Below are 115,343 nucleotides of genomic sequence, written 5' to 3'. Positions count from 1 at the left end.
AAGTAAGGTAAGGATTAAACCCTTCATTAAAAGGAACTTGAACAACTTGAGGCACCTCGTAGTTATGATTGGAAACGATCACTTGTTCAAGTTCCGCGTAGCAGGCTTTTTTGGTTTTGATGATCAACAGACTTTCGTTGTCACAGCACACTTCACCCTCCCAAATATAATGGCTATTGACTGGCATGGTCTGAATGCAGGCCGCCAGTCCTTTTTTCAATATTAAGTCGATGATTTTCTGTTTGATTTCATCATTATTTGTGGTCGTTAGCGTAATGCAGAACTGTTCACTCATACTTAATTCACCGCTTTATTTCTTAACTATTACCGGATAATCTTGTTCAATCAGCTCTTTGACGAAGCTAGAGCCTAGTCCCGTGTATGTTACCCATACCTTTTTCTTTGCTCGAGTTAACGCGACGTAAAACAATCGTCTCTCTTCAGCATAAGGGAAAGTATCACCCGACTGCGTTAGCGCGCCATCAATGTGGAGAGCTTTAACGCGAGCAGGAAACTGACCTTCATCAACAGAAAGTACAATGACAAAATCGGCTTCCTTACCTTTACTTGCATGGCAGGTCATAAATTCAATCGACAGCAAAGCGAACTGTTTCTGCCATTCAGAAAGAAGCTCTGGCTTGTGATAATGATTTCTGCCGAGGAGTAATACTGTCTGAGTACCTTTGGCTTTGTGATTGAGTTCATCTAAGATTTTCTCAACGGAACTACTCGGCGCTAAAGTAACGGCTTTTGATTTTTGCTCTTTATGACTTTGCAGCACTTTAACCAATTGAGAAGGGTTTTGTTGTACAAATTGGTTCGCTACTTCGCCTATCTGATTGTTAAAGCGATAAGTTGTATCTAGGTGATGTATCGTTGAGTGCGGGAACCGCTCTGCAAATCCTGTCGTCAGATCAACATCTGCACCCGCGAATTCGTAAATGGACTGCCAGTCATCCCCTACAGCAAACAACACACAATTGCGCTCATCCTTCTGGTTACATAATGCTTCAACTAAGGCCAAGCGTTGAGGTGAAATATCCTGATATTCATCAATCATAATGTACTTCCAAGGCGAATGAAACTTACCTTTGTTCACATGCTTTGTCGCTTGAGTGATCATAATATTGAAATCAATGTGGCCTTCTGATTTAAGCATCTCAAGCCATGCCTGATAACAGGGCCATACAAGAGCGAGTTCACTGTTTAATCGCGTATAATCACTATGTTCCACTAGCTTTTGCTGGATCTCTTTCTTTGAACAACCCATGGCTGAAAGTTGCGTGAGTTGTTTGTTTAGCCAAGCGATCAATTTGGGGTTTTCTACATGACTGCCGAGCTCATCATCCCCAGCTAAATAGGCTATTGGCCATTTTTGAAGGTGTTTTTGCCAACGTTTAAAAGCCGTAGGCGTCATCCAGTGCTTTTTAAGCCAATCAACACACCACGCACTTTTGAGCTTGTCATCTAACGCAATGGGAGAAATAGTGACAGGCTGTTTTTCAACGTGATTGAGGACTTTTAAGCCTAACTGATGAAATGTGTTTACTGTAACACTCTCTGCACTCAAACCTATTTTGTTCTCAAGACGCTGCTTCATTTCCTCAGCTGCATCTCGCCCAAAAGCAAGCATGAGTATATCTTCAGCCTGTGCAAGATGGCTCTGTAATAGATAAGCAACCCTTGTCGTTAAAACACTGGTTTTACCTGATCCTGCTCCAGCTAAAACGAGGTTATTATCATCATTAAGCAAAACCGCTTGTTGTTGGGACAAATTAAGTGGCGAAGATTCTATTTGCGAAAAAAGTACTTTCCAATTATCAAGTTCCGTCACCATCCAATCCCGATTACGCGAGGCGATAACTTTATCGGTTTGCGCGATCCACGGTAACACAGTGGCCATTCTTTCTGGCATTCTCAACATGGCATCTTCAAGTGCCATATCCATGCTAAAGAAATCACGATTCAGCTTATCAAGCCAAGTATTTACGGTCGAATGCGTCAAAAAAGAAGGTTGACGTTCAAACCCTCGAATTTCCATTTCCCACTCAGGTAGGAATTTATTAAGCTGTGTACATTGGTGATGGTGCCATTTCTGATAAGAGGCGACAGCCAGTCTGGCAAACTCTCTGCACGATTCCCAAGGTAATCCCTGAATCAACCAAGAATGCTGTCGGCCATCTTCTGGGTGTGCAAAGAACTGCAAGCCTCCCCAACACAACCCTCGCTTGAGCTTCACTTTGCCATTCCAAACGTTAAATGGAATTCGCTCTTCACAAGTTGCGGAACATAATACGAGAAAGTCAGGCTCTATAGAAACCTGATGGTACTCATTTTGGATGAGATATTGCGCAGTCTTGTTGGCGATTAGCTGCATTCTTGTTTTGCCCTTGAATTCAATTGCTGCCATGATAACTCAACCGGATTGAAGAATGAAAAGATACTGTCAATATCTCCTGCTAAGCTCACTGTGTAGAAAAGTTAATCAAACATACTTGTTTCTTTATCTGTATCAGAAGTTTACCATTGACTATTAGATACAATAGTTAATCTGCAGCAACTCTAAGAATCGATAACGTGCAATTTTTTAGCCAGCTCCGCCTTTATTGGGTAAACAAAACCATTAACTACAGCCTGCTTATTATGGTAACTCTGCTGGGAGTGGTCATTCCCAGTTGGTATTACCCCATTGACGCTTACATCATTCCTCTCATTCTCGGCGTTATTGCGGCAGCATTGGCCGAAAATGATGATAAATTCAGCGGCCGGCTCAAATCGATCACTTTAACATTGGCGTGTTTTGCCATCGCGTCATTATCGATTGAGCTGTTATTTGATACCCCTATACTCTTTGCCTTAGGGCTATTTGTATCCACATTTGGCTTTATCATGCTAGGCGCGATTGGCCCTAGATACGCCAGTATAGCGTTTGGATCATTGCTTATCGCCATATATACAATGCTAGGCGCCCATGAGAGCACCAACATATGGCTACAACCCATAATGTTACTTTCGGGCGCAGCATGGTATTTTTTTATGTCGATTGTTTGGTCAGCATTGTGGCCAATGCAACCTGTTCAACAAAGCTTAGCGACCGTTTTTCTTCAGTTGGCCAACTACCTTGAGTCAAGAAGTCAGTTATTCCACCCTGTAACTAATCTAGAGCCGCAACCATTCCGGATTAAGGAAGCGACGCTAAACGCAGCCACTGTCACAGCATTAAACCTGTGTAAAGCTACATTGCTAAGCCGTTCAAAACGGGGGCATGTTGATGTTGCAAGCGACCGATTTCTCAATATTTACTTTCTTGCACAGGATATTCATGAACGGGTCAGCTCAAGTCATTACCGTTATCAGGAGTTGGCTGAACACTTTGGACGCTCAGATGTCTTGTTCAGATTTAAACATTTACTGGAAACCCAAGCCAAAGCATGTCGAAACGTCGCTCAAGCCATCCGATTAGGCAAAGAGTATCAACACAACGAGGACTCCGTCGCTGCCTTGGATGAGTTAATGAGCTCTCTTACGCATCTACAGGAACAAAATAATCCCCAGTGGAAATCCCTTATTCATCAACTCAGCTACCTTTTCAAAAACCTCGCGACAGTAGAAAAGCAACTTAGCAACATCACTAACCCCGATGCTAGTGCACTAGAGGAAGATGTACTTGATGATACAGAGGTTCACACACTTAAGGCGATGTGGCTACGTATCACATCCAATCTAAATCAAGACTCGATGTTGTTTCGTCATGCAATTCGGATGTCTATCGCTCTCACTGCTGGTTATGGCATCATCCAAGCTTTCGGTATCGAAAGAGGTTACTGGATCCTGCTGACAACCTTGTTCGTATGTCAGCCTAACTACAGTGCTACGCGACAGAAACTCGTTGCTCGGGTGTTAGGCACCATTGTGGGCTTACTGATTGGTGTACCCTTGTTAACTTTTTTTCCTTCTCAGGAAAGCCAATTTGTCTTTATTGTCGTCTCCGGTGTTGCGTTCTTTGCTTTCCGACTAGCAAATTATGGTTACGCAACGGGCTTCATCACTGTGTTGGTTTTATTCTGCTTCCACCAACTTGGAGACGGCTATGCTGTTGTCTTACCACGTTTGGCCGATACGATTATTGGCTGCGCTTTGGCAGTAGTCGCCGTCGCTCTTATTCTGCCTGATTGGCAATCAAAACGGCTCCACATTGCCATGGCAGATTCAATTCAAGCAAATCGCAGCTACCTCGCACAGATCATCGGCCAATATCGGATTGGTAAAAAAGATAGTTTAACCTATCGAATAGCAAGAAGAAGTGCTCACAACCACGACGCAAACCTGACCAATGCCATCAGTTCCATGTTGGCAGAACCAGGGCGTTATCGATCCGCTGTCGACGAGAGTTTTCGCTTTCTGACACTCAGTCATGCCTTGCTAAGCTATATTTCAGCATTAGGTGCGCACAGGACAAGAATCAATGATGAGGATACGCATAGACTTGTGCTCGACGCACACCGAGTGATTCATCAGCACCTAGATGTCTTGTTCAATCAGTTGAACGATCATTGTGATAGTTGTGATACCACCACAATTGACGATCCCGCGCTAGAGGCTAGATTGGCTGAATGGCGTGAAGAAGATGACAATTCGGCAAAAATGGTTTTGCAGCAATTGTATCTAATATACCGAATGCTTCCAGAATTACATTCATTGGCAAGCAAGTTCGCAGTGCGCGTGACTCATTCAGACACTACCAACAATGAACACTAATTAAAGTGGGCAGCAATGCTGCCCACCTCACCTTTTCTTTACACTCCCTGACATTACCCGGACATAATTTAACCACTTTTCCATAAACTAGAGTGACATGATTCTTACGGGAGTAAGAAGATGAAAGGAAGCATCTCTTGCTTTTCGAGCCAAAAGTCTAGATTGATTCGGAGGCAGCAGACTATGAACTCTAAACAGTTTGAACTGTTCAAACAGCAAATAAAAACTTTGAGTCCGCAACAGTTACATAAACTCAGAGGCGAAATTACAGAAACACTGGAAGGTTCGAACCGTGTTCTGATTACAGATGAAGAGCAAAAGCTCATCGCTAGTCTGTTTTCTTAGCACAACTTGCCAAAAACGCAAATACACCTTAAGCTTACATTATACAGGGGGTGTCTATGTCAGTTTCCTCAGTACAGGCCGGCTATCAGCTGATTACGCAGTCATCGAACATGGCAGATGAAGCTGCACGCGAAATCAATCAGGCCCAGCATACTCCTCCTGTTCAAAAAGACGACTCCTATGAGTTCAACAAGGTTGAATTTAAACAACCAGAGCCCTCAGAGATAGAGCCTTTAATCAAACTAACTCAAGCTGAACAATACAGCCATATAGGCACTAATGTTCTGCAACGAGATCAGGACATGATAGGAACACTGCTAGATATACACGTATAGCGTTAAATTTGAATCGATAGTAAAACAGCAGTTGTCTTCCCGCCCAGAGACGCTAGAATCCACTGATAATTTTCATTTTGTTTTCACCATGCCTAAACTCAATTTGTCTCACCGTGACAACGATACTGTTTTCAACCAAGGGCCACAATCCGATCACCTTGAACAACAACTCAAACCCCACTTCGAGCGCACTGCAATACGTTTAACTCCCAGCCCTTATATTTCTGAAAAGAACATAGTCAAGCGGTGGGATAAACTAGGCGCATTTACATCCAAGGAAGCATTGCTCGATCCGGTCACAGCCCAACAATCAGATGTGTACAACAAGAACATCGAGCACTTTATAGGTACAGTAAAACTACCTGTAGGTGTTGCGGGCCCATTGCGTGTCAATGGCCTCCACGCCAAACGCGATTATCATGTACCTCTAGCCACGACCGAGGCCGCCTTGGTTGCTTCATACAACCGTGGTGCTCAATTGATTACAGCCGCTGGCGGTGCAAGTGCCATGTTATTGAATGAAGGTGTGACTAGAACACCAGTGTTCGAGTTTCAACAACTCGTCGATGCTGGTCGGTTTGTCGCTTGGGTGGTTACACAATACGACCATTTTAAGCAAGTCGCAGAGTCTACGACATCGCATGGACAACTTCACGATATAAACGTCAACATAGAAGGCAATCACGTTTACCTTGTATTCGAGTTCTATACTGGCGACGCCTCTGGGCAGAATATGGTCACAATCGCGACCAACGAAGTTTTCAATTACATACTTGAGCATTCACCTATTGAACCTGAGTATGCGTTCCTTGATGGCAACCTCTCAGGAGACAAAAAGCCTAATACCCATACTTTGCGTCATGTTCGTGGCAAAAAGGTCACAGCCGAAGTCAACCTTTCAAAAGAGTTGGTTGAAAAATTTCTCCACACTACACCAGAAAAAATGGTCAAGTTTGGCCAGATGACGACCACAGGAGCCGCATTAAGTGGATCTATTGGGGTTAACGCACATTACGCCAATGCACTAGCAGCTTTGTATATTGCTTGTGGTCAAGATGCTGCCTGTGTTGCGGAGTCCGCAATAGGAATCACACGCATGGAGATGAATAAGCAAGGTGGCCTTTATGCATGCGTTACACTGCCAAATCTCATGGTGGGTACTGTGGGTGGAGGAACTCACCTACCTAGCCAAAAAGCCTGTTTAGAGCTCATGGGGTTATATGGCTCAGGTAATGCTAAAGCTCTAGCAGAAGTATCGGCAGTGCTTTGTCTCGCTGGTGAACTTTCCATCGTAGGTGCGTTTTGCGCTGGACATTTCTCTAAAGCTCACCAAAAGCTCGCCAGATAACAATCGAACTTTCTTATCGTTAGCCCTCGCCTAGTCGAGGGCTTTTTTTATTCTTTAAACTTTCATTTTTCATAAAAAATTTCGTTTTGCTTTCGTAATCCTTTCTCATGAATGATCTAGATCATATTTCTTTAGGTTAAACCTAACATTACCGACTACAATATGATTATATTCCGAAAAACAAATGCTCGTACGAACATTAGGAAGCGAAAAGATGACCATTAGTTACTTAAAAGAACAGAAAGAACAAGAATTACTAGACTTGATCGTCGTCGGTGGTGGTATCAATGGTGCTGGTATCGCTGTAGACGCCGCTGGTCGTGGCCTAAAAGTTGGCCTTTATGAAACTAAGGACTTCGCCGGTGCGACATCTTCAGCCAGTTCAAAATTGATTCATGGTGGACTTAGGTATCTAGAACATTATGAATTCCGCTTGGTGGGTGAAGCTTTAGCAGAACGTGAAGTCTTACTTGCTAAAGCACCACACATTGCTTTTCCCATGCGTTTTAGGTTGCCCCACCGACCATTTCTTCGTCCTGCATGGATGATCAGAGCGGGTTTATTCCTATATGACCATCTGGGAAAGCGCACTTCTTTACCGAGTAGTAAGAAAATCCAATTAGATAACCAGAATGTTACCTTACCTGAACTCAAAGTGGGCTTTGAATACTCTGATTGCTGGGTTGACGATGCGCGACTAGTAATACTTAACGTCATCCAAGCTCAAGAGCTGGGTGCAGAAGTGAGCAACTATTGTCAGGTAACGAAGGCGCAGCGTATCGAGGGCATCTGGCACGTTGAACTGTATGACCAACGTACCTGCAAGACCTTCTTCAGAAAAGCTAAAGCTTTGGTTAATGCCACTGGCCCTTGGGTTAAAGAGTTTCTAACAGAAAACACAAAACTACCCTCTCCTTACGGTATTCGCTTGATTAAGGGCTCTCACATCATCGTTCCAAAAATTCATGATGAAGAACAAGCTTATATCATGCAAAATGAAGATAACCGCATTGTGTTTGTGATTCCTTATCTCGGCAAGTTCTCAATGATCGGTACCACCGATGTTGAATACAAAGGCGATCCTCGTAAAGTCGCGATTAGCGATGAAGAAAAACAATACCTGATCGATGTTACTAACCAGCATTTTCGTAAACAAATTACTATTGACGATATCATTAGTGACTTTAGCGGCGTCCGACCACTTTGTGATGATGAATCTGATTCACCGCAAGCCATCACCCGAGATTACACCTTAGCGTTGGATCATAAAGAAGGCGAAGCCCCTTTACTGTCTATTTTTGGCGGCAAATTAACCACATACAGAAAGCTCTCTGAGTCCGCGATGCAGCACCTTTCTCCTTACTTTAATCTGAAAGAATCGTGGACGAAAGAGGCACCACTTCCAGGCGGAGAAAACTTCAACTGGGACGAGATGGACACTCGATTATCTCAGCAAGTTCCATTTGTCGATAATGACACACGCCAGCGCTGGCTTCACGCATATGGGAGTCGAGTCCAACAACTGCTTGCCAGTGTGTCAACTGAACAAGATCTAGGTATTAAGTTCGCTGAGGGTATTTACCAGATAGAGATCGATTACCTGGTAAAGCATGAATTGGGCACCAATGCGGAAGATGTTTTAAAACGCCGAAGTAAGCTTCATCTATTGTGCGACCAAGAATGTTATCAAGCTATTGAAAGCTATCTCGATAGAACAGATTACAGCATCCACGAACAATGTGCATAACAAATTGGGGGCTAAGCCCCCTGTTTTTAGCTTCAGAAGTTACACTTATTCACAGAGGGAGTATATTTAAACAGATGTCGTTAAAATAATACTTAAGATATTTCTACCATGCCCTCTGTAAAAGACACCGCAACTGAACTTGTTAAATTACTTATCCCTGGAATGCGACTCTCTGCAACCATTGAGTTTGGCCCTGCCGATCAGTACCCATTTAACACTCACTACATCGGCTGCAAAACCAATCAATTTCTCATCATTGATTTACCTCAGAAAGTGATTGAATCACTTGTCATGAGAAAAATAAACAATGCATCAATCGTGATAAGGGGAATAACGAACACCAAACTTGGCCATGTCGTTGCATTTAAAACCTCTGTTATTTCTCAAATCAGCTCACCCGTGCCTCTGATTTTCCTCCGTTTGCCTCAGCACTTTGCTTCCAAACCTATACGCGAGCACGAGCGATACGCTATGGATTTTCCTATTGAAATCAAATCCAATACCGTCAGCTACAAAGCAACGATGGTTGATTTTTCAGTGTCTGGGTGCGCATTTTTCATTTCAGGTGAAAGTGAATTAAGCAAAAGCAGTACGATAGAGTTGTACACTCCACTGGATGAGCTACTCCCAGAAGACCTGAAATATACGATTGTCGGTATTCAGAAAGAAAAGAAAGGCCATCGATTCGGTGTCAAATTCAATAAAAACATTCAACTCTCGGACCAACTAAAGCAAGAACTACTTGAGCAATCTGCGTTGTCAACACTCTTCTAGTTTGGTAAGGAATTCGTCTTTGAAATGAATGAACGCCTGATTCAACGCGAGCTCTTTGATCGGCTTGACGATCACATAGTCGGCACCAACACTTAAAAACGCACGTTTAGTATCTTGCATTCCATCCGCCGTACAGGCGAATATTGGGATGTCTAACTGCAAGTCCTCACGGATAATTTTGGTCGTTTCAATCCCACCGAGGTTTGGCAGTTGGTTATCCATCAAGATTAAATCTATGTTTTCTGACTTCTTCAGATGGCTAATCGCATTGTGCCCATCCTGAACCCAAATCACCTCCATACCATATTTCTCACAGAACGCTTTAGCGATAAACGCATTGGTATGGTTATCTTCAACAAGTAACACCTTTAGGGTTCTATCAAACAGCGTCTCAGGATCTGCCAACAACGTATTTGCTTCGATCTGTTCAACTGACTCGGTCAATTCTATTGGTACGACCAAGCTAAACTTAGTGCCCTGTCCAATGGAGCTTTCAATATCAATATGGCCATTCAACATTTCAACTAAGCTATGAACAATAGCTAAACCTAGGCCACTCCCACCGTATTCTCTAGTGGTGGTGGTTTCGGCTTGAACAAACGGTTCAAAAATATGCGAAATTCGCTCACGCTCAATACCGATACCAGTATCCGAGACACTGATATTGAGATGAGGGTTGTGATTATCTTCATTGCAATACAGTGATACGGTAACATGCCCCTCATGAGTAAATTTAATCGCATTACTAACTAGATTGAATAGAATCTGGTTAAGTCGTACCTGATCACTGTGCGCAAATGTTGCATTACTCACATTGGTGTCGACTTCGAAGCCAATACCTTTTTCATCGCAAAGAGGCGTATAAATTTTCTTAACCGCGCTAATTAACTCAATAAGCCTAAAATCCGCTGATTGGATATGGAATTTGCCCTGCTCAATTTTGGAAAAATCCAAAATATCATTCAGTACAGCAAGAAGGTGTTCGCCGCTATTACACAGCACATCAAGATGCTCAATATCTTCGGTATTAGACAGCTTCCCTTTCAACAACTGAGACACGCCTAAAATACCGTTGAGTGGCGTTCTAAGTTCATGACTCATCTTAGCTAAGAAGTCGGCCCTAACCCGAGCCGACTCCTCGGCCTCTTTTCTAGCGGTTTGGCTTTGAATCTCTGCTTCTACAAAGCTAGTGACGTCCTGACCTTGCGCCATGATATTTCCGATTCCTTTATCAATAAATATCGGAGATAGATTCCAGCGGTAGGTCTTGTCTCGAATCGCAATGTTAATACCAGTTAACGTCGCGCCCTTGGCACACATTCGAATATGCGGCCCAAGCTTTTCTACTAACAGATGGTAATCATCCTGTTCTGAACCTGTGTCTCTTCTAAAACTACGCTCAGCAGATGGATTGATTCTCAGGAGTTTACCATCAACATTCCACAGAGTAATCGGAGAAAGGGAGAAGTTGAACAAATCAGCAAATTGCTTCTCTTGCTCGCTTAACCTGTGAAAAGAGCGTTCAAATGAATGCCCTATCTGGTCAAACTCTTCGATCGACGATCCAGGAAATGTATATGTATCTTTTGCTTCAACGGTGTTTTCGGTATAGCTCATCAGCTTAAACAGTTCTTTGGATACCCGCTTACCTAACCAGACCCGGCTATATATCGCAATAAAGATTAATAGTAATCCTGCAAGCGCCACCCACATATAATGGCTGTGCACTAAAGTAACAATTGGCTTGTTATCTTGAATGGTATAGACAGATAGAAAAGTCGCAACGTTACTGATCGTTAGATCTGTTTTAGACACCATGTATTGGCCAGCAGTCAAGTCAGAAGCCGATTGCTCTAAAAAGTCAATATGACGAAAGTCCTTGTCTTTAGTGCTCGAGGCGATGACTTCTGATCCAACAGACATTAGGACTTGGTCGGCATTACCTCCTTTCAATAACGCGTTAATTAGAGCGAAGTTGTTGTTAAGCACTACACCAATGTGTAGATAGCCCAGTACTTCACCAGAAATCATATTGATGATTGGTACTCGACGTATCATCAGGTAACGAGTACCCAACAATGATGGAGTCTGTGACAAATGCCAGCTCCCTCCTGTGGTCATTTCATTACTTAGATGTGATAACTGCTCTGGCGAAATACCGTAAAACTGATAATTGGAGTCGTCCCAGACCATCTCTTTTTCAGAGGTAATAAAACGAAAATCTGGGGCGAGTTCTGGTTTAGCTTGATCAATACCATTAAAAAATCGGTCCAACCCAGTCACATTTGACCTGACAAAGGCGTCGACTAATGATTCATTTCGGCTATAGCTGTCTTGCTGAATCTCCAGAGCTTTAAGTCTAAAGTTGAAGATTTGTTGCACAAGGCTTTGCGTCTGCAATTTTGAACGCGCAACCTCTTGGGAAACGACTTGGCGATTTACCTGATAGTTCTGAAATACCATCACCAAAGAGAGAACCCCTATGGTGAGGAATATCGAACGGGTAAGTAATGTGGCGAGGCGGCTTTTGCTGCCTCGCTGTGATAATAATGCCATTATTGATCCGAGTACCTAAATGCTCTCTGTTTTAACTTATTCACTTTTTCCGAGCTGTCAGCGTTAGTGACGACTTCAAAGTCACCAGAATAAACATGAGGCACGTCTTTGCCTTCTAGATCCCATTTGATGGCTTCAGCCATTGCAATACCAGTATCATCGTTCATTCTCATCACAGTGACATCCAAATCACCCTTCTCAATCGCTTCAAGTTCAGCACTTCCTCCGCCCCAGCCGTTTATGAGGATATCTCTCCTTTTCATAGATTTAAGAGCTTCAGAGGCACCGAGTGCAACGTCAGTTGAGCATGCATAGATAAAAGAAATACTCGGGTCCTTCTCAATAGCTTTCACGGCAGCATTGAAACCTGATTCACGAGTAGCACTTGTGTAATAAGAAGAAGATAACTGATAAGAATCATGATGGCTCATCTCTTCAATAAAAGTATCACCTCGAGCATCGCTAACGTAACCTTCAGAGAAATAAAGTACGGAATAGCGGCTCTCCTTCGGAATGGTATCTTTATAATATTGCTCCAAAAGACGAGCTCCCTTGATATGATCAAACCCCACATACATGAAAGGCTGTTGATCATCCCAAGCACGTACAGGCGTTGTGATGTTTTGTAAAATGAGTTTGGTGTTTGTCGAACTGATTACATGCTCAATAAATTTTCGGTGCCGAGTCGTATCTAACGTAAAAATGAGATAGTCCGTTTTGTTTTGTACGGCCTCTAACAACGATAAGCTTTGCTGCCTTACATCAAGATTAGGGCGAGTGAACACCTGATTGATATTGTACTTAATGCCTAATTTTTCGAGGCGAGTTTCAAACGCTTGAATGTTTCTCACCCAGTAATCAGAAATTTGTTGCCCTGGATAAACCACAGCGATCGAAACCGGTTTATCTTGTTTCAATATGATCGGTGCAGGGTCATTTCGCACTATCTCTGAAAGCACATCCGTTAGCTGTTTCTGCGCGGGGTTAGATTTTAGGTACTCATCATATTGCCAGTAACCATTAAGAACTTGCGTGGTGTGTGCATAACTGGTCGCTGATGTAACGACCACTATTGATGAGAGCATTATTTTAAACATTGTTTGTCCTCTTACGGGATACCTAGCTAACTTTAGTTTTTAATTTATTAGAGAATACTCTTTTATCTCCACTAGGTCGACTGTACGGCAATAAATTAACTTATTAAAAACATTAACTTACAAAAAAGCAATGTGGAATAATTGTCATTAAAAGGTAAAAGACAGATTACCCGACACGCCATATTGGTTATCACCTGCATAGCTTCCAGCTAAATCCAAACTCACTAAATCACCGGGGCTAACGCCCACACCAGCGGTAATGGAATTGTCCAATGTGTCCTCGAGATCAATCTCATAGCCCAACCGAAGTTGCGCCCAGCCCATCGCATTCCCTTCAATCCCAAAGCGTAAAAATTGAGTGTCATCATTCTGGTCAGTAAAGCGTTCTTGCTTAGTGAGATCCCAGTCAACCGTTGCGACGAAGTAATCCAAGGCATAGGCACCTGAAACGGTGGCCTGTGTATCCAACTTATAAGTACTCACACCACTGATATCAAGAGTCTGTAATTCCTGTGAAAACAAGTCTTTTATGGCAATTCCTGCGCGAAACTGGTGATAAAACCATACAGCACCAAGATCCAAATTAAACGCGTTTTCCTTGGTTTCGCTTTGATCATAATCACTCAAATCAAAGTTTTCGACGGTTAGTGCTTGCTTGTAGGTACGCAAGGTTTGAAATTTTGGTGAGATGCCAAGCGATACATCCTGTCCTGAAATAGACACGCGCTTAGCAATGGCCACTCCAAACTCACTGTAGCCGAAAGCAATCATGTCTACGCGGGAGTTTTCATAGCGAGTTTGAGTATTCCCGTCGCTAGATATATCTGTTTTTGCGATGACATCAGCGTAGCCACGCAAAAACAAATTTGTGGAAAAAGCATCCAGAGGCAACGCAACAGACGCTATAACACCGCCGTTCACGCCCAGAGGTTTATCATCTGAGAGCTGATCCAAATAACTGTTAATTTGCGCTTCGAGGCCAGACGTTGAAGAGTTGGCTTCATATTGTTTGATTACATCTTGAAGATCATCAACGGTTTCAAGGGTTTTATCTGTATCTCGAATTCTAGCTCCAATACCGGGAAAGAGGATACCGAAACTATCAGAATCTCTGTATACCGCTACCAAAGCTGGGTTGTAGAAAGGCGCTAACACGTAATCGGCAGTCGTGACTCCCGCGTTCCCCATGCCATTTCCACGAGCGTCGGGAACCACCGTTGCTGCTTGCGCAGTTAAGACAGCTAACCCAGATACAATTAATAATGATGTTTTTATCAATAATTTCATATCCATATCAACCTTTTTGACATCTCATAATCAAGGTTAATACAAATTTCAGAAAAAGATGGGAATTTAATTGAGCAGATCAATATCAAAAAAGTCAGTTAAATTTGAGCTGCCTGAAATCAACTGCTCCTTTTGCGATTTCGTGAGTTTCTTGACGCGACACTCTATTTTTGAGGCAAATGAACGACTTTGACCGACTTTGGCTGACCATTCCAGTGTTAATGGCCCCTTTCCCTTTAACGCTTTAGCCCCAGTGCCTAATTGATGTTGAGAGTAGCGTCGCTCAACATCCGTAGTGATACCACAATACAGAGCATTCAAGCGTGTTCGAATAAGATACACGTACCAATCCGAACACGTTACAGGTTGTTTTGACTGACACATTAAGCAGTGAGTTGCTCGACAAGTTGACGAAGTTGTGCCATTTCCGATTTTAGCATCGCCACTTCTTGTTCAAGGACCTCGACACGATCATCGTTCACAGTTGCTTGAACAGAAGAAGAACTTATCGCTGTAATCGCTTCTAGATCCACGTCACCACTGAACAAATGCATGTAACGTGATTCTCGCTTACCTGCTTCACGTGGCAATTTTACCACCAAAGCCCCTTCCTCTCGATCCGCCATTCGTTCCAGTACAGCTTCGACTTCTTTCACGTCCGTAAATTCTGCTAAGCGGTTAGTACGGGTACGCAACTCACCTGGAGTTTGAGCACCCCGAAGCAGCATACAGCAAACAATCCCTTTCTCTTGCTTAGTCAGTTTTAGATCACCAAATTCAGTGTTACAAAAACGATGTTGAAACTTACTAGCGCGACTATTAAACCCACTCTCATCACTGACTAGACGACGTGAGATAAGTCCATCAATGGCTTGTTGAACGTCAATATCACTCAGTGCCATGACTGGTTCACGATTGCTCTTCTGATTGCACGCGCTGGTAAGGCTATTTAGGGTCAACGGATAGTAATCTGGCGTGGTGACTTCTTTTTCAATCAAACAACCAATTACACGGGCTTCAATAGGATTTAGTTCTATACTCATTGTTATTTCCTTATTTGAATCTTCCCAAATCAATGTTCAGAAAGGATGGGAACTTTTTTCATGATTCCGTTTTCATCGATCATCACGATTTTACTACGATTCAATTCAACGTCGGAGATCTCCTGACAAGTGCGTTCTTTGCGGTAAGCTTCAACGAGTTTACTGGAACGTTGGGGTGCTTCAGTGAGTGTAGGTTTGGGAATGATAATGTCAGAAGTTCGCATAGTATTGCGGCAGCAGTTGATATTGATAGTCAAATCATATCCTGAACTATAGCTGCTACTCAATGATCTATTAATTGGATCGGCGATAAATCCACCAACGCTTTGTAATGATTGATCTTAAGACTGTTATCGGCAGGAATGTTGTGTTTTAATCATTGACAGTTAAAGGTAAGTAAAGATAGGAAAGGAACCTATGAGTGGTGTATTTGAAATTGTAGCTCAGGCCCGCCGTAAAAATAAGCTAAAGCGCGAGTTGCTTGATAATGAAAAAAAGGTTCGCGATAACCGAAAGCGTGTAGACCTGTTAGACAACCTGATGGACTACATCAAACCAGATATGACGCCAGAAGAAATTGTCGCCATTATCAAGAACATGAAAGCCGATTATGAAGACCGCGTTGATGATCACATCATCAAAAGCGCCGAAATTTCCAAAGAGCGTCGTGACATCAGTCGCCGTATACGAGAACTGACAGAAGAAGATAAGCAAGTACTGCAAGGTAAAAAGAAGTAGTTTTTTGCATCATTAACACGTTAAGCCCGCATGAAACAATGCGGGCTTTTTTAATCAAAGTCGAGATATAACCAACATTTTTGGTTATTAAAATTGACTAACCCACGTAAAACGTTTGCGTAATCGCTAACCTTCTACAAACACAAAACTGGGGCTTTCATCACACATTTAGCCCTGCTATATTTCATTTAGATAATCATTCAGACCATTCGAGGCATGGAGCTTCCTCATATATCTCACGATGAGAAGAATTGGTACCGACACGGTTCGGCAAACTTTAGAGGGTCAAATTATGGATATGAATATGGTTGAAATTTTAGGCTACGCTGCATCTATCATGGTAGCTATCTCTTTAACCATGAAAGACATCGTTAAGCTACGTGTACTCAACTTTATTGGTTGTGCACTTTTTACTGCTTACGGTCTTATGATTGACGCATGGCCAGTCGTTGTGACTAACGGCTTCATCGCTTGTGTTAACATTTACTTCCTTGCAAAGATGCAAAGCGAAAAAAAGAGCGCTGAAGCGGAAAGCGCCGCTTAACGAATGAATATCAGCAGATATAAAAAGGCCCCGGATTCATCCGGGGCCTTTTGTTTTAGTCTTCGTCGTGCATCTCTGCCCAAGCTTGTGCGCATTTCACCGCACGCTTCCAGCCTTTGTAGCGACGATTGCGTTTTTCTTCATCGTGGTGAGGGGCAAAGGTCTTGTCCACTTCTGCTTTGTCTGCCACTTCATCCAAGCTATTCCAGAAACCCACTGCCAAACCTGCAAGATAAGCCGCACCTAATGCAGTAACTTCAGTGACCTTAGGGCGCAGTACCTGTGTATCAAGTACATCCGACTGGAACTGCATCAAGAAATTATTAGCAACCGCACCACCATCGACACGAAGTGCTTCAAGCTTAATTCCAGAGTCCGCTTGCATGGCATCGAGTACATCACGTGTTTGGTAAGCAATACCTTCTAACGTGGCACGGATAATGTGGTTGGAATTGACACCACGAGTCAGTCCAACAATGGTACCGCGTGCGTATGCATCCCAGTATGGAGCACCAAGACCAGTAAAGGCCGGGACGACATAAACGCCATTCGATGTGTCAACTTTAGTCGCAAAGTACTCTGAATCTTTTGCGTCTGCTAATAACTTCATTTCATCGCGTAGCCATTGGATCGATGCGCCGCCCATAAAGACTGCACCTTCTAATGCATAGGCTGGTTCGCCCTCTGGCCCACAAGCGAGAGTGGTTAGCAAACCATTCTTAGACGTCACTTTTTCCTGACCAGTATTCATTAGAAGGAAACAACCCGTACCATAGGTATTTTTTGCCTGACCTGCGTTAACGCACATCTGACCGTACAGTGCGGCTTGTTGGTCTCCTGCAATACCAGCGATTGGGATACGCGTACCCCCTTTACCACCAATGTTCGTTTGACCATACACTTCTGATGATTTCTTCACCTCAGGCATCATAGACAATGGAATATCCATTTCCTTAAGCAGTTTCTCATCCCATTGAAGTGTATTGATATTAAACAGCATCGTACGTGACGCATTAGTGTAGTCTGTGACGTGAACACGGCCTTGAGTCATCTTCCAAACCAACCAGGTATCAACCGTACCGAACAGAAGCTTACCAGCAGCGGCATCTTCACGCGCCCCTTCAACGTTTTCCAAGATCCATTTGATTTTGGTACCAGAGAAGTAAGGATCTAAAACTAAGCCTGTATTTTCTTGAATGTATTCTTCTAAATTGCGCTGTTTGAGATCCTCACAGATTGCGGCAGTACGACGACATTGCCAAACAATCGCGTTATAAATCGGTTTGCCTGTCTCTTTGTTCCAAACAATGGTTGTTTCACGTTGGTTTGTAATACCAATACCAGCTACTTCGTCGCTACGAATACCCGATTTGCCCAGAGCTTCGACCAACACCGAGCTTTGTGTCGCATAGATTTCCATTGGATCATGTTCTACCCAGCCCGCTTGTGGGTAAATTTGAGTAAACTCACGCTGAGAAACGCTGACAATATTGGCGTCGTGGTCTAGTACAACCGCACGTGAACTTGTGGTGCCCTGATCTAGCGCAACTATGTATTTTTGCTCAGTCATGATCATTTCCTTTTAGTTTCGAGATTTCTATTTGTAATTTTAGTATTAAACGTGCGCTTCTTGATTCTCTTCAGTGTCTTCACACTGGTTTGGAATCGTGCAACCTGTCCCTGTATTTGGCAGGTATTGAGCGATAAATTTCGGGTAAGCCCAAGCGCCAAAACATGCGCCAGCAATCGGACCTAAAATAGGGACGATAAAGTATGGGATCTCTTTAGCACCGGAGAGCGCATAATCCCAACCTGCAAGGTATGCAAACAACTTAGGGCCAAAGTCACGTGCAGGGTTCATTGCAAAACCCGTTAGTGGGCCAAGAGAGCCACCTATGACAGCAATCAAAACACCAATCAGTAGCGGGTTCATTGCGCCACGAGCCGCGCCGTTGTTTTCATCACCTAGTGCTAAAATGGCAAACATTAGAACCGCTGTGATAACAAACTCAACCGCTAGCGCTCCGGCAAACGACAACGACGCATGAGGGTATGTAGAAAAGATTCCTGCCGTTGCCAATGCATCTTGGCTGCTGCGCGCAAAACCCTGTGCTATCTCATAATCGACGAACAAGTTGCTGTACAAACTGTATACCAACGCAGCTGAGCAAAAAGCGCCCAACATTTGAGCGATGATGTAAGGCACAACCTTGGCTTTATCAAATCCATGAAAAGCCGCCAATGCAATCGTGACAGCGGGGTTGATGTGCGCTCCTGACACACCTGCTGTACAGTAGATAGCAATAGCTACCCCAAAGCCCCAGACAATACTGATTTCCCATTGCCCAAACTGAGCACCCGCAAGTACTAAAGCGGCTACACAGCCAACGCCAAAGAATATCAATAGTCCGGTACCTATAAACTCAGCGATACATTCACCAAGTAAGGTGGGTTTTCTATTCGTCATAGTAAGAGTCCTTGTTTACATTAAATATGTGCAATTTAGTTTTTGTATTGATTGCGCATCGTATTTTGCATACATAGGTATGAGATTAAACGTTCACAACTGATTAATGAGCGTTCGAGCACATTTTGTTATTTTTATGTTCTCTATTTTGTTAATTAAATCAATTTTTTGATCTTCACTTTAAAAACCACTATTAACAATATTCTCACATTGCTCTAATGCACCCCCACTAACGCTTGCACTCAAAAAGCATTGACACAAAACAGGTGTATTTACTCTAATCAATCACTCGTCATATGTTGAACTATTGTTACGTATACTTTTAAACCGTCTTAACCGTGTATATCTGCCCGTATTTTAACTGATTGCAAAAATAAACGGTTAATGATGAGCAACACAACAACCACAAAATACTCGTTCGCTCATATGTGAACAAGTTAACGAAAATAAAATGAAAGTAATGGCACATTATAATTATGGACATTTCACCAAGGCCCAAATTTACTATGGTTAAACGGTTCGAAACTGATGTGGTCATCATCGGCGGGGGCGCAACAGGTACAGGAATCATGCGCGATTGCTCACTGCGTGGTATCCGTTGCATTTTATTAGAACAAGACGATATTGCGTCGGGAACTACTGGACGCAATCATGGATTACTTCATTCTGGAGCTCGTTACGCCGTCACAGATGGTGAATCAGCAAAAGAGTGTATTCAAGAAAACCGCATACTTAAAAACATTGCTCGTCATTGTGTTGAGGATACAAGTGGTCTCTTTATTACCTTACCTGAAGACGACCTTAGCTTTCAGGACACATTTGTTGACGCTTGCAGCAAAGCGGATATCCCCACCAAGCGATTGTCGGCTAAACAAGCCCTTAAGCTGGAACCTAATGTTAACCCCAAAATAAAAGCGGCGGTCCAAGTACCAGATGGCACATTGGATCCATTTCGTTTATGCGCGTCTAATGTTTTAGATGCCAACGAGCACGGAGCGCTTCTATTCAACAAAACCAAAGTTACTTCCTTAATACGTCATGAAGATACAGTCCTTGGCGTGAACGGCTACAACACTGAGAAGAACGAATCCTTTCAAATATTTTCAAAGCAAGTCATCAACGCTGCTGGTATATGGGGACAAAACATTTGCGAGTATGCCGATCTCAGCATCAGAATGTTCCCAGCAAAAGGATCGTTACTCATACTCGATTATCGAATCAACAACCTCGTCATCAATCGCTGCCGAAAACCTTCAGACGCCGATATATTAGTGCCCGGAGATACCATTTCTCTCATCGGAACGACATCAGAACATATCGATTACGATCAAATTAATGATCTCCATGTTACCGAACGAGATGTCGACGTGTTGCTGAAAGAAGGAGCGAAGCTTGCTCCTATCATGGCTAATACTCGTGTACTTCGTGCCTATGCTGGCGTACGACCACTGGTTTCCGTCGATGATGATGGAAGCGGCCGCAATATCAGCCGAGGTATCGTATTACTTGATCATGAAAAACGGGATGGTCTGAAAGGCTTCACTACTGTAACTGGCGGTAAACTCATGACCTACCGACTAATGGCAGAATGGGCGACAGACTTGCTGGCCGAGAAGCTATCTGTAAGTGAGCCATGCACCACACATATCACACCCCTTCCCGGCTCAAACAAACCAGTTAGCAAGCCAAAGAAAACAGCCAGTATCGTAAAGCCTGTCTACGAATCAGCATATTACCGTCATGGTGAGCGTGCTTCTGATTTTCTGAATGAAAGTGTCGACAAACAAGCAGTGATTTGCGAGTGTGAAATGGTTACCGCAGGCGAAATCGAATACGCGATTAAACAACTCAATGTACATACTCTGGTCGACTTACGTCGCCGTACACGTCTTGGAATGGGGCCTTGTCAGGGTGAGCTTTGCAGTTATCGCGCAGCAAGCTTGTTTAACCAGTACGCCAACCACGACGGTAATCAGTGTAGTCAGCTCCTCAATGAATTCCTAGAAGAGAGATGGAAAGGTACTAAGCCCATCTTCTGGGGCGATGCGCTTAGAGAGGCTGAGTTTAGCCATTGGATTTACCAAGGTTTATTTGGTGCTGGTCAATGCATCCCTCGTAAAGACGAGAAGGAGGAGACCAGATGAAGTATGATGTCGTTGTGATAGGAGGCGGAATAGCGGGTTACTGCTCAGCTTTGAAGTGTTTGGAATCGGGATTAAAAACCGTCTTGATTAATCAAGGCCACAGCTCCCTGCACTTCTCCTCGGGTTCAATTGATGTACTCGGCAATCTACCAAATGGCTTAGAAGTGACAGACCCTTTTGAAAGCATTCCTGTACTCAAAGCGCTTTCATCTGACCACCCTTATAGCAAGCTATCTGTTTCTGAGATAAAAAAAGCGCTGCTGTGGTTTCAAGCCATGCTGAGTGAGGCTGGCGTCTCACTCTCGTCAAACCAAAATGGCCATAATCATTACCGGATCACTCCCTTGGGTACAATCAAACCAACTTGGTTGTCACAGCCGTACGTCCATCAATGGCTGCCTAATTCCTCACTAAAGAGGCTCGTTTTAATCTCCATTGATGGGTTTCGAGATTTTCAACCTCAACTTGCCCTCGATAATCTAAACCAGATCGAAGAGTTTCGCCAAGTCGAAAAGAAAATACTTTCGGTCCGTATTCCTGGCTTTGACTCTTTACGACAAAACCCGAATGAGCTACGTTCTATCGATATCGCCCGAACACTAAAACAACCCAAAGCATTTTCGAGTTTTGTACACCAATTAAGCGCAGGAGCCACTGCGGATGACCTAGTCATTCTTCCAGCCATCATGGGTAATGGCGACGGCCTTGCATTGATGGAACGATTACAAAGCGAGACTCAACTTTGTTTTCATGAAGTGCCCACAATGCCACCTTCCCTATTGGGAATTAGGCTCGAAGAGGCATTGCAAGGTATGTTTACCAAAATGGGGGGTATACAGCTCAAGGGCGACAAGGTTGTTTCCGCACATTGGCATCAAGACAAAAAGGCTATTCGCTCTATACAGACGGCCAACTTAGAAGACTTTCCGCTCATCGCCAAACATTATGTACTTGCTTCAGGTAGCTACTTTAGTCATGGACTCATTGCTGAATCGAACCAGATTATCGAACCAATATTTAACTTAGATGTTCATTATCATCAAGACAGACGCCAGTGGCGAGATAAAGACTTTTTCAGCCAATCTTCACACCCATTCATGCAGTATGGCGTGATTACTGACCGCGACTTTAATCCAACTCTGAATAGTCAAACGGTTCGCAACTTGCACTGCTGTGGTTCAGTGTTGGCTCACTATGACCCGATACAACAAGGCTGTGGAGGGGGTGTTGCTATCGCAAGCGCTTTCCATGTCGCGAATAATATTATTCACGCCATAGCGTTAGAGGAGGCCCTAGTATGACGATCTATTTTGCTGATCATGCTCCCCGGGTTACCAGTTTTGATCATTGTATTAAGTGCACCGTATGTACGATTTACTGCCCAGTAGCAAAAACAAATCCGCTCTACCCTGGTCCTAAACAATCTGGGCCAGATGGAGAGCGACTACGGATAAAAAACGCCGGCTATTATGATGAAGCATTAAAGCTGTGTACCAACTGCAAACGTTGTGAAACAGCTTGTCCTTCTGGTGTCAAGATTGGTGACATTATTGCTGTGGCAAGAGGGAAATACGGAAAAAAAACTTATAGCCCTAAACTCATTAGAGATTTTGTACTCAGCCATACCGACCTTTTCGGGCAATTAGCGACGCCTGTCGCTCCATTAATCAACAAAGTAACGGATAACAAGCCCGTCAAAAAAATCCTGCATAAGACTGTCGGGATCGACGAGCACAAATCGTTACCCAAATACTCCCACGGAACGTTTCGTCACTGGTACAAAAAACACGTGTCCAAGCAAGATATCTATCCCCGTCAAATCAGCTACTTTCACGGATGCTTTGTCAATTACAACCACCCTCAGCTCGGGAAAGATCTGGTCAAGGTTCTCAATGCACTAGGCATCGGCGTCCAACTTTTGGAGAAGGAAAAGTGTTGTGGTGTCCCACTGATAGCGAATGGCTTTCATAGTAAGGCTCGTCGCAACGCAGAACTTAACATCAAACACATAGAAGATGCTGTTTCTAACCATGGTCATACCGTCCTTTCAACGTCTTCAACTTGCTCATTTACACTCAAACAGGAATACCCGCATGTTTTAGGCGTCAAAAATTCTCACGTTAGCGATCGTATTGAATACATCACTAAGTTTCTATTAAAAGAATTTATGAATGGCAATACGTTGAATATGAAACCGCTCAACAAACGGGTGGTTTACCACACACCTTGTCATCTCGAACGAAGTGGCAATGTCATCTTCACTTTGGAAGTGCTAAAACAAATACCTGGATTGGAATTGATCATTCTTGATAGCGAATGCTGTGGTCTTGCAGGAACCTATGGTTTTAAAGAAGAAAACTATGATGTTTCAATGAAAATTGGTCATCATCTCTTTGAATCGATCAAGTCAGCCAAGGCAGACTTCGCTATTACGGATTGCGAAACCTGCAAATGGCAAATTGAAGAAAACACACAACTAGAAACTATTCACCCAGTCACGTTACTGGCAATGGCGATAACCACTTAGAACGCATATCAATAGCTAAGATGCGTGTTGAGAATAGATTGCAGACTTCCACTCCTTTTGATGGCTTTTAGACCTTGATTAAAAGTCATCAAATGCTGTTGACTATCAGGCTTCTTGTTGGGTAGCAGTACATGCAGAGTATTCACAAACAGAGGTGTGGGGTGATAAGTCAAACGATTTCTCTCGGATTCTAAACCTTCACTATTAAGCACATAGTTGACGTGCAAAATATATAGTGGCGATACGTCAATAGTCCCAGCAAGCAGTTTTTTGATGTTTTCAGCTTCATCATGCACTCGCTCAACAGTGAGATTGCCATTTTTCTCCGCCTTTTCAAACGCTTCGCCGTAATAGCCACCAACTACTGCACTGACTTTCAGACCTTCTAAATCTTCCACTCGCTTCCAGTCGAACACTTGTTGTTTTTGGTAGAACAAATGCGCATTTATCTTATAAACAACATCACTGATAAGGAAAGATTCTTTGTACGCTTCGTTGAGCTCCCACAGCGCCGTCGCATCGGCTTTGCCTTGTGCTGCAAAGTCAAATGCCTCTTTCCAAGTTGGTAAGTGAACATACTTTACCTCTACATTTTGCGTTTCAAATGCAGCCGTGACGATTTGAGCGTTGATACCATAACCCGGTAGTGTTTTGGAATGATATGGAGGGTACTCACCACCAACAGCAATAGTGAGCGTCTGCGTATACGCTGAGGTTGGAGTAGCGAAAAACAGTAAGTAGGCCAAAAATACGACAAGGCAATTTGAGAAAAGTTGAAACTTAATGAGCATAATCTCTCCACGACGTAAAAAGGCGACGTGCCACCCAACTACAGACATCAGATCGTATTTGAAGAGTTTAGCTTTGGCTTTTGAGTTACGCTAATTATTGGTCAGTTATTCGAAACGATAAACAGAACTTCTACGCGTCTGTTACAGGCTTTTCCGGCACTTGTCGTGTTTGAACATGCTGGTACATATTCACCATAGCCGCGTGTGTAGATAGAATTCATCGCCACATTGTTGCTAACCAATTGCTTTTTCACCGCTTTAGCGCGTTTCATGGAAAGAGAATCGTTAAAAGTCGGCGCTCCAGTACTGTCAGCATGGCCATCAATCACAATATCAATGCCCGGCTGTGTTGCTAAATATCGGCCCATCATGTCCAACCAATACATCGAATCAGGTTTAACCATGGACGAGCCAGTATTAAATTTGACCGTATCAGTTAACTTGACCATGATGTGGTTACCCGGCAGTACCTCGTAGTCGACACCGTTTTTTAGTAGGAAACTTTGCAGATCACTATAGTTGGTGGTGCGCATCTGCCCCATGGGTCCTTTCACACCAGACGACGCCAGTTGAGGTGCGTCTCCCCAATTAGGGTATCGTACTTCGAAGTCTGTTTTTGGGGCGGTCTCTAGCATGTCATCCGTGAGATAACGCATTTCTTTAGCCAGATTGCCACAACCAGTGAGAAGCAAGAGCAAAGGTAAGGCAAGATATTTCATTGATCCACCATTCGTTTCCGTTTCGATACATCATTTATATCGGCAACTCTGGAAATACTTTAATTATAATTTAACCCTTTTCTTATCGCATGTTGACGACTTAACGTTCTGAAATGATTTAATAAGCATTTCACGCTGTTTGCTATTTAGTTACTCGCCGCGAAAGAGTAAAATCCGCCTACTGTTATCTCGCTGAAAACAGAGTGTCAACAGCGACTACAAAGAGAACATACTATGAAAAAGATACTGGCGTTAATGACCATCGCATTTGCTACTCTCTTGGCGGGATGTGCGGAAAGCGATGTCCCACAGGAGGGTAAACAGTTCAAAACACTTCCTGTCAACTTATCGACCTTTCGCTTGCCTCAGGTGGCTGAAGTTTTTTCACTCAATTGTGGCCACTGTAAAAAAATGGAACTGGTTTTGCCTCAATTGGAACAACTCACCAAGCAAAACATTGGTAAGATCCACGTGACGTTTAACGAGAGTGCGCAAGTTGGTGCCATGATCTATTACAGCGCTGAAATGCAACTGGGTAAAAAGCCTGAAACATCGATGATGAATGAATTGTTTACCGCGGCTCAAATGGGCGACGACGCAACAATGGCAACGAGAAAGCAAGCCATCGATGATGCTTTCCACTCTCGCGGACTAACCAGTCCTTACGAGCTCAAACAAGACCAGCAAAAACAGTTATTCAGAGCAATGCAAGTCGCTGAAGATATCACTGAAAAAGGTCAAATTAATTCAGTTCCGACCTTTATCGTAAACGGTAAGTATATGGTGCTGACATCCGGTCATAAAGATGTTGAAGACATTGCCAAGACAATCAACTATTTAATTCAAAACAACCTTAAGTAAAAACGGAAAGGACTCATGTCTAAAATAATCATCCCAATCGTCGTTTTAGTGCTAGCTGGCTTCATGATTTATCGCACTATGGTGACCAGCAAAGCTGGCGAACAAAACTTTGCAGCAGGACAAGCATTTCTTCTTGAAAATGGGGAAAAACAAGGTGTGGTAACAACGGAAACCGGACTGCAGTACCTTGTGCTTAACAAAGGAACTGGTACGGTCAATCCAACCGCTAAGAGCAAAGTGAAGGTGCATTATCACGGTACGCTAATCGATGGCACTGTGTTCGACAGCTCAGTTGAACGTGGTGAGCCAATTTCATTCGCTCTTAACCAAGTAATCAAAGGTTGGCAAGAAGGCCTGACATACATGGTAGAAGGTGACAAGTTCCGCCTGTTCATTCCTAGCCCTCTGGCCTACGGCAAAGGTGGAAGTGGTCCAATTCCACCAGCGTCAACGCTAATATTTGATGTCGAGTTGTTGGAAATCCAATAATCAACAAGGCCAATCATTCGTGATTGGCCTTTTTTCTATACGAGCTCTTTTAACTCTCTGCAAAGATGCTTATTCAAATGTTGTTGAATAAAGTTAACATCAGCTTTATAGAAATCGGTCGTCGGAATTTCCTCCGCTGTCATCCAATGAAAAGTTTGCTGCCTATGTTCTGAATGGGCAACAGCTAGCGTCGATTTATCTGCATGAAGAACAACATAGTATATTCTTCCACCATATTCATTAATATCGCTGTAAGTCGCAACGTGAGACAATCCACTCAAATGAGTCTCTTCATACAGTTCTCTGATCGCGGCATTGGTACCAGACTCATTGCTGTCCACTTCACCGCCGGGAAATTCCATAATCATACCTTGAGCAGGTCGGTAGCGCTCCTGAATCAGAACTTTTCCATCTCTGATGACGACGGCCATCGCTAAATGCTTCATTGGGGGCTCCTTGGATTAAGCTGACTATATCGGCGCTTCAGGCTCAGACGAGTTGTGTTTTTTAGATTAGAAATGTCTGACACCGATACTGAATGTTAAAAACCAGCGTAGAGTAACCGAATATGCAATTCAGTTCTTTCACTACGTTCAAAAAACGCAATGTAAAATAATAAAAACGGCACCTTATGGGTGCCGTTTAAACTGAGCGATATTTTTTATTTGTGCTTTTTCTGTACAAACCTCTTGCTTACATCGACAATGGCGACATCTTTGAAGAAGCTACGACCGAGTAACAACGGAAACGTGAGATGTGTTCTATCTGCAAGCGTGAATTCTGTTTTTTCTTTCAAATCTCCAATCTGGATCCAAGATTCAACAACAGGGCGACGCTCAGCTTCATCTGCACTCGACTGACGAATTTTCACCCAGCGCTGCACTGGAAGAGCAATCTCTTTACTCTTGGTACCGTCGTGTTCGATCTTGAACTTCACCCAGTCTTTACCATCACGTTCAAACTCAACGATATCGGTAGCACTGATTGATGACGTTGTCGCACCGGTATCGATACGCGCTTTAAAGTTCTCTTCAAGCCCAGGAATATACACCCATTCCTGTTCACCGAGGATCAGTTTTCCATCCGATGTTTTCTTCGGTTGTGGTTTTGGCGGTGGTTTTTTCTCTGGTTTCACCTCCGGTTTGGGTTCCGGCTTACGCGGTTTCTCGGCTTCTTTATCTGACTGCTCTACTTTAGGCTTTTCAATTTGCGGTTTTTTGTCTGGTTCTGCTGGCTGCGGACCTGGCGTTGAACACGCCATTAAACCGCCACTCAGCATAACTGGAATCAGGAATTTCCATGTTTTGTTCATTCGATCACCTAATTCAATAACAAGATAGGACCACTTTAAAAAAGGCCCACATCAGTGTGAGCCTTAAAGCGACACTTAAGACACTTTAACTATCGCATCGGCTACGTAAGGAATGTCTTTTTCAGTCAAACCTGCGATGTTAATTCGACCATCTCCAACACCATAAATACCATATTCTTCACGGAGTTGCGTCATTTGGTCTTGAGTAAAGCCTAGCACAGTAAACATGCCTTTGTGGCCTTCAATGAAATCGAAATGTGACGTGTTATGGGTATTTCTCAATTCATTACATAAGGTTTGACGAAGGTTCAGCAGGCGCTGCTGCATTTCGCTCAATTCCTGTTTCCAAACACCGGTCAGCACTTCACTTTGTAGGATGGTTTTTACCAGCGCAGCTCCATGGTCTGGCGGCATTGTATACGTTGCACGTGCGAGCGTTAGCAACTTGCCTTTTGCATTGCCAACATCTTGCAATGACTTGCCAACCACTATGGCGGCACCCGTACGTTCACGGTAAAGGCCAAAGTTCTTTGAACAAGATGTGGTAATCAGCATCTCTTCCACATTGTCCGCCATAAAGCGTAAACCTTTGGCATCTTCCTCTAAACCGTCACCAAAGCCTTGGTATGCAATATCAACAAACGGAATAAAACCGTTTTTCTGTGATAACTCCGTCACCGCCTGCCACGCAGAAAAATCAATGTCAGCCCCGGTCGGGTTGTGACAACACCCATGTAGAAGGACCACATCTTTTGGCCCCGCCTGAGACAACTCTTCTAACATTCGTGCCGTATCAACCTGTTTGGTTTCAGGGCTAAAGTAACTGTACAGCTTCACTTTAAGGCCTGCGGCTTCCATTACTGGACGATGATTAACGTAACTTGGGTTTGAAATCCAAACCGTCGTTTCAGGCTGAGCGACTTTCATCAGGTCGCCTAACATACGCAGTGCGCCACTGGCGCCCGGCGTTTGGATAGCGGCGACGCGATCCATGGCTGAAGTACCCGACAGCAGTAAATCAACCATACTCTGGTTAAACTCTTCACAGCCAGCCAAGCCGACGTAAGATTTCGTTTTTTGCGTTTCGACCACAATATCCTGCGCTTGAGATATTGCTTTCATGACTGGCGTTTGACCAGTACTGTTTTTGTAGACGCCAATACCCAAGTCCACTTTGTCAGGACGAGGATCATTGCGGTAAGCGACTGATAATGAAAGGATAGGATCCAGTGTAGGTGTTGGTAAATGAGAGAACATGAAAGTCATAACCCTTTGAAATTCAAGTAACGGTATCCAACTTATCATTTAATCCCCTAATTCAGAAATAAAATTTTAGTGCCTAAGAGCAAAACAGGATAAAAACCTTTTACCATTAACATATTTGCAACATCAAGAGACCTGTCAGAATAAAAACCTACTAGGTGGATCTAAATCTTGAATCGGTGAATAATCTGATTGGAGCTACCACGCCACTCTAGGTTGAGATCTTTGCTCTCCTGCTCAAACTTACCGTCAACTAAGACATCAAGTAGTGCGACCACTTCTTGTTGCGACACCGTCAATTCGGCTAGCCTATAGCCTGTCCACATCCAGATATCCTTATCCGGGCACTCTTTACGTACCCGCTTAACCAACCGAAGAACATCAGCTACATTGGCTGGATGGAGTGGATCACCACCGGACAACGAAAGCCCCCGTCTTTTAATACGAGTATCTTTCAAATCCTGCAGAATTTGGTCTTCCACTTGTTGAGTAAACAATACTCCTGAGTCGATTCGCTGTGTCGATTGGTTATAACACCCGCGGCACTGATGTATGCAGCCAGAGACAAATAAAGTACAACGTGTGCCTGGCCCGTTAACTACATCCACAGGATAGTATTGGTGGTAGTTCATGACGTTTTCCGATGTTAGATACTTGAGAAAATGCTTTCGTGCTGATGATAAAGGGCGAGTCACTCCCGCCCTGTTTTCGTCACTGAATCCATTCATCTATGGATTCTATAGATGCTTAACCCGACGCTTAACTTCTTCTTGCTTACCAAAATTAAACGGCCGCGCATCAGGACTGCCCAAGTAGCCACACACTCTACGGGTTACAGAGACTTTAGTGGAATCGTGATTACCACAGTTAGGACACGTAAATCCTTTACTCGTACAATCAAATTCACCGTTGTACCCACATTCATAACATTCATCGATAGGTGTGTTGGTACCATAGTAAGGAACGCGGTTGTAGCTGTAGTCCCACACGTTTTCCAATGCTTCAACATTACGCTGCATATTTGGAAACTCGCCGTAGCAAATAAAACCACCGCTCGAAATCTGCGGATAAGGCATTTCAAAATCGATTTTGTCGTATGGGTTGACCTTCTTCTCTACATCGAGGTGGAAACTGTTGGTGTAGTAACCTTTCTCTGTGACCCCTTCCAGTACACCGAACTCTTTTGTATCTATGCGACAGAATCGGCTACATAAATTTTCGCTAGGCGTACCATACAAGCTGTAACCATAACCCGACTCTGCAGCCCATTGGTTTACCGTATCTTTAAGATGCTTGATGATATCGAGCGCTTTCTGTCGAAGTTCTGAGTTGTCATAAACATGTGTCTGCTTGCCATACAAAGCATTAATCGTTTCATGAACACCTATGTAACCCAAAGAAATAGACGCGCGGCCATGTTTAAAAATGTTAGCAATAGGTTCATCAGCCTTTAAGCGAACGCCGCAAGCGCCTTCCATATAAAGAATTGGAGCCACTCGTGCTTTGACGTTCTCTAACCTAGCAATGCGTGTTTCTAAAGCGCGACGAGCCAGTGTTAGCTTCGTATTCAAAATCTGATAAAACTTGCCCTCGTCACCTTTTGCTTCAATTGCAATTCGAGGGAGGTTGAGACTAACAACACCTAAGTTATTGCGCCCTTCATGGATCAACTCACCATTTTCCTCATAGGTTCCTAGGAAACTACGACATCCCATTGGCGTTTTAAATGAACCCGTCACCTCAACCACTTTGTCGTAATTGAGAATGTCTGGGTACATACGTTTTGATGCACACTCTAGTGCAAGCTTCTTAATGTCATAGTTAGGATCGTCGGCTTTATGATTCAATCCATCTTTTATTCCGAAGACGAGCTTAGGGAATACGGCCGTTTTACGGTTTTTGCCTAAACCAGCAATGCGATTTTTAAGAATCGACTGTTGGATCAATCGAGAAGCCCAACTGGTCCCTAGGCCAAACCCGAAGGTAACAAAAGGTGTCTGGCCATTATGTATTATAGCAATCAACTCTCACGAATTTAATAAGAAAATCATTTAGTTGATCTTTAAATTACAGTGAGTTAACGTTATATAAATACAAGTTTAAGTGTTATATATACTCTCATGAAATTAAAGAATCTTACATACGAAACTAAACATCAAAAGTCTTTTGTAGACTCTTGTTTAATCGAGACCACCACTCATCACCTATATAGGGTTAGTGACGGTTCCGAGGTCGATGAGTTTCGTGCATATGAGGAGGAAATGGCTCGCCTAGCAGAGACCACCACTAAAAAGCAAAACCTGAGTGCAAACACACTAGCTACTTATCGAAATCCTGTGATTAAATTTATCGACTATTTACATGAAGCAGGAGTGGTGGGAACAGACACTCCCTTGAATCTGCATCATGCATATAGAATGGTCACGAACTATCCCGCATACATTCAAAAAACAGTTCCAATTAACGCCTCTCATGAGCTTCAGACGATAAGAGCACTGATGGACGGATATCGCCCCAAGCTTGGGAATAATTCAGTTAATGTGCATTTAAATGCGATCGAGCACTATATCAATATCTCTGAGCGGTATGGCAGAGCGGTACATGACAGACTCATTCGATCCATGGGAATCTCACCATCAGAGTCTGAGTACCAACCAATATTCAAACAGGTTTGGAACTCTACCGAGATATCACAGGCACAAAAACTATTTTGGCAGAAATACACAGCACTGGGAGGAATTCTAGGTTTACAAAATATGCATGGTGAAACAAGTCAGGTATTTTCACGCCTGCCCTCTGAAGACTCCCCTGTCAGAGATAAGATCGCAATCACACAGGAGCAAATAGAGTCATTTCTCAATCAGGAGTCGCTTTCAGATCGTGATCGCACCCTATTCGCATTAGCTTTCGCAGGGGGCTTGCGTATCAGTGAGGCATTGATGCTACAGCTCAAACACATCGACTTCACGCAACGAAGAATATTCTTGACCAAAAATATTTCTAAGCGAGGTCTAACCACTGAGGAACAAATGCTATGTTCAGCATGGAAAGGCCGTAATACTTTGAACAATGAGGTACACCTGTTTGGTGTAGCTGAAGAGATATTTTGGAAATCACTAGATAAGCTGCTAGTGAATATGGTCACTGATTATAGTCACGACTTTTTGTTCACCTATGAAAAAGATATCAACAGGGGACGACCGTATCTTCTGACTCAACGTGCCGACAAAAAACGTAGCCACTCCAATATTGTCAAGCGTTTTAAAAAAGGCTTAATGGCAATTGGAATTTCAAAGAACTCGCTTCACGGGCCGCATTTCGCTCGTCACGCTCTGGTCTTCTACCTACATAAAGAGTGCCCACGTCTAACCGAGGATGGAGAGTTAGAATTTGGTTATGAGATGCCAGATGTCAGTAACCTGATAGGTCATGTCAACTACACCAGCACCGTAAAATACAAACGTGATGACTCTGAGAAACTGAGTAGCCAACACAAATTATCTCGTGATATCACACGCCTTAACCTCGACGATCAAAAGGCTAAGTTGTTAACGGAACATCATGCATTGCTCGAAAAAGCAAAAAAAGTCAATGAGATGCTAATGAAACTGGAGGCACACCAATAATGATATTCAACACTACTAGTTCCGCCAACTACCCGTCAGGTAAAGAAAAGGCAGATAGACGCTGTACTGAAATAGCCCTTCAGCTAGGGGGACAGGTCTCTACGTTTTTTTCCAATGTAGGTGTTGAAAAAAATTTTTGTGTTCCAGAGATGGATATCCTGAATCGCAGCTCCAATCTCAGCATAGGTAAGGCTGATGTACGTTGTGTGATATGTGAGATAGCAGCAAACATCTCTGATACAGAAACACTACTGAATATTGCATCTCATAAAGCCAGCGCTGCCAATTTCACTACCAGGAAGGCCCATGCACGAAAACCTGACTATAAGGGTTATCACGGAGCAGTAGAGTTCGTTAATCAAATAGAAAAATTATTCCTATCAATAGGAATTGAGTCGGTACAAATCAGTAAAGGTGTCTACCAAACCGTCATCCTATATTCCAGATTGATTCTTATTAAGCTTTGGAGAGAGGGCTTGGTAGTCCTTCCGATTACTGTCAACTTGGAATTAAGTTCCGAAAAGTTTGGCGAGTTTAGTAAGTTCAAATCTTTTAACCATCTTTCTCGCCCCCCTATGTTTGGCGCGTCTGACGAATACTGTGAAAATCTGCAACTTGAGTTTACGGAACTGATTAATGACATAGGTAATGCTCCTTCGTTGGAAGTAACATTGTTGGAACGAGAGGATGGAAAGTGCTATGACAAATTAGCAAGTATCCTCTACTGTAGCACACTACACACACAAGAAGACGTAACTGTAAGTTCCTACGACGACCTAACACGTCTATTCTGTCTGTACGATACGTATGATTCCCAAAAGCCGTGTGACGCACACACACTAAAGGAATTGTCGAACAACACAATGCCATTCAAAGGTGCAAAATCTGCGTTTAATGAGTTCAGAACAGCCGCCTCAAGATTGGGCTGTCATAAACGGGAGAGTCTATCTGGTCATACTCACGCCATTACTAATGCCTATAGATCTGAACTGCTCCAACTCAACACCGCTACACAATTCAACCTTGAAGAGGTTATGTACGAACAGGATGAAGAAGCACTTTTTGAGTTCTTCGCTGACAATGACTACCAATCAACTCAGGAGTTTTATAATCGTGGTTTGATTGATGAGCCTGACCACACTAATTGGGATGTGTACAAGGACAAGCACCTCAGCTCAATGACTGCAAGCTCTTCTAGTAACCCTAAGTGGGGTTGGAATGTAATCTACCAGTACCTTGGGTACATATCCTGCTGGTGCGCGATGTTTCCAGAACAGGCTAAAAACGAAGCTATATCCACACCTACGACACTAAGAGAATTAGATAGGGAGACGTTCGTAGTTCGCTCGTTTTCCAATCAGGACATCGACACAGACCAATGGCCTCGCACATTAGGGGAGTTTTTACTGCGCAAGTCGGTTTCAGTTGCTACATGGGTTAAAGCAGCCATAAACTCTGTTGAAACCAATTTTCGTTTTGACAACGAACACGTAAGCTCCATTGGTAAGCTCTTACAACCTAAGGAGTTCACTAATGCATGGCATAAGTCGCAACGTGGTATCAAACTCGGTTCTCTGAGCGAGTCAGTGAAGAATGTATTTACACGGGATGAATACGCAGTATCTCTGCAAGTAGGCTACGCCCTAGAAAAATTTGGCTCATACCTGCAAGAGCGAATTCTCGAAGGTTATACCCCTGAACTGCTAGGTTTCAGATCCGTAAATTCCTACCATACTGACAACCCATTTAGGCTGATTGAAATTGGGGCTAAAATTACTGCGCCTGTTGGAATATTGAGATATCAATTACACAACTCCCCTTTAAGCGGTGATATTGCTAAGAGTAAGCCTTTAGCCAATGTTTTCCACTGGGCAGTACCATTGGAGCACTATCATAACTCTCTTCGTGTTGGAGAGAACAATAATAAAGCGCTAAGAAGAGCTGTTTACTCTCATGATTGTGCAGGATTTTCCCCAATCGTTTGGTACGTCGATGATCAACTGAAATACTCCTACAAGCGGCTGGACGCAACCTCGAAAATAATTGAGAACCCATTTTCGATGACTAAGTATGGAACCATAGATATGGATAAGGCGCAGTTAGTCACTCCTTTACTTGGGCCAATCAGGGGCATTATTGTAGCTCTTGAACAAGGAATACGACACAAACATATCCGCTACCTAGACAAACGTCATTTCGACAAATATGTAGATGATGCAAATGAGGACGGTATTGTTCAGCTATTGGTAAGCACTGATAAAAGTCGTCGCAAACCATGGAAAGCCAGTTCTCATATTGATGTTATAGCAATGCTAAGAGCAGAAAGAGAATTTCAAAATTTGAGAACAGATGTTGACCACCTAGTACCTTATGATGACGAGAAAGAGATAGACGTCCTTTTTCGCAACGCACCAGGAGAGGCATTTTCAGAACTGGTATGGAGCGACATTTGGAAAATATTCCTTACGATTTCTCAAGGTATTATCAATAGCTCCTTCACTGATATGATGGAAAGTTGTGAGTTTGTTAAAATGGTGCCTCTATCCGCTAAAGACTCTATGACAGCACAAACTGTAGAGAGAACCATCACTGCTGATAGTGAATTCGTCACGCGAGCTAAGGTTTCAGGTAAAAATCGAACTCTTGGATTTGATGCTGATGGGCATCGTGTGAAATTGTTGGCGATACTAACTCCTCACTCATCTCGAACGACCTACGTTAGCCACAGGGTTGGTTATATACCTATAGAGACTGTCAGTAAAAACATCGGTCACATGCAAATCAGTACAACCGCCTATTACAACAGGGAGACTGAAGAGGATCGAGCACGTAAGGTCGGGGAGTATCGTAGAGCCAACCTAATGGTAGTGCGCGGTAACAAAAACAAGGATGAGATAATGCCTATGTGCACTAGTGATGTTTCACAGGAGCAGGTTCGGGAATCGTTCAAGCAGAACCCCAGAGAGACGATGAGCCTGTACGGTTTCACATCGATTCCAATTGTTACTGTTGACGATGATGGTGATGAAATCATTAAAGATACTGGTATGGATCTGGTTGCCTCCACTCCTTTATCCATGATCGCATTTTCATCAACCCATATCTGTGTTCACAATATGGAATGCCCCTCAGAAATCATAGCTGAAAATGGTGGTTATCAACGATGCGGCGTTTGTCGAATAAAGATCTGCCATGTAGATAACCTGATTTCTATTTCAAGGATGGTGCAACGACTTGAGTTAGATTTGAAGACTAATGTGACATCACTGATTAACTTAAACCGAAACAAAGTTGCTGACGAAACTGTACATAAAATCGAAGTGGCTCAGCTAAAACGCAACGAATCTGTTTTAAAGTCAGAGCTACTCGGTTGGCAGGCAGCTCTGAGGATTGTTGAACAAACACGGATCAGTCTGCTAGGCAAAAAGAATACTAATAAGTTTGTTGTACCTGCCCCTCGCCTGCTCAAAGAATCAATATCATGCGAAACATTGAAAATGTCTTTAGCTGAGTTGTTACTCAACCATATGACCAGTATGAGTGACGTGCCTTCACTGAATAGCCCTGAAATCCAAAAAACTGTAGCCAGGATTGAGAAGAAAATCCTAAACGATTCTAAGAACGCTAATGATGAGATCATGAAAAAGGTTGAAGCCTGTTTCGTAAATGATTCCTTAGACCCTCGACATATTATGTCCCCAATCATGAGTATGCTAGACGCGAATATTATTACCAAATCTCAGATTCTGGATGTTATCGAGAGTGATTTATCAAACACTCAACCTCTAATGAGAAGTCCCCTACAAAACAATGTAACAAAGGCGTTATCTAATGGTTAACAAAAGGGCACAATCCCTGAAAGGGCGAATCGAGTTGGTTACTAAAACTCTAGATACATACATCGCAACGCCTGGTCTCAAGGCTGGTATTTCTAATATGGATCAGCTTGCAAAAAAATTAGAGCGGGATACAGGGATTGGTTATTCCACTCTTCTAAAAAGTGAGGAGAAGGGTGGATACTACCGAGGATACCTTGAGACCGCCTTGATAAAAGTCGCGCCTAGCACGAATAACCTTGGCTCCCTAGCAGAACCTCAGCCTAAAAACTGGGTACATCAAGAGGCTATCTATAGGTCAAAGATTGGGCTTCTAAATAACGAGATAAAAAAGCTGAAAATTGAACTAAGGCAGGCAGAACTTGCTATTTCTGATGCATCGAACTCACAACTGACGCTACAAGATGCAACTGAGATCAGACAAGCTGACATTAATGTCGAGAAACTATGCAGAGCGTTAGCTCGAATTCTTGATCACGAGGATGTAGGGCTAGACCTGATGCCAGATGGGCGAATTGAATATTTTGGTGAAACCCTAGTCAATTCAGAGCAGACACAGCCATATCTAGCATGGCAGGCACGAACCACACCCACCTCAAACAGGGGTTAAATTGTTATGGAGATAGAACCTATTAAATTAACCCCAGAACAAGAACAACTGAAAGGTACTGCTAAATCTGCTCTATACGTCGAATGCTATAAACTAGTTATTAGCCAGATGCAGGAGAAGGGAATCAGATTTCCACGAGACGAGCGTGGCACGAACGAGCTAGGAATCAATGCCAGTAAATTAGCTAGATGGTGCGCGTTCAAGGATCGTGCAACTCTGTACAAAAACTCTGTAATTAGGAATGCGCTTCCCAGAGATGTGAAAAATATCGGTATTGAGGACTCTCAGCCAAGATCCATAACTGAGAAAAAACGAGATGACCTAGTTACCAGTCAGCAGTGCGATATTAACGAACAAGGTCAATTAATCGTAACGCTTAACGCTCAAATTCAAACACTGGAACAGAAGCTGAAAATAGAAGTTGATGAACGGGATGCACGGATACATGAGTTGGAACTGAAGTTGGCTGCCTCAAAACAATCTGTTGATGACCATATTAGGTGTCATGCGGAGCAGGTTAGAAATTCTATCCTCAGTGGGGGGCGAACATTTGACCGAACTTAGATTATTAGTTACCAGTGTACATCCTCTGCTAAACGCATACATTGTTTATGGTAACTGTATCAATACTAGCAAGCGATTGTCAGTTCATATCAAAAAGGCTTTCGCGTATAAGGCTCCGAGCGAAGCGGAAGTGTGGCTATTTTCATGTACCAATCAAAAGGAATTGATTAATTATCGCCCACAACATCACGCAACCTCAGGTAAATTATTACTTGTCTCATTCGATGTAGAGGGGGAGCTTGCGCTCTTCGAGCGAGCATTAAAACAATATGAACTGCCAACTCTAACTAAAAAGCTATTCCTCGGACATCCAGAGTTCCGAGGTATCGGATGTGGCAAGTCTCGCATTATGAAGGCGATCAAAAGAGTAGGCTCTGCAAGGCAATTTCTGAATGAGTTAAAAAATGGAAATCTCGCTGCTCTCGTTGATGCATTCAACAGCATTGAACGTGGCATGGCGTTTTTAACAGCATACCAAAATGTACATGCTGAGTTTGAGTCTATTGAATTCATCGACCAGGCTGGTTATGACAAACGAACAGCACATCGGCTATTCAGGCTGTTAGGTCGCTCAACAAAGAGCTTGTTAACAAGTAACCCTTATGCTCCTATACGCATGGGAACCCGCTTTAATAATGCATGGGGCGTTGCTGAACGACTAAGAAAGACGAGCAAAATTAATATTCCTGACGACTCCCCTGTTCGGTTGATTGGTGCTATTGACTGCGTGGTGTATCGCGCACTGAAGCAAAACCATACAGCTATCACTAAGGAGAAGTTTAGGGTGGCCCTTTCATCGTTGATTGGTGAGAGCTTGATTGATATTGCGATTGATACGGGTCTTTCACTAACAGCCATATGCAGAACGAATAGAGGCGACTATCAGGGCGTTGGGCTAGCAAATCTGGAGAGTATAGTCGAAAGATCAATGGCATCAAAAATCGCCACCTCTAGGGAAGGTAAATTCCCTAGTGGACGCATATTTTCTCTCATTAATGAATTTGACGAATACTCATCAAGGGTGAATGGGTTTTACCTCACCGAAGAGCAAAAAAAACTCGCTTTCAATACCCTGACCAATGACCTGTCAATCGCGCAGGGTGAAGGCGGTACAGGTAAAAGCACAGCTATGGCATGTGTTAAGTACACATGTAACCGTTTAGACCGACCTGCATATTTTGTGGCAGTAGCAGGCATAGCTAAGAAAAGAGTTAATGATGAATTAGAACGAATGTGCGTTATCCGAAAACAAAACACAAACCTTTTCGGCGAGAGCGAATATGAGGTCTGTAGCTATACGGTTAGAGGGTTAATTCGACAGATCGAACTAACCTTAAATAGCCCTGACATCAAAGGGGCAATACAGCTTAACGATAATCCACTAATTGTTTTTGATGAGTCGTCAATGCTTGATTTATCCCTTGTGGTAGAGTTTTTGTCACTTCTCGATAAGCACGCTTCTAGATATAGCATTTCAATGGTTGGCGACATTGCTCAAATAGCCCCTGTCGGGTTTGGAGTAGTTTGGCAGCATGTTGTCAGTCTTGGTGCATTAAATGCCGATACAGTGCCTTACTGCGAGCTTAAACGAGTTCACAGGCAAGGAGCTGGCAACCCAATCAAAGAAGTTGCAACATTGGTGCGAACTGTGGGTCACTCAATGAAATCAGAGTGGAGCAACAGAACACATGAGTTTTCAAACAATCCTTTATCCGAGCTAACAGACCTGAGTTCTTTTTCTGGTCAGGCTGGCGTGTACTATTCGCAAATTAGTGACTCACAAATTATCCAAAATGCTTATTCATTATCTAAGCAACTAGGCTTAGATAAATCGCAAGTTATCACGCCTTACTCTAATGCTGATAACCCATTATCGACAGTGTCCATCAACAGCCATTTTATAGCAAACGAGCGATACAGTAGTAGTTCTGATACCCTGTGGGGGTTTGCCAAGGGTGATCGCGTTATTGTCACTCAGAACTTCGCATCTCTTGACCTATACAACGGTGATATGGCAACTGTCGCTGATATTGTCTACTTACAAGAAGATGCAGGTGAAAACATACAAAAGAAGTTAGTCTGCCAGTTTGCTGAAAAGACAGTCTATATCGATGAAGGTGCATGTTTTGATACTGGGTTAGTACATTGTTACGGTATCACAATTCATAAAGCCCAAGGCTCTGAGTTTGCATATACTATCGTTCTACTACCTAGTTCTACCTCCACATCATTTGTGGAGAACAGCATGATTTATACGGCATTAACACGTTCAAAAACGGCTACTATTTTTATCGGAGATACGGATACCCTTAAAAGAGCCATTAACGATAAGCCAGCCTATAAAAAAATTTGCACTGGGTTTGACCTTGAGCCAGAGTGCCATTTTCTAGATGCTTGATGAATAAGTACCCATTACTCCTGCGCTTTTAAGCTAACGGCGCTTTTCAAGGTAGTTGTCATTATTTGCTTGCTTATTAAGCAGGTTTTCTTTTTGGGTTTTAGTGAACCTCACCAACAGCTTCATAGTTTCTTAGAGCACTTGCCTATCGTTCAGGATTTCGCTGTTTTGCAGCGAGCCATGCCTCCGCACGTTGACTCTGTGAAGACGTGACATAATTTATGTTTACTGTACTAGCGAAGGAGGCTTCAACCCATTTTCGGCCCGCACGCAATGTACTTTGCGTGCGGGACAACGACTCGACATACGAGTTATCATCACCGACCTGGGGGCTGCTATACTATGAGATAATGCCTAGCTCATCCATCTTCTCTTTGAACCTGAGCGACTTCAAAGGCGCACCGTTACGGCGTTTTTATATTTAGACTGCAATATCCGCTATTTTTGCAATCTCGACCGCAACTTTGCCCAAAGCATGTATACGTGCTTTCAATTCAGCCTGACTAAGGTTTTGTTGGGATGCCCTGAGCACGACAGCTTTTAATTTTTCGTACTCCACAATATTGACTGCTGTATGTATATTTTTAAGTTCTGTGATTGACAATCCAGATAGCTTAGTTAACTCCGCCCCATACCTACCATTGAAGGTAGCTTCTATAGTTTCAAAATCGTCGCTGAGTAATTTATCTAGATCTTCTAGGCTGCTCATACTTAATCCTTTATTGTTTGAAGTTCAGTTTATCGATTGAGTCTTGAAGCTTTGCTCGTGCACCTTCAACACCACCTATTCCATTCAATTCTGTCTCACTTTTTTTCGAAAGTTCAGCTATCTCATTAGAGGCTTTAGATAACTTTGTCGCAATATACCCACCAACATCAGATTCAATACCAATCTCACTCAACAACTCATTTTGAGCGTCATGGACTTGAGCTATTGAAGCCAAATGCCCCGTAACAATTGAGTTAGCTTGATGAATAGCTAAGTAAGAGCGATTAGTAGAAGCCAAGAGTTCTCTCTCTTGTGCATTTAAATTATCGAGCAATTGCTTGCGCTGCCTATCTACTGACTTAGTCACATTTATTACAAGAATTTCCATAGCATCTATAGCCTGTTCTTGTTGTTCTGAACTTGCATCAGTGGATAGCCCATTAGAGATCATCCGTATAAACGAGGTATGGCCATTTTGTAGCCTAGCACGATCTTTTTTTATCGATTCTCGGATGGCATAAGGTGTATAGACATTATCTATAAACTCATTCACATCATATCTCATTCGTGAGTACAAAATACTAATGGTTTGAACGTGAGATTTATGCATTTTTTCTATGTCACGCCCAACTGTCGCAGAAAGCTCGACAGACTGAGTTGGAACTTGGGAACATCCACCAAGTACTCCGAGCAGAACTAATAAAAGTGTGCGCATCTAATCATTTCCATATATTGAGTGATTAATTCAATTGATTAATTGAAAGTCTCTTTAATGACTGATTAAATGTTACCCACATAGGAACTTGATTGCAAAAGAGATTGTTGAATATGTCTATATTAGAGAGTGTTAATGTTGAACCAGATCGAAAATCCACGTTATTAGGCTTAACACAACCAAGTTATCGCCAAGCATACAGCGATAGAACAGCTTGGTTAATGGCTACTTTTTCAGAGCTAGCGTATTTACGTTTTAATCCAGCACTACCAAGCAGGTTGCAGAAGATAGGATTAAGTGAAGCATTGAAACGGCTCGCAGATGGATCTACTAGCATAAATGTGTCTAAAGCATTATCTACTATAGAAGGTTTACTCTGGGATCATGACGAAGAAAAGAATAAACTAGTCAATGAGTTAAATACTCTTAATGAGACTCAGCTAATAAAAACCTTCAGTACTGAACTAGGAACCCAAGCAATATTGGTAGAAACCCCTACCTTCTATGTTTTGGCTTTTAGAGGAACTGAAGCTACGAGCCTTAACGATATAAAATCAGACGCCAAAGCTACAATAACCAAATGTAAAAGCCCAGGAAAAGTACATGAAGGCTTTCATGAAGCTTTTGAATCGGTTGAGGAAGAACTTAGTGTTGCTCTGAGTAAACTGACAGAGGCTAAACCATTGTTCATTACAGGTCATAGTTTAGGTGGTGCATTAGCAACAATTGCCGCGAAACGGTTAAAATTCGATTTTGGCATAGCAGCCTGCTATACATTCGGTTCACCAAGAGTTGGGGACAAAGAGTGGATTTCTACAATAAAGACACCGATTTACCGAGTTGTCAACGCTGCGGATTCTGTGACGATGCTACCACCCAATGGCCTAGCAATTGGTGCTATTAGTACGGGGGTTAGTTTCATACCTTGGGTTGGAGTCAAGGCAAAGGAGTTCTTATTAGAAAAGTTCTGTGGATATATGCACGGCGGTAATATGCGTTACTTGACAAACTGTAAGAAGGGTGAATATGAAGATGTTCAGCTACTTTACTCAGTCTCTTTGTTGTTCAGGCTAAAAGCCCTTTTAATAGGAAAACTTCCATACAAGAAGTTTCTCTCTGACCATTCAATCAGTATTTACCGCAAAAAACTAGAGATCGTTGCCATAAAGCGTAATTAAGCTTTTAAAGTATAATGTGGGCCTTGATTCCATCAAACTAATCTATGTTCCCTTTACATAGATTAGTTTGAATTAGGTGTTCAGCCAAAGTTAGACTCAACTAACTAGAATCCCCATCAAAGGCTAGATTCATATGATCTAAACTAAACATAAAAGAGCTAGTTTGCCTATGTTGCTATACAAAGCTAACTATCAACATCCTTTATTAGTATGACGGGAAATTCTAGCACGAATATAAGCAGTCTGTTTTCTATAGGCCAATACCATCAAAATCCCTAACCCAGAAATAACAATAACTTCCATATTGTCATTGAGCCACGAGACGTTTAACGAGTATAACTCCCATACCTTGGCACAACTAAGGCAAAACATCACAGAGCACAAAGTTCGAAACATATTGTTTTGCTCTGAAAGAGTAACAATAAGCCCGTCCTCTTTTGAAGCGGTTACATAGTCTGTGTAGTCTGCAAACTTAACAATTCGTAGCTTCTTGAGTATTGGTTCCACCAATACTGAGCCAATACGGCTTATGACCAAACCTATGAAATAGTAAAAGAATACACCTAAAACTAGATCCTCCTGCCTTAACGAAAACTGTGTAAGTTCCTCCAACAATACAATAAATAATGCCCCTGGAAACAAGTAATTAAACAAGTTATAAGATGATATCTTAGCGAGTAATTCATTCATTTTAAGTCAAAATTCCTGTTGTACCCTACTTTCAAGTTGATACCATCAGCTCCTTTGATAAGCATCACAAATGGCAAAGGTTGTTTTTGTTTCGTAACACCTCTCAATGTACGCAAATCCGTGCCCGACTCTTTAGATGTTGAACAAGGATGTGAGTGCCATGTGCCTAGTGGCAACAACATCTCATTGCAATTGTCCATTAAATCGTTACATTCCCTATCTTTATCAATAGGTTCCAAAGTCAGACCTATTGGAGTTGACGTAAATGTGCCTTTCGATGCAAATACTATTGAGATACGGTTTAACTCCATGCTCACAAGTCCACATAGGTAGCCGCCTGCTTCATTTGGTGAATACTCATGTGTCACTAAATCGCATTTTTCAATAACAGAAGAGTGAATGGTAATATACCACTCTATTCCATTAGCATCAGTAACCTTTTTCTCCTCAAAACACAATTCGCCTTGAAGTGCTACAGGGACATATCCGCGAGGTAGACCATCATCATCTAAAACATTGACTCCCAGCATTGCTGTAGACTGAGACATTTGCTTTCTAATTAAAGGGACGAAGGTTGAAGCATGATTAAGTACCGAAGACCACGGTAAGGCCAAAGTTTCGCTACTACAACTCAAGCCTACTAATTTAGATTCTAGGGCGGCATCTCGAACTAACCATTGACGCAATGCTTCTACCCGACACGAAGACAAGAGCATATATGCATCAAGGTCTAGGATATCTGCACCTTCACCATTACTTTGCAGACATTGGATTACACCAATACGACCACTATCGGAAACATAAACTCGCGTTACTGCACATGAAGGACGTTCTTGCCATGAGCCGATGAGGTCAGTGCCCGTCGTATCTACAAGTAAATCTAGCTTAGAGCAAATGAGTTTTTCACTTTGAAGTTCAAAATGCTTATCGAACCCTTCAACCCCCTTTCGATGTTCTTCACTCAACTGTTTTAACCGATCAGCAACCATTCTTGCTTTAGTGGATAGCACGGGTGTTTCAAAAGTAGGATCGATACAAACATGACGAGCAGAGTTGTGTAATTCTATACTATCCCTATCCCATTGCTTAATTTTGAAAACACCAGATCTAGCCAACTGATCTGAGATAGCAGACCCTAAAGCTCCTGCGCCAATAAAACCAACTGAACTTTCGTTAGATTCAACCCCTGAAATTTGAGCTAACTCTCTTGGTCTCATTCGAGAACGTAACGACAGAAAATCTACCTGAATTTTTCGTTTACGATAGTGGATTAGAAATGGAAGTAACTCAATTTTTCTATGATCTTCATTTTGAGAAAGTCCCATAATTTCGGAGATCAACGCCTTAGGTCTACGTTTAGCAATAACAATAATAACTGCTCGCTCTTCATTGAAGCGAGAGAACTCAGACTCTACAATATCAGCAAAACTGTTAAACCTATCATCACAAGTAAACGCTTTAAGATCAGCTAAAGATTCTATTTCTCGACAGTCGTTAACATCATCTACACGATCATGATTGGGTACAATAACAAACGTACTTAGAGCTTCCAGCTTTTTGCCATCTATACTTGCCTGTTGCGTAGCACATTGACCACTTTTTCTTGCATTTACATAACTGCTAATGTTTTTGAGGTTAATATCTGAATTGCTGGCAGAAACACCAAATAGCGTCCCCTTAAACCAACTAAAAAAGACCTTTGTACTGAGTTTAAGTAACATCCCTTCATTCTTATGATTACACACCATCTCTTGCAACTTAGGTGCATTCACAACTAGGCTTGCACAGCTCGTTCGAGGGGATGGCTCCCATCCGTCAGTATTTAGATCCCCCAAAGATGCATCAACTAACCATTCTCGAAGTACATCAATAAGACTTTCGATACCTTTTTGCATGTATAAAGCATCAGTTCCACCTTTTCGCCATAGGCAAATTGAAGCTGGAGAAGTCACCTTAGTTGGATTTAAGTGAGGTAGATCTCTAGGGAAGTCGTTCCGTATCGCTAGAATATCAGGCGCATTTCTCACGTCAGTTTTTGAGTAACTTAATTTTATTTTTTCTGGATTATGAATACGCTTGTCGCAAGCTTGAGGATAATGCGGGAATTTGATATCAAAACAAACCTCAATCGTATGCTCCAATACCTTAACAGAAGAAAGCAGCACTTCTTCATGCTGCTCTAATACCCTCACATCGTAACCAATCCAATCAGGTAGAGTTGGCATTTCAATTATCCGTATGTTGTAGGCTTGTTGACTGCGGACGCTTTAGTCGCATTACTGCTCTTTGTCTTCTTCTCTAGGGTTATACCTTTATCACTTAATGTAAAAACTATCGGTGCTGTTTCTCCTTCGTGGTCTGCTGTACAAAAGAAACGTTCTTTAGATTCATCGCTCTCAGAAGTCTTCAATATTGAGATCCACTTATTTTTAGCTTTGTAATGAGGTGGATTATCATCATCACGCTTAATTTTCTTGGAAGAAGAAACAACAAATGCTTTGCCTAATGGATGACTAAGGGCGCTAATCGCCTTGTCATTATCTACGTAGTCACTGTTTTTATCTGTTTTGTCATCTTTCTTTGCAAAAGGAGTCAAACTACAGTGATGTGGTGCCGAGCACAAATGCCAATCAAGATCTTCTTTTTCATAGTCAGTATCAAGGCGCTCCCATACCTCACATTCAGCGTCGCCGCCTAAAAGTATCTTTGTATTGTTCTTTTCGCCACTATAGATCCAACGCACCACAACACTGCTATTATTTCTGCTTTCGCCTTCAACCTCTTCGCTATTTGGCGCTAAAACCTTACCTTTAAGTTTAGTGCCTACCGAAAGGCTGTCACCTTCTTTGACGATATTTAAACGATTCCCGTCCTTATCAGCATCCTTAGTGCCTTTAAGTCGATTGCGACGGCGAATTTCATTTAATATAGCTCTTGATTGATCTGTTTTCTCTTCTGTCAAAGCTCTCTCGGAACATACAATTTCACAGACTAACAGGGATTTCCCATCGTTTTTCCAATTGTCAGGAGTACCGCAATGAAATACATCGGAAAAACCCAAAACATGATCTTGATCTTGGTGAGTAGACACAAACAGGCTTAATTTGTTATCTGAACATGAACCTTTAATGTCATTATAAATATCATATACATCATCATCCGAAGTACGGTATTTAATATCGGTGAGTACTGCTTTGTAACCCGACTTAATTAAAATGCTATCACCATTGTCAACTGGTAAGTACTTAATATAATCTGCCATGGCAGCTCCTTGTCTATCAGTGGTTAAATGTCTTTAAAGCGATGAATCACCTGGTTGCTAGAGCCACGCCACAGCAACTCAGGATCATAATTATCTTGTTCAAATTTCCCGTCTATTAGCACATCGATATTGTCCACGATTGCCTGCTGCGTTAGATTCAATTCAGTCAAAATGTAACCAGTCCACATCCAGATATCTTTGTCTGGGCATTCTTGTTTTACTCTTAAAACCAATTGATAAATTTGCTCTAAATTAGCAGGATGAAGAGGATCACCGCCAGACAAAGATAAACCGCGCCTTTTAATACGTTTGTCTTTAAGATCTGCGATTATCTGATCTTCCATCTCTTGAGTAAATGGATGACCAGAATTTGGATTCAATGTCGATTTGTTGTAGCAGCCACGACAGTTATGCTCGCAACCTGCAACAAACAAAGTGCAACGTGTACCCTCACCATTTACAACGTCAACTTGCTGATATTTATGGTAATTCATAATATACTACATGTGCTTAACACGTCTAATAACTTCTTCTTGCTTACCTGAATTAAACGGGCGAGCGTCAGGAGAACCTAAGTAACCACAAACACGGCGTGTAACTGATACTTTTTTAGGATCGTGGTTGCCACACTTCGGACACGTAAAGCCTTTACTTGTACACTCGAACTCACCTGTAAAACCACACTCATAACACTCATCAATTGGCGTGTTAGTGCCGTAATATGGCACTCGGTCGTAGCTGTAGTCCCACACATTCTCTAGCGCTTCGATATTACGCTGCATGTTAGGGAACTCGCCGTAACAGATAAAGCCACCACTCGCTAGTTCAGGGTATGGCATCTCGAAGTCTATCTTGTCGTATGGATTAACTTTCTTCTGCACATCAAGATGGAAGCTATTCGTGTAGTAACCTTTGTCAGTCACGCTATCTAGTACGCCGAACTCTTTAGTATCTAGTGCGCAGAATCGAGTACACAAATTTTCAGAAGGCGTGCTGTATAAGCTGTAGCCCCAGCCACTTTGCTCTTTCCAATCATCGACTTTGTTCTTGAGGAACTTAACGATCTGGATACCTTTCTGACGAAGAGTTTCATCATCAAAAATATGCTCACCATCTTTAGCGTAAAGAGCGTTGATGGTCTCATGAATACCAATGTATCCCATCGAGATTGAAGCACGACCATTCTTGAATATGTCCAACACTTCGTCATCTGGGTTCAGTCGAACACCCAGAGCGCCTTCTGTATATAGGATTGGTGCGACTCGTGCCTTTACGCCACGGAGTCTGTCAATGCGTGTTTCGAGAGCACGACGAACAAGCTCAGTGCGCTCTTCCATGATTTCATAGAACTTCGCTTCATCGCCATTAGCCTCAATAGCCATCCGAGGTAGATTAAGGCTCACTACGCCGAGGTTATTACGTCCTTCGTGAACTTCATTGCCATTCTCATCTACATAACGACCTAGGAAGCTACGGCAACCCATTGGTGCTTTGAATGAACCAGTAACTTCCACTACTTTGTCGTAGTTCAGAATGTCTGGATACATACGTTTTGAGGCACACTCTAGAGCAAGCTCCTTAATATCGTAGTTTGGATCTTCTTTTTTAAGGTTGATGCCATCTTTGATTGTAAATAGCAATTTAGGGAAAACCGCAGTCTTCTTGTTTTTACCTAATCCTTTGATTCTATTCTGGAAAATTGACTTTTGAATGAGCTTAGATTCCCAACTTGTCCCTAGACCGAGGTTCACACTCAAGAACGGAGTCTGCCCATTACTTGAGAAAAGCGTATTGATCTCGTACTCAAGAGATTGGAATGCGTCGTAAACTTCCTTTTCTGTAAGTTTACGTGCATAAGCCTCAGGATTTGGTACATCCCACTCTTTTGCCGTAGCGAGATGCTTCTCATGACTGACTGTAACGTAAGGTGCTAGTACCTCATCTAGACGGTTCAATGTAGTACCACCATAAGTATGGCTAGCTACTTGCGCTACGATTTGGGCAGTAACGGCTGTTGCTGTTTGGATTGACTTAGGTGTGTCGATTTCTGCATTACCCATTCTGAAACCGTTCTTCAGCATGTTCTCTAGATCTACAATCATGCAGTTGAACATCGGGAAGAATGGAGAGTAATCCAGATCATGGTAATGGATCTCACCAATCTCATGTGCTTGAACAATATCACGCGGTAGCATGTGGTGTTTTGCATAGTGCTTAGAGATAATACCTGCAAGAAGATCGCGCTGTGTGGGAATAACTTTGCCATCCTTATTTGCATTTTCATTCAGTAGGTCAGCGTTGCTTTGATCTACCAAACCAGAAATTTCAGCACTTAATGCACTTGCTTTTTCACGTTGTATATCACGGTCATGACGATACTCAATGTAAGCACGAGCTACATCTTCATCTACATGCATTAATTCTTTTTCGACTAGAGACTGGATCTTGGAAATCTCTATTTCGACTTTACCATTCATCTTCTCGCATACGTTAGCGGCTACAATATCGCCAAGTTCGCGCTTAGGGCTGTTGATGCTTTCCGCTGCTGCTTGAACAGCATTCTTAATGAGTTGTGCGTTAAAGGTTGCTTTTGCACCGTCACGTTTAACCACAACTGCTAATTCGTGTTGCTTCATAATCATATTCATTTCTCCTTATAGTTTTATTTTCTGAGCTGCAATTTGAAAGGCTTGTTTTTGTGAGTTTTGTTTCTTTTGAAGATTACGAGAGTACTCTCTCGAAAAAACAGCCAACTCAGTCAGGTGAAATGAATTTTCTATTATAGAAAAATCCAACATTTTAGAGGCTTGAAGGGCTAAAGTGAAATCTCCTTGCTCTAGATAGTACGCACACACACATATAATTTTCATAAAGTGCTTTACTACATAATGCCCATTGGCGGTATGCAGCGTATTCACTTCGTATTCCAGAGACTGAAAAGCGTCATAACACTCTTTTTCGGTGCGCGCGCGTGCAAACGCTTCCGGTTCATGAATGTCCCATTCCTGAGCAATGTTAAGGTGCTTCGCGTAACTGGCCATAACATAAGGCTCCAGCACTTCATCAATACAGTTAATCGTCGTGCCGCCGTATATATGGCTGGCGACTTGGGCGATGATTTGCGCGGTCACTGCGGTCGCTGTAGAAATTGATTTTGGCGTATCTATCTCAGCATTTCCCATTTTGAAACCATGGGTCAGCATACCTTTTAAATCTATTAACATGCAGTTAAACATCGGAAAGAACGGCGCATAGTCCAAATCGTGATAGTGAATATCGCCTTGCTCATGAGCCTGAACAATATCGCGAGGCAAGATGTGTGTTTTCGCGTAATGCTTAGCGACTATCCCCGCTAGTAAATCACGCTGAGTCGGAATAACCTTGCCATCTTTATTGGCGTTTTCGTTAATCAGGTCGACATTGCTTTCTTCGATTAATCCTTCGATCTCACGAGTCAAAACGCTTTGCTTCTCTCGTGCAATATCGCGATCATGCCGATACTCTATGTACGAGCGGGCGAGTGACTTATAAGGCCCCTGCATTAATTCATTTTCCACCAACGTCTGAACGTCCGTTATATGAACTTCATCGTGATCTTTAAGCTGCAGCTCCACTGCTAATGCGACATTCAACGCGTATATAGCGATTTCTTTATCTACATGCTCTGCCGCTGCTTCAACAGCAGCCTGAATGCGATCCCTGCTAAACGGAGCTCTAGAGCCATCACGCTTGATTACGACTGGTTTCACCTTCTCTCCTTACCCTTTACATACTCACAGACTTATCCACAAATACACTATATAGGGTTAATTTTTGTTATTCCGACACAATATGTTGTGGCGTATTTAACGAAACGAATCAAACTGATGTATTGATTTCGATCAATAAAATTAGGCCCTAGATTAAGAACAAATCGATCTTAGTGGCAGTGATCTCAGCTTGAAAGAAATGTATGAAAAAAGTGATTTTTATTCGATTTTAACTTGATTTTTGTTGAGTACTTATAGAATAAAGGCTGTACCAGAGAACAGAGTTTATAGCGTATGACCAACACTAAATTCAAAGCGATTTTGGCTGTCCTGTGGATAACGATCTCAGCCACTTCTTTTGCCGCTTCTGCTCTAACAGTCACAGCATGGAATTTAGAGTGGCTGACATCTCACCCTTCAGACAAGTTTTCAGAATCACAGCGAAGCAAACATGATTTTCAAGCACTTGCTGAACATTTTTCGACAATCAATAGTGATGTACTCGCTTTTCAAGAAGTGAACGACCAACAGGCTCTGCGTAAAGTGATTGGAGATGGTTATCGCGTTTATTTCTCTGACCGCGCATCAAGCACGTATGTGAAGCGACAGTTTGACGAGATCAACCAATATACGGGGTTTGCAGTCAAACAAGATATTGAGGTGGCGGACAAGCCAGACATTCAACTCGATGAAAAACAAAATAGTAAACTTAGATTTGGCACTTACATTGTACTCAACCCAAATGGCTCACAACCCATACATGCCCTATCCGTCCATCTAAAAGCGCGCTGCAGCGGCGCCTACAAAAACAGCCGGGACTGTAAAATACTCCAATCACAAGGTAAAGCATTAAACCAATGGATTACTGAGCGAGAGCGACAAGGAGAAAACTACGCCATACTGGGCGATTTCAATCACCACCTCAGTTACAACCAAGATTGGTTATGGAAAGTCATTTCTCTCTCTTCAAAAGCCATATTAGCGACAAAAGGCACACCGGCAAGATGTAAGGTACGTTCACGCAAGAACCCGAATAAAACACACCAGTTTCGTTCGCTTATCGACCACATTATTGTCAGCCCCGAGTTGACCACCACTCAAACCAATCAAGATGTGTTTCCCACTTCATTGGTTCTCCAACAACGTTTAAGTGACCACTGTCCCATCAGTACCCAACTGCACTAAAAGACGTTCCTATGAGTGCCTTGTGATCAGTTATTAGTTTTGCGAAGCCATTTGGCTGCTCGGCGCGGTCACATGCCTAGCGAGCAATGACCCCGATACCATAGATACTAGGAAGATAACGATATCAACATTGCCGAAAGCTAGGCTCGTAATAGCGGGGCCTGGACATATCCCCGCGAGTCCCCAGCCGACGCCAAACAATGCTGCACCATAGATGAGCTGACTGTCCAAGTGCGCTTTCGTAGACAGGGAAAATACGTCTCCGGACAGTGCTCTGGCTTGAGGTTTTATCAAGAAATGATAGGCCGGTGTAAATACAAATAATGCTCCCCCCATTACAAATGCTAGGCTCGGATTCCATGCACCAGTGACATCTAGAAAACCAATTACATTCTCTGGATTTGTCATACCTGACAACGCCATACCAATACCAAAAAGCAGACCACTTACTAATGCAGAGATTCGAAGAGTAGCGTTACCCATAGCGTTTACCTTAGCGAATATAGACAGTCATAGCCGCAACCACCATAAAAATGGCTGTCGCGACAAGTGAACGAAAGGAGAATCGACCGACACCACAGACGCCGTGCCCGCTGGTGCAACCGTTGCCTAGTCGAGTCCCGAACCCAACCAGCAAGCCTGCAATTATCAGAATATAGGTGGGAATAGATTCGGTGCTTGGTATTTCTACGCCAATCACTATGACGCTAAGAGCCCCACCAGCAACCATGCCAATAACAAACAGCAAACGCCACAAAAGATCATTGTATTTTGGTGATAGCAAACCGTTGACGATGCCACTAATTCCCGCCACTTTACCATTAATCATCAACAGCATAGTTGCAGATAAACCCAACAACGCGCCCCCGATCAGTGATAACCAAGGAAAAGATTCGAATGTCATGATTCCCTCCGACAAAAAACCGCATGGAAACACTCAATCAAAGTTTCGATTCGAGCGTCAGCTAGAGAGTAAAATACTTGTTGAGACACCTTACGGGCCTTAATCAAATGGTTTTTGCGTAATACCGTCAGATGTTGGGAAAATGCAGATTGGCTGAGGAGAGAACGGTTTTGCAGCTCACCAACGCCAATTTCACCTTGTGTCAGTTGGCAAAGGATCATTAATCGAACCGGATGAGCCATTATCTTCAGGATACCCGAAGCTTCCTCTGCACTGTCTCTCATCTGAATGATATCAAGAGTATTTGAATTCATATCGATCTTACATTAGACATTACTTAACTAAAATTGTGTTCCAATCAAACAAATTAGTCAACACTAAATTAGTATTTTTTAATTTAGATTTATTTATTTTAGGTTTTACTGATTATTATGACATCAAGAGCGATTATGGGTAGGTATAACTATGAATTGAGTTGTTATCGTGCGTAGAGTGCGGGGAAAGAGCGTTCCATTAAGCGAGCAAAATTTATAACATGAAGCGTTGCCGAATTGATATCACAGTCTGAACTACACTTACTTACTACAGTGACTAATGTTTTTAGGTGCGGCTATGTATTTTGACGCTATGTCTGTTATCCAGTCTTTTCTTGAGCATAGAGAAGCGTATCGTGTCGCTTTCGACACGGAGGAGTTTGTTAGTTGGGTCCAGCAACTTGAAGGCGCCAATCAGAGAATCACATTGTTAGAAGCGAACGAAATACTCAAAAAGTTAAGCGATACTAACGACCAAATTGAACTCGCATTCTACTATACCCCAGAGAACAATCTTGGTTGGTTTTACTCCAAGTAGCGCTTGTTTACCTATGCTTACTACACTAACGGCTCAAACCTATTTCGTCGACTTTTGGCCAAATCAATTAGGCTTTCTGTGTCAAACCTCCAAGCTATTTATTGAGATTTTGGGAAAGCTCAATAAATAGCGCCCAAGTTCTATGTATTTCCTTTGTTATATGCTGGTTCTCACGTTCTTCTGTTACAACTTCCTTGCCCTATTGAGTTATTCAGGCCTAGGGACTTATGTTACCTACCTAGGTGCATCTACCCTACAAGCTATGGGTCTCCAACAATACCCTGCTTTGATGTTGATTGGCTTTATCATTACTACAGCACTAATTAATCTGCTTGTCGGTGGCTTGACGTCAAAGTGGATGTTACTGGGTCCAATTTTTGTTCCTATGCTGTATCAGGTCAACCCAAACATGACTCCTGACTTAGTCTCTGCCGCGTATCGAATTGCCGATTCTTCGACCAACATCATCACTCCAATGATGAGCTATGCAGGTGTCGTGCTTGCCTTCATGCGCAAGTACAAACCGGAACTAAGCTTTGGCGATGTCATCGGAATGATGGTACCTTATTCCCTTGCCTTCCTAACAGTTTGGACGGGGGTCCTGCTGATTTTCTTTGGTTTTAGTTTACCTCTTGGATTTTAAGATCAGCGTTGACTAATCATAAGCGCCTTATGGCGCTTTTTTGTCTTTAGGCCATACGATAAAATAAATATATCGTCTACTCGCCGCTATTTTCGACTCATCAAGGCCTTCAGACTCGTTAATGATTATTTAATAAAATTAGTTATTCAATTGGGATAACTATATAGATAACAATAAGGTCAATAGAAATAAATAACCTTGTTTACGTATTTTGTTGATCCGTGAACCAAGATCTTGCCGAGCAAAAAATAGCCATTGCATTTAATAACACTTAGTTATATTTTGTTTCGAAACATTAATATCTTATAAAAATAAAATGAAATTTGTCAGTTATCTGTTAACAGTTATCTCTTCCGCTGTTATTGCAAATCCACTCCCTAATGATGAGAAACTTCTTGATTCTTTAATCGAACGAGGTGTTATTTGTGATAACCAAACCTATGAAGAGAAACAAGAATCTCTCCAGATTTATCTTGCTAAAAGATTTGACAAAAACAAAAAGAATAAAAACAACAACAATAATAATAATAAGCAAAATAACCCGACTGAAACAAAATGCATCTCAGCAGATAAGAATAAATAAGCTGAAAATTCATTAATTCATCTTCCCTTTGATTAGGGATTTTGTTGTTCACGCAACGTTATACCCACTTTATTAAGTGGAATTTGGCAATCAGAATATAATAAGGAAATAATATGAGTCCTATGAGGAAAACACTGCTGGCAACAGCAGTGCTGACCCTTTTTAGTGTCAGTGGTCACGCCAAAACACCTATAGACTTAGGTGTAATGAACGAAGAGAAAATCATCGAAATGTTGGTTCGAAAAGGCCTTCTTGATGAAAACTCTTCCGTTGACGAGCAGAAAACTGCACTTAACAAATACCTCAACGCAAAACTCAACAATGGCTTTAAAGGTGACGCGCAGTTCGGCAAAAAAGCACTCGAACAACGGGCGAAGATCCTAAAATCAATAGAAACCAAGCAAGGTCAACATAGAGCACACATGTTTGCTTTTGACCTCTCTCAGAAGCGCACTGACAAGGTACTGGCCTTATTGGTTGATTTCCCAGATTTACCATGGAATGAAAACCGATTAACGTCTGAGCATACCGAGATGCTTTACGATAGCTATAAACCTGAACACTATCAGAACTTACTTTTCTCAGGTGCTGGTTATCTTGGCCCGAATGGCGAAAATCTTATCTCAATGCGTCAATACTACGAGAGTGAGTCTGGAGAAAGCTATAGCGTTTCAGGTCAAGCTGCTGGCTGGTATCGAGCTTCAAAAAACGCGTCATTCTATGGTGGCAACTCGTCAACAACAGACAACGATCTCAACGCTCAGGAATTGGTTCGTGAGGCATTGAACCAGTTAGCACAAGATCCAAGTATCAACCTTGCCGACTATGATATCGAAGACCGCTATGACTATGATGGTGACGGTAACTTCCGTGAACCAGATGGCGTGATTGACCACTTAATGGTGTTCCATTCTTCCGTTGGTGAAGAAGCTGGTGGCGGTGTATTGGGCGATGATGCGATTTGGTCTCACCGTTACAATCTAGGCAAATACCATGTGCTAGAAGGTACTTCAAGTACGGTACCTGGTCGCTTTGACGGCAAATACGCCGCTTTTGACTACACCATTCAACCTATTGACGCCGCGGCGGGTGTTTGTGCCCATGAGTATGGACATGATTTGGGCTTGCCTGATGAATACGACACTCAGTACACGGGCAAAGGTGAACCCGTATCGTACTGGTCAATCATGTCCTCAGGCAGCTGGGCCGGCAAGATTGGCGGCACACAGCCAACGGCATTCAGCTCGTGGGCAAAACAGTTCCTGCAAGAGTCGATTGGCGGTAAGTGGATTTCGAACCAAACCATCGCGCTTGGAGACCTGACAACAAAAGGCGAAGAAATTACGCTTCACCAGACTATCGACAACGATAAGCAGAACATGGTCCGCATTGACCTACCTGTAAAACGTACCGAAGGTCATAAACCTTTCTCCGGTAACTTCAGTTTCCACTCAGGTAAAGGTGACGATCTTAAGAACAAGATGTCTCGTCAGCTTACTCTTCCTCAAGGGAGTAATGTCAAACTGGTATTTAAAGCTTGGTATCAGATTGAAAAAGATTACGATTACGCTCGCGTGTTAATCAATGGCCAGCAAATTGCTGGTAACATCACAACGATGGATGACCCATACAACACAGGTCTTGTACCTGCTATTGGCGGCGAATCTGATGGTTGGGTTGACGCGGAGTTTGACCTGTCACAATGGGCTGGGCAAACCGTAGAATTAAGTTTCGATTATGTGACGGATGGCGGTCTGGCAATGGAAGGTCTGCATATCGACAACATCTCAATTGAAGCTGACGGTACTTCTACCTTGATTGACGACGCAGAAGGAAAATCTAGCTTTGCACTGAGTGGCTACCGTCTAAATGATGGCTTTAACGAAGCTGCCCATTACTACCTACTTCAATGGCGTAGCCACAACGATGTCGACGAAGGTCTGAACAACATTAAACGCTTTGGTCAATTAATGTCATTCGAACCAGGTCTTATCGTTTGGTATGTCGATGAATCAATGACCGACAACTGGGTTGGTAAGCACCCAGGTGAAGGTTGGTTGGGAGTCGTCGATGCTGACCAAAACGCAATGATCTGGGCTAACTCAGGTGCAGCGGCGCAAACGCGTTACCAAGTACGTGATGCAGCATTTTCGATCAATGACCAAAAACCGATGCGTCTTGAAAACAAAGATGGTGACGTACTTGAAGATGTCAGCCTAATTGGCAATGCTTACTTTGCTGACAACCAAGACTACACCAACCCTCAAGCCCCTGATGCTGGCCGTCTTTTGGCTGAGCACGGTGTTCAAATCGAAGTGATTGAGCAAGCTGCCGACAATACTTACGGTGTCATTAAAGTATCGAAAGCAGAAGCACCTAACCAAGTTCCAGTCGCGGCGTTTACCTTGTCAGCAGATGGCCTGACTGTTACTGCGATTGACTCAAGTTCTGATAGTGACGGCTCAATCGTTGCGTACAACTGGGATTTTGGTAACGGCGAATCAAGTTCTGAGCAGTCTCCTTCTTGGACTTATCTGAATGACGGTAGCTACACTGTTTCTCTAACTGTGACCGATGATCGTGGTGATCAGCATACGGCGACAGAAACAATTACCGTTGAAGCAAACAATGTGCTTCCGACAGCAAGTGCACGTTACATTCATTTAGGTCGCTGGGTCACTATGTGGTCTACCAGCTCGGATCCAGACGGTCGCATCGTTGATACAGAATGGGTTCTACCAAACGGAAAAGTAAAACGCGGACGCGTATTTACCTCTATCTTCCCAAGCTACGGCAAGCAGGAGGTTCGTTTGACCATTATGGATAACAATGGTGACAAAGTGTCCAAAATAATCACTGTCGATTTGTAAGGATTTCTCCGTTCCTTAACTTCCCTACTCCTCATATTTGAGTGAGATTTGAGCGCAACTCTGGTTGCGCTCTTTTTTGTCTTTAATTCTTGGTGTTCTCTATCATTTGCCATGCTCCAAAACTCATTCAATACACTGTTAACTGAATATTTATTCTCATCTCTCAATCCAAGTTGACTTCTTCAAACAATTTAGCCTAACGATAACTAGATGTGTCATTCAATTTTTGGAGATTAAATATCTTAGTAAAACTAAAAAATGAAAGTACACACACTTCAACCAAGCGCACAATAAGTTCAAAAAACCACCACATCGCTCATTAAGTAAACTTAATTATTAACTAATCATTTCTGTATAAAGTTTGATCTTTATTCAATCTCAATTCATTTAACACCTGAATATTTTGACTCCACCATAGTAAATATGCGATCAAAGATGAGTAAATACTCTACAACCAGAATAATAAGTGAATAATTATGAAGAAGACATTAATTTTGGCTGGCTGTATGTTTACAACACCAGCTTTCGCAGATGAACTACCAATCACTCCTGAAACCGTAAGCGTGCGCTACGCGTCAGAAGTACAAAACCAACAGACATACACTTATGTTCGCTGCTGGTATCGTCCAGCGCAGAACCATGACGACCCTTCCACTGAGTGGGAATGGGCTCGTGACGACAATGGCGATTACTTCACTATCGATGGGTATTGGTGGTCATCTGTCTCCTTCAAAAACATGTTCTATACCAATACCCCGCAAACAGAAATTGAAAACCGCTGTAAAGAAACACTAGGGGTTAATCATGATAGTGCCGATCTTCTTTACTACGCGTCAGACAATCGTTTCTCCTACAACCATAGTATTTGGACAAACGACAACGCAGTAAACAACAAAATCAATCGTATTGTCGCATTCGGTGATAGCCTGTCTGACACCGGTAATCTTTACAATGGATCCCAATGGGTATTCCCCAACCGTAATTCTTGGTTTCTCGGTCACTTTTCAAACGGTTTGGTATGGACTGAATACTTAGCACAAAACAAAAACGTACCACTGTACAACTGGGCGGTCGGTGGCGCCGCCGGCACCAACCAATACGTCGCATTGACAGGCATTTATGACCAAGTGACGTCTTATCTTACGTACATGAAGATGGCCAAGAACTACAACCCAAACAACAGTTTGATGACGCTGGAATTTGGCCTAAATGATTTCATGAATTACGGCCGAGAAGTGGCGGACGTGAAAGCTGACTTAAGTAGCGCATTGATTCGCTTGACCGAATCAGGCGCAAGCAACATTCTGCTCTTCACGTTACCGGACGCAACAAAGGCACCGCAGTTTAAATATTCGACTCAGGAGGAAATTGAGACCGTTAGAGCTAAGATTCTTGAGTTCAACACTTTTATTGAAGAACAAGCGTTACTATATCAAGCTAAAGGACTGAATGTGGCCCTCTACGATGCTCATAGCATCTTTGATCAGCTGACATCCAATCCTAAACAACACGGTTTTGAAAACTCAACAGATGCCTGTCTGAACATCAACCGCAGTTCCTCTGTCGACTACCTTTACAGTCATGAGCTTACTAACGACTGTGCGTATCATAGCTCTGACAAATATGTGTTTTGGGGAGTCACTCACCCGACCACAGCAACACATAAATACATTGCCGACCAAATCATTCAGACCAAGCTAGACCAGTTCAATTTCTAACTAAGCGAAATAAGGAGGCAGTTTACTTGCCTCCTTTTTTGTTTTCATACCGTGCTAAACTGTGACACGTTTTCCCCTGACAACGTTAATGCTAAACAAAGCGATAACAGCAAGCACAAAGGGCAATACGTAAACATTTAAGCTCTGCCACCCTAACGTTGCTTCAAGCCAACCCGATAACAACGCAGTGATAGTCACGCAGCTAAAGACAAAGAATTCATTAAAGGCTTGAGCTTTCGATTTGTTGTGTAAGGCGTAAGATTGGCTGAACAGTCCAGTCGCGGCAATAAACATAAAGTTCCAGCCTACACCAAGTAGAACCAGAGCAAACGAAAAATGCCAAATAGACTGGCCATGGATATTGATCGCAATGCAAAGCACAAATAGGATACCACCGGTGAGAATTATCTGCCTCGCACCAAACTTTTCAATCAATTTGCCAGTAAAAAATGCGGGTACAAACATCCCAAGCACGTGCCATTCGATAACCCCAGCCGCCTTCTCAAAGTCGAAGCCACAACCTATCATCGCAATTGGCGTTGCTGTCATAAGAATGTTCATCACTGCATAAGCCACCATGGCAGCAAACACCGCCAACATAAAGTTAGGTGCTTTGATAATATCAAGCAGTGGTTCAGCGTTATCCTCAGAAGCTCCTGTATGATGAGCCGGGAACTGGATCGTTTGTAGTAAACACAATGCCATAATATTAAGAACGATCAACGACATGAAAGCGCCGACGTAAAGCGAATCTCCTGTCATGTGTTGTGAGTACACGGCTAAATTAGGCCCAAGGATAGCCGCCAACACACCACCAGCCATGGATATAGAAATAGCACGATGTCTTGCGTTTTCTTCACACACTTCAATGGCCGCAAAACGGTACAGTGTACCAAACCCAATGCCAATACCGAGTAAGAAGGTCCCAACACAAAAAAGATAAAATTGCTCACTATACAAGGCATAAGTCGCAACGGTAGCACCAGCAATGCCGACCAAGTTACCAAGACTAAAACCTTTACGCCGGCCAAACTTGCCCATAATCAAAGAGGCAGGGATAGTAGCAATCATTAGCCCTAAGAATTGCAAAGCAACAGGTAAGGTGATCATGCTTTCACTGGGTGCAATTTGTTGTCCCACTAGCCCAATCACAGAGATAAGTAGGATATTGCCCGTCATCAGTAATGCCTGACACAACGACAAAATCCAAACATTCTTATTCACTTTAACGCCTCATTAACCGCTACATATGCGTGTATTTCAGTGGTATCAAACAATGGGATATCGGTATCTTGCTCTGATATCAGTAAGCCGATTTCGGTGCAGCCTAGTATCACGCCTTGCACACCCTCAGCGGAAAGATCCTCAATAATGGTTTTAAAATCTTGCTTTGAACGCGCGTTAACATCACCTAAGCAGAGCTCATCGTATATCACATCATGGACAAGCCTGCGCTGAACGCCATTTGGCACAATAACGTCTATTCCGAACTTATCGGTTAAACGCTGTTTGTAAAATGCCTGCTCCATTGTAAAGGCCGTACCAAGTAAACCTACGGTGCTGATCCCTTGTTCTACTAGCCGCTGACCAGTCGCATCGGCAATATGAAGCAACGGAATTGATACGGCTGCCTCAACCTGATTAGCCACTTTGTGCATCGTGTTAGTCGCAATGATTAGAAAGTCTGCGCCCGCCTTTTCCAGTGACTGCGCCGCTTCACTAAGAATAACTGCCGTTTTATCCCAATCCCCTTTGTGTTGCAGCGCTTCTATCTCGGCAAAGTCGACACTATTCAGAATGAGTTTGGCTGAATGCAGCCCCCCTTTTTCTCTCTTGACGCTCTGGTTGATGAGTTTGTAGTAACTTGTTGTTGATTCCCAACTCATCCCGCCAATAATACCGATTGTTTTCATCACGACTCCCTTCATATAGATATTGTTTAATTAATCAAATGCATAACGAAATTACAAACAAAAAATGATCTGAGTTGGTTAACCGATAGCCTGTAAGATCCTCACTCCATAAAAAAACCCTGAGCGGTTCACTCAGGGTTTTCGTCTTTTCAGTAGTGTCACGCTAGCTAGTGACTTCTTCTTTTACGGGAAGCACTTGCTTTACATAGTTACCCGGTGCAGGCCCTAGTACAGGGAACTGTTCATTACCTGTGCTGAATGGCTCCACTTGCTCTTCAGGGCTAAAGCCTAGCAACCACTGATGCCAATGTGTCCACCAAGAACCTTCTGTGTGAGTGGCATTACTCAACCATTCGTCTGCATTCTCATCCAAACTATCGTTGGTCCAGAAACCATACTTATTCTTCGATGGATGGTTAACAATACCAGCAATATGTCCTGACTCACCCAAAACAAATGTTTTGTTTCCACCCACATTCAGCGCACCACGATACGTCCCTTGCCATAAAGCAATGTGGTCTTCTTTCGTTGAAACAAAGTAACTTGGGATTTTAATTTTATTCAGATCAATCCAAACGCCGCCAATTTTGACACCTTTGTCCTGTACCAGTTTGTTGTTTAGATACAGTTCACGAAGCATAAAGTTATGACAACTGGAGCTAACATTGGTGCTGTCGCTGTTCCAATACAGAAGATCGAAGTCTACTGGGCTTTGACCCTTGAGATAGTTATCTACGTAGTAGTTCCAGTAAAGACTGTTCTCACGCAGTAAACTAAAAGTAACGCTTAATGAACGGCCGTCCATATAGCCTTTTACATTGTTTTGCGCTTCAATGGCACTGACAATGGTGTCATTAATATATGCACCAACTTCACCAGGTTGCGAGAAATCTAATAAGGTGGTGAAGAAGGTCGCGCTCTTAATACGCTTCTTCATACGCTTAGCTGCATAGTAAGCAATAGTACTAGCCAGAACCGTACCACCAATACAGTAACCCGCAGCATTGATTTGTTCCTGACCCGTGATGTCCTCTATTGCTGATACTGCTTTCGCCACACCTTCAGTCACATAGTCACCAAATTCTATCTGACTTTGCGCTTTGCCCGGGTTGCGCCAAGACATCATAAATACCGAGTGTCCTTGTTCAAGCAACCAGCGAACCATAGAATTCTTCTGACGCAAATCCAGAATATAGTATTTGTTAACGAATGGCGGCACGATCAATAACGGCGTCGCATGAACTTTTTCAGTCATTGGACGATATTGAATTAGCTCAAACAGTTCGTTGCGATACACCACTTCACCTGCCGTATTCGCAACATCGTCGCCCAAGCGAAAAGCGTTATTATTGGTCATGCGGATCTTAAGAATATCTGCACTCGATTCAACATCTTCCTTCAGTTGTTCTAAACCTGCCAGCAGATTTTCGCCATTTTGCTCTAGAGTCAGCTTCAACAACTCTGGGTTAGTTGCGATGAAGTTACTTGGAGACATAGCGTTAATTGCCTGACGAGAGAAGAAACTGATGCGCTCTTTTGCTTTCTCATCGAGGCCTTCAATACTATCGATTGTCTGTAGGTATGTTTTGCTGAAGAGTAAGTATGACTGCTTGATGAAGTTGTAAAACACATCATTTTGCCATTCTTCGTTCGAGAATCGCTTATCACCCTTTTCCGCTTCAACAATGGATTCACTGTTTTGCGCAAGAGCGACGTTTTGCCAAATTTGCAACTGCTGTTGCCACCATTCAGCTTGGATTTTCAACATTGCAGCTGGTTGGTTCGCAACACTTTCGAAGAGCTGAGTCGTATCTTCGAAATTCACTTCTTGCATTGCTTTATTCAGAGGGGAATTGACGGCTGCCCTGCTAAGTTCTAGATCTTCCCACCATTTTTGATTGGTTTCCTGGAGCTTCACAAGGTAGTCCGAAAAGAAGTGTTGATACATATTGCTACTCCTATGATCGGAAAAAATGCCGCCTTGCGGCGGCACAAACAAGTCAGTGTTATGCGGGCGTCACTGTCTTAAGATTTTCCGTTGTTAGCTGATCAACGTCATCTTTGAACTCTTTAGCAATAGACTGAAGCTTGTTGCTATCATCCATCATTTGTTGAGAAAGCTTAGTTAAAACTGAAAGCTGCTGGCTGTTGAATGCGGTTAGAGACGTCACGTCTTTGATTTCACTGGCTGCTTTCATTTGAGTCAGACCCATTTCGCTGTATGTGCGAATGGCGTTCAGTTGAAGTTCAGTCATGACTTCAACATTCTTAGTCACAAGTTTGTTGAACTTTAGGTATGGTTCTAGGCTCTTTTCAGTTTGGTCTGTGAAAGATTTGAAAAAATCAGTGTACATAGTCTTACTCCTGGGTTAATTCCATTTTAATTTGGCTAAAATTCAGGCTCGATTTGAATTTAAGCGATAGATTTGATAACGACTGCAGTTCCCATACCGCCACCAACACATAAGGAAGCGACACCATAAGTACCGTTACTTCTGTTAAGTTCGTGAACAAGGGAAACCAAAATACGGTTGCCTGATGCACCTAGAGGGTGACCAAGAGCAATTGCACCGCCATTGACGTTAGCTCTGTCTAATATTGAAGATACGGATACATCGTGTTCTTGCGCTAGCTTGTGGATGACACCGAGCGCTTGCGCAGCAAACGCTTCATTCAGTTCATAAACACTAACATCACCTGTTGTGATGTCGGCGTTGCTCAATGCTCTAGTCACAGCGTCTACCGGACCCAATCCCATGATTTCTGGGTTTAGACCAGATTGTGCGTAACTTGCAATCTCAGCAATAGGCTGCAAACCATGCTTTTTAACCGCAGTTTCGCTTGCGACTATGATGGCACTTGCACCATCGTTAATACCCGACGCATTACCAGCGGTGACAGTGCCTTCTTTTTCGAAAGCCGGACGAAGCTTTTCTAGACCACTCAAGGTTGCATTCGCTTTTGGGTATTCATCCGTATCAAACACAATCGTTTCTTTGCGTTTTTTCACGTCAACAGCAACAATTTCGTCAACAAACTTACCTGCCTCAATCGCCGCAACGGCTTTCATTTGACTCGCCAGTGCGTATTCATCCTGCTGCTCACGGCTGATGCCTACTTCACGAGCAACATTTTCGGCTGTTTTGCCCATATGATATTGATTAAAAACATCAGTCAAACCATCATTAATCAGCAGATCAGTCAGGTTCATGTTGCCCATTTTGTGGCCATCACGAATGTTGCTAGAAACAGTGAAAGGAATTTGCGACATCACCTCAACACCAGCTGCAACTACTACGGAAGCATCACCAGATCGGATATGGCTGACGGCGTCCATCACCGTTTTCATTCCACTGCCACACACCATGTTGAGAGTGTATGCAGGTACCGATTCAGGAATACCGGCATAAAGAGCTGCCTGACGGCCAATACCCATACCTTGTCCCGCGCCTACAACGTTACCAACGATAACCTCGTCAACCAGTTCAGGAGCAACATTGCCTTGCTCTAATGCCGCTTTGATCGCAATTGAGCCAAGGTTTCCTGCCGAGATATCTTTTAACGTTCCGCCAAATGCACCAATTGGCGTGCGCTTCGCTGCGACAATATAAACTTTTTCCATTTCTCTAATCCTTAGTGCATGTATAAGCCGCCGTTCACAGACAAGGTTTCGCCTGTGATGTACGCGCCGGCATCACTTGCTAAGAACGACACTGATTTAGCAATTTCTTCCGGCGTTGCGAGGCGTTTCATTGGGATTTGGGCTTTGATTGATTCAAGCACTTCTGGCTTCATCTGCTCAACCATAGGCGTACCTGTGTAACCTGGAGCAACAACATTAACCGTCACACCGCTTCTTGCACCTTCTGCGGCAAGCGCTTTAGAAAAACCAATCATGCCCGCTTTTGCCGCCGAGTAGTTTGCTTGGCCAAACTGACCTTTTAAGCCATTGACTGAAGAGATATTGATAATGCGCCCATTACCTTTTTCACACATCGCAGCAAACAGTGGCTGTGTGACGCTGAACACACTGTTGAGATTCGTGTCAATAACTTCTTTCCAAGCCGATGCTGTCATCTTTTTAAATACGCCGTCTCTAGTGATGCCCGCGTTGTTAACCACAACATCGATAGTCCCTTCCTCTTCTAACAAAAGAGCTAAGCGTTCAGCGCACTGTTCAGTATTGGTGACATCCAACTCGAACAAGCGAACTTGATCTTCATTGAATCCTTTGTCGTTAAACCAATCTAACGCACACGGATAGTTACCTGTAAAATAGGTGGCAATAACACGATAACCATCGTTAACCAATTGAGAAGAAATTGCAGAACCAATTCCGCCTTTAGATCCAGTGATCAAAGCGATTTTTTTCATTAAGAGACTCCATTCTTAATAGCAACAATAATAATTTACTTGCCATTAACCGGTGCCAGCAATAAGCACCAACCAACGTTATTAATAATATTTAAATAAGGAACCTTCCGCCCTTGCTCTGTTATTTAAAACTAATGTCTTAATATGACAGTTCAAATACTTTTTTAATTTAGTTGCATAATGTTGAACGAGATCTCATAAGGAATGTAATGTTATACAGTTGTTAAGGTGTTATAAGTTGTTGTTTTTTATTGGTATTTATTAAGAACCACTTTTATCAGCAATAGCTAAAACACTGTTTTAACTTGATTTTTCCTTATTTACACCTATTTCATCAGTCTTTATCACCTTTTATGATGTATTTATTTTCGTTGCCGATGGGTGCACATTGGTATGATAAAATAACCATTTTGTTATTAAACTTTGGTTTAACTATGTAATCCATTACTATCTACAATGTAGTTAATTAAACTCATAAGCCCATGTTTATTTTAATATATATTTAAATTGACGTTATTTATACTAAAGTAGAACGAAATCATCGAACACTGTGCTTATTTTATAAAATCTAGACGCAAAAAAACCCGGTAAAACTTACCGGGTTAGCCAATATCGAACCGTTTTCCTATCAGTGAATTGATACGGCAGAGGGTGGTTTGATTCGATAAAAAATGGCAAATAATACTGGGACGACGATCAGTGTTAACACCGTCGCAAATCCTAAGCCAGCCATGATTGTTATTGCCATCGAGCCAAAGAAAGCATCGAACACAAGTGGAATCATTCCTAATATCGTTGTCAATGCGGCCATACTTACTGGACGTACACGAGATATCGCGCTGTCAAATATCGCTTGATAAGGCTCTTTACCCAATTCCAACTCAATATTTATTTGGTCCAATAGAACGATACCATTCTTGAGAATCATGCCACTTAGGCTCAGCAAGCCAAGGAATGCCGTAAAACTAAAGGGCATGTCAGTCACCAATAATCCTATAGAGACGCCAATGATTGATAGCGGAACGGTCAACCAAATAACCAGTGGTTTGCGCAGTGAGTTAAATAAGAACATGGTGATAATAAACATCAGCATGTAACCCATAGGTAATGAACCAAACAATGCTTCTTGAGCATCCTTAGATGATTCATATTCGCCACCCCAGCTAATGCTGTACCCTTCAGGCAAGCTCATCGCCTGTACTTTAGGCTGAATACGAGCAAATAGACTGTCAGCCGTTTCATTCCCCAATACATCATGGTCAGCTAATACCGTCAAAGTACGCTTACGGTCGCGACGCTGGATAAGTGGTTCTTGCCATTGAAGGCGTACCCCATCCACCACCTGCTCCACTGGAATATACGTTTGTAATGAGGGGCTCCAAATCTTTACATTGGCCAATGATTCGAAGTCAACGCGTTCGCTTTCAGGTAAACGAGCGATAATCGGCAACATATGCGTTCCATCTCGCAACAGGCCAATTGGTGTTCCACCAAATGCCATTTGCAGGGTATTAGATACCTCTTCTTTTGAAATACCCAAACGACGAGCTTTAGATTCATTAAACTCAGGTACGAGTTCCTTCGTTCGTTCACGCCAGTCGTGACGAACATTTCGAGCACCAGGATCGGCTAATAAAATGTCTTCAACCTTAGTCGCAATCGAGCGTAGAGTCTTAGGATCAGGGCCTGTAATTCGTGCTTCAATCTTAGAGGCTGGCGACGGACCAAACTCCATCAACTTAAACTGGAACGTAGGTTGATTGAACTCAACGGAGAGTTCTTTATCAAGTTCCTTAAGCAGCGAGAACATCGCTTCTCGATCTGTTGTCCTGACCTGCAATTGAGTATAAGCTTGGTAACTTTTTTCTGGCTGATAAGTCAGTGCGAATCTTTGCAAGCCTTGACCTGTTGTAGTGGTTACAAATTCAACATTATCTTTAGCACGAATGTACTGTTCGACCTTCTTCGTTTCTTCGACTGTTTTACGAATGTCCGTGCCTTCTGGCATCCACATATCTATGTAAAACATGGGGGTATTTGAAGGTGGGAAGAATGACTGCTTAACCATGCCAAAGCCAATCACGGCAACCACTAGTAGTCCAACCATGCTAGCGACCGTTAACCAACGGAACCGAAGTGCCAACTTCAAGCATACGCCAAACACGGTAAACAAGATTCCTTTGTACGGATCTACATCTTCACCGTCAGCATTCGTTTCATTTTCCTTAAGCAATAAATTGGCGAGAAAAGGGGTCAGTGTAAGAGCTGTGATCCAGCTTAGGAATAGTGAGAAACACAACACCCAGAACAAAGACCCCATAAACTCACCGGTCGCATCTTGCGAAAGACCTATGGGTGCAAATGCGGTGATAGCGATGACTGTGGCACCAAGCAACGGCCATTGGGTCTGCTTAACAATATCAATAGAGGCTTGAAGCTTAGTCTTGCCTTTCTTAAGCCCGACCAAAATACCTTCAACAACAACAATGGCATTATCCACCAGCATACCCAAGGCTATGATCAAAGCCCCCAGAGAAATACGGTGTAGTTCCACATCGTACTGTTTCATTAAAATGAATGTACCCAATACGGTCAGTAGCAACACTGCACCAATGATCAAACCACTACGTAGACCCATTGCGAACAGAAGAACGATAATTACAATCATAACGGCCTGCCCTAGGCTGACAATAAAATCACTAACAGAATTATCAACTTCAGTGGACTGATTGTAGAAATAATGGATGTCTATTCCTGCTGGCTTAATGTTCTCCAATTCTACCAGCTTGGTCTGTATCGCATTCCCCACCTCGACAACATTGACACCAGATCCAAAAGAGATCGCAAGATTGATTGCTGGTTTGCCGTTGTATGTTATTACATTAGAGGGTTTTTCTTGTATTCCACGCGACACCCTTGCCACGTCTTTCAATCGAATTAGGTTACCTGTATCACGGCCGTGAATAATCAGGTCTTCCAGCTCACGTTCCGAGTTCATGGTGCCGTTTGGTCGAATCGTCAACGACTGACCATTTACCATCACTTCACCTGCAGCTTGTACGCTGTTTTGCTGACTAAGCAAACCGACTACAGTGTTCATATCCAAATTTAGTGCAGCGAGTCTCTCGAGAGAAACTTCCACAAATAATTGTTCCTGTTGATCACCCGAGATAGTGACCTTGCCAACCCCGTCAACGAGTTCCAGCTCACGACTTAGATAGTCTGCATAACGTTTTAGCTCGATATAGTCGTAACCATCACCAGTCAGCATTAACATAACGCCATATACGTCACCAAAATCGTCAATGATCTGGACAGAATTCACGCCATTTGGCAACGATGGTTGAAGATCATTAATTTTGCGTCGCATTTCATCCCAAATTTGTGGCAACTCATCTGGGCCGTATTCCATCTCCATACTAACCATAATCTGTGACATGCCATTGGAAGATGTGGAGGTGATCTTATCGATATAGGGCAGCTTGCGAATTTCTTTCTCAAGTGGGTAGGTTAATTCTTCTTCCACTTCTTGTGAGGTTGCCCCCGGGTATGTCGAGATGATCATCGCATCTTTGATCGTGAATGCTGGATCTTCTAAGCGACCAAGATCCATAAATGACGTGTAGCCCCCCACAGCCAAAATGACCAGAAATAGCCAACTGATGACTGTGTTTTTTATTGAATACTCCGCAATGCTCACTGCTGCGCTCCTTTAATTTCCATACCTTCACGCAGCTTGCGTAAGTGAGAGTTGATAATCACGTCACCAGCATTAATGCCTCCGGTGACCAGCGCACCAGAGCCGTTAATCTCGCTCACCGCAATCGGATAGCGATGGGCAATATTATTTTCCAACTTCCAAGTAAAAAAGTCCTGTGGATTAACACCTGTGTCGACCGCCGTGATTGGCAGTTGATATCCTTGAATGGTATTGAGCCCAGCTTTAACCAAGTCAACCGAGACTTGTGCGCTCGTTCCCGGCAAAACGCGTTGCTCGATTTGAGGCATAGACAACCAAAACTCATACGTTTTGCTATCAGGATGCAGTTCACTCGTGTGCTCAAGATAAGATATGGTGTAAGTGCCATCATGGCCCGCAAACGTCACCGTCGGCTGGTAGCTGTCTGAGCTCAATTCAGGTTTGAGCATTGCGAGCACGGTATCAGATACATTGAGCTTGACGTAAACTTTGTCTTCTTGATAGACGGCGACAACCGTCTCGCCAGGGCTAGTGTTCTCAAAGTTTTGCTTATCGACGCTTGAAACGACACCATCAAATGGCGCTTTTAGACGCGTGTAAACAACTCGAAGTTTAGCGGTGTTTAAATTCGCCTCCGCCAGTTTGAAATTGGCACCTAACTCATCAAGTTCGGCACTTGAGATCATCTTACTAAATCTTAAATCCTGACCACGCTTAAACTGTTTCAGTGCCAGCTCGTATTTTGCTTGTGCATCGGTAAGGTTTTGCTTTGCTTTAGCATCATCTAGAATGGCAACGACCTGTCCTTTTGCTACAGTGTCACCTTCCTGAACCAATATAGAAGAGATCTCTCCATCAAGTCGGAAAGATAGCGGGGTCAGCTCAGCAGGCATCACCTGCCCGTTAAAGCTTCGGTGCAGACTGGTGAGAGGCGAGCCAACTTCAAAAGTATCAACACGAAGCGGATTTTTGTCTCTGTGCTCTACAGAAGGTTTACAAGCCGCAAGAGCTAAAACAGAGGTTGCGATGAGGGAAACTTTGTACCATTTCATATCAGATCCCTCCCTCTTTAATCCAAGCTTTAACCTTCTGGCCAGAAACCAATTTGTCCACGCCTGCTTCCACAACGAGGTCACCTTTTTCCAGTCCAGAAACCACGTCACCGTTTTCATCTAGTACTACTTGAATTTGCTTGATGGTCTGATATTCAGAATCAAATCGATACAAATGCCCAGTATTGTCGAGCTTTGAAATCCAAGCAGAAGGTGCAATTTTTATCCTTGCTTTCTTTTCAGCGTTGACCAATCGGACTTGGCCCGTCATACCGGGTAATAAATTTAATTCTTGTGGTCGTTGAATCGTGACACGTGCACGGTAACTGTTGGTGTCAGCGTCAGGTTGCGTCGAAATTTCTTTAAACTGCGAAGGGATGTTAACGTCGCGATGACTGTCCATAGAAACGCTCAGAGTAGAGGCACTGAACGTATCTAATCCATATTGTTCGATGTAGGTAACTGGGACAGTGAAAACCACATCCATTACACTGTTATCAATCAGATTTAGGATCGGTTGATTTGTGCCAACCACTTGATGCGCTTTTGCAAAGGTAATAGAGACAACACCGTCAAAAGGGGCAGTAATACGGGTATAGTTTAAGTCTGTCACGGCTTGCTCATAGGCCGCTTTTGCCGCTTTAAACTGAGTTTCCATCTGGTCAAAATCATCCGTACTGATGAGTTTTTTTGCGTACAGTTGGTCAGCACGATCAAACGCCGTCGATGCTAAACGATACTCTGCCTGACGAGCATCCAACGCGAGCTGATAATCGTTGGGGTCAAGAATAGCAAGCACATCCCCTTTTTCGACCACACTTCCCATTTTGACCTTAAGACTCTCGATTTCACCAGCCACCTGAAAAGAGAGAGTCGCTCGGTCAGTCGCATCGATTTTAGCAATAAAGGAATCGATCTGGCTTTGGGTCACATCTGGTACTTCCATCAGCTTTACAGGTGTCACAACGGATGTTGTCACTTCTGACACGGCTTTATTGCAGCCAGCAATCATCATTCCCATCGCACCAGCAATAAACAACTTTGCTGCTGGTTGAATTCTGAATACAGATTTGATCATGTCGTGATCTCATTTTATTTTTACTACACAAGCGTGCAGTATATAAATAAAACATATGAAATCAATGTTTATTTTCCACATGTACAGTATAATTTTTTAGTAAGCTTGTTTTATAAGTGATGTATGAGATGAAATGCGCTGCGATTTCTGATAGAAATACCGCGTCACAAGCAATTGAATGAGAAAATGACTGAAAGAAAGCAAGGCCGCCGAAGCGCCCAAGATGCAGAAAAGACAAAATGTGCAATCATGAAAGTGGCAACAGCACTCTTTTGTGAGCTCGGCTATGAACGTGTGTCACTGCGAAACATCAGCGAAAAAGCAGGGGTTTCGCATAGTTTGATCAGGCACCACTTCGGTAGTAAAGAAAAAATCTGGTATGAAATCAGTGATAGTCTCCATCGCTATATGGAAACCTATATGCGCACTATCGTCGAACACATGCCACAAGACATTACCGCTAACGTTAAGCTATATTTATTTTCTGTCCGCCTACTCGCGCATCTGTTGACCTTTAAGCAACCTATCCAACTAATCGCCGACGCGGTACGTCAAGAAGACACGCTGTTCGACTATTTCATCGATAACTCAGGTGAATTAGAAGATATGGTCAACCGTATCGCTGATGACTATAACCAAGCCTTTCCTCAAACTCCGGTTAAGATCTGGGAAATCAAATGGCAAATGATAATGTTCGCCCATGGTGCCGCAAGCCTAGGGCCATTTATGCTTGAAACCTGGGTTGACGAAACGCAAGATTATCAGCAGTGTTTGCTCAATCACTGGGGTATGTTTAACCAAATGATGGCGTGCCGTTTTCACATCCCACAGGAATACATACTTTCCCCAACCAAAGTCGCAGACTTGGTCTTTGACGTACCTTGCGAAGTGTCTGAAACGCCTGCTTAATGACGTTATACATTGACAATACCAATTAGAGACAACCAAACCCTTTATATGTATCAATGACTTAAACAATTGGATGGTTTGTGTTCAAAGATAATAAGCCCAAGTGCAGTAACACTTGGGCTTAGCAAAAGACTCATTGCTTATATTAACAAGGCGATTACTGGAAATTAGAGATTAGGTTTTGAAAATTGGTATCAATGATCAAATACGTGGCCGCATACATAATAGAAAATAGGATAGCTGAGACGCCCAGAGTCACTCTTGGAGGGATCACTCGCTTCAAAGGTTGCTTAAGGTATTTCGCTTTGAGGTTGACGAGAGAAACTTTTTCATTTTCTGCCAATCTTTCATCTTTAATCAGACGATAAATCGTATTGGCGATGTCAGCAAGCTTCTCTTGCCCACGCTCCTCTCGACCATACTTGCCCTGAAAACCTAACTGAATAAGAAGGTAAAGTAACTCTATAACATAACGATAACGACGTGGATCCGCTTTCAAACGTTCGAGAATGGTAAAGAACTTATCACCACCAGATGTTTCGTTGTGGAATTCGGCCAACAAGCTATTTTGGCTCCAATTACTGTTTGTTCCCCACTCTTGACGACATACCGCCTCGTCAATTGCGGCACAAAGACAATAACGGATCACCAATATAGAGGCACGATCCACTTCCATTTCGTTTAGCTTGCGCTCACCTTTGCGTATTTCGCGCGCGATTTGCTCACGAAAAGGCATCGGATCTTCTAGCCACGGGATAGAAGACATACACGAAAGACTAGCAATAAGCCAAGAAAATTGGTCTACCAACGGGTTGACACCCATCTTCTCAATATTCGGGTCTTTAACCGCGATATTTCTCGATAAGTCAGGCGCGGGCATCACCTCCATAGGCTTACCCGGCTCTGGCTGGAACAATACAACGGTTACATCGTTATCTATGTAACTCATGCTCTAACTGCCCATAACTGTAGGGATAAATTCGCGAATTCACCTGACACATGCACAGCAATTGCTGATGCACTTTCTAAACCAGCCCATTCTTCACTCGCTCTGTCGAGTTCAAAGTATGTGTAACCAGCATGATAAGGAAGTGCACGTGGAACAACTGGCATTGGTTTAATACCGATCCCCGGAAGCTGTAAGTTAATAAGGTCGCGGATATTATCGATAGAACCAATCTTAGTCTGAGTAACAAACTGAGTATGAAGGACATCAAGCGTGACATCCGCTTTAACCGCAAGAATAAAGGTCGCACTCTCGACCACCTTCTTATCTGGAATAACAGCAGTACGAATACCGAAGTTCTGTTCCTTAAGTGTCAGCGGTATAGCACGTTGTTCAGACATAACGCTTAACGTACGCTTCGCATTCTCCAGTGTATGAGACAGACAACTGGTCAAATCGCCATGATTGTACTCGATAAACTGAGGCGGTCTGCGCGATGTTGAACACAGAGTCGAAAGCTCACCTTCAGCCTGCAGCAAAATGCGATACAGAGATTCAGGGTGAACCCCTTCGACACTCGAAAAATGCCAGAATAGCGGTTCATAGCGATTCAACGCTTGGAGTAACATAAAATCAGATACCGTCGAAACACCTTGCTGATCGACAGTCCCCAGACGCTCTACAATTGACTCCGCGCGATGTTTTAGCATGGAAGCAAATTCCTTGGTGAACTTGCTCAAAACTTGAGAAGCGTTGATATCAATACAAGTAGGAATATAGCGTTCATCGAGCACCACGGTGCCATCCGGTTTAACTTCTGCGATTTTTAGAATTGGAATCGCAGTGTACGCGCTCCGATCTTCATCTTCGGTCATCAAACGGAATTTAAGCTGCCCAACAGCAATATTCGCGGTATCTTCACTTGCGTAAACGGCATCGACAGCATCTTGGTGATGAACAAGATAGCGTGCGCCGTCTTTGTCAGAGCCGAACAGCTCTTCCCTTTCGGAAGGAAGTGGGCAACAAAGATAAATCACTTTATCTGTAATCGAAGGGTCGACTTCTTTGACATCTGGCACCTCGGCCAACAAAGGCAGATCGAAAGGCGTTTTATCTTGAAGAACACCAATAGCCCGTGTGACTGCGATCTTTCCTTGAGTCAATAATTCAGTGTTAATCTCAATTTGATTCACACCCCAGTGCAATGGCGAACTACTGGCGAACAGCATTGTGCTCAGTTTTGTCTGAGCACGGTCAAATTGCTGAAAATGCTGTGGTTTCATGAACATGCCATCTTGCCACACTACAGGATTATATAATGACATCTCGTTGTCCCTTAAAAGTAAGTTTGTTCGATTCCACGGGTAGAGTTGAACGACAACTCGCTTCCCTCTAGCTTCAGTTTTAAGAAGTACTCCGACTTCTCCTCAATTATTTCGACTTTTCTCCATGACGAACCGTTAATGTCGCGAAAAGCCGCTGAAAAGCCCAAGGCTCTGGTTCCAGGATCAAGAATGAGCATCTCATGGATTTTTTCGCCTGGTTTCAACTGATATTCATACCGTTTAATGTATTCATCACCCAATGAGGATTTGTCATTTTCAAACAAGGCAAAAAAGTCTAGATTTCGGAACAAAACCGGAGAAGTCAATTCATGAATTCGAAGTATGACCGGAGAAGGCTGCCCTCCCTCACGTATATTCAACTGGGGAGAAGCTTCAATAACAAGCTCAATAGATGACGTTTCGGGCGTAATGCCGCTCGACTCCTTGAACTGGTCCCACATCGAGCAACCTGTTAAGGAGAAGAATAAGAAAAGGACGATAAGTTTACGCATATTTTTCTTTTAGCAGTCGATTATAGTTTTCTTGAACGAGTTTCTTGGTGCCTACACCGTGCACACCTTTCAAACTCTCCAAATAATGCAGTTTGTAAGCATCCCACAACTTTTGTTTAGCCAAAAAGCCTTTATTTTCGCTTTTCTGCTCAAAGTTTATTGGATCATATTGGCTAATACTCTGCTGCACATAGTTATTCAGTGCCTGCTCATACAACGACTTATGCTCACTAATCTCATCAAGCATTTGTTCTACCAACTCATTCGGCGATAGCATACTTTGCTTGTTAAGGTCGAGCATCAAACCAATCAAATCTGTTTCAGCGGGCGTAGGAGACTGTTTTAATTCCTCTATCTCGACAAGTTCATGTTGTAATCTTGTCATACACAAACGAAGGCAGACTCCCATCTGTTCGAACAAGTGAGGATCTGCTTCTAACAGTGCATCATCAGTCACACCCAGCCCCCTCTTAAATGACGACAATAAGTCGCTTTCAGAACGTTCAGGAGTCGCGACACTAAACGGCTTTTCAGAAACGTCTGGAGATTGAGCATCCGTCGTTGGAGCGACTTCTTCCCACTGCTCACTCTGTACCTTTATTTCACTTGGCACCGAAGTCATGGTCTGCTTCGGAGTCGATACTGAGGCAACTGTTGTTTTAGGTTGCGCTTGACCAGCCAAAGATGAGGGTGTCTTCTCTACTCGCTTAGGTTCTGCATCCGCGCTGCCCAGCCAGTCTTCAGGAATCATGCTTGGCGCATCAAACTCCGAATAAACACTCAGGCTATCATCGGCTATTTGACGATTGGATTCATTGGTCACCGCAAACTGATTAATTTCATCGTTTTCCGAGCGGATCAAATGGTCTTCACTTTTATCCAATGATAAATCTAAATGTGTCATTGGATCAGAAGCGTCGGACTCATCAGACTTAGTCTCAAGAAAAATTTCTTCTAATGGACCTTGCTGTTCAAGTTCAGCAGGCACTTCATCCAAGTTTGCCAAAGGATCGGTAGTATCTCGGTCAGGCGTGATATCAAATGCAATATCAGCTGTGTTTGTAGTACGCTCCACACTCACTGACAATTCATATTGCCCCAGAACAATGCTATCCCCTTCGTGAATTGGAATAGGTTGATTTTTCAGCAACTTATTCCCATTAACAATGAGTCCATTGGTACTCACATCACTGATGTAGTAAGCGTCACCATAGATACTAACCAAGCAATGTGTACTTGATATATAACGATTGTGGTCTATCAAAGGGACGGAACATCCTGGATTTCGGCCAATAGAGCCGCCGCTTTCCGGCAACTCTACAAACTTTGCTCCTGTGTACTCTTCAGGATGCTTTGATATGACTATAACCAAGCGCTCTAACAAAGCTCTTATCCTCTAAAATAGCAGTGATACTGAGAACTCGACACCACCTAGACCATCGTTATAAACAGGCAGGATGTACGAGGCCTGTGGGATAATCTGAAGGTGCGCATCTGGGTTACTACCTAGTTTGATAACCGTACCAATGGTCGCTACCGCCCCTACTTCAAATTGATCAATATCGTCGAGTTGAGAGCCATACTTGTAGCCCTCGCTATCCACTACCCAACGATTAGAATACTGGCTATAACCCGCTGATAGACCGGCACCAATATATGGCGTAAATACTGACCAAGTGCCCAAAGCGTATTGAGGGACAACACGTAACTCGTAGTTTGTGGTTTCTTGATAAATACCGTTAGCTGGCGCATCAATTGATTCGTTGAGGTAGTTAAAGCCCAGCCACCATCTCCAGCGGTTATTGTCTTCATCGATTGGTCGAGTATGGACAAACCCGTATCTCATCGCGTTCGCCGTGCCGCTATCTCCTTGTTTGTAATCCATGCTGTCAATACTCAGCATGTTGATGGAACCACCGTAGCGCTCCCCTTTCGCGTTAGCCGCGACTGACACTGTACATGCCAAAGCTAATAAGCCCAATTGACTTAACTTGTTCATCCTTTTATTCCTCAAAAGGTCTACAGCCAAAAGATAAATTTAAGATTCAACAAAATAACAGGCTAAGTAACAAATTCAATAGCGAAAAAAAATGCCAGTGCAATTAAGAGCATTCGACTAGTATTAACTTCTTTTCTCCTATCAAAACGGACATTTTAACGGTTGCTCAAAGTTCAACCAAAGGGCCAAATAAACCTAAAGAGATCGGGGGCACTAGATATAGATAAAATTGTAATCAAAAAATTTATAAAATGACGCTTAGTTAATCATACTGTAAATTTATCATTCTCCTTAAATTATAGTTTTATCAATTAAACTTTAGTAGTAACGGATAGTCGTCACATTTAATAAACTTTAACTAGTTTTAATCAATATCTTATCTACAAATTACTTTTCTCCCACGTAAAATCCACCCCTTGATAATTAATCATTATTAAATAAGAAACGATCAGAAGTGCGGATACATTTTTATAACTAATGTCATTTGGGTAGGATTTAATGTACTTTTCAGACTTTGCTCGGCGGCCAGTGGACGAGCTCACTCCTTGTGGAGTAAACCCAAACAATCTCGAAGAGTTTGAGGAAATAAAGCGTCAGATTAATAATATTAACAAAGTTACTGGTCGCGTCTCATGGAAAAAGGTCCAGCAGCTTTCCAAAGATATTCTCAAGAACAAAAGCAAAGATTTACGCTGCGGTTGTTACTATGCCGTCGCCTCTGCGCACAATGACGGCTTAAACGGATTTATTGATGGCTTAAATTCCATCCTAGATCTGTGCGTTATCTATTGGTCATCGTCATACCCTGAAGTGTCTAAAACCAGTGCAAGAATGGGCGCCTTTGAATGGCTAGTGGAACACGCAGAGAGACGAGCTAAACAATTCAAAGTCGGTATTGAAGACCGCGCTATGCTCGAAGCTGGGCATAGAGTCTGCCTAAGATTAGAAGAAGAGCTGAGATTGCATTACGGTCACAAAGCACCGTCGTTAGGTACAATTCGCAGACTCTTTAGCCAATACATCGAAGAAATTAAAGAACTCGAAGATAAGAAAGAAACGGCACGGCAACAAGCGAAAGAGCAAAATGCAGCCAAGGTACCGGCACCCGGTGGTATTACTGTTAACGTAAAACCGCCAATCGCAGAAAAGCCTGTCCAGGCTCAAACAGAAGTAGAAAAAAGTCGCTCTGCCGTATGGACAGTAGCCATTGTTGTCGGGCTGTTTCTATTTTCTTTAAGTGCTTACTATCTGCACAAAGACCAAAAGCTAAACAGCTACAAACAACGGATCGCATCAAACAATATTCAAGTCATCCTTCAAGTCACTGAGAGCTTAAGTCTAGAGAACAAAGATACTCTAAATAACCTTAAGGATCCCTTAATTAGCACAATTGATGCAATGGTTTATGACCTAGATAAGTCACCTGAAAAAATTGGCCAGATATCAAGCTTAATTAGCATTACTAACAATCTATCTGAGCTTTATGCTGATTCATCATCGGTTCAGGTTTTATCAGCAGAGCTTCAGCGAGTGAAAAACCAGTTAGAAAAAGACTTTCTCGACATCAGCACTCGATTTTCACGTGCGAGGACCGCGATTGCTAATCTCAAGCTAAATTCTGATGACAAGAATACTAAGCTCGCCTATCAATACAGTAATTCTCTATTCCCATTGTTGGGGCGAATAGAATATGCAGAAAAGTCAAACAACACCGATGAACTAGACCGTTCATTAGTTTTAATCAACGTTTACTTGCATAAGATCGCTCAATTAAAAGCGTCGCATGAGAGTCAAGCATTAAACCAAGTAGTGGCAGAATAACCATGTTAAAAAATATAATACGTCATCCGATATTCATATCTTCGCTACTTGCTATCGTTTTAGTCGGTGTTTTAACAGCGTTACATATGTTATACCCAGATACCATTTCTGAGACTATCTTATATTTCGGTATTGGCATCATTGCTTTGGCATTTTGTGCTTATCAAATCGTTCTTTTCGTTAAAAAGAGAAAACAAAGCAGAGAACAGCAACTAGAAACAGAAGAAGAAGCTTTAAGCTTAGTCTTGAGACCATTGCTAATCAGCTCCAAGAAAAAACCAATTTATCTGATGATTGGTAACAAATCAGCGGGTAAGAAGCAGTTCCTATTCAGTTCAAATGCAATCAAATCGATTGATACTGCTCGTTCGACAAAAAACGACTTTTTCGAATGGTATGAATCTGACGAAGCCGTCTATTTAAAACCTGACCAGCGTTTAGTGTTCCAGGAAGTCTCCGCCGCTGACTCTCTGCTCTGGGATGCGATGGTGTCGGAGGTCATTCGAAATCGCCCACGTAAACCCTTTGCTGGCTGTTTGTTCTTTACAGACATAGAGTTTTTGATTATTTCGGAAGAAGAACAGGTCGATTACGCTCTTACCGCTTTGATTGAACGCATTACCTCTATCTGCGAGCGCACCAATACGGCACTGCCTGTGTACATGGTGATGTCGAAGCTGGATAAGCTTCAAGGTTTCAAAGAGTATGTGCAGCTTAGCCCTCTAAAACACAATGTCGAATATCTATCCATCCCACTTAAGGATTCGAAAGGTATCTTAGTTGACTACTACCGTGATAGCTTCAACAACTTAGTCAAAGTCATTGAGCAAAACGCACTAGACTCAACTTCTCAGTCTAATGACACCAAAGAAAAACAAGCCATTCTGTCATTCCCAAAACAGTTGGAAATCTGTCAGAAAGAGATCGAGTATGTCGTTCAGAGATTAAGTGAAGTCAACCGCGGGGCATACTTTCTTGATCTACGAGAGATGTTTTTTTCTTCTTGCCTGCAAGGGGGAAGAAAGTACAACTTACTTGCCAAAAGCTGCAGTACTTACTTTAACTTGCCTATTATCGCGTCTGAGCACACTCAATTATCTGAAATACCGTATTTCACGCGTTTTCTTGTCGAGTCTCAAATTTTACCAGAAGCCGATTTTGCTGGTGAGAACAAAACCTACCTGAAGAGAATACTGCGCCAGAGCCGATTGGCTATGGTGGCTTCTATCGTATTCTTGGCGGGCGGAGCATACATGCTTGGTACGACACTAGACAGCAATCTAAGAGTTATCTACCAGCTATTGAACATTGAGACTGACGATCGAGCAGCAAACTCAGGTCGCTTACTTGATGATAAACTCGCTCGTGCCATTGCTCAGATTCAGCCAGTGTATGGCGCATGGGTTGAAGGTAGTGAGGCCCTAGACCAAGAACTAGTATCCCTTAATGTCAGCCGCCTAGAGCCAACAACCAAGATGGCATATCGAACACTGCTGAAGTCAATTCAGCAAGAATTGATACCAGTGATCGAACAATCGTATCGTGTTCAGTTAACTAAGTACCAAGACAAGCCGATTCAAGCGCTTCCTGTCCTAAAAGGATACTTAATGTTGAAAGAACCGAGCAAGCGTGATTTGCCCTTTATGACGGCGCAGACTCAATTAACTCTTTCAAAGGTGATTGGCAACTCAGAACAAGTCAATGACGCGATGAAGTTTCTTAATGCTTACTTCAGAACAGACTTCGAGCCGGTCAATATCAACATGGGCATCGTACGCGCTACTCGTCGCAGCCTATTGTCACAATCAAACGTTGACTTGGTTTATGCGCAGTTAATCAACCAAGCAAACACTATAGACTTGGGCACGTTGAACATTGAACGCGCTGTTGGTTTCGACTTCAATAACATCTTTAATGATCAAATCGACCAAGAGCTCCTTGATATCAGCAAAGTGTATACCGCAACTGGTTTCAGCACTTTCTATCGTCCTCGTGTTGATCTGATGTCAAAAGATGTCATCACCAACAACTGGGTATTGGGTCTATCTAAGAATGTCACGCCAACCAAAGAAGAGCATGAAGCATTTAAAGATCAAATCCGTAAAAAATACACCGACGACTACATTAGTTACTGGCGCAATGCGCTGAGTGAACTTAAGGTGAAAAAATACGACTCGATTGGCGATTTGACCAACGCTATCGATCTGGTTTCTGGTCCATCTTCACCATTGACCACGGTATTGAAACAAGTCTACTCAAATACTCACTTTTCTCCAGTAGGCGAAAAAGAGCTGCTCGCAAACAAATTGCCAAAAGTCGCCACAGAAGCGATCGACAAACTCACAGATTCGGCAGAAGAGCTTGTTCAACCTGACTACCTGTTAATGCAGCGTGTCGAACAAGCGTTCTTTCAACTGAACCAGTTACAGATCAACGAAACGCCTAACTCCCCTACTCCTTGGGATGAAATTGTGACTGCGTTGAGCCGTTTGCGAACCTACATGAAAGATATCGCTGACTCACCGGATCCACAAATGGCATCGCTCTTGGCAGCGCGCTCACGCATGCAAAGCTCAGAAGCCGATCCAATTATTCGTTTGAAACAGATCGCACAAAAATCACCAGAACCTGTACGTAGCTGGTTATTAGGAATGGTTCAGCAAAGCTGGTCTGTGATGATCACAGAGTCAGCTAAAGGCGTTCAAACTCAATGGTATAGTGATGTCTATACAAAGTATCGTGATTTGGCTCTGAACAAGTATCCATTCGATTTAAATGCTGAAGAAGAGATTGCACTAGAAGATTTTGAACTGTTATTCGCTACAGGTGGCATAATTGATACCTTCGTCCAAAACAATCTAGCATCGTTTTACGATACTAACCTTTGGACACCAAAGCGTGTCGATGGTGAAACCATGCCATTAACACCAGAACTTCTGGTTCAACTTAAAAACTACAATGTGATACGCGACACTTTAATCAACAAGAGTACCAACCGTGTCTCGATACCATTTAGTACCAAGATTCTCGACTTAGACTCTAGCGCTATTCGTGCAACCGTGAAAGTCGCAGATTCTCAAATGAGCTACTACCACGGTCCAAGTCGCATTAGGGAACTGGAATGGCCACCTAAGAGCGGCGACTTCAACGTGAGTATTACTATCCAAGACGTAACTGATGAGGGCAAACAATACGTACTAAGCAAGAATGGCCAGTGGGCAATCTACAGGCTATTAGGCCAATCCACACTAACGAATCAACATGATGGAAGTTTTGTTAGTGATATTACCGTTTCAGGTCGTGACTTGAAACTACGAGTGAAGCCACTCTCTCAAAGGAATCCATTTACCTTAGCGGAGCTGTATAACTTCTCTCTACCCGAAACCATCAACCTATAAAATATACATATAAAAACAACGTAAGGCAGGATATATGATGTCAACTACTAACCTTCAGGGTTTAGACAAACTAGATCGGAAAATTCTATCTACTCTTTTGTCTAATGGCCGAGAGTCAATCGCTAACTTATCGCGAAACATTGGCTTGTCGCGTACCGCCGTCGCTGAACGTATCAGCCGACTGGAAAAAACCGGTATTATTAAAGGCTATACTGCGCAGATCAGAGTGGAAGAAGAAAGCGGTAACGCAGCCAGTTACTTGCTGATTTCATGTGAAAAAGGCAAGAAAAATGATGTCACGGAAGCACTTAAAGAGCTTCCTGAGGTGAGACTAACCAGTATTGTTGGTGGTACTTACGATATTATTGCTCTCATTGAAGCGCCGGATCTTCAGTCGATACATACCCTGTGTAATGAAATAGAGTCGTTTAGCGGCATTCAGTCACTCAACAACACAGTGGTTTTACATCAACCTATCCGACGCTAACCTTTGTCAAGGTTTGTGTAAGACATATAAAAAAACCCGCGGATGCGGGTTTTTTATTACTGTTAAAGCTGGCCGATTTGTTTGATTGAGGCATCTTTTGTACCTGGGTCGCCCAACCATATCGTCTGACCCAGTAAATTGCCCTCACCCTGTCCCAGTTCATTTTTAGGGATGGTATCAAGCCGAACTTTCATAATCAGATCCCATGCCAGCGGATCGCGTAAGATGAATTGCATTAAGCCTATTAAAGTCTTGTAGTTCTCTCTACCCGGCAGAAACGTTTGGTAAGTTGAAAAATCTATATCTTCTATACGTAGATGAAACTTACCCACCAAATCCGGCACCGTTTTTCCCAAGTGCAGATCCTGTCCAAGCACGCAATTGACGTGATTCAGCTTGTTTCGTTGCGACTTGTGGATAGAGACCCGGCGGTAGATCCACTCATCCACATTCACATCATCCAAAGTAAAGTAGTGCGCCACAATGCCTGATATCAATTTCGGAGAACGTGTCCGAGTGGATAATTGACTTACGTATGAAAGAAGCTTTGCTCTGTCCAGCTCACTGACTTCGGCTTCTTGCATAACTGATGACAAGCCAAGTAGGTGTAGCATCCGTCCAGAAAACGGATCTTTGGCTTCACTCTGATATTGAATGTGGTAGCGGTACTTCTTCCAAACCCGATAAACCAACGAAATATGGCGATTGTGGAAAAAGTCAAAAAACTGTTTTACTGGGTTTTCTTCATCCTCACGCCCAGCCAGTTTCTCGGTATAAGAAGAAGGTAAAGGGGAGCTTGAACCATGAAGACCAAGAAAAGTCACCTCTACTCGTGAATAAGGGTTACCGTCTACTTCATAATGCGACACATAGTCGATATCACTTCTCGGAAAGGCCAAGCTCGGCGAAACACTGAAACGAATATGTTCTTGCGAAACGTACTTGTTCTGCCCTATCCCGTTATAAGCGAATTCTGTTTGAGCTTGATAGTATTTTTCCAGCAGTGATACTGCTTGAAAAAAGCCAAACTCATGAGTTTTGTGTTCAATTTGAGTAATCATAGAACCGTCTGTTGCCCAGCCAGACTAGGCCAATGGTAGTTTTCACCCGTTTTCTCATCGAAAACTTCTAGCTCAGTGAACGAGTTTAAACTTGAGTACAAACGGATAAACTCGTTCAACACATTAACTAATAGGAACATATCACCTTCGTTAACAAAATGTGCAGAGTCAACCGTTAACGTAAACTGTGTTCCTCGAATTGCAGTACCTCGGAACACCCGATCTACTGGTTTCATTTCTGATTTTTTGATGCCATCAAGACGTTGTATCGACGCTCGGTGAGCTTGACGATCCACCCTAGAGTGGAAATCATAGGTAGACAATAGTACTTTAAGTACATCAATGTTGGCGAGTGATAGATAGTTAAGCGACATATTAGCGATCAACTGCCATTGCAATTCACCATTAACCTGTGGGCTCACAGATTGAGTCGGTTTGGTAATATTGGAAAAACTCGCGAATGTAGTAGAGTTAGGTGACATGTCTTCCACATGCCCAACAGACAAACGCTCAGCAAGGTCACCATTGCTACAAGTTAACTTCATCAACACCGTTTCGGAGCCCAGATCGGCGATATCACTGTTGTGGGTATGGAAAGAAATATAACGCTCCAAACCTCGCCCACTGATTCGTTCTGAAACCTTAGTTTTATAAAACTCGCGCTTATCACGCTGATTCACCTGATGTTCGAACGATTCAAACTCGATTAGCTTCTTACGGGTTCGCTCACTCTTGCTCCAAGTCTCTACATTCTCAATCGAGTAGACTTCGTAGTGATCCTGATTAGAGCTTTGTGGTCGAACCTTATACTCACTGCGGCGATGTTCGAGACGGATTGGGTCAGCATCTATGTCGAAAAGGTTAACAGCAGGCGTACAATGTAAGCGTAAATGCTTGTTCTTTATCACAACTTCAGAAGGTAGCGCTCTTTTGAACACAAACGACATGGTGAGGCTAGAACGGCTAGGCACACCACTTAACCAATCCAAATCTGTCACGTCGAAAAACATGAACTTCTCTGGCAGAGAAAAATACTCCTGAAGCAGACGATAACCGGCAAAAGAGTTGGCACCATAAGGTAGCAGGGCTTCGTCATCGCCAAAACCGACAGGTTTAATACTGCTCGCAGGGAGTTTTCTCTTGACCCCACCGCCTACATCGACCTCAATGTAATCAAGGTAACGGAACAACCACAAGTACAACGTCCGTGTCACATGGACTTCGCCATGTAAATGGAAGCGCAATGAATCCATTTTTAGCCTAGACAGCTCCTGCCCATATTCGGTCGCAATCGTCACATCGACGTTTGAGCTCGTTCGGCTATTTGACTGCTCGATGTTCGTTAGGGTAATAGGATACAGCGAGATATCGTAACAGGTACGAAATAAGCACTCTGTCTCTTCAACCGGTTTACTCGCCATCTCGACGCCGCGTTTAACGACGATTTTCTCGGTCATACTTCCGAGATGTGGCTTGAATTCAGAAATACACATCGAAGGCACAGAACGCATGTAATGAGGCCAAAGCAACGTCATCAATGACTGTGTCAACTCTGGCAATTCATCGTCTATTTTTTCGCGAATACGTCCGGTAAGGAAAGCAAAACCTTCAAGCAGACGCTCGACATCGGGGTCATAGACACCTTCACCGAGAAAGTTGGTCAGCTTTGGATGATACTTTGCAAATTCACTCCCGGCTTCTCGAAGATAGGAAAGTTCATCTTGGAAATATTTACTGTTGCTCACGAAGATTTCTCCTGAATTTACACGTTGAACTGGCCATCAACGCCCATGAACACATTGATAGACATTGGTACCTGCCCACCGTTGTGAGAAACCTCACCGGTGATGCCAAAACTCAGCTGCAAGGGATTATGGAAGTCCTGTCGATACGTGACTTCGATATCACCCAAGCGAGGTTCAAACTTAGCAATGGTCTCGCGAATATTCTGCTGAATATGACGCACCAAGTTTGATTGGCTGGCTAGGACATCATTAAAGTCAGGAAGACCATAATCATTGTCTATCATTGCATTCCCGGCATGCGTGTTTAGCAAGTCAGCGAGATGAATGTGAATAGATTCAATAAGATGTTTGTGAGAAACAACTTTTTCGTAGCAATTCTTGGGTTCACCCAATTCAATGCGTTCGAGTAAGCGATAACCTTTTTCCATACTGAACTCTAAAAAGAGCGGTCAGAAAAACTGACCGCTCGAAACTTAAACATATGCTCTGATTACTGGTCCAGTTTACCAACTAGAGACAGATCGAAGCTCGCACCCATGTACTTGAAGTGTGGACGAACAGACATTGATACCTTGTACCAGCCCGGATCGCCTTCAACATCAGATACTTCAACCTTCGCAGCGCGAAGTGGACGACGACCACGTACTTCTGCTGGCGGGTTTTCCTGATCTGAAACATACTGACGAATCCACTTGTTGAGTTCGATTTCTAGGTCAGAACGCTCTTTCCACGAACCAATTTGCTCACGCTGTAGAACTTTGATGTAGTGGGCAAGACGGTTGATAATGAACATGTATGGCAGCTGAGTACCCAGCTTGTAGTTCATTTCTGCGTTTTTACCTTCCGGCGTATTCGCGTAAACCTTAGGCTTTTGAATTGAGTTAGCAGAGAAGAACGCTGCGTTGTCAGAACCTTTACGCATAGTCAGCGCAATAAAGCCTTCCTCTGCAAGTTCAAACTCACGGCGGTCAGAAACAAGGATCTCTGTCGGGATCTTAGTTTCGATTTGTCCCATTGACTCGTAGTTGTAAACTGGTAAGTCAAATACAGCACCACCACTTTGAGGACCGATGATGTTCGGACACCAGCGGTACTTTGCAAAAGACTCACTGATCTTAGATGCCATCGCGTACGCTGAGTTACCCCACAAGAAGTGGTTGTGGTTGTCTGTTACCAACTCATCATAGTCAAATGCTTTGATTGGGTTGTCTTCAACTGAATAAGGGTTACGTAGCATGAAACGCGACGTACACAGACCTAGGTAACGTGAATCTTCATGTTCACGCAGACCACGCCATTTCGTGTACTGAGGACCTTCAAATACCGACTTCAGGTCTTTCATGTTTGGCAGCTCTTCGTAGCTGTCTAAACCAAAGAACTGAGAAGATGCAGACGTGATGAACGGCGCATGTGACATTGCACCAACGTTCGCCATGTATTCCATCAACTTGATATCTGGGCTAGAAGACGTTAGCTGGTAATCACAGATTACTGCACCAACTGGCTTACCACCAAACTGACCGTACTCACGTGTGTAGATCTGCTTGTAAAGGCCTGATTTTACAACCTCTGGAGCGTCTTCGAAATCATCCAGCATTTCGTCTTTCTTAGCTGAAATCAGTTCGATAAGGATGTTCTCGCGGAAATCCGTGTGATCAACCAAGTACTTAAGACCACGCCACGTAGATTCGATCGCTTGTACTTCTTCGTTGTGAAGAATCGCATCGACCTGCTTTGATAGCTTTTGGTCAATCTCACCAATCATCAAATCAACCAGAGACTGATCAACTTTTTCGGCAGACTTATTACTTAAGAGTTCACCAATGAACGCTTCAACACCACGCTTTGCAACTTCAAAGCCTTCGTCCTGAGGCTTCAGGCGTGTTTCGGTAAGAATGCTATCCAGAAGAGAACCAGATTCGACCTGAGTCTCACTTTGTTCTGGAGCTTGTGCTTCTGTTGTCATAATATCCTCTTATTCGGCCTTTTCAGCATCTTGGTTTTCACCAATGCTGAGTTCTTCTAGTAATTTCTTACGAGCTTCTTCATCCTGAAGAACAGCAGCGATCTTCTTACGGAATGCAGGTACGTTGCCTAGTGGACCTTTTAGTGCAACCAGTGCTTCACGAAGCTCTAGCAGACTGTTGAGTTCTGGAACACTTTTAGCAATCGCCTCAGGAGTAAAGTCCTTCATGTTCTTGAACGTTAGATCAACACCAAGCTGTGCACCCTCTTCATCAGAAAGACGGTTTTCAACATTAACTTTTAGGTTTGGAGCATAGCCTTCCAACACTTCGTTAAAGTTGTCTTTATCAATATTAATTGGCGTACGTTCTTCAATTGGTGTCTCATCAGCACGTGCTGTGAAGTCACCAACCACCATCATATTCAACGGCAGTTCAACGTCTTCTTGCGCATCACCAGTCGCTGGAACGTAACGGATATTAATTCGCTCTTTAGGAGCTACCGAGCCATCGCGTGACATAATTAGTTCCTTATCTAATTGTGTTGTTTAGTTATAGATTGACTCCCACGCCTCAAACTTTGCAGGCAGCAATTCCTTGTTTGGATACAGCTGCTTCAGAATTTTTTGAGTTAATTCGTCTAATTGCAAAGAGAGGTGTGGTTCCCAGCCGCTAAGACTCATTTCGTCCCTGATAACCCATAACTTTTCAAGATAAGGCAAACAGAGCGCATAAAGACCAACAGCTTGGTAAGCTTTTACGATTTGTAAATGCAGCATAAATTGCCCTCGCCCTGAGCTATCCAGTTCAAGGTTTTGCGCGACTTCTGCTACGCGTTCTCCCAAGTTTTCGAGAGTTACATCGTCCATTGACACCAAATCGCCTTCTTGCACCACGACGCTAGGCAGTACTTGCTGCCCGTTACCGGTGGCCGATGAACGCGCTTTATTCAGCCATTCAATCGTTGCTTCGTTGGCAAATGGAATCGAATTCTTAAATGACAGCACTTCAATACCCGGCAGAGACTGGGCGAAGGCTTTTACCTCTTCCGAAACCGCTTGAGCCGCTTCTTCAAGGTTCAGGTTTTTTAACATCTGATAAACGTAGAAATGCCCAGTGAGCCAAAAAGGCGCATCCGTCAAAGTACGTTCAAGACGTTTAATCGTATCAAGATCACTTTCTTGCTTGGCTTTATCTCTATACTCAGACTGTTTGTCTTGCGAGACAGCAAGGATCAGCGGCGTTTCGTTATTCTGATGGTCTGGTAACTCTTCTATATCTGACCAGGTCAAATGCCTATGGATACGATAGGACAAAGCCAACTCAGGCTCTGCACTTAATAGGGTTTCGGCTACTTTTTTCAATGTACGCTTCGACGCCGTCGGCGATGAAAAATCGGTGTCGATGTCCACTTCTTTTGCGGGGCGTCTTGTCGGTGCAGCGACCGAAGGCTTGGGTTGTGCAGGTGTCACCTGAGCAGCTTTTGGCTCTGGTTGAGTTTCGGCAGGAGCTGGCTCGGTAGCCACTGGCTCTTGCGCCAGTTCTGGCTCAGTAGACGCCGAGTGTGACACGTCAACATTTGCGGATTGCATCAAGCGGTTGATCTCAGTGCGTAGTTCAAAGAAGTCCGCTTCCGAGTCTTGAAAGACCTCATCAAAGTGACGCTGAATCTCTTCAACACGATCATTACACTGTGACAACGCTTGCCAAGTCAGTTGTTCATTGGGCAGTTTAGGCAAGGCAAGCTTAAGCTGATGGTTAAGCCACTCTACGGCGCCGTCTCGACCACGTTTACGACGTGGGTACAAATCCGCACCAAAGCGCGCTAAAGACTCAGCCAGCAGTGAGAGCCCCTTTTCGAGACCACTTAATCCGTCACTTTCAACCATAGCGCGCGACAGGTAGCACATGGCTTTGAAGTCTTTACTATGCTGAGTAATCACTTCAGTGGCATGATTTTGAACCACTGACCAGTCAACCGTTTCACCAAACAAAGAACCAAACTTCTTAACTTCCGCTTCCATCATTTCGAAGCTAAATTCGTAGCGGGCATCTTCACCGGTCGGTGATGCCTCATTGATAGGTTCTAAAAGCGCGTTAATTTCAACAGACATCCGTTAGCTCCTTGCACCTGGCTCATAATCGCTAATTGCACGTTTGACCGCCAACGCGCCTCGTGCAGGCTTGGATTTTTTATGACTCTTGCGGATAGCATCACTGGCCATGCTATTCAGTAATTGAGTGACTTCGCTGAATTTTTTCGGCGCATTCACTTCGAGATCGTTGAGCGACGAATTAAGCTTCGCCTTCTCGAAAATCACTTGCTCTGTCACCGTGCTGAATAGAATGTACTCGCTACGCGCAACCTTGAGTGCACGAACCTTAGCGTTCAAATCGGCAGTATTACCAAAATACTGTTTGGCGGCTTCTGCCTGCTCAATGGCGCGTGAGTAATAATGCTGTTCAGCATTAGCATCAATGGTTGCGTAAACCTTATTCAAGACAGCACTAGGTAACACTTGGCTATAGTAATAAGATTCAGCCTGATGATTGGCCCATGCACTCTTCATGTAATCATCAACGGCTCTAGCTTGGCCACTCAAGATCAAATTGACTAGTTCAGCATCCTGTTTACCCATGTAACTAGTCATTTTTTGCGCTTCAACCGTTAATGTGTTCAGGTTTGACATCACCTTGTTAAATGAACGCTCGGATTTAGCAAACAATACGCCATCATTGTTCAAACTTGCATGAAGCGAAACAAGTTGCGAACGCATCTCCTTGAGCACCAGAGGAAGATTACCCGCAAGTTCACGCCTCAAGTTCAATGCATCTTCATTCTGCTGATAAACAGTAAGTAGCTTGGTCTGCTGCACTTGATAAGCATCCTGATAAGGAGCCATCATGACGACATCATTCGACATGTCATTTAATGCTTGCTCAACCTTCCACGGCGGTTGTGCAAGAAATGATGCAGTTTGAGCCGGTTTGATGGTATTGACCAAGGCACTCGATTCACTAAAGCCAGGCTTGGCTGAAGGCTTCCACTCGGGCTGCATATAATCGTAAAAGTAAGTCCCCGTTACCAGAAGAACCGAAGCCACTAACGTCGCTTCCAAATACTTAAATCGACCGAAGGCAAATTTGTCACTCACGCTGTGCTGCGTCAGTACCAGATCGGCATTTCTAAGATTTGAAAAAATAGGCGCACTGTTATCCGACTTTAACGCCTGCGTATCAATACGGGCCAATGCCTGTGCAAATGAAATTGCCGTGTAACCATGGGAGCGAGGTTTGTTAATAACATTTTTAAGCAGCGACCAAACATGTTTCGGGATCAGCTGGCAACGCTTGTTTTGTCCCAACAACTGACGCCAAACGTCGCCGTAAGACGAGCCGAGGAAGAGATGACCTGTCAATAGGGCCAATGAATAAACGTCATCTTGCGGTTTCGCTACGCCACTCTCGACATACATAGGTGAGGCGTAATTCATACTCACCTCTGCTGGGCCCTGCGATTCCTCAGTGTAACGAGCTGCGCCAAAATCAATCAGTTTGACGCTATCATCTTCAGCCACCAGCACATTGGCAGGCTTAATATCTAGATGGCATACGCCTCGGGTGTGCATGTACTCCAGCGCACCAGCAAGCTGATAAATCAGCCAGGCGATATGATCGTGACGGAAGCCCTTCTTCGAGTGTCTTTCTATTTTTTCAGCTAAGGATTCACCATGTATCCATTCATACATGATGTAGGGGCGATCAAACTCGTTACCGATCTTAATAAAATCAGCTACGCTTGGATGCTGAGAGATTTCAAGCTTACTGGCTTCACTAATCAGTGACGAATGTTCATGGCTAGAAGTACCTTCATTGGCAACTTTACAACACACCTGTTTATCAGGCTCACCTTGTTTTGCTAGGTGATATAAGGTTGTATTGCCATTTTTTGAAGGAAAAGATTCAAGCACGTCGAATTGTGAGAATAAAACATATTCCAACTTGGGCTTGTTTCTCTGCGCTTCCTGCAGCTCTAGCTGTTTTTTTCTCTCAATCGCTTTATGAACTAGCTGATTGATATAGCTGTCGCTTGATCCATTTTGATCAGACACGTTCCACTCTTTAGCCAAATGATAATAATAACTAGGGAAGCATAATAATTAGTTTAAATATTGCTTTTCAACCGCATAAAAATAAAAAGCCCACTATCCCTATCAATTTAGGCATAATGACTGTAGAACCGACCTTACGTGTTTCTATTTTGACGGTTTTAGAGCAACACTTTTTATTCAAATTGATCTACCATCTAGTAGATTTGAACCAATTAAGCATCTTCACACCGAGATATTCTTAATAAACCGCGATCACCATCTAGCCCATACATAAACAAGCAAGCTGGGTCCGATGAAGGATGCATTTGGGAGAAGCTGCACAGCAAAGCCATCGCAGACGATTGCCCTAATGTTCCCCATAAACCATTGATAAGCACAGGCTGATCAGGGTTAGTGAATTTCTCTGCTCTTGCACCGAGGGCAAAGCCATAATCCTCGGTATGATGTCGAGAATTATTCAAGTCAGAATAGATATAGCCTAAGTGTTCAAAAGCCGCTCCAGCTTTGCGAACCAAGCGCATCATACCTCTGCGATCCGACGTGTTCCATTCAGCCACAAAGTAGTCAAGCGATGCAACGGGCTTTAACTTGAGAGTGTCAACAATGTTTTTCTTAGTGAAAATGACACCCCCACCACCTTCACTGGGGATCAACCCCCATGGATTTTGACTTCCTTGCACATTGTCATCGGCAATAAGTGGGGCTAACTCACTGAATAAAGAGTCAACCGCGATACAAAGAACCGCATCTTGCTGGTTTAGGATAGTCAGGGAATCATGGATAAAACGCGGTCCGCCGATATGGGTAATGTCGATCTTTGACAACCATTTGGCGTGTTTACTCGCCTCTACCCAAGCTTGTAGACGGTTATTATCCGTCGACTCAGGGACAGAGATCACCACGGGAACAGGCCTAAGCGTTTTGGGTAGCTTAGCTAACATAGAAGAAAGCAGCGAATCGATCATTTCGACTACCCTTTCTTGCTTTTTGTCTGCTTTAATAAAGTCCGCTTTAGCGAAAGTAAACTTATCGATACCATTTTCAGCGGGTTGCTGATTGAATCGTGCAAGGTCAGCTTTGGCGACAGCGAGTGAAATATCTAGGTTCATGCCCATTGGCGTCAATACATCAACATCAAGAACGTATCGACCATATACATTACTCATGCGCTTTCTCTCGCTTTAGAAATCGTGGAAGACACCAGCAGGTGTTCTTTGCCCTGACAAGGGAATGAAGCGTTGTAGCTAATCGTAAGACGTTGTTCTTCAGTATCAACAAACAGTGTGTACATTGCCATAGCAGCGCTTAGCTTCTCTTCACCAAAATCGGCCACAGCGACATACTTCTCAGCCGGAATGCGAAAAGCCAACACGTCGTCATGAGAGAAACCACTCATCATCAGGCGCTCACCACCTTCTAAGAAGCCATTGCACTGCTGATCTTCAGGGGCAGATTGGTAAAACTTCGGGTTAAAGTCTTCTGGCAATAAGGGGCGTCTATGCTCTTGCCAAGCATCATCAAATGTCCCAGCGTACTTAACCCTCTGAGTAAAAAAGGGCGGGATAGGCCCAAGGCCTGCTACGCGCAAGTTTTTGGTGTTAGGTGCCCATTCTTCATTAGGATAAAACACTGACGGAACTGGCATTGCCATCAACTCAGCACTGCTTTTCGCCACGCCACAACCAACACGGTTACGCTCATCCCCACCCAATGCTCTTGAGTAATCAATCTCAGCTTCAACATACGCTGTTGGATGAGAAACCGTCACTGTACCACCGTGTTCGACCCACTTACGTTCACCATGAACAGCAATCGTCTTGTCGATATGACTATCGATGAGGAGACGACACTCGTGATAAGTCACTGGGCGCTTAGCGTAAGCGCGTGCTTTGCCGTACACCAAAACGTCGGTATTTTGCTTTGATACTGGAAACTCATGGTCGACTTTCATCGCCGACATACCAGCTTCACCGAGATAAACAGGGTCATCGTAGATCTCCTCAGCCGGGACCTCTTGCCATGAACCCTCGTTGAGCTGCCATTGTCGTTTAGCCGCTATCACCCACACTTCGTGGCCATTTTGATCACGCTGGAAGCGACCTTTTACTAGCAATTCCGTTTCTTGTTCAATATCCCAAAGTTGCATTCTGATTCCTTAGGTTAAATCGTTCAATCGCAGCGGATTGCTCAGATAGCTTACTAAACAGCCAGTTTTGTTGTATTGCAGGCATGGCCCAATTCCAAGGAATGTAGACACGACCATGAATACAGAGATGACGCCATATCCAGGTTCGGTAGTTAGCGGGGATATTGTGATCCATCATGGCTTGGACACTCGATTCAAACGTCACAGGCACGCCATGTCGAATCGCTGTGTTGACATCGCTTTCACCACAATCACACCAGTTTTCAAGCACCGCCACCGCTTGTTCCCATTGATACTCAACCCCCAACAGATGTGGGTTGAGCGGGAAGCGCTCACCGTAGACAACATAAAGGGCAAACAACCACTCCTCCTGCCCATCTTCCAGCGTCATGAGGTGTTCCAAAGCCGTTTCAATCCAGTCTGGGCGGCCGGTTAACACCATCTGGATTGGCGCCATTTCGAGACTAGGATCAAACTGGTCAAACTCGACCAACTCAAGCAATTTAGCGTATGTCGCCACGTGCTCACTGAGCAGCGCTTGCTGTTCAACACCAAAACGCTTTCTAAACCAAGTTCCACGATCATGCTTACAGAGCAACAACTCAAACAAGTACTGTTCATCGTTGTCGATTTCATTAATCCACTCGATACTGTCTTCGACATCAAACTTGGCTAACACCGGATGCACTTCCTGTGCTTCAAGCGAGGTTTCCTTCAACCAGTGTTTGGCCAAACCAATACTTAATGTCTGACGCAGCCGCAACGCTTCAAAGCACAAGCTTCTCATTGAGACTTTGCCCTCGACAAGCTGCGTTAATGTGATATCCAGCGTGTGTCGTTTGGAGTGCAGTAGCAACAGAGTAGCTTCATTGGCGTCGATGGCTTCAGCCACCTTTATTGCTGCAAGAAGGTAGGCCGTGTGCGGCTCGAATTCAGGCTCTAACATCAGCCAAACGAAAAGCGCTGGTGCGGTGTCTTTTAGCTCGTACACCAGCCCCGGATGAAGCTTATAGAAGGCGATGTAAACCTGCTTAATCTCTGCCATCTGGCGTTCAACCAAACGGAGGTAGTCCTGCGAAGTCGCTGGATAACCTTTGCGATGCAACCTTACCCATTGCTTAAACAGAAAGGACAAGGACTCTATCGCGACCGCTGATTTCTCATGACAAAACTCAAGCCATGCTGGGCGCAGATCGCTCAGTAGCGCTATTTGCTCATCTAATGTTTGTATGACTTGGGTTAAATCACTGTCACTTAACGCTGAGCTAAGCTGTTGTTTGGTAATTCTTTGTCTCATACTCTATCTGCGTAAGTGGTTAGTTGATGGCAACCGTACCACCCTGAATTTTCTGCGCTTTTTCTGCTTGCGAAGTCACATACTTCGCTTCAGTCGTCACTCGCCCATCTCTGCCGCTGTAGCGAGTTTGGGTATCACCACTTTTTAGCGTCAGTTCTTGATTGGTTTCTATTGTCATCTTCTCCGCGCGGAGAATGATCTCTTGATCCTCGCTCAGCATAGAAAAGAACACATCCGTCACTATAGGTAAGCTGATATCTTGGTTAACGAACTCAATACGACAATGAAGCTTGTTATCCATAGCAAACTTAAGTTCTGATCGAGTAAAGCCTCGGCCTAGCTTTGCGGAAAGAGGCTGACCAAATGGGTTTCCTTCAAAATCGACTCTGACGCTATCTTTTGCTTCATTCACGCCGACTATCGTGCCAAAACGGGAAAAGCAAGCCGATTTCTCGGCTTGCTGCGTTTCTTGTTCAAACTGTTGTTGGTGTATTTGTTGTTTCATTAGTTAATCGCTACATTGCCACCTTTAATCACAACTTTGTCGCTGCCTTCAACCGTAATCGAAGAACCAGTCAGCTTGATACTTCCATCGCTATTCATCACTAAGGAAGAGCCACCAGTCTTAAGGACAATTTTGTCACCACTGACCACCTGAGTTGCAGCGTCGGCTTTATACGATGTGTTGCCTTTTACTGAAACAGTGAGGTCGCCACCGACCGTTTGGTTATCGTCTTTACCAATGTCAGCAGAGCGCGAAGCACCAACGACCAGGTTGCTGTTCTCACCGACGTCTAGATCGTCGTTTTTGCCAATCTTAGTCGAGCGGTTATCGCCAATCTCAAGTGTTGAGTTGTTCTTAACAGACTGTGTTTCATTAGCGTTATAAGTAACGGTCACATCCTGTTCAACGGTTTCAGTAAAAGTGCTGTTCACCTGAGTGGTTTTGTGACCATCGATCGTTTCTTTATGGTCGCCATGAACTTCGTTAGTCTGGTTGCGGCCCACTTCAAGGAACTCATCCTGACCAATATCGCGGTAACGGTTGTTGAGTACCTTAGTCGCCATGTCTTTTTGAGCATGGAAGTAAATCTCTTCCTGATTCGCTTCATCCTCAAAACTCATCTCGTTATAGCCCGTGCCCTTGTGCGTTTGGGTACGGAATGTGGTACGAGTTTTGTTCTCTGGCAATGAATACGGAGGATAGTGCAGACCATGGTAAACAGCGCCTGTAACCAGCGGACGGTCTGGGTCGCCTTCAAGGAAGGTGACCACGACTTCATGGCCAATACGCGGCAGGTACACTGCCCCCCAAGACGGCGCTGCCATCGATTGGCTCACACGAATCCAACAACTTGAATTTTCGTCATTGTTGCCGTATCGATCCCAGTGGAACTGAACTTTAATTCGTCCAAGTTCATCGGTATAAATCTCTTCGCCAGCAGGCCCGACCACAACCGCAGTGTGAGGCCCCTCAACTACAGGTGGAGACGGTTTTTTTGCTTTAAAAATCACATCACGTGGGATGCAAATAAAACTGTTATCGTAATGCGTCGGCAGACCACTGTTTTCATCTTCATGAACTTGGGGATCATGACCATTGTGGTTGACAGACAGCATGGTGTAGTCACGATTGACTGCACTGCGTGGATGCTCACTAATATTGAAGCTATAACCCGGCACCACGCGCATAATGTTCGACACCGCGGCGATCTGATTATTATCGACCTGATGCTCAGCGATCCATTCTGATGCACGCACCTGCCCCATCACTGGGTCGACGTAACGACCTGGATAGTCGAACAATTTAAGATCCTGATCTAAAGTGCCGTCACTCGACATTTGTTGTGGGATCTTTGGCTGTTCATAGTTGTAATCGGTGTAAGTGGTGCTTCCGGTTCTCACTCGGTTGATGGCCGTCAAATCAACAATATGTTCCCGATCAGCAACACCACCCGCATCTGAATGATAAACCAACGGGCCTAGGTAAGAGGCGTTAAGCGGAGTACTGAGCAATTCTGGAATGGCATCGTTGCTATCGACGATCACTAAGGTGTGATTGCTTTCAGTATGCTCGTAGTAGTACCACATACCATGTTCAGCGAGTATTCGGTGCACGAATACACTGTCGGTTTCACGATACTGAAGAACGTATTCTTTTTGTGGATACACACCAGACAATTCAAGACGATAGTCAGTAACAGACGCGTCGTCCAAGACTTGAGAAATGATATCTGGAGCCGCAAGATTTTGGAAAATGCGACAATCTTGGCGTTGGGTCAAGAACCAGCTTTGTGGCACCAGAATAATCTGGTAACGAGAGAACCTCCGGCCTGTGCCAAGGAATCGAACCTCATTGACCACACCGTGGAAAAAACGAGCAGAACCCACACCTTGACCAAACAGAGTCAGCAGTGCAGGTTTGCGGATAAGTTCTTCAAATGTAATATCAGCATCAAGTGAAAGTAATGAGAGGCTGACTTGAAAGTCTTTAGACAGTTCTTCATTCACTTGAAAACTTTCAACACGAAATTCATGCTCACTGCCTTGAACTTCAAACTTAAATTCTACGTCTATTGTCATACCTTTTACCTGATACAAATAATGAGATCAGGGCCAACATAAGTTGGCCCTTAGCGTTTGGTAAGACAAGCTTACGCTTCGCGTGGAGCACGCCAGTCGTCGTTACCGCCTTTACCCATAACTTCGTGAGTTACTTCGATTGCGCGGTAAGTGAAGCTAAGTACTTCTTCAGTTACACGGTCAGAAGTTGCAGCATCTTGACAGTGAGCCATGCGAGTTTGCATATCAACTAGAAGAGCATCAATCAGTTTGATTGTGTAGTAGTGCTCTTGCTTACCTTGTACAGAAGTACGGTAGAATTTGATGTTACACTCAGGTAGTTTCTCACCAGAAACTAGTGCGTTGAATAGAAGCGGTGAACAGCAGTCTTGTGCTTTAGTCACAATTACTGGCTTGTGAACGCGTTGACCTGTTGGCTGACCGCTTTGTGGATCACGTGGAATAGTTAGTACGTGATCAAGTTCTTGAACTAGGAACTCATCAACGTGAGCTTCTTGCCAAGAGTTACCAACTGAGTCAGCTGAGTAAGCATCTTTTGTGATATCGCCTTGAGTTTCACCTGTGATAGACATATATGCAGGAGTTGGCATCTTGTATTCCTTCTAATTTATTTAAATTTACCAAATCGCTTAACCGCGACGCTATTAACCTAATACAAAGAGCGTGCCAACTTTACAACCTATATAAATCAATAACTTAAAGTGTTTATCTTATTATTAGATAACCTTATCAATTCAATAAATTGGAAAATTTCACAACTTCTTGTGTTCAGCAAACAATTTATTGTTACTTATCCATTTTGATAAAACAACGATAGGCAATCGAGTAAAAAAAGCGTTATTAACGGGCATTTAAGACAGAATAACTAACACAATAATCATAGTGACTATTACATATATCAAATTTGGTTTTGATCTAATCAATATCGCCTGAAAAACAACCATAAAATAGTGGTTAAAATAGTCTGTCAAAAAAAACTATTTTTAATATTTAGTATAATCGAGCCAATTTTAAACAACCCATAAGCTCGATAAAGACAATGATAAATATTAATCTCTCTTCATTAATACAACGTCTGCACCCTATCGCAAAAGTCGCGCTAGAAGACGCAGCAGCTCTAGCTGTATCAGAAAAGGCTAACGAAGTTCGAATTGAACACTTACTGTTAAGCTTACTTGAAAGACCAAACAGTGATTTCGACGTTCTACTCGCACACTTTGACTGTTCGGAAAACATTCTACGTCAATCTATTCGTTCTACTTTAGATACAAGCCCAACAGGTAATGGTGGCAAACCTGTATTTTCTGCTTTGTTGATCGAATGGCTACAAGAAAGCTGGCTAGTGTCTTCTTTAGACTTATCACAAACGCAGATCCGCTCAGGTGCGCTACTATTGACTCTAGTCAGCAACCCACTCCGTTACGGCCAGCATAGCTACTCTGACCTTCTCGACAATATCAGTGCGGACAGCTTGAAGCGTAATTTTGGCGAACTGACTAGCCATTCACTTGAAGCACAAGTGGCAACATCTGAAAAGACACAAGCTCGTGAAGAAGGTTCAGCGCTCAGCAAGTTCACCACCGACTTCACTGGCAAGGCACGTAAAGGCGAGATCGATCCAGTATTCTGCCGCGATCAAGAGATCCGCCAAATCGTTGATATTCTTGCACGTCGTCGTAAAAACAACCCTATCGCTGTCGGCGAACCTGGTGTCGGTAAAACCGCCGTGGTTGAAGGTCTGGCACTAAAAATCGTACAAGGTGAAGTGCCTGATAACCTTAAAGGGGTAGAACTTTATGGTTTAGATATGGGCCTACTTCAAGCGGGCGCGAGCGTCAAAGGCGAATTCGAAAAGCGCCTCAATGCAGTACTCGACGAAGTGAAAAACTCACCAACGCCTATCATCCTCTTTATTGATGAAGCCCACACGCTTGTCGGTGGTGGTAACCAAGCTGGCGGTAGCGATGCCGCTAACTTACTCAAACCAGCCCTAGCCCGTGGCGAAGTAAAAACCATTGCCGCGACAACTTGGTCTGAGTACAAGAAGTACTTCGAGAAAGACCCTGCACTAGCGCGACGTTTCCAACTGGTTAAACTCGATGAGCCGTCTCCACAGCAAGCGGCGCTTATCATCCGTGGTCTGCGACCAGCGTACGAAAAGTCCCACAACGTTTACGTACGTGACGACGCCATTACCGCAGCGGCAGCGCTTTCCGCGCGTTACATCTCTGGCCGTCAACTACCGGACAAAGCCATCGACGTTCTAGATACCGCCTGTGCACGGGTTAACATTAGCTTAAATGCGGTACCAGCGTCGGTTGAAACCTTACAACAAGAACTCGCCGCGCAAACTCGTGAGCTAGAAGCCTTGGAACGTGACCAACTGCAGCAAACGGGCGACAAACACAGCCTAGCGTCTATCCCAGATCTCAAAGTGGCGATGGAGAAAACCCAAGCTGAGCTCGACGTCCAAGAAGCCCAGTGGAAGAGCGAGAAAGAGCAAATCGAACAGATGATCGCGTTGCGTACTCGTCTTCATGAACTGGTCTCTGGAGAAGAAATTGAAGTTGCACAAGCGGATGAAGAAGGCGAAGAAACAGAAGCTTCCCCATATGCGGAAATGGACGAAGAAGCGGTACGTATCGCCATTGCCGCCTGTCAGGAGCAACTAGATGCAATTCGTGGTGGTAACCCGCTGGTGCATTTCGAAGTTGGCCCAGATGAAGTAAGCCACGTGATCTCTGACTGGACTGGCATCCCTATGGGTAAAATGCTTCAGGATGAAGCCGAAACCACGCTGAAGCTAAAAGACAGCCTTACCAACAATATCAAAGGCCAAGAGTACGCCATCGATGCCTTAGCAGAAGGCATTCAAACTGCCAAAGCTGGACTCGGCAACCCAGATGCACCAACAGGCGTATTCTTACTTGTCGGCCCAAGCGGCGTCGGTAAAACCGAAACTGCGCGTGCAATTGCCGACCAACTGTTCGGTGGTGAGCGCTTTATGACCACCATCAACATGTCTGAATTCCAAGAGAAACATACGGTATCGCGCCTAATCGGTTCACCTCCGGGTTACGTCGGTTACGGCGAAGGCGGCATGCTGACCGAAGCGGTGCGTCAACGTCCATACTCTGTAGTCCTGTTAGATGAAGTAGAAAAAGCGGATCCAGAAGTACTGAACCTTTTCTATCAAGTATTCGATAAAGGCACACTCAACGACGGTGAAGGTCGCACTATCGACTTTAAAAACACCTTAATCATCATGACCAGTAACCTTGCAACTCATGAGATTGAATCACTCGTTCAGCAATCGAAGGACATCAACGCTGGCGTGATTGCCGAGGCAATTCGTCCAACGCTAAACCAGCACTTCAAGCCTGCGTTATTGGCGCGTATGTCAGTGCTGCCGTTTGTTCCTCTGTCTGACGAAGCCATGACTGACATCATCCACCACAAGTTGGGCAAAGTGTCAGAGCGCCTGCAAAGCCACCATAAACTGTCGTTGAACTACGAAGACACCTTAGTGGAATTCGTACTTGGCAATTGTCGCTTGGCAGAAACGGGAGCACGTAACATTGATGCGGTGATTAACCGTCAGTTACTTCCTCAGCTATCCACGCAGCTGCTCGTGCACGACAGGGATGAGTCGCACAGTCAGATCACTGTATCTGTCGATGAGCAAGGAACGCTATCTTATGCGTTCAGCTAATCAGAACGATCTGAGTAATGCGTTACTAGCGATCAGCCAGTCTCTGGCTGATCGCACTCAGCTGGCGCAAACTTTGGACGCGGTGCTCACAGCAGCGCGTCAGATGACGTTTTCTAAACACGGCATCATCTACGTTCTTGATCAAACGGGACAGGCACTCATACCGAGTATTGTTCATCACAATGAGCAAGCTCTCGTTTCTCACCCATGGCAGCCGCTATCGTTTAACCAAACCAGCCAAACCGACCCATTCAACTACGCCATCCAAAATGGCGAAGTGGTGTTGATCAACGAGCTGTATCAGTACAACGGTTACGATTGTGAGGCCGTGTATGAGACAGAGTTAGCGCTCGGCATCAAAAGCAGCAACCTCCTTGCTTGGCCCTTGGTCGATGACAGCGGTAAAACCATAGGTTTGTTGGCGCTGTTCGATTTGAGCGTCATCGACAACGAATCGGCACTCACCGCGTTTTGTAATATGGCGGCTAACAGCATTCGACAAGCCGTTTGGCTCGAAGAATATGGCCATATGATCAAAAGCCTGAGCGCCGATAACGCTGCGTTAGTGCGCGAGAATGAGCATCTTAAAAAACGCAAACAGAGCCATTACAAAGGCCCGATTGCGGAAAGTGAACAGATGCTAGAAGTACTGCGTCGGTTAGACAAGGTGCTGGCATTGCCGGTAGACGTACTGCTACGCGGTGAAACCGGTGCGGGTAAAGAGGTGATCGCCAAGTACATTCACGACAACTCCAACCGAGCTGACCAACCGCTAATCGTTCAGAACTGTGCTGCCATTCCGGAACAACTGCTCGAATCAGAGCTGTTTGGGCATAAAAAAGGCTCATTTACCGGTGCAGACAAAGACAAAGTAGGTTTGTTTGAAGCCGCTCATGGAGGCACCTTATTCCTTGATGAGATTGGCGACATGCCGTTGTTGCTGCAAGCTAAGCTATTGCGTGTTTTGCAGGAACGTAAAGTGCGTCCGGTAGGTGCCAGCAAGGAAGTGGAAGTCGATGTACGCGTCGTAGCCGCTACCCATTGCCATTTGATGGATAAAATCAAAAATGGCGAGTTCCGTGCCGACTTGTTCTATCGCCTCAATGTCTTCCCTATCAACCTTCCTCCTTTGAGAGAGCGTGAAGCCGACATTTTACCGCTGGCGGAACACTTCGTGAAACAAAGTGCCGCCAACTTGGGCCTAGCTCAAGCGCCCGGTTTAAGTGCAAACGTACAGCTGCAACTTCAGCAATACCCTTACCCGGGTAACGTTCGTGAGCTAAAGAACATCGTTGAACGGGCTTTGTTACTCTCAGATTTCGAAACCATCAATCAGGTTGAATTTGGAGAAGCGGCAGCACTCGCCAATCTCCCTCAACCGACACCACAGGCGCTAGAGGTCTCCCCTCAACCCGTCTTGGAACGCGAGCCGCAACCAGCCGATCAGCCAGAGCCAGCATCGACAGATTCGGCCCAGCCAGAGCAATCACAGACCACACTGGAAGCAGAACATATGGACTATTCCAAAGGTCTCAAAGAAGCGGTCAGCGAGTATGAGAAAACCGTCATTATTGACTGTCTCAACTCATCAAACTGGCAAATTAAACGTGCCGCCGAGCAGCTTTCGCTGCCAATCAGTACATTAAGCCACAAGATGAAAAAGTACGATATTTCTACCGCAGGTTAACCACTTCTCCGCCGCTCAACATAAAAACCGCCATCTCTGGCGGTTTTTTTACACCATTTACTCAACTGTCACCCTTGCACTCTGGTGTTGGTCGTTGCGCCTAAAAATCGGCTTCACTATTGGCGGGGGTTATGGCAGTAAATAAGGAAAACTGGCGCAGAAAAACGCCAACCGTCAGATAGAATAGCCAAATAGACAAAAACACCAGCACTAACGACATTTTACCTAGCCTTTCGCCATAGGTAGATACCATAAATTGTTTTCGCATTAGCGACGGCGATTCTCCTTCATTGGTTGACAATCAGTCGATTTAAAATGGCTGCCGACCCTCTCTATTTGGCACACTCTTTTGCAATCGTGGAAGTCTTTACGTGTCCAATTGGAGTCGCTCGGCGTTTGCCAAAGCAGCTCACACTTCTCTAGCTTATCTTGGTTATGATTAGCAAACGCGGCTTTATATTGATTATGGCTAGGTAAAGCGGGTAGCTGTTGCACTAGGTTATAATGGTTAAAGCCCGAGCTAATAGCTGGTGGGACATACAGTGAAAAACCGTAGATTTTATCGCGCGGGTTAGGCAAATTATAAAAGTAGCGCAGTGTGTCTATTGGTGATGACTCATCTGGCTGACGCTGACGACCAAATCTAGGTGTGACATCTTCGTGACCGCTTAATACCCCGAGCTGAAGCGGGTAGCGAGTATTGTCGGCCAGTAAAGCAGATTGACTTAAATCATTCGCATTATAGCCGCGATAACCAGCCGCGGTATTGCAGCTAAAGGCTCCACCATCTTCACGCCAATAAATATAATCTTTACGAATGCACTCTTGAGGATAAAAATTCTCTTTTTGGTAGTGTTGCCAATCGCCAACGTGATAACTTAAATAGGTTGGCTTAGCGTTTACCTGTAGGGAGGACTTGTTATAACTAGTCTTGATATTAACCACTAGCTGAGTGCCATTATTTACCAAGCGTACCCGTTTTATCTTATCTTTCGCATGGTCATTGCCATCAAACCAAGCTTTTCTTAACTCTGGGGTATCTGGGTTAGGCACAGCAAGGGGTAAAGGGCTTATCGTCATTGCCGCAGTATCTATTTCATACGCTGTAACCAGCTCAGAAACATAGGCTTTACTGCTATCAGGTAACCAGCCACCAAAGTTACAATCGCCACCAAAACGTTCGATTTGGCGGGTTTTTAAATCCGCTAAAACACAACCTTTTTGCTGGGAAAATAGCCCTGTATTAAAAAACACATAACGGCCATTGGGTGAGCGCTGTGGACGCAGATTCTTTGTAAAGCTTATCGAACCTTTGACTTCGTCAGCGGTTAACAGTGTTTGCAAGTTAGTCCCATCGAGGTTCATGGTATATAGGCCAGCTTGCTTTCTATTTTCTTGCTCATAAATTTGCGTCATTAGCTGCGGTTTATCACCCGGTTTGTCCCACTCGGCTAGCGGCGCAGTTCTTGGATCAGCCACCGTCAAATGCCAACTGGTTACTGCAGATGATTTTCCCGGCAGTGAATCAATATAAGACGTTACTTGTTTTAACGCGGCATCGTATCTTGCTTGTTTTGCTTGATCTTCGGCTCTGGCTTCTAACCACTGGTTAATCTGTGGCCGATAAGCGAGACCGACACCCAGCGCCACCGCCACTAGGGCCGAGACACTGAGAATGATTTTTTTGTTCATTTTGATAGTCCTAATTCTTTTTGCCACAGCGCGACTAGGGCAATGTTTACAACATCAATCAATAGAAAAGCCATTTCAGTAATGAAATGGCTTTTCGTCTCTTCAATTCCAAACAATCAAGTGCGCTTGTAATGATTAATCACTATTAATCCATTGGTTAATCAGTTCAAGCTGCTGGTCTGAGATCCCCTTAGGATTACCATCTCTGGCCTTTAGCCAGCGAACAGCAGGAGTAATGTCTGTGTATGACTTATCATACGACTTGGCGATACTGGTTTTGCTGTAGTAGTCATCTTGCTCATCGAGTTGGATGATCTGCTCAGCGCCATCAAGTACCGCCTCATCACATGAGTACCATGCTTTCGGCGTGTTTTCTCTATCAAAGGAATGCACGTTAAGTTTAAGTTCATCAGACGTAGCGTTCAGCCCAGACCCCATTGGTCCAACCAGCTCCAGTTGAAGGTCGACATAGAGTAAGATATTGTCCATAAACGTCTCTAGTTGTTTGAACGGTTTAATGCCACGAACCGTTGAGCCAAGCGCATTAACGTATTCTGGCTCAAACACTTGCGCATAAATATCTGTGGCTTGCCGACGCCCTCTTGTGGTCGTCGCATGTTCTCTCAACTGCTCTGGTGTCATTTTTAGATAACGTCGACGCAAACTTTCGAGTTGGCTGGAAAGCTCAGGTTGTACTGAGGCGCCATCCTGTTGCAAGGTAAACGGCTCAAACTGCCAAACATCATCGTTCTCAACAAGGGTGCCAATTCGGTACAAGTCGCTTTGACCCAAAGAAAAACGCTCGCCTCCTAGTGATGGGGAGATGAAGTCGACATGATTCATCATACTCACCTCGCGCACTGAAGCATTGACACCGACCACTTTACCCGGCGCAAAACCCGCGTTGGTAAACAGTGTGTCATCACAGTGACGTGTTTTCACTACAGCGAGGCAGTAGACGTATTTACCCCAGTCAAAGTTTTTCACCTCTTTTTTGTAGTAATTCCCATAATCGGAATACTGACCAGAAAGCCCTCTTTGTAGGATATGCAGTTCCACGACTGGGTCATCAAAGACTTTCGGGAACTGAACGCTATCTGCGTCTGGCTTTTCTGCATAGAGGAAATTATCAGAAACCAATAAGTAGTCGGCATGTTTAGGATCTTTACTGTCGCCGAACTGGTATAGTCTCGACGGGCTCATCGAGAGCTTAAACCGTGTTGTCTCCCACAACCCCCATTTGTCGTAGCTGATCGCTTCAAATGAATCTTTGACCCCTTTTATCCCCGCTAAATATTCGTATTCGCACGACGACTCGCCTGAGCGAATTTCTCTGTCTTGGTCTTCAAATAGTCGCTCAAAGTACCATCGGCCTGTTGTACCTTTCGTTTTGGGCTGCCATGGCCTAGTCCCTTTGATTTTGTTGGTGCCAAATACATAAGACGGTTCAATCACTGCCCCCCACAGCTCAGTACTACAGTGTTGGTCAACTAACTCTTGCTCGCTCGATGTGAGCTTGATTGTTTTCACAAGAGGGGTGAGTTCACGAACGTATTCTGAGCTCTTATTGACGATTTTAGAGCCGTGAGTCAACATATCACCCCATTGGGAAAGGTTTAGATAATCCCATTTCGCTTGTGTTTCAATCGCAACCCGATGCAGTAGCTGACGTTTTTCTTCAGGTACGGCTTGCACGGAACGTGGGTCTAGCACCACCATAATTCTCACTTGATCAAAAGGTGATAAAGAACCGTACTGTTCAACGAACTCACGTAACGATAACCACTCTTTACTCGCACCTAACCGCGATGTTTTGACCGATATTGACTGCTTGGCCCCTTTGTATAAGGCCTCAAGTTCATCCGTTTTAAATGGCACCTGAAACATCTTGATCAGCGCTTCCGTGCTGGATGACGCACGGTAGTGGATCGGGAAATACTGCATAAATGGCCTAGGGCCATCATCTTGCGCGTTCGACCACCAATCACTGACGTTGTTAACCACGATACTGGCACCAAGCTGCGCATAGGAGGAATAAGTGTTTGCTTTGAGCAATGATAACTCAGCTTGAGCATAATCTGAGTCCATATAGTATTCATCTAAATGCACCATACCAAAGCCATTTTCATTCAGCTGCCATTGATCATTGAGTAAAAACGTATCCATGTAGCCTTGAATGTGGTCGGCGGTGACGCTCATCTCGTCACCAGACATATTTTGGTAATTGTGCTCCAGTATTAGACGACTTAAACCATTTAACGCATGGGCGCGCTTGTAGTAATTGGCCTTCATTTGATCGCTCAAGTTTTTCGAATCAAACGAGAGCAGTTGTTCTTGTGAGACAATATTTTGATACTGGATTTGCTCTAAATTGTTACGTAACTTGATGGTGTCTGCATTTTCGGTGCACAGATCATACAGGTTGGATACTATCGCTTTACCTTGTTTGCCCACAGTATAAACGAAATTGGCGGCCGCCCCCCACGGGGTAACAGAAGCGAAATCCAGAGCGGTGCTTAATGCCAAATCAATCCCGTCTATCACTTTATCATCAAAATTCATTTCATGGGCAATCGCCGTCTGACGCGCTTTTTCGACCACGCTGATCGAACCACGAGACAAGGGATAATCTAAGATGGCTTCAAAGTGAAGGATTAAGTCGACCCGACGATTGCGGCGTCGTTCTTGCTCTGAGTCATTGGCAACCAGTGGGTATTGCTCGCCGTAGCCAATGCTGCGAATGGACTTTTCCCAGATGGCTTTGTCCTTTTCAATCCCTTTAAGAATCGAGTCTCGAACAAAATTGGCCCTGTTTTCCGACAGTTGTTGGTTGTAGGCGACAGAACCTCGTGAACAGGTATGCCCTTTAATGGTAATAGGAATCGGTTGCTCTAACTGTGACAAGATCTTGCCCAGTTCGGCTAATGTTTGTAGCGTTTCCTGATCGGTCGACTGACTACGATCAAAGGCAAACGTGGTACTTCTTAGCTCGAAAAGATGTCGTCCTTGCTGAACTTGAGTCTTAGCGGAAAGCTCATCACCCTGAGTCGATTTGAGTAACAAGGCCTTGAGCTGCTGCAATGCCTTTTGTTCTGCTTCAGACAATGCTTTTTTCTGTTTAACCTCGGCCAGTACCTTTTGACCCGGCTGCTGCACGGTGGCGAGATAGGCTTCAAGCACTGCGTCGAGTCTTTTGCCGGCCTTGGCGTCTTGTTGGTATGCCTCAGCGATTTCACTCGATCTCATTACCACGTTGACCACTAAATAAGCTTTGTCAACCTTACCGACCAAGTTGTGGTTTTCCACCAGAGCTCGCCACTGAGGCGGGATCTCAACCAGCCTAATTTTGTCTTTTAGGCCCTCGAATAAAAACTGGCCCTTGTTACCAAACAGCTTAATAAATTCGATGGTTTTTTGGCCAAACGCTGCATTGTCGATCGCATAGGCTTTGCTCATAATATTGAGTGCGGCAGTGGTGGCTCCGGCGATGTTTTTCACTTCGCTGTCCACACTGGTCCCCATCGACGCGGCCGCGACCTTGGCCACCGTCTGCCAGCTTAGCTTGTGCTGCATACTGTTAGCGGCGCTTTCCACATACGCTTTATTAATTTGCACGCTGTGCCATAACTGCGCGGCAATTGGCGTGTTTGGCTCACTGGCGAGCTTTTCAGGCAGGTCGGTCGGGCTTCGGGTAAGCTTTTCCAGTAAATCAGGGTAAAGGTGGGGCGCCTGATTAAACAGCGCTTCTTCAACCGAGATAGGGTCACCGTTGACTAACGCGCTGCGCCCGAGTGGCGTTTGGATCGGCAAATGCAGTACGCGCTCACAAAAGCTGTATTGGTTAACCTTTTCGTCTTGCCAGAACTTAAGGGTACTAGGATCGTTTATAGTGGTTAAATCAATATCAAAACGGCAATACTGGTTGGCCTCTTTTAAGGCAAAGATGGAATCCGATATTACCCAAAAAGTGGCGGCGTAAGCATATTCATCTGCTCCACTGACATCGTCAAATCTGACCTGTTGTACTTGGCTAATTGCAGTTAAGTTGGTGTTGTTTCCGCTATCACCGACAATGGTTAGCTGCTCCGGAAAGTTAGACAGAGTCACACTGGCACCTTCAAATAGCGCACTGGAAAACTGCACCACAATAGTAAATTGCTGCGGCAATACCAGCGCACGTATTGAACTAAGCTGGTGTTGCTCTAGTGTGCGCTCCATTTGAGCAATAGCTTTGGCAAAGTGAGGGTCAGCCACTTGATCACTGGAGATCATTTGCGTGGCTTGAACATCTCTAATATCCAGCGCTGAAAAATAGTTTTTTTTAGGCGACTGATTGGCGGTGGAGACCAAATCATTATATAAGTTGGCCAGCCATTTGCCGTCTTTACCTTGCTCGCTGAGTAAGTGGACCGGCGCTAAATAGGGCGGGTAAAAAAGTAACCTCGGGTTACCGGCTTCAAAGTTGGCGGCCAAGGCGGGGTTACCTTGCAGTGGCAAGTTTGGGTTAAGTTGGCCAGCTTCAGGGCTGGAAAAGGCGGTGATTTTGCCCAGCGAATCACTAAACAGCAGTGACGCCTTGGCTGGGGTTTGCGTTTGATAGCCTTCACCGTCATAACTGACATTTACCGCGGTGCTGTCATCGGCGCGGGCAAAGCAGATATTTGGCAGAGGGAAGTAACGACAATGAGGGTCACGCGTTTCCCCTTGGGCAAGCTGGCCAAACAGGTAAATACCATGAATAGTTTTTGCATTAGCCACGGCGCTTCTCCTTCATTGGTTGACAATCAGTCGATTTAAAATGGCTACCGACCCTCTCTATCTGACACACTTTTTTGCAATCGTGGAAGTCGCTACGTGTCCATTTGGAGTCGCTCGGCGTTTGCCAAAGCAGCTCACATTTTTCTAGCCTATCTTGGTTATGATTAGCAAACGCGGCTTTATATTGATTATGGCTAGGTAAAACGGGTAGCTGCTGCACTAGGTTATAGTGGTTAAAGTCCGAGCTAATAGCTGGTGGAACATACAGTGAAAAACCGTAGATTTTGTCGCGTGGGTTAGGCAACTTATAAAAGTAGCGCAGTGTGTCTATTGGTGATGACTCGTCTGGTTGGCGCTGGCGAGTCAAAGTAGGAGTTAGTGCCTCTCTGCCACTCAACACCCCAAGCTGAAGCGGGTAGCGAGTATTATCGGCCAGTAAAGCAGATTGACTTAAATCATTCGCATTATAGCCGCGATAACCAGCCGCGGTATTGCAGCTAAAAGCGCCGCCATCTTCACGCCAATAAATATAATCTTTACGAATGCACTCTTGAGGATAAAAGTTCTCTTTTTGGTAGTGTTGCCAATCACCAACGTTATAACTTAAATAGGTTGGCTTAGCGTTTACCTGTAGGGAGGACTTGTTATAACTAGTCTTGATATTAACCACTAGCTGAGTGCCATTATTTACCAAGCGTACCCGTTTTATCTTATCTTTTGCATGGTCATTGCCATCAAACCAAGCTTTTCTTAACTCTGGGGTATCTGGGTTAGGTACAGCAAGTGGTAAAGGGCTTATCGTCATTGCCGCAGTATCTATTTCATACGCTGTAACCAGCTCGGAAACATAGGCTTTACTGCTATCAGGTAACCAGCCACCAAAGTTACAATCACCGCCAAAACGTTCGATATGACGGGTTTTTAAATCCGCTAAAACGCAACCTTTTTGCTGGGAAAATAGCCCTGTATTAAAAAACACATAACGGCCATTGGGTGAGCGCTGTGGGCGCAGATTCTTTGTAAAGCTTATCGAACCTTTGACTTCGTCAGCGGTTAGCAGCGTTTGCAAGTTAGTCCCATCGAGGTTCATGGTATATAGGCCAGCTTGCTTTTGGTTTTCTTCGACGTAAATTTGCGTCATTAGCTGCGCTTTATCGCTCGGTTTGTCCCACTCGGCTAGCGGCGCAGTTCGTGGGTCAGACACCTTTAAGTACCACCCGGATAAAGCGGATGATTTACCGGGCAACACATCAATGTAAGACGTTACTTCTTTTAACGCCTCATCGTATCTTGCTTGTTTTGCTTGATCTTCGGCTCTAGCTTCTAACCACTGGTTAATCTGTGGCCGATAAGCGAGACCGACACCCAGCGCCACCGCCACTAGGGCCGAGACACTGAGAATGATTTTTTTGTTCATTTTGATAGTCCTAATTCTTTTTGCCACAGCGACATATAGCTTTTGAGGTTCTCCACTGCGGCTTGATCTTCGGCACTCACTTCAGGCCGCGGTTCCAGCGCCGGTGCGGGGCTAGCTGATTGAGACCATGCCAGTATTTGCTCGAAGGTTAGGTCACTAAAAACCAATTCAGAATGGTGGGTGTACCCTGACGAGGAAATTTGCAAAGTAAACTTGCCCTTAGGTGGGAAGCCGCCCAATATCGCCGTCGCAAAATGGGGGTTGTCTTCGCTGTATTCTAATGGCTCACTCAGTACCCAATCACTTTCACTGTCAGACAGCACGGCATAGTGGGTAATGGCGGTATCAAAATCCATTAGCCCAGTCTCGACGGAAAGTTTAAAACCACTATTTTTACCATCGACATAGGCAATCACGGTATTACTCTTGTCGAAGCTGCGCACTAGCAGTTGTTGATCACTCAGCCATGGCATATCGTCTTCACCAACCGCATGGACTTTGGCGCTATCAACGTCTGAGGTGTTGTCCTGCGCAGAAAATGCCTGCGCTGAGCTGTAACTCGCGAGCTCATCAAGGGGGGTGCTGGATTTGTCGAGCAATGCAGGATCAGATTCTAATGCCTCTATCTGATTGAAGCGCTTCTGTTTAGGCGAAAATAATACTTTGACGCCATTTTCCCCTTGTTGCACTTCGCCTAGAAGCTTGTAAGGCACCCAAAAATGCGGCAGCGGAAACCCTTCCGCTTCACGATGAATCGCTTTCGGCTGCTTTTTCGCCTGTTCCTGTTTGTACAAGGCGCGGTAATACTCGACGTCGATATCCTGATAGTAGCCTTTGTCGGTGATTGCCAATTCACGCCACAACTTGCCTTTCCAGAACACGTAAAGGTAACCGCCACGTAATTCAGACGCTTTGTCTTTATTTTTGCTGCCATCGAGATAAGCCAGCGGCCGGACTGGCACTAAGACGTTATCCCACTCTGGTTTATCGACGCTCCCATCTACAGGCTCGACATTTTTGGCCAGTAACAGCTTAAGCGGCATAGGTAAGCCACTCATAGGTACCGACAAATACAGGTTGCGAGGCTCATCTTCGAGATCTTTAAACACCGACACGCTACGATGACTTTTACTGCTGTCTTTCTGCGGAGTGGCGGTGGTTTCAGACTGACACTCGGTCTTCGTCAACAGAAGGCGGGCAGCGTGAGACCGCCACTGGCCAGCAAACTCGACCACTATCTTTTTGTCTGGAGAAGGTTCAACCGGTGTATAACTGATGTTTGGTGCCAAATAGACGTCGTCTCTTACGGCATCGTAGTTGGCTTTAAGGAATTTCTTCGCTGGCTGGGCGGCCAACCGCTCAACCCGCTTTTTGAGTAAAGGGTAACGGATCAGGTCCGCTTCTGAGAGCGGGTATTGCCGCCTAAAAGTAGATAGCGCCAACCAATCGCCTCGTTCGAGGGACTGTTTAATGCTCGACAGTAAGCTGTAGTTGTTTTTTTTCGCCGAATCAGGAATAGAATCAGATAAAGGTTTAGGTAGCGCTGTGAGCAAATCCTTAGGATTGTGCGCACGCGAAAGCTCCCCGATGCATTCATCTGGCGAGAGTAAGTAGTCTAGCATTTCCCGAGAAGCCGTGTTCCCTGGGACAAATTTGCAAACTAATAACATTTTGAGTTCTCCACAACCATCATTAATGTGTTTTGATTGCGGTAACGGACAAACCCGGAGGTTTACTTAACGATTTGGTAAACTACATCCTAATCACTTGACAACACAATAGCAACCAAGAAAAAGAAAAAAGTCATATAGAACAGTAAAATAGGCAATATCACTAGCAATTAAGTTATTTTAACTAGGCTATAAATATTCTATTGGGTGGCAAAAGCGCCTCAGCAAAACAAAACGGGGGTTAATGGTGCCACTCACCGCCAGCGAAATGGTTGCCGGTGCTATAGGCCCATGGCGAGGTGATACCCTCAGTTGTGTTACTACTCCGCAAGGCAATAGCAACGCAACCGCTGTGTTAGCGCTGGTTGCGTTGCTGTAATACGGCTTTAGCTTTTTCGAGGTCGTCATAAGTCGGTAGTGGGTATAGGGATTCACTCCAACTATCACTGTCTTTATGCTCAATCACATAGCGGCTAAAGCCAAAGCCAAACGCCGACATTTTTGCTTGCTCACCATCGTGCAAAGCACGGTGGAAATAGACCATCTCTTTGGTCGGACTGTTTTCACTTGGCTGTGCTAACACGCGTGAAATTCTTCTCTGCCTCAGCTCAGTCAACCAGATATCACCGCCGTTTAGCGCCAGTAAGGTCGCGTTTGCTGGGTGTTGGCCGACCTGTTGGGAGGGCCTGCCGACGCGAAAGACTTTGCCCTCGCCAGCACCCGAGCAGTAAAAGCCATCGGAAAACTTGCTGCCCCTGAGGTGGCAATAGTAGGCATTGGGGCTAAAATCGCCGCGGTCAACCAGTTGCAGTGTTTTGGCATCAATCACCAAGGTATTGCCGCAATTAGGTACACCATGGTCGCCAAAGGTTGCAATATAATCCTCAGACTCGCCGCAATAAAAATTGCCCCCCGCCATATCACGGTCAAAACTTAGATAGATCATTTGCTCTGACTGGCTCATATACGCGCTGCCAAACAGCGCAGCTCTTCTTGCTAATGGGCCGTTTACTTCATTAAATTTAAGCACCGCTTTGGTGGCTAATTTCACCAGCAGTAGCTCCTCTCCTTTTTTAACCACTACCTGAGTACTGTCGATATCCCACATGCTGTGATGGATATCTCTGCCAACCTTACCCAGCTTGGTGATTTCGCCATTGGCGAGGTCATACAAGACACTACCGCCTTTTTGTGGAATCACTAGATAGCGCCCGTTGGGCGAGCGCGACATATATTTACTAAAATCTATATTGCCCCGACGCGGCGGTGGTGGCAGAACCCCATCAGGGATCAATAATTGAGGGTTGGTGCCATCAATACTCAGCGCCCAATAGCTGACCTTGGTTTCATCTTCTGGGTTAGTTATGGTAAATAGAATTTGGGGCAGCGTGAGCTGCTCGGTATTCCAGTCGGCCACTGTGGGGTTATCTGGGATATCAAAATCATAAAGGTAGTGCCAACGTACTCCGCCAGCATATCGAGTTTTATTTCGATATTCTAACTGGTCAGCAAGCAGCTCTATGCGAGCTTGTTCGGCAAAATAGGGCTTAGTGACGAAGTAACTGACGCCAGCGACCAGCGCGGCGGCGACACCAAGCCCAAGTAGGAGTTTCTTGTTCATTTGTGTTTCACTTTATTATTCAGTTAAAACGACCAATCCAAAGTATAGGGACAGACACGATCCTGGTCTGTCGCTCGTCCAACCCATTCATTCGCAAACGCAAGTCACATCCAGTTTATGAAACAAACTCGACTATGGTGTGACAGAGAAAAGAATAATACACATCGAAAACGCCCATAGTATGAAAAACACTAATCAAAGTGTTAAACCGTACTACAGCCATTAATATACGACAGCGAAAATAATAGAGTAAATAAAAAAAAGACGTGATTTAATATCACGTCGATGTACCAAGATAATAGATACTAAACAGATAGAATTAACCACCTGTGCAGGATAGCACCCTCAGGCGCAGCGTTACTATACAATGTCAGTCTAACAATGCAACGTGGCGAAATTCTTATGATTTTCATCATTTTGACGGCTATTATCCGCCATTGTGTAGGCAAATAATCAACCAACTAAACAATCAGACTATTTTAATATTCATTTCGTTCATGGCTGGGAAAATTAAATAAAAAAAAACGCCAAAAAAATTGGCGTTTTAGTTCAAATATTAGATTATTTTGTTTATTAACTTAGATTAATCACTTCAATCTAAGCCGTCGATTAAAAAATATCTGATTAGAGTGTGGTGGTGTACGTGTCTTGGCCTGAAGCATTCTGACCGTTGGTTACCACTGCGGTGACATCGACTGAACCACTGGCTAAGCCCGATAGCTCATCAAACGTCACCGTTTGTTCAAAAGCGCCATCCGACAAGTTTACGTTTTTATCTAGAGTCACTGGGTTTTTACTCTCATCTTCAAACGTTAGCTTCAACGTCGCGGAGTTGCTTGAATGCGTGGCGTTGCCTTTCACCGTCACCGTTCCTGCGTTGACCGTTACCTCGCTTATGGTCACTACTGGCTGTAACACAAACTGGTGGTCCGTGTTCTCCGCACCTGGGTTGCCTGATGCGTCTTGGTATCCTTTAATAGTCAGTGGCAAGGATTCCAACGTATTATCGACACTGCTAATGTCAGCCGTTCCGTTCCAAACGCCCTTCGCTTCATCGTCACCTTCCCAGCTAATGGCCTGACCGCCCAGTTGGCTGCCTAAAGGTTTCGTCACCGCCTCATCAAAAG

General features: G+C 43.8%; 93 protein-coding genes and 2 pseudogenes (2 of these 95 only partly in view). 33 read left to right on the top strand and 62 right to left on the bottom strand.

Annotation, left to right across the window (positions count from 1 at the left end; translation table 11 throughout):
• Positions 1–11: the 3' end of a DUF2238 domain-containing protein gene (locus TW84_RS17565; RefSeq protein ID WP_045976919.1), read on the top strand. Its footprint begins 610 nt before the window's first position; the window shows 11 of its 621 coding nt (coding positions 611–621); its start codon lies beyond the left edge, outside the window; the stop codon is at positions 9–11.
• Here the strand turns inward: TW84_RS17565 and cutA are convergent.
• Positions 1–295: the 5' portion of a divalent-cation tolerance protein CutA gene (cutA, locus tag TW84_RS17560; RefSeq protein WP_045976918.1), read on the bottom strand. It extends 26 nt beyond the left edge of the window; only the first 295 of its 321 coding nucleotides appear in the window; it begins with the start codon at positions 293–295; its stop codon lies beyond the left edge, outside the window. The two genes, TW84_RS17565 and cutA, sit on opposite strands and share 37 nt — an antisense overlap.
• A 15-nt stretch (positions 296–310) precedes the next feature.
• The gene (gene helD, locus TW84_RS17555) at positions 311–2,377 is read right to left on the bottom strand and encodes a DNA helicase IV (protein WP_045977045.1); all 2,067 of its coding nucleotides are present in this window, start codon (positions 2,375–2,377) and stop codon (positions 311–313) included.
• Positions 2,378–2,577: 200 nt separating this feature from the next.
• On the opposite strand from helD, the gene yccS reads away from it, so the two are divergent.
• The 6 genes from yccS (at position 2,578) to TW84_RS17530 (ending at position 9,307) form a co-directional block, all read left to right on the top strand.
• Complete coding sequence (gene yccS / locus TW84_RS17550; RefSeq protein WP_045976917.1) at positions 2,578–4,758, top strand: YccS family putative transporter; 2,181 nt, start codon at positions 2,578–2,580, stop codon at positions 4,756–4,758.
• Between the two features lie 183 nt (positions 4,759–4,941).
• Complete coding sequence (locus TW84_RS24915) at positions 4,942–5,103, top strand: hypothetical protein (RefSeq protein ID WP_167336332.1); 162 nt, start codon at positions 4,942–4,944, stop codon at positions 5,101–5,103.
• 56 nt (positions 5,104–5,159) lie between these two features.
• Positions 5,160–5,438 (top strand): hypothetical protein, encoded by a 279-nt coding sequence (locus tag TW84_RS17545; protein WP_045976916.1) that lies wholly within the window; start codon positions 5,160–5,162, stop codon positions 5,436–5,438.
• Between the two features lie 88 nt (positions 5,439–5,526).
• Positions 5,527–6,786 carry a hydroxymethylglutaryl-CoA reductase gene (locus TW84_RS17540; protein ID WP_045976915.1) on the top strand — a complete coding sequence of 420 codons (1,260 nt, stop codon included), beginning with the start codon at positions 5,527–5,529 and terminating at the stop codon, positions 6,784–6,786.
• A gap of 214 nt (positions 6,787–7,000) precedes the next feature.
• Complete coding sequence (gene glpD / locus TW84_RS17535) at positions 7,001–8,533, top strand: glycerol-3-phosphate dehydrogenase (protein WP_045976914.1); 1,533 nt, start codon at positions 7,001–7,003, stop codon at positions 8,531–8,533.
• Positions 8,534–8,641: 108 nt separating this feature from the next.
• On the top strand, positions 8,642–9,307 hold the full coding sequence (locus TW84_RS17530; RefSeq protein WP_045976913.1) for a flagellar brake protein: 666 nt from the start codon (positions 8,642–8,644) through the stop codon (positions 9,305–9,307).
• On the opposite strand, the gene luxQ is transcribed toward TW84_RS17530, so the two are convergent.
• From luxQ to TW84_RS25110, 6 genes are all read right to left on the bottom strand, one after another.
• Positions 9,293–11,863 (bottom strand): quorum-sensing autoinducer 2 sensor kinase/phosphatase LuxQ, encoded by a 2,571-nt coding sequence (gene luxQ / locus TW84_RS17525; RefSeq protein WP_045976912.1) that lies wholly within the window; start codon positions 11,861–11,863, stop codon positions 9,293–9,295. The two genes, TW84_RS17530 and luxQ, sit on opposite strands and share 15 nt — an antisense overlap.
• The gene (locus tag TW84_RS17520) at positions 11,863–12,960 is read right to left on the bottom strand and encodes an autoinducer 2-binding periplasmic protein LuxP (RefSeq protein WP_045976911.1); all 1,098 of its coding nucleotides are present in this window, start codon (positions 12,958–12,960) and stop codon (positions 11,863–11,865) included. Before TW84_RS17520 ends, luxQ begins: the two co-directional genes overlap by 1 nt.
• A gap of 147 nt (positions 12,961–13,107) precedes the next feature.
• Positions 13,108–14,247 (bottom strand): conjugal transfer protein TraF, encoded by a 1,140-nt coding sequence (locus tag TW84_RS17515; protein ID WP_045977044.1) that lies wholly within the window; start codon positions 14,245–14,247, stop codon positions 13,108–13,110.
• A gap of 66 nt (positions 14,248–14,313) precedes the next feature.
• The gene (locus TW84_RS17510; protein ID WP_045976910.1) at positions 14,314–14,631 is read right to left on the bottom strand and encodes a GIY-YIG nuclease family protein; all 318 of its coding nucleotides are present in this window, start codon (positions 14,629–14,631) and stop codon (positions 14,314–14,316) included.
• Positions 14,631–15,290, bottom strand: a complete 660-nt coding sequence (locus tag TW84_RS17505; RefSeq protein WP_045976909.1) for a YceH family protein — start codon at positions 15,288–15,290, stop codon at positions 14,631–14,633. The genes TW84_RS17510 and TW84_RS17505 overlap by 1 nt, the downstream gene beginning before the upstream one ends.
• A 29-nt stretch (positions 15,291–15,319) precedes the next feature.
• Positions 15,320–15,514, bottom strand: coding sequence for a hypothetical protein (locus TW84_RS25110; protein ID WP_045976908.1), 195 nt, complete (start codon positions 15,512–15,514; stop codon positions 15,320–15,322).
• Positions 15,515–15,707: 193 nt separating this feature from the next.
• Here TW84_RS25110 and TW84_RS17495 point away from each other — a divergent pair, with 193 nt between their 5' ends.
• Positions 15,708–16,028, top strand: a complete 321-nt coding sequence (locus tag TW84_RS17495; RefSeq protein ID WP_045976907.1) for a DUF496 family protein — start codon at positions 15,708–15,710, stop codon at positions 16,026–16,028.
• 292 nt (positions 16,029–16,320) lie between these two features.
• Positions 16,321–16,572 (top strand): YgjV family protein, encoded by a 252-nt coding sequence (locus TW84_RS17490; protein WP_045977043.1) that lies wholly within the window; start codon positions 16,321–16,323, stop codon positions 16,570–16,572.
• Between the two features lie 55 nt (positions 16,573–16,627).
• On the opposite strand, the gene glpK is transcribed toward TW84_RS17490, so the two are convergent.
• Together glpK and TW84_RS17480 are read right to left on the bottom strand one after the other, a co-directional pair.
• Positions 16,628–18,142: a glycerol kinase GlpK gene (gene glpK, locus TW84_RS17485; RefSeq protein WP_045976906.1), complete on the bottom strand. Its 1,515-nt coding sequence runs from the start codon at positions 18,140–18,142 to the stop codon at positions 16,628–16,630.
• 45 nt (positions 18,143–18,187) lie between these two features.
• Positions 18,188–19,039 (bottom strand): MIP/aquaporin family protein, encoded by an 852-nt coding sequence (locus tag TW84_RS17480; RefSeq protein WP_045976905.1) that lies wholly within the window; start codon positions 19,037–19,039, stop codon positions 18,188–18,190.
• A gap of 476 nt (positions 19,040–19,515) precedes the next feature.
• On the opposite strand from TW84_RS17480, the gene glpA reads away from it, so the two are divergent.
• Genes glpA through glpC form a run of 3 tightly spaced genes read left to right on the top strand, consistent with a single transcriptional unit; the run spans position 19,516 to position 23,710 of the window.
• Complete coding sequence (gene glpA, locus TW84_RS17475) at positions 19,516–21,183, top strand: anaerobic glycerol-3-phosphate dehydrogenase subunit A (RefSeq protein ID WP_045976904.1); 1,668 nt, start codon at positions 19,516–19,518, stop codon at positions 21,181–21,183.
• On the top strand, positions 21,180–22,484 hold the full coding sequence (gene glpB, locus TW84_RS17470) for a glycerol-3-phosphate dehydrogenase subunit GlpB (RefSeq protein WP_045976903.1): 1,305 nt from the start codon (positions 21,180–21,182) through the stop codon (positions 22,482–22,484). The genes glpA and glpB overlap by 4 nt, the downstream gene beginning before the upstream one ends.
• Positions 22,481–23,710: an anaerobic glycerol-3-phosphate dehydrogenase subunit GlpC gene (gene glpC / locus TW84_RS17465; protein ID WP_045976902.1), complete on the top strand. Its 1,230-nt coding sequence runs from the start codon at positions 22,481–22,483 to the stop codon at positions 23,708–23,710. The genes glpB and glpC overlap by 4 nt, the downstream gene beginning before the upstream one ends.
• An 8-nt stretch (positions 23,711–23,718) precedes the next feature.
• On the opposite strand, the gene TW84_RS17460 is transcribed toward glpC, so the two are convergent.
• Together TW84_RS17460 and TW84_RS17455 are read right to left on the bottom strand one after the other, a co-directional pair.
• Positions 23,719–24,501 carry a substrate-binding periplasmic protein gene (locus TW84_RS17460; protein ID WP_045976901.1) on the bottom strand — a complete coding sequence of 261 codons (783 nt, stop codon included), beginning with the start codon at positions 24,499–24,501 and terminating at the stop codon, positions 23,719–23,721.
• A 101-nt stretch (positions 24,502–24,602) separates the two neighbouring features.
• The gene (locus TW84_RS17455) at positions 24,603–25,220 is read right to left on the bottom strand and encodes an OmpA family protein (protein WP_045976900.1); all 618 of its coding nucleotides are present in this window, start codon (positions 25,218–25,220) and stop codon (positions 24,603–24,605) included.
• Between the two features lie 234 nt (positions 25,221–25,454).
• On the opposite strand from TW84_RS17455, the gene TW84_RS17450 reads away from it, so the two are divergent.
• Both TW84_RS17450 and TW84_RS17445 read left to right on the top strand, forming a co-directional pair.
• Positions 25,455–26,081 (top strand): thioredoxin domain-containing protein, encoded by a 627-nt coding sequence (locus tag TW84_RS17450; protein WP_045976899.1) that lies wholly within the window; start codon positions 25,455–25,457, stop codon positions 26,079–26,081.
• Between the two features lie 15 nt (positions 26,082–26,096).
• Entirely contained in the window at positions 26,097–26,570 is a 474-nt protein-coding gene (locus TW84_RS17445) for a BamJ family beta-barrel-assembly machinery protein (RefSeq protein WP_045976898.1), read from the top strand.
• A gap of 35 nt (positions 26,571–26,605) precedes the next feature.
• On the opposite strand, the gene TW84_RS17440 is transcribed toward TW84_RS17445, so the two are convergent.
• The 5 genes and pseudogenes from TW84_RS17440 to nrdD (TW84_RS17420) form a co-directional block, all read right to left on the bottom strand.
• Positions 26,606–27,016, bottom strand: a complete 411-nt coding sequence (locus TW84_RS17440) for an NUDIX hydrolase (RefSeq protein WP_045976897.1) — start codon at positions 27,014–27,016, stop codon at positions 26,606–26,608.
• Between the two features lie 215 nt (positions 27,017–27,231).
• Positions 27,232–27,882 carry an ATP-dependent zinc protease family protein gene (locus TW84_RS17435; protein ID WP_045976896.1) on the bottom strand — a complete coding sequence of 217 codons (651 nt, stop codon included), beginning with the start codon at positions 27,880–27,882 and terminating at the stop codon, positions 27,232–27,234.
• Between the two features lie 75 nt (positions 27,883–27,957).
• Entirely contained in the window at positions 27,958–29,139 is a 1,182-nt protein-coding gene (locus TW84_RS17430) for an amino acid aminotransferase (RefSeq protein WP_045977042.1), read from the bottom strand.
• A gap of 170 nt (positions 29,140–29,309) precedes the next feature.
• Positions 29,310–29,777, bottom strand: a complete 468-nt coding sequence (nrdG, locus tag TW84_RS17425) for an anaerobic ribonucleoside-triphosphate reductase-activating protein (protein WP_045977041.1) — start codon at positions 29,775–29,777, stop codon at positions 29,310–29,312.
• Between the two features lie 105 nt (positions 29,778–29,882).
• Positions 29,883–31,151, bottom strand: a pseudogene (gene nrdD, locus TW84_RS17420) (anaerobic ribonucleoside-triphosphate reductase); the annotation flags it as partial.
• Positions 31,152–31,406: 255 nt separating this feature from the next.
• Here nrdD (TW84_RS17420) and TW84_RS17415 point away from each other — a divergent pair.
• From TW84_RS17415 to TW84_RS17395, 5 genes are read left to right on the top strand one after another with little or no spacing between them, the layout of a single operon-like run.
• Positions 31,407–32,771, top strand: a complete 1,365-nt coding sequence (locus TW84_RS17415; RefSeq protein WP_045976894.1) for a site-specific integrase — start codon at positions 31,407–31,409, stop codon at positions 32,769–32,771.
• Entirely contained in the window at positions 32,771–36,610 is a 3,840-nt protein-coding gene (locus TW84_RS17410; protein ID WP_045976893.1) for a hypothetical protein, read from the top strand. Before TW84_RS17415 ends, TW84_RS17410 begins: the two co-directional genes overlap by 1 nt.
• Positions 36,603–37,217 (top strand): hypothetical protein, encoded by a 615-nt coding sequence (locus TW84_RS17405; RefSeq protein ID WP_045976892.1) that lies wholly within the window; start codon positions 36,603–36,605, stop codon positions 37,215–37,217. Before TW84_RS17410 ends, TW84_RS17405 begins: the two co-directional genes overlap by 8 nt.
• Positions 37,218–37,223: 6 nt before the next feature.
• Positions 37,224–37,781, top strand: a complete 558-nt coding sequence (locus TW84_RS17400) for a nucleotide exchange factor GrpE (protein WP_045976891.1) — start codon at positions 37,224–37,226, stop codon at positions 37,779–37,781.
• Positions 37,705–40,179, top strand: a complete 2,475-nt coding sequence (locus TW84_RS17395) for an AAA family ATPase (protein WP_084720254.1) — start codon at positions 37,705–37,707, stop codon at positions 40,177–40,179. Before TW84_RS17400 ends, TW84_RS17395 begins: the two co-directional genes overlap by 77 nt.
• 421 nt (positions 40,180–40,600) lie before the next feature.
• On the opposite strand, the gene TW84_RS17390 is transcribed toward TW84_RS17395, so the two are convergent.
• A complete protein-coding gene (locus TW84_RS17390; RefSeq protein WP_017097606.1) occupies positions 40,601–40,888 on the bottom strand; it encodes a hypothetical protein in 288 nt (95 codons plus the stop codon).
• 10 nt (positions 40,889–40,898) lie between these two features.
• A complete protein-coding gene (locus TW84_RS17385; protein ID WP_045976889.1) occupies positions 40,899–41,603 on the bottom strand; it encodes a hypothetical protein in 705 nt (234 codons plus the stop codon).
• Between the two features lie 92 nt (positions 41,604–41,695).
• Here TW84_RS17385 and TW84_RS17380 point away from each other — a divergent pair, with 92 nt between their 5' ends.
• The gene (locus TW84_RS17380) at positions 41,696–42,781 is read left to right on the top strand and encodes a lipase family protein (RefSeq protein ID WP_240478192.1); all 1,086 of its coding nucleotides are present in this window, start codon (positions 41,696–41,698) and stop codon (positions 42,779–42,781) included.
• 192 nt (positions 42,782–42,973) lie between these two features.
• Here the strand turns inward: TW84_RS17380 and TW84_RS17375 are convergent, their stop codons facing one another.
• The 6 genes and pseudogenes from TW84_RS17375 to nrdD (TW84_RS17350) all read right to left on the bottom strand — a co-directional run.
• Positions 42,974–43,471, bottom strand: coding sequence for a hypothetical protein (locus tag TW84_RS17375; RefSeq protein ID WP_017097609.1), 498 nt, complete (start codon positions 43,469–43,471; stop codon positions 42,974–42,976).
• Entirely contained in the window at positions 43,468–45,696 is a 2,229-nt protein-coding gene (locus TW84_RS17370) for a ThiF family adenylyltransferase (RefSeq protein ID WP_045976887.1), read from the bottom strand. The genes TW84_RS17375 and TW84_RS17370 overlap by 4 nt, the downstream gene beginning before the upstream one ends.
• A gap of 5 nt (positions 45,697–45,701) precedes the next feature.
• Positions 45,702–46,733, bottom strand: coding sequence for a ComEC/Rec2 family competence protein (locus tag TW84_RS17365; protein ID WP_045976886.1), 1,032 nt, complete (start codon positions 46,731–46,733; stop codon positions 45,702–45,704).
• A gap of 23 nt (positions 46,734–46,756) precedes the next feature.
• Complete coding sequence (nrdG, locus tag TW84_RS17360) at positions 46,757–47,227, bottom strand: anaerobic ribonucleoside-triphosphate reductase-activating protein (protein WP_017097612.1); 471 nt, start codon at positions 47,225–47,227, stop codon at positions 46,757–46,759.
• A gap of 6 nt (positions 47,228–47,233) precedes the next feature.
• Positions 47,234–49,375: an anaerobic ribonucleoside-triphosphate reductase gene (gene nrdD / locus TW84_RS17355; protein WP_017097613.1), complete on the bottom strand. Its 2,142-nt coding sequence runs from the start codon at positions 49,373–49,375 to the stop codon at positions 47,234–47,236.
• A gap of 249 nt (positions 49,376–49,624) precedes the next feature.
• Positions 49,625–50,482: pseudogene (gene nrdD, locus TW84_RS17350) on the bottom strand (anaerobic ribonucleoside-triphosphate reductase); the annotation flags it as partial.
• A 294-nt stretch (positions 50,483–50,776) separates the two neighbouring features.
• Between nrdD (TW84_RS17350) and TW84_RS17345 the strand changes: the two are divergent.
• Positions 50,777–51,667 (top strand): endonuclease/exonuclease/phosphatase family protein, encoded by an 891-nt coding sequence (locus TW84_RS17345; RefSeq protein WP_045976885.1) that lies wholly within the window; start codon positions 50,777–50,779, stop codon positions 51,665–51,667.
• Positions 51,668–51,700: 33 nt separating this feature from the next.
• Here the strand turns inward: TW84_RS17345 and TW84_RS17340 are convergent, their stop codons facing one another.
• The 3 genes from TW84_RS17340 to TW84_RS17330 are packed head-to-tail and all read right to left on the bottom strand — an operon-like array spanning position 51,701 to position 52,885.
• Positions 51,701–52,150 (bottom strand): YeeE/YedE family protein, encoded by a 450-nt coding sequence (locus TW84_RS17340; protein WP_045976884.1) that lies wholly within the window; start codon positions 52,148–52,150, stop codon positions 51,701–51,703.
• A gap of 10 nt (positions 52,151–52,160) precedes the next feature.
• Positions 52,161–52,571, bottom strand: a complete 411-nt coding sequence (locus tag TW84_RS17335; RefSeq protein WP_045976883.1) for a YeeE/YedE family protein — start codon at positions 52,569–52,571, stop codon at positions 52,161–52,163.
• A complete protein-coding gene (locus TW84_RS17330; RefSeq protein WP_045976882.1) occupies positions 52,568–52,885 on the bottom strand; it encodes an ArsR/SmtB family transcription factor in 318 nt (105 codons plus the stop codon). The genes TW84_RS17335 and TW84_RS17330 overlap by 4 nt, the downstream gene beginning before the upstream one ends.
• Before the next feature lie 298 nt (positions 52,886–53,183).
• Here TW84_RS17330 and TW84_RS17325 point away from each other — a divergent pair, with 298 nt between their 5' ends.
• From TW84_RS17325 to TW84_RS17305, 5 genes are all read left to right on the top strand, one after another.
• Positions 53,184–53,423 (top strand): hypothetical protein, encoded by a 240-nt coding sequence (locus TW84_RS17325; RefSeq protein WP_045976881.1) that lies wholly within the window; start codon positions 53,184–53,186, stop codon positions 53,421–53,423.
• A 142-nt stretch (positions 53,424–53,565) separates the two neighbouring features.
• Complete coding sequence (locus TW84_RS17320) at positions 53,566–54,066, top strand: AbgT family transporter (protein WP_240478191.1); 501 nt, start codon at positions 53,566–53,568, stop codon at positions 54,064–54,066.
• A gap of 316 nt (positions 54,067–54,382) precedes the next feature.
• Positions 54,383–54,649 (top strand): hypothetical protein, encoded by a 267-nt coding sequence (locus TW84_RS17315; protein WP_045976879.1) that lies wholly within the window; start codon positions 54,383–54,385, stop codon positions 54,647–54,649.
• Between the two features lie 113 nt (positions 54,650–54,762).
• A complete protein-coding gene (locus tag TW84_RS17310) occupies positions 54,763–57,519 on the top strand; it encodes an immune inhibitor A domain-containing protein (RefSeq protein WP_045976878.1) in 2,757 nt (918 codons plus the stop codon).
• 476 nt (positions 57,520–57,995) lie between these two features.
• Positions 57,996–59,237 (top strand): SGNH/GDSL hydrolase family protein, encoded by a 1,242-nt coding sequence (locus TW84_RS17305; protein ID WP_045976877.1) that lies wholly within the window; start codon positions 57,996–57,998, stop codon positions 59,235–59,237.
• 54 nt (positions 59,238–59,291) lie between these two features.
• Here the strand turns inward: TW84_RS17305 and TW84_RS17300 are convergent, their stop codons facing one another.
• The 9 genes from TW84_RS17300 to TW84_RS17260 all read right to left on the bottom strand — a co-directional run bounded on the left by TW84_RS17300 (position 59,292) and on the right by TW84_RS17260 (position 71,354).
• Positions 59,292–60,461: an MFS transporter gene (locus TW84_RS17300; protein WP_045976876.1), complete on the bottom strand. Its 1,170-nt coding sequence runs from the start codon at positions 60,459–60,461 to the stop codon at positions 59,292–59,294.
• Positions 60,458–61,150: an aspartate/glutamate racemase family protein gene (locus tag TW84_RS17295; protein WP_045976875.1), complete on the bottom strand. Its 693-nt coding sequence runs from the start codon at positions 61,148–61,150 to the stop codon at positions 60,458–60,460. The genes TW84_RS17300 and TW84_RS17295 overlap by 4 nt, the downstream gene beginning before the upstream one ends.
• Before the next feature lie 163 nt (positions 61,151–61,313).
• Positions 61,314–63,098 (bottom strand): class I poly(R)-hydroxyalkanoic acid synthase, encoded by a 1,785-nt coding sequence (phaC, locus tag TW84_RS17290; RefSeq protein WP_045976874.1) that lies wholly within the window; start codon positions 63,096–63,098, stop codon positions 61,314–61,316.
• Positions 63,099–63,156: 58 nt separating this feature from the next.
• Positions 63,157–63,504, bottom strand: coding sequence for a phasin family protein (locus tag TW84_RS17285; RefSeq protein ID WP_045976873.1), 348 nt, complete (start codon positions 63,502–63,504; stop codon positions 63,157–63,159).
• Between the two features lie 59 nt (positions 63,505–63,563).
• A complete protein-coding gene (locus TW84_RS17280) occupies positions 63,564–64,772 on the bottom strand; it encodes an acetyl-CoA C-acetyltransferase (RefSeq protein ID WP_045976872.1) in 1,209 nt (402 codons plus the stop codon).
• Between the two features lie 11 nt (positions 64,773–64,783).
• Positions 64,784–65,524 (bottom strand): SDR family oxidoreductase, encoded by a 741-nt coding sequence (locus TW84_RS17275; RefSeq protein WP_045976871.1) that lies wholly within the window; start codon positions 65,522–65,524, stop codon positions 64,784–64,786.
• Between the two features lie 628 nt (positions 65,525–66,152).
• Entirely contained in the window at positions 66,153–69,224 is a 3,072-nt protein-coding gene (locus TW84_RS17270) for an efflux RND transporter permease subunit (RefSeq protein ID WP_045976870.1), read from the bottom strand.
• Positions 69,221–70,276 (bottom strand): efflux RND transporter periplasmic adaptor subunit, encoded by a 1,056-nt coding sequence (locus tag TW84_RS17265; protein ID WP_045976869.1) that lies wholly within the window; start codon positions 70,274–70,276, stop codon positions 69,221–69,223. The genes TW84_RS17270 and TW84_RS17265 overlap by 4 nt, the downstream gene beginning before the upstream one ends.
• A 1-nt stretch (position 70,277) precedes the next feature.
• Positions 70,278–71,354 carry an efflux RND transporter periplasmic adaptor subunit gene (locus TW84_RS17260; protein WP_045976868.1) on the bottom strand — a complete coding sequence of 359 codons (1,077 nt, stop codon included), beginning with the start codon at positions 71,352–71,354 and terminating at the stop codon, positions 70,278–70,280.
• Positions 71,355–71,540: 186 nt separating this feature from the next.
• Here TW84_RS17260 and TW84_RS17255 point away from each other — a divergent pair, with 186 nt between their 5' ends.
• Positions 71,541–72,263, top strand: coding sequence for a TetR/AcrR family transcriptional regulator (locus TW84_RS17255; protein WP_045976867.1), 723 nt, complete (start codon positions 71,541–71,543; stop codon positions 72,261–72,263).
• A gap of 157 nt (positions 72,264–72,420) precedes the next feature.
• On the opposite strand, the gene icmH is transcribed toward TW84_RS17255, so the two are convergent.
• Genes icmH through TW84_RS17230 form a run of 5 tightly spaced genes read right to left on the bottom strand, consistent with a single transcriptional unit; the run spans position 72,421 to position 77,045 of the window.
• Positions 72,421–73,212, bottom strand: a complete 792-nt coding sequence (gene icmH / locus TW84_RS17250) for a type IVB secretion system protein IcmH/DotU (RefSeq protein WP_045976866.1) — start codon at positions 73,210–73,212, stop codon at positions 72,421–72,423.
• Positions 73,209–74,534, bottom strand: a complete 1,326-nt coding sequence (gene tssK, locus TW84_RS17245; protein ID WP_045976865.1) for a type VI secretion system baseplate subunit TssK — start codon at positions 74,532–74,534, stop codon at positions 73,209–73,211. Before tssK ends, icmH begins: the two co-directional genes overlap by 4 nt.
• Positions 74,535–74,545: 11 nt before the next feature.
• Positions 74,546–75,046 (bottom strand): type VI secretion system lipoprotein TssJ, encoded by a 501-nt coding sequence (gene tssJ / locus TW84_RS17240; RefSeq protein ID WP_084720252.1) that lies wholly within the window; start codon positions 75,044–75,046, stop codon positions 74,546–74,548.
• Positions 75,039–76,430 (bottom strand): type VI secretion system-associated FHA domain protein TagH, encoded by a 1,392-nt coding sequence (tagH, locus tag TW84_RS17235; RefSeq protein ID WP_045976864.1) that lies wholly within the window; start codon positions 76,428–76,430, stop codon positions 75,039–75,041. Before tagH ends, tssJ begins: the two co-directional genes overlap by 8 nt.
• A 12-nt stretch (positions 76,431–76,442) precedes the next feature.
• Entirely contained in the window at positions 76,443–77,045 is a 603-nt protein-coding gene (locus TW84_RS17230) for an outer membrane beta-barrel protein (protein ID WP_045976863.1), read from the bottom strand.
• Positions 77,046–77,543: 498 nt separating this feature from the next.
• Here TW84_RS17230 and TW84_RS17225 point away from each other — a divergent pair, with 498 nt between their 5' ends.
• Genes TW84_RS17225 through TW84_RS17215 form a run of 3 tightly spaced genes read left to right on the top strand, consistent with a single transcriptional unit; the run spans position 77,544 to position 82,751 of the window.
• Positions 77,544–78,866, top strand: coding sequence for a type VI secretion system ImpA family N-terminal domain-containing protein (locus tag TW84_RS17225; protein ID WP_045976862.1), 1,323 nt, complete (start codon positions 77,544–77,546; stop codon positions 78,864–78,866).
• 2 nt (positions 78,867–78,868) lie between these two features.
• Positions 78,869–82,264 carry a type VI secretion system membrane subunit TssM gene (tssM, locus tag TW84_RS17220; RefSeq protein ID WP_045976861.1) on the top strand — a complete coding sequence of 1,132 codons (3,396 nt, stop codon included), beginning with the start codon at positions 78,869–78,871 and terminating at the stop codon, positions 82,262–82,264.
• A 34-nt stretch (positions 82,265–82,298) separates the two neighbouring features.
• On the top strand, positions 82,299–82,751 hold the full coding sequence (locus TW84_RS17215) for an Lrp/AsnC family transcriptional regulator (protein ID WP_045976860.1): 453 nt from the start codon (positions 82,299–82,301) through the stop codon (positions 82,749–82,751).
• A gap of 62 nt (positions 82,752–82,813) precedes the next feature.
• On the opposite strand, the gene tssG is transcribed toward TW84_RS17215, so the two are convergent.
• The 13 genes from tssG to TW84_RS17150 all read right to left on the bottom strand — a co-directional run bounded on the left by tssG (position 82,814) and on the right by TW84_RS17150 (position 98,249).
• A complete protein-coding gene (gene tssG, locus TW84_RS17210) occupies positions 82,814–83,812 on the bottom strand; it encodes a type VI secretion system baseplate subunit TssG (RefSeq protein WP_045976859.1) in 999 nt (332 codons plus the stop codon).
• On the bottom strand, positions 83,809–85,557 hold the full coding sequence (gene tssF / locus TW84_RS17205; RefSeq protein ID WP_045976858.1) for a type VI secretion system baseplate subunit TssF: 1,749 nt from the start codon (positions 85,555–85,557) through the stop codon (positions 83,809–83,811). Before tssF ends, tssG begins: the two co-directional genes overlap by 4 nt.
• 17 nt (positions 85,558–85,574) lie before the next feature.
• Entirely contained in the window at positions 85,575–85,985 is a 411-nt protein-coding gene (gene tssE, locus TW84_RS17200; RefSeq protein WP_045976857.1) for a type VI secretion system baseplate subunit TssE, read from the bottom strand.
• 62 nt (positions 85,986–86,047) lie between these two features.
• Positions 86,048–87,523: a type VI secretion system contractile sheath large subunit gene (gene tssC / locus TW84_RS17195; protein ID WP_045976856.1), complete on the bottom strand. Its 1,476-nt coding sequence runs from the start codon at positions 87,521–87,523 to the stop codon at positions 86,048–86,050.
• Positions 87,524–87,532: 9 nt separating this feature from the next.
• Entirely contained in the window at positions 87,533–88,042 is a 510-nt protein-coding gene (tssB, locus tag TW84_RS17190) for a type VI secretion system contractile sheath small subunit (RefSeq protein ID WP_045976855.1), read from the bottom strand.
• A gap of 27 nt (positions 88,043–88,069) precedes the next feature.
• Positions 88,070–89,635 (bottom strand): type VI secretion system protein TssA, encoded by a 1,566-nt coding sequence (gene tssA / locus TW84_RS17185; RefSeq protein ID WP_045976854.1) that lies wholly within the window; start codon positions 89,633–89,635, stop codon positions 88,070–88,072.
• Positions 89,636–89,638: 3 nt separating this feature from the next.
• The gene (locus TW84_RS17180) at positions 89,639–91,633 is read right to left on the bottom strand and encodes a serine/threonine-protein kinase (protein WP_045976853.1); all 1,995 of its coding nucleotides are present in this window, start codon (positions 91,631–91,633) and stop codon (positions 89,639–89,641) included.
• Positions 91,634–91,845: 212 nt separating this feature from the next.
• Positions 91,846–92,799 (bottom strand): hypothetical protein, encoded by a 954-nt coding sequence (locus TW84_RS17175; RefSeq protein WP_045976852.1) that lies wholly within the window; start codon positions 92,797–92,799, stop codon positions 91,846–91,848.
• The gene (locus TW84_RS17170) at positions 92,796–93,779 is read right to left on the bottom strand and encodes a DUF2169 family type VI secretion system accessory protein (protein WP_045976851.1); all 984 of its coding nucleotides are present in this window, start codon (positions 93,777–93,779) and stop codon (positions 92,796–92,798) included. Before TW84_RS17170 ends, TW84_RS17175 begins: the two co-directional genes overlap by 4 nt.
• Positions 93,760–95,076, bottom strand: a complete 1,317-nt coding sequence (locus TW84_RS17165) for a hypothetical protein (protein ID WP_045976850.1) — start codon at positions 95,074–95,076, stop codon at positions 93,760–93,762. Before TW84_RS17165 ends, TW84_RS17170 begins: the two co-directional genes overlap by 20 nt.
• Positions 95,077–95,095: 19 nt before the next feature.
• Positions 95,096–95,581 carry a hypothetical protein gene (locus TW84_RS17160; RefSeq protein ID WP_045976849.1) on the bottom strand — a complete coding sequence of 162 codons (486 nt, stop codon included), beginning with the start codon at positions 95,579–95,581 and terminating at the stop codon, positions 95,096–95,098.
• Positions 95,581–97,659, bottom strand: a complete 2,079-nt coding sequence (locus TW84_RS17155) for a type VI secretion system Vgr family protein (protein ID WP_045976848.1) — start codon at positions 97,657–97,659, stop codon at positions 95,581–95,583. Before TW84_RS17155 ends, TW84_RS17160 begins: the two co-directional genes overlap by 1 nt.
• Positions 97,660–97,730: 71 nt before the next feature.
• Positions 97,731–98,249: an Hcp family type VI secretion system effector gene (locus TW84_RS17150; RefSeq protein WP_006961152.1), complete on the bottom strand. Its 519-nt coding sequence runs from the start codon at positions 98,247–98,249 to the stop codon at positions 97,731–97,733.
• A 449-nt stretch (positions 98,250–98,698) separates the two neighbouring features.
• Here TW84_RS17150 and tssH point away from each other — a divergent pair, with 449 nt between their 5' ends.
• Positions 98,699–101,371, top strand: a complete 2,673-nt coding sequence (gene tssH, locus TW84_RS17145; protein ID WP_045976847.1) for a type VI secretion system ATPase TssH — start codon at positions 98,699–98,701, stop codon at positions 101,369–101,371.
• Complete coding sequence (locus tag TW84_RS17140; RefSeq protein ID WP_045976846.1) at positions 101,358–103,058, top strand: sigma-54-dependent Fis family transcriptional regulator; 1,701 nt, start codon at positions 101,358–101,360, stop codon at positions 103,056–103,058. Before tssH ends, TW84_RS17140 begins: the two co-directional genes overlap by 14 nt.
• Positions 103,059–103,158: 100 nt before the next feature.
• On the opposite strand, the gene TW84_RS24450 is transcribed toward TW84_RS17140, so the two are convergent.
• The 5 genes from TW84_RS24450 to TW84_RS17120 all read right to left on the bottom strand — a co-directional run bounded on the left by TW84_RS24450 (position 103,159) and on the right by TW84_RS17120 (position 112,595).
• On the bottom strand, positions 103,159–103,326 hold the full coding sequence (locus tag TW84_RS24450) for a hypothetical protein (RefSeq protein WP_157634059.1): 168 nt from the start codon (positions 103,324–103,326) through the stop codon (positions 103,159–103,161).
• Positions 103,326–104,750, bottom strand: coding sequence for a TolB-like translocation protein (locus TW84_RS17135; protein ID WP_045976845.1), 1,425 nt, complete (start codon positions 104,748–104,750; stop codon positions 103,326–103,328). Before TW84_RS17135 ends, TW84_RS24450 begins: the two co-directional genes overlap by 1 nt.
• Positions 104,751–104,885: 135 nt before the next feature.
• Positions 104,886–109,508, bottom strand: a complete 4,623-nt coding sequence (locus tag TW84_RS23875; protein ID WP_071209564.1) for an OmpA family protein — start codon at positions 109,506–109,508, stop codon at positions 104,886–104,888.
• Positions 109,501–110,925 (bottom strand): TolB-like translocation protein, encoded by a 1,425-nt coding sequence (locus TW84_RS17125; RefSeq protein ID WP_045976844.1) that lies wholly within the window; start codon positions 110,923–110,925, stop codon positions 109,501–109,503. The genes TW84_RS23875 and TW84_RS17125 overlap by 8 nt, the downstream gene beginning before the upstream one ends.
• Positions 110,922–112,595: a hypothetical protein gene (locus tag TW84_RS17120; protein ID WP_045976843.1), complete on the bottom strand. Its 1,674-nt coding sequence runs from the start codon at positions 112,593–112,595 to the stop codon at positions 110,922–110,924. The genes TW84_RS17125 and TW84_RS17120 overlap by 4 nt, the downstream gene beginning before the upstream one ends.
• 244 nt (positions 112,596–112,839) lie before the next feature.
• On the opposite strand from TW84_RS17120, the gene TW84_RS25210 reads away from it, so the two are divergent.
• Positions 112,840–112,974 carry a hypothetical protein gene (locus TW84_RS25210; RefSeq protein WP_275041679.1) on the top strand — a complete coding sequence of 45 codons (135 nt, stop codon included), beginning with the start codon at positions 112,840–112,842 and terminating at the stop codon, positions 112,972–112,974.
• Here the strand turns inward: TW84_RS25210 and TW84_RS17115 are convergent.
• Together TW84_RS17115 and TW84_RS24605 are read right to left on the bottom strand one after the other, a co-directional pair.
• On the bottom strand, positions 112,951–114,216 hold the full coding sequence (locus TW84_RS17115) for a hypothetical protein (RefSeq protein ID WP_045976842.1): 1,266 nt from the start codon (positions 114,214–114,216) through the stop codon (positions 112,951–112,953). The genes TW84_RS25210 and TW84_RS17115 overlap by 24 nt on opposite strands.
• A 624-nt stretch (positions 114,217–114,840) precedes the next feature.
• Positions 114,841–115,343, bottom strand: a 503-nt coding sequence (locus tag TW84_RS24605) for a hypothetical protein (RefSeq protein ID WP_045976841.1), incomplete at its 5' end; no start/stop codon positions are given.

Source organism: Vibrio neptunius (assembly GCF_000967495.1).
Classification (GTDB): Bacteria; Pseudomonadota; Gammaproteobacteria; order Enterobacterales; family Vibrionaceae; genus Vibrio; species Vibrio neptunius.
Note: the sequence above shows the minus strand (reverse complement) of the source record. Positions and strands in the feature narration are given on the sequence as shown.

Coding starts and splice junctions, on each gene's coding strand:
- helD (WP_045977045.1), bottom strand. CDS start 2,377: ATGCAGCTAATCGCCAACAAGACTGCGCAATATCTCATCCAAAATGAG.
- TW84_RS24915 (WP_167336332.1), top strand. CDS start 4,942: ATGAACTCTAAACAGTTTGAACTGTTCAAACAGCAAATAAAAACTTTG.
- TW84_RS17545 (WP_045976916.1), top strand. CDS start 5,160: ATGTCAGTTTCCTCAGTACAGGCCGGCTATCAGCTGATTACGCAGTCA.
- TW84_RS17540 (WP_045976915.1), top strand. CDS start 5,527: ATGCCTAAACTCAATTTGTCTCACCGTGACAACGATACTGTTTTCAAC.
- glpD (WP_045976914.1), top strand. CDS start 7,001: ATGACCATTAGTTACTTAAAAGAACAGAAAGAACAAGAATTACTAGAC.
- TW84_RS17530 (WP_045976913.1), top strand. CDS start 8,642: ATGCCCTCTGTAAAAGACACCGCAACTGAACTTGTTAAATTACTTATC.
- luxQ (WP_045976912.1), bottom strand. CDS start 11,863: ATGGCATTATTATCACAGCGAGGCAGCAAAAGCCGCCTCGCCACATTA.
- TW84_RS17520 (WP_045976911.1), bottom strand. CDS start 12,960: ATGTTTAAAATAATGCTCTCATCAATAGTGGTCGTTACATCAGCGACC.
- TW84_RS17515 (WP_045977044.1), bottom strand. CDS start 14,247: ATGAAATTATTGATAAAAACATCATTATTAATTGTATCTGGGTTAGCT.
- TW84_RS17510 (WP_045976910.1), bottom strand. CDS start 14,631: ATGTGTCAGTCAAAACAACCTGTAACGTGTTCGGATTGGTACGTGTAT.
- TW84_RS17505 (WP_045976909.1), bottom strand. CDS start 15,290: ATGAGTATAGAACTAAATCCTATTGAAGCCCGTGTAATTGGTTGTTTG.
- TW84_RS25110 (WP_045976908.1), bottom strand. CDS start 15,514: ATGCGAACTTCTGACATTATCATTCCCAAACCTACACTCACTGAAGCA.
- TW84_RS17495 (WP_045976907.1), top strand. CDS start 15,708: ATGAGTGGTGTATTTGAAATTGTAGCTCAGGCCCGCCGTAAAAATAAG.
- TW84_RS17490 (WP_045977043.1), top strand. CDS start 16,321: ATGGATATGAATATGGTTGAAATTTTAGGCTACGCTGCATCTATCATG.
- glpK (WP_045976906.1), bottom strand. CDS start 18,142: ATGACTGAGCAAAAATACATAGTTGCGCTAGATCAGGGCACCACAAGT.
- TW84_RS17480 (WP_045976905.1), bottom strand. CDS start 19,039: ATGACGAATAGAAAACCCACCTTACTTGGTGAATGTATCGCTGAGTTT.
- glpA (WP_045976904.1), top strand. CDS start 19,516: ATGGACATTTCACCAAGGCCCAAATTTACTATGGTTAAACGGTTCGAA.
- glpB (WP_045976903.1), top strand. CDS start 21,180: ATGAAGTATGATGTCGTTGTGATAGGAGGCGGAATAGCGGGTTACTGC.
- glpC (WP_045976902.1), top strand. CDS start 22,481: ATGACGATCTATTTTGCTGATCATGCTCCCCGGGTTACCAGTTTTGAT.
- TW84_RS17460 (WP_045976901.1), bottom strand. CDS start 24,501: ATGCTCATTAAGTTTCAACTTTTCTCAAATTGCCTTGTCGTATTTTTG.
- TW84_RS17455 (WP_045976900.1), bottom strand. CDS start 25,220: ATGAAATATCTTGCCTTACCTTTGCTCTTGCTTCTCACTGGTTGTGGC.
- TW84_RS17450 (WP_045976899.1), top strand. CDS start 25,455: ATGAAAAAGATACTGGCGTTAATGACCATCGCATTTGCTACTCTCTTG.
- TW84_RS17445 (WP_045976898.1), top strand. CDS start 26,097: ATGTCTAAAATAATCATCCCAATCGTCGTTTTAGTGCTAGCTGGCTTC.
- TW84_RS17440 (WP_045976897.1), bottom strand. CDS start 27,016: ATGAAGCATTTAGCGATGGCCGTCGTCATCAGAGATGGAAAAGTTCTG.
- TW84_RS17435 (WP_045976896.1), bottom strand. CDS start 27,882: ATGAACAAAACATGGAAATTCCTGATTCCAGTTATGCTGAGTGGCGGT.
- TW84_RS17430 (WP_045977042.1), bottom strand. CDS start 29,139: ATGTTCTCTCATTTACCAACACCTACACTGGATCCTATCCTTTCATTA.
- nrdG (WP_045977041.1), bottom strand. CDS start 29,777: ATGAACTACCACCAATACTATCCTGTGGATGTAGTTAACGGGCCAGGC.
- TW84_RS17415 (WP_045976894.1), top strand. CDS start 31,407: ATGGCTCGCCTAGCAGAGACCACCACTAAAAAGCAAAACCTGAGTGCA.
- TW84_RS17410 (WP_045976893.1), top strand. CDS start 32,771: ATGATATTCAACACTACTAGTTCCGCCAACTACCCGTCAGGTAAAGAA.
- TW84_RS17405 (WP_045976892.1), top strand. CDS start 36,603: ATGGTTAACAAAAGGGCACAATCCCTGAAAGGGCGAATCGAGTTGGTT.
- TW84_RS17400 (WP_045976891.1), top strand. CDS start 37,224: ATGGAGATAGAACCTATTAAATTAACCCCAGAACAAGAACAACTGAAA.
- TW84_RS17395 (WP_084720254.1), top strand. CDS start 37,705: ATGACCATATTAGGTGTCATGCGGAGCAGGTTAGAAATTCTATCCTCA.
- TW84_RS17390 (WP_017097606.1), bottom strand. CDS start 40,888: ATGAGCAGCCTAGAAGATCTAGATAAATTACTCAGCGACGATTTTGAA.
- TW84_RS17385 (WP_045976889.1), bottom strand. CDS start 41,603: ATGCGCACACTTTTATTAGTTCTGCTCGGAGTACTTGGTGGATGTTCC.
- TW84_RS17375 (WP_017097609.1), bottom strand. CDS start 43,471: ATGAATGAATTACTCGCTAAGATATCATCTTATAACTTGTTTAATTAC.
- TW84_RS17370 (WP_045976887.1), bottom strand. CDS start 45,696: ATGCCAACTCTACCTGATTGGATTGGTTACGATGTGAGGGTATTAGAG.
- TW84_RS17365 (WP_045976886.1), bottom strand. CDS start 46,733: ATGGCAGATTATATTAAGTACTTACCAGTTGACAATGGTGATAGCATT.
- nrdG (WP_017097612.1), bottom strand. CDS start 47,227: ATGAATTACCATAAATATCAGCAAGTTGACGTTGTAAATGGTGAGGGT.
- nrdD (WP_017097613.1), bottom strand. CDS start 49,375: ATGATTATGAAGCAACACGAATTAGCAGTTGTGGTTAAACGTGACGGT.
- TW84_RS17345 (WP_045976885.1), top strand. CDS start 50,777: ATGACCAACACTAAATTCAAAGCGATTTTGGCTGTCCTGTGGATAACG.
- TW84_RS17340 (WP_045976884.1), bottom strand. CDS start 52,150: ATGGGTAACGCTACTCTTCGAATCTCTGCATTAGTAAGTGGTCTGCTT.
- TW84_RS17335 (WP_045976883.1), bottom strand. CDS start 52,571: ATGACATTCGAATCTTTTCCTTGGTTATCACTGATCGGGGGCGCGTTG.
- TW84_RS17330 (WP_045976882.1), bottom strand. CDS start 52,885: ATGAATTCAAATACTCTTGATATCATTCAGATGAGAGACAGTGCAGAG.
- TW84_RS17325 (WP_045976881.1), top strand. CDS start 53,184: ATGTATTTTGACGCTATGTCTGTTATCCAGTCTTTTCTTGAGCATAGA.
- TW84_RS17320 (WP_240478191.1), top strand. CDS start 53,566: ATGTATTTCCTTTGTTATATGCTGGTTCTCACGTTCTTCTGTTACAAC.
- TW84_RS17315 (WP_045976879.1), top strand. CDS start 54,383: ATGAAATTTGTCAGTTATCTGTTAACAGTTATCTCTTCCGCTGTTATT.
- TW84_RS17310 (WP_045976878.1), top strand. CDS start 54,763: ATGAGTCCTATGAGGAAAACACTGCTGGCAACAGCAGTGCTGACCCTT.
- TW84_RS17305 (WP_045976877.1), top strand. CDS start 57,996: ATGAAGAAGACATTAATTTTGGCTGGCTGTATGTTTACAACACCAGCT.
- TW84_RS17295 (WP_045976875.1), bottom strand. CDS start 61,150: ATGAAAACAATCGGTATTATTGGCGGGATGAGTTGGGAATCAACAACA.
- phaC (WP_045976874.1), bottom strand. CDS start 63,098: ATGTATCAACACTTCTTTTCGGACTACCTTGTGAAGCTCCAGGAAACC.
- TW84_RS17285 (WP_045976873.1), bottom strand. CDS start 63,504: ATGTACACTGATTTTTTCAAATCTTTCACAGACCAAACTGAAAAGAGC.
- TW84_RS17280 (WP_045976872.1), bottom strand. CDS start 64,772: ATGGAAAAAGTTTATATTGTCGCAGCGAAGCGCACGCCAATTGGTGCA.
- TW84_RS17275 (WP_045976871.1), bottom strand. CDS start 65,524: ATGAAAAAAATCGCTTTGATCACTGGATCTAAAGGCGGAATTGGTTCT.
- TW84_RS17265 (WP_045976869.1), bottom strand. CDS start 70,276: ATGAAATGGTACAAAGTTTCCCTCATCGCAACCTCTGTTTTAGCTCTT.
- TW84_RS17260 (WP_045976868.1), bottom strand. CDS start 71,354: ATGATCAAATCTGTATTCAGAATTCAACCAGCAGCAAAGTTGTTTATT.
- TW84_RS17255 (WP_045976867.1), top strand. CDS start 71,541: ATGACTGAAAGAAAGCAAGGCCGCCGAAGCGCCCAAGATGCAGAAAAG.
- icmH (WP_045976866.1), bottom strand. CDS start 73,212: ATGAGTTACATAGATAACGATGTAACCGTTGTATTGTTCCAGCCAGAG.
- tssK (WP_045976865.1), bottom strand. CDS start 74,534: ATGTCATTATATAATCCTGTAGTGTGGCAAGATGGCATGTTCATGAAA.
- tssJ (WP_084720252.1), bottom strand. CDS start 75,046: ATGCGTAAACTTATCGTCCTTTTCTTATTCTTCTCCTTAACAGGTTGC.
- TW84_RS17230 (WP_045976863.1), bottom strand. CDS start 77,045: ATGAACAAGTTAAGTCAATTGGGCTTATTAGCTTTGGCATGTACAGTG.
- TW84_RS17225 (WP_045976862.1), top strand. CDS start 77,544: ATGTACTTTTCAGACTTTGCTCGGCGGCCAGTGGACGAGCTCACTCCT.
- tssM (WP_045976861.1), top strand. CDS start 78,869: ATGTTAAAAAATATAATACGTCATCCGATATTCATATCTTCGCTACTT.
- TW84_RS17215 (WP_045976860.1), top strand. CDS start 82,299: ATGATGTCAACTACTAACCTTCAGGGTTTAGACAAACTAGATCGGAAA.
- tssG (WP_045976859.1), bottom strand. CDS start 83,812: ATGATTACTCAAATTGAACACAAAACTCATGAGTTTGGCTTTTTTCAA.
- tssE (WP_045976857.1), bottom strand. CDS start 85,985: ATGGAAAAAGGTTATCGCTTACTCGAACGCATTGAATTGGGTGAACCC.
- tssC (WP_045976856.1), bottom strand. CDS start 87,523: ATGACAACAGAAGCACAAGCTCCAGAACAAAGTGAGACTCAGGTCGAA.
- tssB (WP_045976855.1), bottom strand. CDS start 88,042: ATGTCACGCGATGGCTCGGTAGCTCCTAAAGAGCGAATTAATATCCGT.
- tssA (WP_045976854.1), bottom strand. CDS start 89,635: ATGTCTGTTGAAATTAACGCGCTTTTAGAACCTATCAATGAGGCATCA.
- TW84_RS17175 (WP_045976852.1), bottom strand. CDS start 92,799: ATGAGTAATGTATATGGTCGATACGTTCTTGATGTTGATGTATTGACG.
- TW84_RS17170 (WP_045976851.1), bottom strand. CDS start 93,779: ATGCAACTTTGGGATATTGAACAAGAAACGGAATTGCTAGTAAAAGGT.
- TW84_RS17165 (WP_045976850.1), bottom strand. CDS start 95,076: ATGAGACAAAGAATTACCAAACAACAGCTTAGCTCAGCGTTAAGTGAC.
- TW84_RS17160 (WP_045976849.1), bottom strand. CDS start 95,581: ATGAAACAACAAATACACCAACAACAGTTTGAACAAGAAACGCAGCAA.
- TW84_RS17155 (WP_045976848.1), bottom strand. CDS start 97,659: ATGACAATAGACGTAGAATTTAAGTTTGAAGTTCAAGGCAGTGAGCAT.
- TW84_RS17150 (WP_006961152.1), bottom strand. CDS start 98,249: ATGCCAACTCCTGCATATATGTCTATCACAGGTGAAACTCAAGGCGAT.
- tssH (WP_045976847.1), top strand. CDS start 98,699: ATGATAAATATTAATCTCTCTTCATTAATACAACGTCTGCACCCTATC.
- TW84_RS17140 (WP_045976846.1), top strand. CDS start 101,358: ATGCGTTCAGCTAATCAGAACGATCTGAGTAATGCGTTACTAGCGATC.
- TW84_RS24450 (WP_157634059.1), bottom strand. CDS start 103,326: ATGCGAAAACAATTTATGGTATCTACCTATGGCGAAAGGCTAGGTAAA.
- TW84_RS17135 (WP_045976845.1), bottom strand. CDS start 104,750: ATGAACAAAAAAATCATTCTCAGTGTCTCGGCCCTAGTGGCGGTGGCG.
- TW84_RS17125 (WP_045976844.1), bottom strand. CDS start 110,925: ATGAACAAAAAAATCATTCTCAGTGTCTCGGCCCTAGTGGCGGTGGCG.
- TW84_RS17120 (WP_045976843.1), bottom strand. CDS start 112,595: ATGTTATTAGTTTGCAAATTTGTCCCAGGGAACACGGCTTCTCGGGAA.
- TW84_RS25210 (WP_275041679.1), top strand. CDS start 112,840: ATGGTGCCACTCACCGCCAGCGAAATGGTTGCCGGTGCTATAGGCCCA.
- TW84_RS17115 (WP_045976842.1), bottom strand. CDS start 114,216: ATGAACAAGAAACTCCTACTTGGGCTTGGTGTCGCCGCCGCGCTGGTC.